66 protein-coding genes and 2 riboswitches are annotated in these 83,395 nt (G+C 75.6%); of the genes, 36 read left to right on the top strand and 30 right to left on the bottom strand.

All coding sequences use genetic code 11. The features are described 5' to 3' along the window. Positions 1 to 246 precede the first annotated feature (246 nt). The 8 genes from EDF32_RS01150 to EDF32_RS01115 form a co-directional block, all read right to left on the bottom strand. Complete coding sequence (locus EDF32_RS01150; RefSeq protein ID WP_123306708.1) at positions 247 to 1,356, bottom strand: sugar-binding protein; 1,110 nt, start codon at positions 1,354 to 1,356, stop codon at positions 247 to 249. A 136-nt stretch (positions 1,357 to 1,492) separates the two neighbouring features. Continuing rightward, on the bottom strand, positions 1,493 to 2,776 hold the full coding sequence (mmsB, locus tag EDF32_RS01145; protein WP_123306707.1) for a multiple monosaccharide ABC transporter permease: 1,284 nt from the start codon (positions 2,774 to 2,776) through the stop codon (positions 1,493 to 1,495). 56 nt (positions 2,777 to 2,832) lie between these two features. Beyond that, positions 2,833 to 4,341 carry a multiple monosaccharide ABC transporter ATP-binding protein gene (mmsA, locus tag EDF32_RS01140; protein WP_123306719.1) on the bottom strand — a complete coding sequence of 503 codons (1,509 nt, stop codon included), beginning with the start codon at positions 4,339 to 4,341 and terminating at the stop codon, positions 2,833 to 2,835. A gap of 188 nt (positions 4,342 to 4,529) precedes the next feature. Then, positions 4,530 to 5,738 carry an ROK family transcriptional regulator gene (locus tag EDF32_RS01135; protein WP_123306706.1) on the bottom strand — a complete coding sequence of 403 codons (1,209 nt, stop codon included), beginning with the start codon at positions 5,736 to 5,738 and terminating at the stop codon, positions 4,530 to 4,532. Positions 5,739 to 5,907: 169 nt separating this feature from the next. Beyond that, the gene (locus tag EDF32_RS01130; protein WP_199734780.1) at positions 5,908 to 6,375 is read right to left on the bottom strand and encodes a GNAT family N-acetyltransferase; all 468 of its coding nucleotides are present in this window, start codon (positions 6,373 to 6,375) and stop codon (positions 5,908 to 5,910) included. Between the two features lie 3 nt (positions 6,376 to 6,378). After that, entirely contained in the window at positions 6,379 to 7,386 is a 1,008-nt protein-coding gene (locus EDF32_RS01125; RefSeq protein ID WP_123306705.1) for a malate dehydrogenase, read from the bottom strand. A gap of 39 nt (positions 7,387 to 7,425) precedes the next feature. After that, on the bottom strand, positions 7,426 to 11,028 hold the full coding sequence (locus EDF32_RS01120; RefSeq protein WP_123306704.1) for an ABC transporter ATP-binding protein: 3,603 nt from the start codon (positions 11,026 to 11,028) through the stop codon (positions 7,426 to 7,428). Between the two features lie 156 nt (positions 11,029 to 11,184). Then, positions 11,185 to 12,405: an NADP-dependent isocitrate dehydrogenase gene (locus EDF32_RS01115; RefSeq protein WP_123306703.1), complete on the bottom strand. Its 1,221-nt coding sequence runs from the start codon at positions 12,403 to 12,405 to the stop codon at positions 11,185 to 11,187. 231 nt (positions 12,406 to 12,636) lie between these two features. Here EDF32_RS01115 and EDF32_RS01110 point away from each other — a divergent pair, with 231 nt between their 5' ends. Further along, positions 12,637 to 13,758 carry an aquaporin gene (locus EDF32_RS01110; protein WP_123306702.1) on the top strand — a complete coding sequence of 374 codons (1,122 nt, stop codon included), beginning with the start codon at positions 12,637 to 12,639 and terminating at the stop codon, positions 13,756 to 13,758. 101 nt (positions 13,759 to 13,859) lie between these two features. Here EDF32_RS01110 and EDF32_RS01105 read toward each other — a convergent pair whose 3' ends face one another. Then, the gene (locus EDF32_RS01105; protein WP_148061544.1) at positions 13,860 to 14,228 is read right to left on the bottom strand and encodes a DUF3017 domain-containing protein; all 369 of its coding nucleotides are present in this window, start codon (positions 14,226 to 14,228) and stop codon (positions 13,860 to 13,862) included. A gap of 32 nt (positions 14,229 to 14,260) precedes the next feature. Between EDF32_RS01105 and EDF32_RS01100 the strand changes: the two genes are divergently transcribed. Continuing rightward, a complete protein-coding gene (locus EDF32_RS01100) occupies positions 14,261 to 15,544 on the top strand; it encodes an NAD(P)/FAD-dependent oxidoreductase (protein WP_123306700.1) in 1,284 nt (427 codons plus the stop codon). A gap of 76 nt (positions 15,545 to 15,620) precedes the next feature. Here the strand turns inward: EDF32_RS01100 and purH are convergent, their stop codons facing one another. Together purH and purN are read right to left on the bottom strand one after the other, a co-directional pair. After that, on the bottom strand, positions 15,621 to 17,261 hold the full coding sequence (purH, locus tag EDF32_RS01095) for a bifunctional phosphoribosylaminoimidazolecarboxamide formyltransferase/IMP cyclohydrolase (protein ID WP_123306699.1): 1,641 nt from the start codon (positions 17,259 to 17,261) through the stop codon (positions 15,621 to 15,623). 59 nt (positions 17,262 to 17,320) lie between these two features. After that, positions 17,321 to 17,410, bottom strand: a riboswitch (ZMP/ZTP riboswitch). A gap of 16 nt (positions 17,411 to 17,426) precedes the next feature. Continuing rightward, positions 17,427 to 18,110 (bottom strand): phosphoribosylglycinamide formyltransferase, encoded by a 684-nt coding sequence (gene purN / locus EDF32_RS01090; RefSeq protein ID WP_123306698.1) that lies wholly within the window; start codon positions 18,108 to 18,110, stop codon positions 17,427 to 17,429. A gap of 84 nt (positions 18,111 to 18,194) precedes the next feature. Here purN and EDF32_RS01085 point away from each other — a divergent pair, with 84 nt between their 5' ends. Continuing rightward, positions 18,195 to 18,635 (top strand): hypothetical protein, encoded by a 441-nt coding sequence (locus EDF32_RS01085; protein WP_123306697.1) that lies wholly within the window; start codon positions 18,195 to 18,197, stop codon positions 18,633 to 18,635. Positions 18,636 to 18,646: 11 nt separating this feature from the next. On the opposite strand, the gene EDF32_RS01080 is transcribed toward EDF32_RS01085, so the two are convergent. The 3 genes from EDF32_RS01080 to sucC form a co-directional block, all read right to left on the bottom strand. Next, positions 18,647 to 19,945 carry a DUF6350 family protein gene (locus EDF32_RS01080; RefSeq protein WP_123306696.1) on the bottom strand — a complete coding sequence of 433 codons (1,299 nt, stop codon included), beginning with the start codon at positions 19,943 to 19,945 and terminating at the stop codon, positions 18,647 to 18,649. Between the two features lie 181 nt (positions 19,946 to 20,126). Then, a complete protein-coding gene (sucD, locus tag EDF32_RS01075; RefSeq protein ID WP_123306695.1) occupies positions 20,127 to 21,014 on the bottom strand; it encodes a succinate--CoA ligase subunit alpha in 888 nt (295 codons plus the stop codon). A 34-nt stretch (positions 21,015 to 21,048) separates the two neighbouring features. Beyond that, the gene (sucC, locus tag EDF32_RS01070; RefSeq protein WP_123306694.1) at positions 21,049 to 22,221 is read right to left on the bottom strand and encodes an ADP-forming succinate--CoA ligase subunit beta; all 1,173 of its coding nucleotides are present in this window, start codon (positions 22,219 to 22,221) and stop codon (positions 21,049 to 21,051) included. A gap of 171 nt (positions 22,222 to 22,392) precedes the next feature. Here sucC and EDF32_RS01065 point away from each other — a divergent pair, with 171 nt between their 5' ends. The 3 genes from EDF32_RS01065 to EDF32_RS01055 all read left to right on the top strand — a co-directional run bounded on the left by EDF32_RS01065 (position 22,393) and on the right by EDF32_RS01055 (position 24,674). Beyond that, the gene (locus EDF32_RS01065; protein WP_148061543.1) at positions 22,393 to 23,778 is read left to right on the top strand and encodes a chloride channel protein; all 1,386 of its coding nucleotides are present in this window, start codon (positions 22,393 to 22,395) and stop codon (positions 23,776 to 23,778) included. A gap of 81 nt (positions 23,779 to 23,859) precedes the next feature. Continuing rightward, complete coding sequence (locus EDF32_RS01060; RefSeq protein WP_123306692.1) at positions 23,860 to 24,093, top strand: RNA polymerase subunit sigma-70; 234 nt, start codon at positions 23,860 to 23,862, stop codon at positions 24,091 to 24,093. Continuing rightward, positions 24,093 to 24,674 (top strand): Clp protease N-terminal domain-containing protein, encoded by a 582-nt coding sequence (locus tag EDF32_RS01055; protein ID WP_123306691.1) that lies wholly within the window; start codon positions 24,093 to 24,095, stop codon positions 24,672 to 24,674. The genes EDF32_RS01060 and EDF32_RS01055 overlap by 1 nt, the downstream gene beginning before the upstream one ends. 33 nt (positions 24,675 to 24,707) lie before the next feature. On the opposite strand, the gene pcrA is transcribed toward EDF32_RS01055, so the two are convergent. Beyond that, positions 24,708 to 27,275, bottom strand: a complete 2,568-nt coding sequence (gene pcrA / locus EDF32_RS01050; protein WP_123306690.1) for a DNA helicase PcrA — start codon at positions 27,273 to 27,275, stop codon at positions 24,708 to 24,710. A gap of 69 nt (positions 27,276 to 27,344) precedes the next feature. Here pcrA and EDF32_RS01045 point away from each other — a divergent pair, with 69 nt between their 5' ends. Then, a complete protein-coding gene (locus EDF32_RS01045; protein ID WP_123306689.1) occupies positions 27,345 to 28,946 on the top strand; it encodes a DUF389 domain-containing protein in 1,602 nt (533 codons plus the stop codon). Between the two features lie 33 nt (positions 28,947 to 28,979). Then, positions 28,980 to 29,609 carry a GNAT family N-acetyltransferase gene (locus EDF32_RS01040; RefSeq protein WP_123306688.1) on the top strand — a complete coding sequence of 210 codons (630 nt, stop codon included), beginning with the start codon at positions 28,980 to 28,982 and terminating at the stop codon, positions 29,607 to 29,609. Between the two features lie 7 nt (positions 29,610 to 29,616). On the opposite strand, the gene EDF32_RS01035 is transcribed toward EDF32_RS01040, so the two are convergent. After that, positions 29,617 to 31,008 (bottom strand): aldehyde dehydrogenase, encoded by a 1,392-nt coding sequence (locus EDF32_RS01035; protein WP_123306687.1) that lies wholly within the window; start codon positions 31,006 to 31,008, stop codon positions 29,617 to 29,619. A gap of 190 nt (positions 31,009 to 31,198) precedes the next feature. On the opposite strand from EDF32_RS01035, the gene EDF32_RS01030 reads away from it, so the two are divergent. The 8 genes from EDF32_RS01030 to EDF32_RS00995 are packed head-to-tail and all read left to right on the top strand — an operon-like array spanning position 31,199 to position 41,577. Further along, a complete protein-coding gene (locus tag EDF32_RS01030) occupies positions 31,199 to 32,857 on the top strand; it encodes a carbamoyltransferase C-terminal domain-containing protein (RefSeq protein WP_123306686.1) in 1,659 nt (552 codons plus the stop codon). After that, positions 32,854 to 34,446 carry an HAD-IIIA family hydrolase gene (locus tag EDF32_RS15040; protein WP_123306685.1) on the top strand — a complete coding sequence of 531 codons (1,593 nt, stop codon included), beginning with the start codon at positions 32,854 to 32,856 and terminating at the stop codon, positions 34,444 to 34,446. The genes EDF32_RS01030 and EDF32_RS15040 overlap by 4 nt, the downstream gene beginning before the upstream one ends. Further along, complete coding sequence (locus EDF32_RS01020; protein ID WP_123306684.1) at positions 34,443 to 35,462, top strand: glycosyltransferase family 9 protein; 1,020 nt, start codon at positions 34,443 to 34,445, stop codon at positions 35,460 to 35,462. The genes EDF32_RS15040 and EDF32_RS01020 overlap by 4 nt, the downstream gene beginning before the upstream one ends. Then, positions 35,459 to 36,454, top strand: a complete 996-nt coding sequence (locus tag EDF32_RS01015) for a glycosyltransferase family 4 protein (protein WP_123306683.1) — start codon at positions 35,459 to 35,461, stop codon at positions 36,452 to 36,454. Before EDF32_RS01020 ends, EDF32_RS01015 begins: the two co-directional genes overlap by 4 nt. Next, the gene (locus tag EDF32_RS01010) at positions 36,451 to 37,803 is read left to right on the top strand and encodes a glycosyltransferase (RefSeq protein WP_123306682.1); all 1,353 of its coding nucleotides are present in this window, start codon (positions 36,451 to 36,453) and stop codon (positions 37,801 to 37,803) included. Before EDF32_RS01015 ends, EDF32_RS01010 begins: the two co-directional genes overlap by 4 nt. After that, the gene (locus tag EDF32_RS01005; protein ID WP_158614037.1) at positions 37,800 to 39,839 is read left to right on the top strand and encodes a PfkB family carbohydrate kinase; all 2,040 of its coding nucleotides are present in this window, start codon (positions 37,800 to 37,802) and stop codon (positions 39,837 to 39,839) included. Before EDF32_RS01010 ends, EDF32_RS01005 begins: the two co-directional genes overlap by 4 nt. After that, positions 39,836 to 40,546 carry an SDR family oxidoreductase gene (locus tag EDF32_RS01000; protein ID WP_123306681.1) on the top strand — a complete coding sequence of 237 codons (711 nt, stop codon included), beginning with the start codon at positions 39,836 to 39,838 and terminating at the stop codon, positions 40,544 to 40,546. The genes EDF32_RS01005 and EDF32_RS01000 overlap by 4 nt, the downstream gene beginning before the upstream one ends. A 41-nt stretch (positions 40,547 to 40,587) precedes the next feature. Next, positions 40,588 to 41,577: a glycosyltransferase family 9 protein gene (locus EDF32_RS00995; protein WP_123306680.1), complete on the top strand. Its 990-nt coding sequence runs from the start codon at positions 40,588 to 40,590 to the stop codon at positions 41,575 to 41,577. On the opposite strand, the gene EDF32_RS15035 is transcribed toward EDF32_RS00995, so the two are convergent. Further along, the gene (locus EDF32_RS15035; protein ID WP_123306679.1) at positions 41,559 to 43,943 is read right to left on the bottom strand and encodes a nucleotide sugar dehydrogenase; all 2,385 of its coding nucleotides are present in this window, start codon (positions 43,941 to 43,943) and stop codon (positions 41,559 to 41,561) included. The genes EDF32_RS00995 and EDF32_RS15035 overlap by 19 nt on opposite strands. A 140-nt stretch (positions 43,944 to 44,083) precedes the next feature. Here EDF32_RS15035 and EDF32_RS00985 point away from each other — a divergent pair, with 140 nt between their 5' ends. After that, complete coding sequence (locus EDF32_RS00985) at positions 44,084 to 45,019, top strand: glycosyltransferase family 2 protein (protein WP_123306716.1); 936 nt, start codon at positions 44,084 to 44,086, stop codon at positions 45,017 to 45,019. Then, positions 45,009 to 45,875: a glycosyltransferase family 2 protein gene (locus tag EDF32_RS15005; RefSeq protein WP_123306678.1), complete on the top strand. Its 867-nt coding sequence runs from the start codon at positions 45,009 to 45,011 to the stop codon at positions 45,873 to 45,875. Before EDF32_RS00985 ends, EDF32_RS15005 begins: the two co-directional genes overlap by 11 nt. A gap of 37 nt (positions 45,876 to 45,912) precedes the next feature. Here the strand turns inward: EDF32_RS15005 and EDF32_RS00975 are convergent, their stop codons facing one another. After that, positions 45,913 to 46,263 carry a hypothetical protein gene (locus tag EDF32_RS00975; protein ID WP_123306677.1) on the bottom strand — a complete coding sequence of 117 codons (351 nt, stop codon included), beginning with the start codon at positions 46,261 to 46,263 and terminating at the stop codon, positions 45,913 to 45,915. A gap of 420 nt (positions 46,264 to 46,683) precedes the next feature. Here EDF32_RS00975 and EDF32_RS00970 point away from each other — a divergent pair, with 420 nt between their 5' ends. The 5 genes from EDF32_RS00970 to cobA are packed head-to-tail and all read left to right on the top strand — an operon-like array spanning position 46,684 to position 52,886. Then, the gene (locus EDF32_RS00970) at positions 46,684 to 48,417 is read left to right on the top strand and encodes a nitrite/sulfite reductase (RefSeq protein WP_123306676.1); all 1,734 of its coding nucleotides are present in this window, start codon (positions 46,684 to 46,686) and stop codon (positions 48,415 to 48,417) included. Beyond that, the gene (locus EDF32_RS00965; RefSeq protein ID WP_233565604.1) at positions 48,414 to 49,256 is read left to right on the top strand and encodes a phosphoadenylyl-sulfate reductase; all 843 of its coding nucleotides are present in this window, start codon (positions 48,414 to 48,416) and stop codon (positions 49,254 to 49,256) included. The genes EDF32_RS00970 and EDF32_RS00965 overlap by 4 nt, the downstream gene beginning before the upstream one ends. Beyond that, the gene (gene cysD / locus EDF32_RS00960; RefSeq protein ID WP_123306675.1) at positions 49,253 to 50,200 is read left to right on the top strand and encodes a sulfate adenylyltransferase subunit CysD; all 948 of its coding nucleotides are present in this window, start codon (positions 49,253 to 49,255) and stop codon (positions 50,198 to 50,200) included. The genes EDF32_RS00965 and cysD overlap by 4 nt, the downstream gene beginning before the upstream one ends. Beyond that, on the top strand, positions 50,201 to 51,571 hold the full coding sequence (locus EDF32_RS00955) for a sulfate adenylyltransferase subunit 1 (RefSeq protein ID WP_123306674.1): 1,371 nt from the start codon (positions 50,201 to 50,203) through the stop codon (positions 51,569 to 51,571). It abuts the gene before it with no gap. Positions 51,572 to 51,587: 16 nt separating this feature from the next. Then, positions 51,588 to 52,886: a uroporphyrinogen-III C-methyltransferase gene (gene cobA / locus EDF32_RS00950; protein ID WP_123306673.1), complete on the top strand. Its 1,299-nt coding sequence runs from the start codon at positions 51,588 to 51,590 to the stop codon at positions 52,884 to 52,886. A 61-nt stretch (positions 52,887 to 52,947) separates the two neighbouring features. Here the strand turns inward: cobA and EDF32_RS00945 are convergent, their stop codons facing one another. From EDF32_RS00945 to EDF32_RS00935, 3 genes are all read right to left on the bottom strand, one after another. Beyond that, entirely contained in the window at positions 52,948 to 53,460 is a 513-nt protein-coding gene (locus tag EDF32_RS00945) for an aromatic ring-opening dioxygenase LigA (RefSeq protein ID WP_199734778.1), read from the bottom strand. Between the two features lie 157 nt (positions 53,461 to 53,617). Then, positions 53,618 to 54,337 carry a response regulator transcription factor gene (locus tag EDF32_RS00940; protein ID WP_123306672.1) on the bottom strand — a complete coding sequence of 240 codons (720 nt, stop codon included), beginning with the start codon at positions 54,335 to 54,337 and terminating at the stop codon, positions 53,618 to 53,620. Beyond that, positions 54,334 to 55,701, bottom strand: coding sequence for an ATP-binding protein (locus EDF32_RS00935; RefSeq protein WP_123306671.1), 1,368 nt, complete (start codon positions 55,699 to 55,701; stop codon positions 54,334 to 54,336). The genes EDF32_RS00940 and EDF32_RS00935 overlap by 4 nt, the downstream gene beginning before the upstream one ends. Before the next feature lie 136 nt (positions 55,702 to 55,837). On the opposite strand from EDF32_RS00935, the gene EDF32_RS00930 reads away from it, so the two are divergent. Then, the gene (locus EDF32_RS00930) at positions 55,838 to 57,469 is read left to right on the top strand and encodes a PspC domain-containing protein (protein WP_123306670.1); all 1,632 of its coding nucleotides are present in this window, start codon (positions 55,838 to 55,840) and stop codon (positions 57,467 to 57,469) included. Continuing rightward, positions 57,466 to 57,882 carry a hypothetical protein gene (locus tag EDF32_RS14510; RefSeq protein ID WP_158614036.1) on the top strand — a complete coding sequence of 139 codons (417 nt, stop codon included), beginning with the start codon at positions 57,466 to 57,468 and terminating at the stop codon, positions 57,880 to 57,882. The genes EDF32_RS00930 and EDF32_RS14510 overlap by 4 nt, the downstream gene beginning before the upstream one ends. A 130-nt stretch (positions 57,883 to 58,012) precedes the next feature. Here EDF32_RS14510 and EDF32_RS15030 read toward each other — a convergent pair whose 3' ends face one another. Further along, positions 58,013 to 58,789 carry a hypothetical protein gene (locus EDF32_RS15030; RefSeq protein WP_370449878.1) on the bottom strand — a complete coding sequence of 259 codons (777 nt, stop codon included), beginning with the start codon at positions 58,787 to 58,789 and terminating at the stop codon, positions 58,013 to 58,015. Positions 58,790 to 58,979: 190 nt separating this feature from the next. Next, positions 58,980 to 60,116 (bottom strand): glycosyltransferase family 4 protein, encoded by a 1,137-nt coding sequence (locus EDF32_RS00920; protein WP_158614035.1) that lies wholly within the window; start codon positions 60,114 to 60,116, stop codon positions 58,980 to 58,982. Between the two features lie 190 nt (positions 60,117 to 60,306). Here EDF32_RS00920 and EDF32_RS00915 point away from each other — a divergent pair, with 190 nt between their 5' ends. Beyond that, complete coding sequence (locus EDF32_RS00915; RefSeq protein ID WP_123306668.1) at positions 60,307 to 61,989, top strand: glycoside hydrolase family 6 protein; 1,683 nt, start codon at positions 60,307 to 60,309, stop codon at positions 61,987 to 61,989. A gap of 7 nt (positions 61,990 to 61,996) precedes the next feature. On the opposite strand, the gene guaA is transcribed toward EDF32_RS00915, so the two are convergent. Beyond that, positions 61,997 to 63,598 (bottom strand): glutamine-hydrolyzing GMP synthase, encoded by a 1,602-nt coding sequence (guaA, locus tag EDF32_RS00910; protein ID WP_305037910.1) that lies wholly within the window; start codon positions 63,596 to 63,598, stop codon positions 61,997 to 61,999. 51 nt (positions 63,599 to 63,649) lie between these two features. Then, positions 63,650 to 64,306 carry a thiamine phosphate synthase gene (gene thiE / locus EDF32_RS00905; RefSeq protein WP_123306667.1) on the bottom strand — a complete coding sequence of 219 codons (657 nt, stop codon included), beginning with the start codon at positions 64,304 to 64,306 and terminating at the stop codon, positions 63,650 to 63,652. Between the two features lie 59 nt (positions 64,307 to 64,365). After that, a riboswitch (TPP riboswitch) is annotated at positions 64,366 to 64,468 on the top strand. Between thiE and thiO the strand changes: the two genes are divergently transcribed. The 3 genes from thiO to EDF32_RS00890 all read left to right on the top strand — a co-directional run bounded on the left by thiO (position 64,458) and on the right by EDF32_RS00890 (position 66,728). Beyond that, positions 64,458 to 65,690 (top strand): glycine oxidase ThiO, encoded by a 1,233-nt coding sequence (gene thiO / locus EDF32_RS00900; RefSeq protein ID WP_123306666.1) that lies wholly within the window; start codon positions 64,458 to 64,460, stop codon positions 65,688 to 65,690. Its footprint overlaps the riboswitch before it by 11 nt. Next, positions 65,687 to 65,926, top strand: coding sequence for a sulfur carrier protein ThiS (thiS, locus tag EDF32_RS00895; RefSeq protein ID WP_123306665.1), 240 nt, complete (start codon positions 65,687 to 65,689; stop codon positions 65,924 to 65,926). Before thiO ends, thiS begins: the two co-directional genes overlap by 4 nt. 52 nt (positions 65,927 to 65,978) lie before the next feature. Continuing rightward, entirely contained in the window at positions 65,979 to 66,728 is a 750-nt protein-coding gene (locus EDF32_RS00890; protein ID WP_123306713.1) for a thiazole synthase, read from the top strand. Between the two features lie 20 nt (positions 66,729 to 66,748). On the opposite strand, the gene EDF32_RS00885 is transcribed toward EDF32_RS00890, so the two are convergent. Next, on the bottom strand, positions 66,749 to 68,047 hold the full coding sequence (locus EDF32_RS00885) for a ThiF family adenylyltransferase (protein WP_123306664.1): 1,299 nt from the start codon (positions 68,045 to 68,047) through the stop codon (positions 66,749 to 66,751). A gap of 4 nt (positions 68,048 to 68,051) precedes the next feature. Then, positions 68,052 to 68,540, bottom strand: a complete 489-nt coding sequence (locus tag EDF32_RS00880) for a DUF3817 domain-containing protein (RefSeq protein WP_123306663.1) — start codon at positions 68,538 to 68,540, stop codon at positions 68,052 to 68,054. Positions 68,541 to 68,611: 71 nt separating this feature from the next. Between EDF32_RS00880 and EDF32_RS00875 the strand changes: the two genes are divergently transcribed. Together EDF32_RS00875 and EDF32_RS00870 are read left to right on the top strand one after the other, a co-directional pair. Continuing rightward, on the top strand, positions 68,612 to 70,396 hold the full coding sequence (locus EDF32_RS00875) for an ABC transporter ATP-binding protein (RefSeq protein ID WP_370449875.1): 1,785 nt from the start codon (positions 68,612 to 68,614) through the stop codon (positions 70,394 to 70,396). Beyond that, on the top strand, positions 70,393 to 72,135 hold the full coding sequence (locus EDF32_RS00870; RefSeq protein WP_123306662.1) for an ABC transporter ATP-binding protein: 1,743 nt from the start codon (positions 70,393 to 70,395) through the stop codon (positions 72,133 to 72,135). The genes EDF32_RS00875 and EDF32_RS00870 overlap by 4 nt, the downstream gene beginning before the upstream one ends. Positions 72,136 to 72,154: 19 nt before the next feature. Here the strand turns inward: EDF32_RS00870 and EDF32_RS00865 are convergent, their stop codons facing one another. After that, positions 72,155 to 73,042 (bottom strand): SURF1 family protein, encoded by an 888-nt coding sequence (locus tag EDF32_RS00865; protein WP_233565603.1) that lies wholly within the window; start codon positions 73,040 to 73,042, stop codon positions 72,155 to 72,157. Positions 73,043 to 73,193: 151 nt separating this feature from the next. Between EDF32_RS00865 and EDF32_RS00860 the strand changes: the two genes are divergently transcribed. The 3 genes from EDF32_RS00860 to EDF32_RS00850 are packed head-to-tail and all read left to right on the top strand — an operon-like array spanning position 73,194 to position 79,127. Continuing rightward, complete coding sequence (locus EDF32_RS00860) at positions 73,194 to 75,671, top strand: phosphoketolase (RefSeq protein ID WP_123306661.1); 2,478 nt, start codon at positions 73,194 to 73,196, stop codon at positions 75,669 to 75,671. Positions 75,672 to 75,699: 28 nt separating this feature from the next. After that, positions 75,700 to 77,835: a phosphate acetyltransferase gene (gene pta, locus EDF32_RS00855; RefSeq protein WP_123306660.1), complete on the top strand. Its 2,136-nt coding sequence runs from the start codon at positions 75,700 to 75,702 to the stop codon at positions 77,833 to 77,835. Then, positions 77,832 to 79,127 (top strand): acetate kinase, encoded by a 1,296-nt coding sequence (locus tag EDF32_RS00850; protein ID WP_123306659.1) that lies wholly within the window; start codon positions 77,832 to 77,834, stop codon positions 79,125 to 79,127. The genes pta and EDF32_RS00850 overlap by 4 nt, the downstream gene beginning before the upstream one ends. Positions 79,128 to 79,169: 42 nt before the next feature. Here the strand turns inward: EDF32_RS00850 and EDF32_RS00845 are convergent, their stop codons facing one another. Then, the gene (locus EDF32_RS00845) at positions 79,170 to 79,619 is read right to left on the bottom strand and encodes a GNAT family acetyltransferase (RefSeq protein WP_123306658.1); all 450 of its coding nucleotides are present in this window, start codon (positions 79,617 to 79,619) and stop codon (positions 79,170 to 79,172) included. Next, a complete protein-coding gene (locus tag EDF32_RS00840; RefSeq protein ID WP_123306710.1) occupies positions 79,616 to 80,740 on the bottom strand; it encodes a GuaB3 family IMP dehydrogenase-related protein in 1,125 nt (374 codons plus the stop codon). The genes EDF32_RS00845 and EDF32_RS00840 overlap by 4 nt, the downstream gene beginning before the upstream one ends. Before the next feature lie 136 nt (positions 80,741 to 80,876). Between EDF32_RS00840 and EDF32_RS00835 the strand changes: the two genes are divergently transcribed. Both EDF32_RS00835 and EDF32_RS00830 read left to right on the top strand, forming a co-directional pair. Beyond that, positions 80,877 to 81,590 (top strand): exonuclease domain-containing protein, encoded by a 714-nt coding sequence (locus EDF32_RS00835; RefSeq protein WP_123306709.1) that lies wholly within the window; start codon positions 80,877 to 80,879, stop codon positions 81,588 to 81,590. 112 nt (positions 81,591 to 81,702) lie between these two features. After that, positions 81,703 to 83,241 carry a UDP-N-acetylglucosamine 1-carboxyvinyltransferase gene (locus EDF32_RS00830; protein ID WP_123306657.1) on the top strand — a complete coding sequence of 513 codons (1,539 nt, stop codon included), beginning with the start codon at positions 81,703 to 81,705 and terminating at the stop codon, positions 83,239 to 83,241. The last annotated feature ends 154 nt before the right edge of the window (positions 83,242 to 83,395 follow it).

Here is an 83,395-nt window from a genome sequence, read left to right as displayed (position 1 = left end):
CGGGCCCCCCCACCTTTTTCTCCCGCGCCCCCCCGGCGCCCGCCCCCGCCCGCTTTTCTCTTTTTCCCCCCCCTTTTTGTGGCGGTGGGGGGGGGTTATCCCCACTTCTCGGCGGGCCGGGCGGGCAGCACCCGGCGGACCGGGCGGGCAGCACGACGGCCCGGCACCGAGGGATCGGTGCCGGGCCGTCGTCCGCCCGTGCGTCCCGCGGCGGCCGGTCAGGACCGCCCGCCGCGGGAGGACGCGCTACTTGGTGAGCGGCGCGAGCGTCTTGTCGTCCTTGTAGACGTCCGCCGCGTTCTCCTTGGTCACGATGACCGGGTCGAGCAGGTTCGCCGGGACGACCTTGACGCCGTTGTCGTACGACTTGGTGTCGTTGACCTCGGGGTCCTCGCCCTTCTGGTAGGCGTTGACCGCGTCGATCGTGCTGTTCACGAGCGCGGTCGTGTCCTTGTAGATGGTCGAGTACTGCTCGCCCGCCATGATCGACTTGACCGACTCGACCTCGGAGTCCTGGCCGGTGATGACCGGGGTGTCCTTGCCCGCCTGCTTGACCGAGGTCAGCGCGGCGCGGGCCAGCGTGTCGTTCGGGGACAGGATCCCGTCGAGGTCCTTGTCCTTGTAGTTGCCCGCGAGGATCGTGTCCATGCGGTTCTGGGCGTTCTCGGCCTCCCAGCCCTGCGTGGAGGTCTCCTGCTGCGACACCTGGCCGGAGACGACCGTGAGCGTCTTGTCGTCGATCTTCGGCTGGAGGACCTCCATCGCGCCATCGAAGAACGGCTTCGAGTTCGCGTCGTCCGGCGAGCCGGAGATGAGCTCGATGTTGTACGGTCCGTCGCCCTTGCGCTCCTTGAGCCCGTCGAGCAGGGCCTGGCCCTGGAGCTGGCCGACCTTGAAGTTGTCGTACGCCTCGTAGATGTCCACGGCGTCCGTGTTCTTCACGAGACGGTCGTACGCGATGACCTTGACGCCCTGGTCCGCGGCCGCCTTGAGCTGCGTGCCGAGCTGCGAACCGTCGATGGCGCCGACGACGATGACCTTGGCACCCTTCTGGACCATGGCCTGGATCTGGTTCTGCTGCTCGGAGACGCCGCCGTTGGCGAACTGGACGATCGGCTTGTAGCCGTCGCTCGTGAGCCCGTCCTCGAACAGGTTCTGGGCGAGGACCCAGTTCTCCGAGGTCTTCTGCGGCAGCGCGACACCGATGGTCGCGCCGGCCTCGAAGCCGGCGGCCGCCGAGGCGCCGCCGCTGGCGTCGTCCGAGCCGCTGCGGTCGGAGGACGAGGAGCAGCCGGAGAGCATCAGTGCGCTCGTGGCGCCCAGCGCGACGAGCGCAGAGGCAAGCTTCTTCTTCATGGGGATCCACTTTCTGTGACAGGCACCCCTCATCGGGTGCGCGGGGTGGAACGGGTGGTGCGGGTGGTGCGGGTGGTTCGTTCTGGGGCCGCGGCGCCGGTGGTCCGACGCCGCGGCGGTGCAGCCGTCCGGGTGCTCAGCCCTGGGGGCTCGCGTTCACGGCGGGCACGGTGGGCTGGGGGTCGTCCGCCCCGGTGACCGCCCCCGTGCCCTTGTCGCGCCGGGACGGGAAGATCAGCCCGATGATCGACGGGCGGCCGCCGACCTTGTTGAACACGTCAAAGGCGACGGCGAGAAGCAGAACGAGGCCCTTGATGACCTGCGTCATGTCGGAGCCGACACCCATGAGCTGCAGGCCGTTGTTGAGCACGGCCATGACCAGTCCACCGATGACGGAGCCGAGGACGGTGCCGACGCCACCGGAGACAGCTGCCCCACCGATGAAGACCGCGGCGATCGCGTCCAGCTCCCACCCCGTCCCGTCGAACGGGCCGGAGGCCGTCGCACGGCCCACGAAGATCATCCCGGCGAGCGCTGCGAGGATCGACATGTTCATCATGACGAAGAAGTTCGTGTGCTTGATGTTCACGCCGGACAGCGCGGCGGCGGCGCGGTTGCCACCGACGGCGTAGACGTGGCGGCCCGTGATGGTCCGCGACGCGACGAAGTGGTAGATGATCACGAGCACCGCGAGGATCACGCCGGGGATGGGGAACGACGTCCCGTACCGGCCGCTGCCGAAGAGATAGGTCAGGTAGCCGATCACCACGCCTGCGATGACCACACGGGCCACGGTGACGCCGACGGGCGGCACGTCCATGCCGAGCCGGGTCGCGCTCGCCCGGCGGCGGTACTCCGACCACACGACCGTGGCGAAGGCGAGGATCCCGAGCAGCAGCGTCCAGTTGTTCAGGCCGGTGTTCGGACCCCACTCGGGCAGGTAGCCGGCACCCATCTCCTGGAACTGCTTCGGCACCGGCACGGTCTCGGACTCACCGATGTACTGGTTGAGCCCGCGGAAGAGCATCATGCCGGCCAGCGTCGTGATGAAGCCCGGGATGCCGACGTAGGCGACCCAGAACCCCTGCCAGGCGCCGATCACCGCACCGACCGCGAGGCCGAGCAGCACGCCGACCCACCACGGGATGCCCCAGTCGCGCATCGCGATGGCGACGATGATGCCGGTCACCGCGGCGACCGACCCGACCGAGAGGTCGATGTGCCCGGCGATGATCACGAGGACCATGCCGATCGCCAGCACCAGGATGTAGGAGTTCCCGATGATGACGTTCTGGGCGTTCGTGGGCGTCAGGACGTTGCCGCCGGTCTGCCACTGGAAGAAGAGGATCAGCACGACGAGCGCGATGACCATGCTGTACTGCCGCATGCCACCGCCCGCGAGCTGCTTGATTGACGACATCGTCCGGGCTTCCTTCTGTGTCTTCGTCGAGCTGGTTGTCGTGGTCGTGGTCGTGGTCACGCGGGCGCTCCCGTCATGAGGCGCATGAGCCCCTCCTGGGTCGCGTCCTTGCCGGGGACGTCACCGGTCACCCGGCCCTCGAACACCGTGTAGATGCGGTCGCACATGCCGAGCAGCTCGGGGAGCTCGGAGGAGATCACCACGACCCCCTTGCCGGCGTCGGCGAGCTGCTGGATCAGGGCATAGATCTCGAACTTCGCGCCCACGTCGATGCCGCGCGTCGGCTCGTCGAGGATGAGGAGCTCCGGCTCGGTGAACATCCACTTCGCGAGGAGCACCTTCTGCTGGTTGCCGCCGGAGAGCTTGGCGACGCCCTCCTTGACGCTGGGGGCCTTGACCCCCAGGGACTTGCGGTAGCCCTCGGCGGCCAGGTACGACTCGTCGGAGCTGATCGAGGCGTGCTTGGTGACGCGCGGCAGGTTGGCGGCGATCACCGTGTCCTGGATGGTGTCCAGGAGGTTCAGGCCCAGGGACTTGCGGTCCTCGGGCACGTACGCGATGCCGTTCTTGACGGCCGACAGGACGGTCGGCATCGACACCGACTTGCCGTCGATCTTCACCTCGCCGGACAGGAACCGTCCGTACGAGTGGCCGAAGATCGAGCGGGCCAGCTCGGTGCGCCCCGCGCCCATGATCCCGGCGAAGCCGACGATCTCGCCGCGGCGGACGTGGAAGCTGGACTGCTTGCAGATGAGCCGCCCGGGGACCTCGGGGTCCTCGACCGTCCAGCCGTCGACCTCGAAGAAGATCTCGCCGATCGTGGGCGTGTGGTCGGGGAACCGGGACTCGAGCGAGCGACCGACCATCCCGCGGATGATCCGGTCCTCGTCCACGCCGCCCGCGGAGACGTCGAGCGTCTCGACCGAGTGGCCGTCGCGGATGATCGTGATGGAGTCGGCGATCGCCTCGATCTCGTTGAGCTTGTGCGAGATCATGATGCTCGTCAGCCCCTTGGCGCGCAGCCCGCGCATCAGGTCGAGCAGGTGCTGCGAGTCGTCCTCGTTCAGGGCGGCGGTGGGCTCGTCGAGGATCAGCAGGCGCACGTCCTTCGCGAGGGCGCGGGCGATCTCGACGAGCTGCTGGCGGCCGACGCCGATGTTCTTCACGAGCGCGTCGGGCGAGGCGCGCAGGCCGACGCGCGCCATGAGCTCCTTGGCGCGGCTGCGGGCCTCGTCCCAGTCGATCCCCAGCTTCCCGCGGACCTCGTTGCCGAGGAAGATGTTCTCGGTGATCGAGAGCTCGGGGATCAGCGCGAGCTCCTGGTGGATGATGACGATCCCGGCGGCCTCGCTCGAGCGGATGTCCTTGAACTGGACCTCCTCGCCCTGGTAGACGATCTCGCCGTCGTACGTCCCGTGCGGGTACACACCGGACAAGACCTTCATGAGGGTCGACTTGCCGGCCCCGTTCTCGCCGCAGATCGCGTGGATCTCGCCGGCGCGCACGCGCAAGGAGACCTCGTCCAGGGCCTTGACCCCAGGGAACTCCTTGGTGATGGACCGCATCTCGAGGATGGCGTGGTGGTCCTGCAACGGACTGCTCCTCTCCTGCTCCGGGCCCGACGGCGGGCCCGAGCGACACTGCACGTCCGTCACTGCGTCGTACGGACGGCCTGACGCTAGACCGCGCCAGGTCTTGTGGTCAACTCCTGAACACACGCCGAGACCAGAGTGTTACGGAAGTGACCGGCTCGTTACCCGCGGACGGCGATCTCGACGTCGCGCAGGTGGCTCAGCGCGAGCAGGCACGCGCCCCGTACCTCGGCGTCCTCACCCAGCTCGGAGAGCTCGAGCGTGGCCCCCTGGAGCGCGGCGGGCATGGTCCTCTGGCGGGCGGACTCGAGGACCGCGTCGAGCAGCGGTCCCGCCACCGAGGTCAGCGGCCCGCCGAGGACGACGACGTCCGGGCCCAGCATGCTCGTCACGACGCCGAGGACCCGGCCGAGGGCGGTGCCGGCGTCCTGCAGGATGCGCACGGTCGGGGGGTCGCCCGCCGCCGCGGCCGCGAGCACGTCCGCGAGGTGCGCACCCGAGACCCCGTGCACGCGCTCGAAGTCCGTGACGAGCCGCCGCGTGGAGGCGACCGTCTCGAGGCACCCGCGGTTGCCGCAGTAGCACAGGTCCCCGTTGTCGACGACGGGGACGTGACCGATCTCACCCGCCATGCCCGTCGAGCTGCGGTACACCCCGCCGTCGACCACGAGCCCGGCGCCGATGCCGCTCGCCACCTTGACGTACACGAGCGTGTGCAGGTCGCGGAACTGGGGCAGGCCCGTGTGCGCCAGAGCCCCCAGGTCCGCGTCGTTCTCGATGATCGTGGGCATCCCGAAGATCTCGCGGGTCATGGCCACGACGTCGACGCCGGCCCAGTTGGGCAGCACGTTGGCCTGCAGCACCTGGCCGCTGTCCGTGGCCAGCGACGCCGGGAGCGCCATGCCGCACACCGGGACCCGCTCCCGCGCGATCCCGTGCTCCTCGAGGAGGTCGTCGACGGCCTCCGCCACCCGGGCGAGCGTGTCCTCGGGAGGGTGCCCGGTCTCGAGCGCCATCCGGCGCAGGCCGAAGGTCCGCCGCGAGACGTCGGAGGCGAGGACGGCGGCGTGCGAGCGGCCGACGTCGACGCCGAGGACGACGCGCTCGTCGGGCGCGAGCGAGACCTCGACGGACCGCCGCCCGCCGCTCACGACCGAGCGCGTGCGCACGAGCCCCTCGTCGACCAGGTCCCTGACCAGGCTCGACACCGAACCGGTGGACAGGCCGGTCGAGCGCGCCAGCCCCGCCTGCGTCGTCGGGCCCCGGGCGGCGAGCGAGCTCAGCAGCAGCCGGAGGTTGCGCTGGCGCAGGGAACGTTGGGAGCCGGCGTCGCGGCGTGCTCCGGCGTCGTCGCCGGGAGGTCGTGGCATGGGGATGGTCTACAGAGCCAGCGGCCCTGTTGTCAATTCTTGAACGCGTGGGAGGTGCATCCCTTGAACCTGTGAACACGCTGCACGCCGTCGACACGTGTCACCCGCCGCCGCGAAACTTTACTCGCCCGCGCCCCCGCGCAACAGGCCCCACGGGGTGAAACCCCACTCAGATCGAGAGCTTGAAGCCCTCGTGCGACTGGGCGTACCCCAGCGAGCGGTAGAACCGGTGCGCGTCGGGCCGGGACTTGTCGGACGTGAGCTGGGCCAGGGCGCAGCCGCGGTCCCGGCCGTACGCGTGGGCGTGCTCCATCATCCGCCGACCGATCCCTCGCCCGCGCAGCCCGGCGTCCACGCGGACGGCCTCGACGAGCAGGCGCGACGCTCCCGCGCGCGAGATCCCCGGGACGACCGTCGGCTGCATGCAGCCGACGACGTCGCCGTGGCGCGGGTGGGCAGGCTCGTCCAGCACGGCCACGACCAGCTCGTCGTTCGGGCTGGCCGCGATCGCCTCGAAGCCGCGCACGTGCGCCGGGCCGAAGGCTCCTGTGCGCGAGGCCGCGACAGCGTCGTCCGCGATCAGCTCCACGACTCGCTCGAGGTCCTCGCGCGCGGCCGCGCGGACGGTGATCGGCACGCCTCAGATCAGGCCGAGGGAGCGCACCGCGTCGCGCTCCTCGGCGAGCTCCGCCACCGAGCCGTCGATCCGCTCCCGCGACAGCTCGTCGATCTCGAGGTCGCGCACGACCTCCCACGACGCGCCCGGGCCACCGGCGGAGGTGACCGGGAACGAGGACATCAGGCCCTCGGGGACCCCGTACGCCCCGTCGGACCACACGCCCGCGCTCGTCCAGTCGCCCTCGGGGGTGCCGAGCACCCAGTCGTGCACGTGGTCGATCGCCGCGTTGGCCGCCGACGCCGCCGACGACGCACCGCGGGCGTCGATGATCGCGGCACCCCGCTTCGCGACGGTCGGCACGAAGTCGTCCAGGAGCCAGCCCCGGTCGGCCGTGAGCCCGCTCGCCGGCCGGCCGCCGATCTCGGCGTGGAAGACGTCGGGGTACTGGCTCGCCGAGTGGTTGCCCCAGATCGTCAACCGCCGCACCTCGGACACCGGGACGCCCGCCTTCGCCGCGAGCTGGGAGAGCGCGCGGTTGTGGTCGAGCCGCGTCATCGCCGTGAAGCGGTCCTTGGGCACGTCGGGAGCGTTCGAGGCGGCGATCAGCGCGTTCGTGTTGGCGGGGTTGCCCACCACGAGGACCCGGACGTCGTCGGCCGCGACGGCGTTGATCGCCTCGCCCTGCGGCTTGAAGATCCCGCCGTTGGCCTCGAGCAGGTCCGAGCGCTCCATGCCCGGCCCGCGCGGGCGCGCGCCCACGAGGAGCGCGACGTTCGTGCCCTCGAACCCGGCGCGCGGGTCGTCGTGCACGTCGATCCCGTCGAGGAGCGGGAAGGCGCAGTCGTCGAGCTCCATCGCGGTGCCCTCGGCCGCCTTGACGCCCTGCGGGATCTCCAGCAGCCGCAGCCGCACGCGCGTGCCGGGGCCGAGCATCTGCCCCGACGCGATGCGGAAGAGCAGCGCGTACCCGATCTGGCCGGCAGCGCCGGTCACCGTCACGTTCATGACCTTCGCAGGCGTCGTCGTCATGGCCCAACTCTGACACAGCGCCGGACGGCCGGCGTGCGCTCAGCCGGCGAGCGCACCCCACCGGGGCGCGAGCTCGCGCCACTCCCCGCTCGCGACGACCGCACCGTCCTCGAGGACGACGACGCGGTCCGCCCGGGCGAGCGCCGCACCCTTGGACGTCGCGCCCACCACCGTGGCGCCCTGCGCGCGCAGCGACTCCCACAGCTCGACCTCGGTCGCCGCGTCGAGGGCGCTCGAGACGTCGTCGGCCACGACCAGCTCGGCGTCCGTCGCGAGCGCCCGCGCGAGCGCGAGCCGCTGGACCTGGCCGCCCGAGAGGCGCACGCCGCGGTGGCCCACCAGCGCGTCGGGTCCCCCGGCGTCCGCGACGTCCTGGCCCATGCGGGCGGCGGCGACCGGGCCCCCGACCTCGCGCGGGTGGTCGAGGCGCACGTTGTCCTCGAACGTCCCGGACAGCACCCGCGGGACCTGCGCCACGTGCGCGACGCGCCCGGGTCGCAGGGTCGCCTGGGTGTCGTGCACGACGGCGCCGTTCCACGCCAGGGTGCCCGTGTGGTCCACCAGCCCCGCGAGCGCCCCGAGCAGGCTGGACTTCCCGGAACCGACGCGGCCGAGCAGCAGCACGAGCTCGCCGCGCCGCACCGTCAGGTCGACGCCGCAGACGCCGACGGTGCCGTCCGTGTGCACGGCCGAGACGCCGCGCAGGTCGAGGCGCTCGAGGCGCTCCTGCGCCTGCGGCCGCGGGGCGGGAGCGGTGCCGCGGACCAGGTCGACGCCCTCCGGCAGGTCCACGAGGTCCGTGCCGCCGGCGAACGCGCTGGTCGCGCGCTGCCAGGCCCGCGTCCCCGGCGCCTCGGTGACGGCCGCGCCCGCCACGACCCCGAACCAGGCGAACCCGCTCACGGCGCCCGTCACGAGCAGCGTCGTGGCGAGGTCCCACACGCCGGCCAGCAGCGCGGCCCACGCCGCGACGACGCCGGCCTGCACCATGATCGTCGGGATCCCGTCGAGCACCGCCTGCACGCGGTGCTCGACGACGGCCGCGCCGACCCGGCCCGCGTCGACCTCGCGCAGGTGGGCGTGCGCGTCGGCCGTGCGGCCCGCGAGCTTGACCGTGCGCGCGCCGTCGAGCACCGAGACGAGGGAGCGGCCGAACCGGGCGCGGGCCGCTGAGGACCGCGCCGCGGACCGCCCGGCGTACGGGCGCCCGACGACCGCGCACGCGGCGGTGACCGCGAGCACGGCCAGCAGCACGCCCCCGGCGAGCCATGACCCGCTGAGCGCCGCCGTGAGGACCACGAGAGCGAGGCCGTTGAGCAGGTCCACCCAGCGGTCGGCGTACTGCACGAACCGGTCGGCGTCGAGCGCGCGGGCGACGACCTCGCCCGGCGGGGTGCGCCGCAGCCGGTGCTGGTCCGTCTGCCCCCGCAGCACGGACAGGCGCACGCGCAGCAGCAGCTCGATCCACCACCGCGGGTAGATGCGGAACGCCCACGCGTGGCACACGGGCACGAGCAGCAGCAGGGCCGCCAGCACCCCGACCAGCACGACCGGTGCCCCGCCGTCCTGCAGCGAGGTGACCGACCGCCCCCACAGGAACCCGGTGACCGCGCCCTGGGCGGCGACCACGCTCGAGGCGAGGAAGAGCACGCCGCCCAGCGCGCCCCACAGCGGGCGCACGGCGAGCGCGTGCGCGACGCCGCGCGCCAGGCTCGGCCCGTGGCCGGGGTCGCGCTGCTCGGGCGCCGGGCCGGTGCGCCGCTGCGCGGCCACCGCGTCCGCCGGGCTCCCCGCGTCGCCGGGCACGTCGCCGGCCGGGCCGCGCGCCGACGCGACCGCCGGCCCGCCGTCCCGGAGGTCCGCGGGGTCGACGTCGACCCGGCTCGCCTCGAGCAGGGCGCGGAACGGGCCGTCCTGGGCGACCAGCGCGCGCGGGCCCTGCTGCACGACCCGACCGTGGTCGAGCACCACCACGAGGTCCGCCCGGGCGACCGTGCCGAGCCGGTGCGCGACGAGGATCCCGGTGCGACCGCCCAGCAGGCGCTCCGACGCGCGCACGACACGGGCCTCCGTGAGCGGGTCCATGCGGGCCGTCGCCTCGTCGAGCACGACGACCTGCACGTCGCGCACGAGCAGCCGCGCGAAGGCGACGAGCTGCTCCTCCCCCGCCGACAGCGTCGTCCCGCCCGGCCCGAGCGGCGTGTCGAGGCCGCCCGGCAGCCCGGCGACCCAGTCCTGCAGGCCGAGGTCGCGCACGGCGCCCTCGATCGCGGCGCGCGGGACGTCCGCGAAGAGCGCGACGTTCTGCGCGAGGGTCCCGGCGACGATCTCGGTGCGCTGCGTGACCACGCCCACGGCGGAACGCAGGGCCTGCAGGTCGAGGTCGAGCACGTCGCGGCCGCCGAGCAGCACCGAGCCGGGCGCCGGCTCCACGGCCCGGGACACGAGCGACGCGAGGGTCGACTTGCCCGAGCCGGTGCGCCCCACGAGCGCCACCGTCTGCCCCGCGGGGACCACGAGGGAGACGTCCTGCAGGGCGAACCCGCCGTCGTCGTACGCGAAGCGCAGGTCGCGGACCTCCAGCTCGAGCGCGCCGGGCGGCAGCGACCGCCCGCCCGCCGGCTCCGGCTCGGCCTCGAGGAGCTGGCGGATGCGGATCATCGCGCCGATGCCCTCCTGCAGGTCCGGCAGGTGGCGGGCGAGGGTGTCGATCTGGCCGACGAACGTGGCGGTGACCAGGAAGAGCGTCACCAGCCTCGCGACGGAGAGCTCGTCCGCGACCGCGAGCGCCGTCCCGGCGACAGCGACGCCCGCCAGCAGCGCGTGCAGGAGCGTCCCCGCGCGCCACGTCATGCGCGTCTCCACCTGCAGCACGCGGGCCAGCGTCCGGTGCACGACGGCGGCGGACTCCGCGAAGCGGCGGACCGCGAACGCCTGCCCGAGGCTCGTGCGCAGGTCGTCGCGCGCGGCGACCGCCTCCTCGAGGGCCGCCGCGTTGTCCGTCCAGGCGCGCTCCTCGACGACCTTGCGGCGCGCCACCTCGCCGAGCAGCGGGCGCACGACGACGTACGTCACCGCCCCGAGAGCGGGGAACAGGAACCAGGCGGGCCACCACGTCAGCCCGGCGACGACCCACAGCGGCACGCTGCCCACGACCGAGCGGCCCGCGCCCCAGGCCTGGCGGCGCACGAGCGACCCCACGGCGTGGGTGTCGTCGTCCACCCGGTCGAGGACCTCGCCGACCGCCTGCTCGCCGAGGGTGGCCAGCGGCTGGTGCAGCGCCGCGCTGAGCAGGTCCTCGCGCAGGCGCCCCTCGGCGCGGTCGACGACGCCGGCCCAGGCGACCTGGCCGACGGAGTCGAGCACCGCGGCCCCCACCACGCACGCGGCGAGCGTCACGACGCCCGCCGCGGTCGCGACGTCGGCCAGGCGTCCCGCGACGACCGTCCCGAGGGCGGACCCGACCGTCCCGACGGCCAGCGCGAGGAGCGCCGCGAGGGCGACCGGGCCGCGCAGCCGACCGGCCCCGAGCCGGCGGGCCGGGTCGCCGGGGCGGGCGGGCGCGTCGGGCCGCGCGGGGTCGCTCTGCCCCGCGGGGGAGCCGCTCGGCCCGTGGTCGTCGGTGGTGGTCGCCTCGGTCATGATGGGCCGATCGTAGGTGCGGGCGGCGCGCGGGCGCGCCGGATTTTCGTCCCCGCGCACGACGACGCCGGCCGCCCCCAGGGGGACGGTCGGCGTCGTCGGGTTTCGCGCGGTCGTGCGCCGGGCGGGCGCGGCGGGTGCCGGTCCCGGCGGGGATCAGGCCCCGAGGCGCGCCGCGAGGTTCTCGTCGAGCGCCGCGAGGAACTCCTCCGTCGTCAGCCAGGCCTGCTCGGGGCCGACGAGGAGCGCGAGGTCCTTGGTCATCTTGCCGGACTCGACCGTCGTGACGACGACGTCCTCGAGCGTCTGCGCGAACTCGACGACCTCGGGGGTGGCGTCGATCTTGCCGCGGTGCATCAGGCCCCGGGTCCAGGCGAAGATCGAGGCGATCGGGTTGGTCGACGTCGGCTTGCCCTGCTGGTGCTGACGGTAGTGGCGCGTCACGGTGCCGTGCGCGGCCTCCGCCTCGACGGTCTGGCCGTCCGGGGTCATGAGGACCGACGTCATGAGGCCGAGCGAGCCGAAGCCCTGCGCGACGGTGTCGGACTGGACGTCGCCGTCGTAGTTCTTGCAGGCCCAGACGTAGCCGCCCTCCCACTTCATGGCCGAGGCGACCATGTCGTCGATGAGGCGGTGCTCGTAGGTGAGCCCGGCCGCGGCGAACTTGTCCGCGAACTCGGCGTCGAACACCTCCTGGAACAGGTCCTTGAACTGGCCGTCGTAGGCCTTGAGGATCGTGTTCTTCGTCGAGAGGTAGACCGGGTAGCTGCGCTGCAGGCCGTAGGCGAACGAGGCGCGCGCGAAGTCCTTGATGGACTCGTTGAAGTTGTACATCCCCATCGCGACGCCGCCCTCCTCGGGCATCGTCACGACCTCGAACCGCTGGGGCTCCGAGCCGTCGGCCGGCTCGAAGGTCATCGTGACCTTGCCGGCGCCGGGGACCTTGAAGTTGGTCGACTTGTACTGGTCGCCGTGGGCGTGGCGCCCGATGATGATCGGCTTGTTCCAGCCCGGGACCAGGCGCGGGATGTTCGAGATGATGATCGGCTCGCGGAAGACGACGCCGCCGAGGATGTTGCGGATCGTCCCGTTGGGCGAGACCCACATCTTCTTCAGGCCGAACTCCTCGACGCGGGCCTCGTCGGGCGTGATCGTGGCGCACTTGACGCCGACGTGGTGCTCCTTGATCGCGTTCGCCGCGTCGACGGTCACCTGGTCGTCCGTCGCGTCGCGGTTCTGGATCGAGAGGTCGTAGTAGCGCAGGTCCACGTCGAGGTACGGGTGGATGAGGCGGTCCTTGATGAACTGCCAGATGATGCGCGTCATCTCGTCGCCGTCGAGCTCGACGACCGGTCCGGCAACCTTGATCTTGGCCATGCGCGTGCTGCTCCCTCGGGGGGTCGGCGGTGGGTTCCCGACCACGATACGCGATTTCTCGACGTCAAGATACTTTCCGCGTACCTGTGAACTCCGTGGGAATTCCCCGGAATGTCCGAGGATCCCGGGTGAAGAGATGGCAGTATGCGCCTGAAGGGAACGCAGCCGCTGCCCGTGCGGCCCCGACGGCGTACGCCGCGGCTGCCCACAGACGACTCAGACAGGAACCTCATGGCTCAGGAATTCGCGGCGCCCTCGTCGCCCGCGACACCCGCACCCGTCACAGCCTCTGCGACCCCCGCCCCGGTCGGGGTCGAGGACGCCGTCGAGGTCAAGGAGCACTCGCTCCTGGCCCGCACCGGCGCCGAGCTCTTCGGCACCTTCTTCCTCGTCCTCGCGATCTGCGGCGTGGCGCTGTACTCCGTCGGCGGCCTCGGCCCCGGCGTGCTCGGCGTCGCGCTCGCCGGCGGCATCGCGGTGCTCGCGAGCATCGCCGCCGTCGGCCACGTCTCGGGCGGCCACTTCAACCCGGCCGTGACCCTCGGTGCCGCCATCGCCGGCCGCACGTCCTGGATCAACGTCCCGCTGTACTGGATCGCGCAGGTGATCGGCGGCGTGCTGGCCACGCTCGTGCTCTACGCGACGATCCCGGCCGCCGCGCTCCCCGTGCTGCAGCAGAGCCAGCTCATCAAGGAGGCGTCGAAGAGCGCCCTCATGGGCGGCGTCGCGAACGGCTACGGCGAGCACTCGCCGCTCGCCGCCTCGACCAACGGGGCCTTCTCCTTCGAGCTGGTCGCCGCGCTGCTCATCGAGGTCGTCGTGACCGCCGTCTTCGTCGGCATCATCCTCGCCGTCACCGACAAGCGCGTGAACTCGCGCCTGGCGCCGGTGGCGATCGGCCTGACCCTGTTCGCCGGGATCCTCATCGCCGCGCCGTTCACGAACGCGTCGCTCAACCCCGCGCGCTCGACGGCGGCCGCGGTCTTCGCCGGCGACTGGGCCGTGTCCCAGCTGTGGCTCTTCTGGGTCGCCCCGCTGCTGGGTGGCGCGATCGCCGCGCTGTTCTACCGCGTCTTCACCTGGAAGTCCCCCGTCCAGGACGACCTGCTCGGTGAGGACGCCTACGTCCTGCCCGGCGGCGAGACCGTCGAGGCCCCGGCCGGCGCTGCCCGGTCCGTCGCCCCGGCCGCCGCTGCCGCGCCCGCCGCTGCCGCACCGGTCGAGCCGACCGCACCGGTCGAGCCGACCCCGGCCGCCGCACCCGTCGAGCCCGCCGTCGGCCAGGAGACGCCGGTGACGGACGTGGCCCCGGAGGGCGACACGCCTGCCGAGGGCGACGCCCCGAAGGCCTGATCCCCGACCGCACGTCCACGGAGCCCGGTGCACCTCGGCGCACCGGGCTCCGTCGTGCCCGCCCCCGGGCGCGAGGCGCCCAGGCGCCGGGCGGGAGCGGCTCAGGCGTCGGGCGCGATGATCGCGAGGAAGACGAGCACGGCGGCGGCGGACAGGTGCAGGACGACGTCGACCGTGCGCGTGCGTACCGTGATCCCCTCCGGCCCGGGCTCCGGCAGGACGGCGCGTGCCAGGCCCGCGGCGACCAGCGTCGCGGCGAGCGTCATGACGCCGACGGTCACGTCCAGGAGCACCGCCAGGAGCGTCGCGAGGGCCACGCCCGCGATCACGGACCACATCGCCGGGGCGCTGGTGCGCACCACGCGGACGGGGGGCGCGGGCTGCGCCGACGGCTCGGGCGTCCCCGCGGCACGAGCCGTCACGGGCCCCTCGGCAGGCCCGTCGTCGGGGGCGCCCGCTGCTGTGCTCACCGGTCGAGGGTACCGCCGGATAGCGTGACGCCATGCGTCCGCCCGAACCCCCCGCACCCCGGTCCGTGGTCGTCGTCGGCGCCGGTCTCGCCGCCGCCCGGACGGCCGCCGCGCTGCGCGCCCACGGCTTCGACGGGCCCCTGACCGTCCTCGGTGACGAGGGCGTCCCCCCGTACGACCGGCCGCCGCTGTCCAAGGAGCTGCTCACCCGCGGCTCGCCCGCCTGGGTGTCGGACGAGATCGGCGTCGACGTCGCGGCGCTCGCCGACGCCCGCCTCGACGACCCGGCGACCGACGTCCGCGTCGGTGACGACGACGTCGCCGTCACCACCCGCTCGGGGGCCCACCTCCGCGCCGACGCCCTCGTGCTGGCCACGGGCGCCCGGCCCGTGCGCCCGGCGGGCTGGGGCTCTGCGCTGACGCTGCACACCGCCGCCGACGCCGACCGCCTGCGGGCCGCGCTGAGGCCCGGCGCGCGCCTCGTCGTCGTCGGAGCCGGCTGGGTCGGGGCGGAGGTGGCCGGTGTCGCGGCGGGCGCCGGGGTCGACGTCACCGTGCTCGAGGCGGGGCCCGCGCCCCTCGCCCGCCAGCTCGGACCGGCCGTCGGCCGCCACCTCGCTCCCTGGTACGCACGGGCGGGCGTCACGCTGCGCACGGACGCGGCCGTCGCCGGCGTCGACGACCGAGGGTGCGTGCTCGCGGGCGGCGAGCGGCTCGACGCCGACGTCGTCCTCGCCGCGGTGGGCGCGCGGCCCGCCACGCACCTGCTCGGCACGGCCGGCGGCAGCACGGCAGGCGTGGCCCTCGATGCCCGGGGCGGTGTCGTCGTCGACGGCACCGGGCGCGCGGGACCGCGCGTGTGGGCGGTCGGCGACTGCGCGACGCGTCGCCACCCGGTGCTCGGCGAGGTCCCGGGCGGGCACTGGTCCGCGGCGCTGCACGACCCGGACGCCACCGCCCGGGCGATGCTCGGGCTCGAGGCGCCGGCGCCGCGCGCGCCGTACGTCTTCTCCCGCCAGCTCGGCCACGACCTCGCGCTCCTCGGCCTGCCCGACGAGCGGTGCGAGGTCCACCTGCGCGGCAGGCCGGAGGACGAGGGCGCCTGGGCGGCGCTCTACGTCGAGCCGCCGACCGCCGGGGCGTCCCCGGCACGGGACGGGGACGGCAGGACGGCGCGGCTGCGCGCCGTCCTGCTGGTGGACGGCCCGCGGGAGGTCGGCGGGGTCCGCCGGCTGATGGACCGCCCGGTCCCGCTCGACGTCGACCTCGCACGGGCGTGCGACCCGGCGTGGCGCTGGCGCGACGTCGTCGCCTGACCCTCCGCCGAGACGTCGAAATTGGCCCCTGGTTCGTCGAGACCAGGGGCCAATTTCGACGTCTCGGCGGGATCCGTCAGTGGGCGAAGTGCCGCGTCCCGGTGAGGTAGAGCGTCACGCCGGCAGCCTTCGCCGCCTCGATCACCTCGGCGTCGCGCACCGAGCCGCCCGGCTGGACGACGGCGCGCACCCCGGCGTCGAGCAGCACCTGCAGCCCGTCCGCGAACGGGAAGAAGGCGTCCGACGCCGCCACGGCGCCCCGGGCGCGCTCCGCGTCGCCCGCGAGGGTGTTGGCGCGCTCCACGGCCAGCCGGCACGAGTCGACCCGGTTGACCTGCCCCATGCCGACGCCGACCGCGGCGCCGCCCGAGGCGAGCAGGATCGCGTTGGACTTCGCCGCGCGCACCGCGCGCCAGGCGAACACGAGGTCGGCGAGGGTCCCGGCGTCCGCGGCGTCGCCGGTGGCGAGCGTCCACGCGCCCGGGTCGTCGCCGTCCGCGTCGATCCGGTCGGCCTCCTGGACGAGCAGGCCGCCGCTGACCGGGCGCGTCTCCACGGCCGCCGTCGGCCCGCCCTCGACGACGAGCAGGCGGATGTTCTTCTTCTGCGTCAGCACCTCGAGCGCCTCGGGCTCGAACTCCGGCGCCACGACCACCTCGGTGAAGACGTCCGCGATCTGGCGGGCCGCGGCGGCCGTCACCGGCGCGTTCGTCGCGATGACCCCGCCGTAGGCGGAGACGGGGTCGCACGCGTGGGCCTTGGCGTGCGCGTCGGCCACGTCGTCCCCGACCGCGATGCCGCACGGGTTCGCGTGCTTGATGATCGCGACCGCGGTGCCGGCGTGGTCGTAGGCCGCGCGCCACGCGGCGTCCGCGTCGACGTAGTTGTTGTAGCTCATCGCCTTGCCGTGCAGCTGGGTCGCCTGGGCGAGGCCCGTCGCACCGTCGGTGCGCCGGTAGAGCGCCGCCCGCTGGTGCGGGTTCTCGCCGTAGCGCAGCACGTCGGCCCGCTCGTAGGCCGCGCCCGTGACGTCGGGCATCCCGGAGACGACGGCGTCCTCGTCCGGCGCGTACGCGCTCGCGAACCACGCGGACACCGCGACGTCGTACTGCGCGGTGTGCGCGAACGCCGCGGCGGCCAGGCGCTTGCGGCGGGCGAGGGTGAAGCCGCCCTCGCGGACCGCGGCGGCGACGTCGTCGTACCGGGCGGGGTCGACGACGACCGCGACGCTCGGGTGGTTCTTCGCGGCGGCCCGCACCATCGAGGGGCCGCCGATGTCGATCTGCTCGACGACCTCGTCCGGCCCCGCGCCCGAGGCCACCGTGGCGGCGAACGGGTAGAGGTTGACCACGACGAGCTCGAAGGCCTCGATGCCGAGGTCGGCGAGCTGGGCGAGGTGGTCGGGCTTGCGGGTGTCGGCGAGGATCCCGGCGTGCACGCGCGGGTGCAGCGTCTTGACGCGGCCCTCGAGGCACTCGGGGAAGCCGGTGAGCTCCTCGACGCGCGTGACGGGGACGCCGGCCTCGGCGACCCGGGCCGCGGTCGAGCCGGTGGAGACGAGCTCGACGCCGGCCGCGTGCAGCGCCGTGGCGAGCTCGACCAGGCCCGTCTTGTCGTAGACGGACAGCAGGGCGCGGCGGACGGGACGCCGGGCGCCGCCGGCAGGGTCGGCGGCTTCCGGGACGGCGGACGGACCGGCGGTGGGGGCGGCGGACATGAGGCTCCTGTCGGACGGCGGGGGTCGGCTCCCGGGTCGGGGCACCGACTCGTTGCTTGCCCAGGCGCCCAGGCGGGCGGCGCGCATCACAGGGACTACCGGCCGCTCCCCGGTGGTCGATCCCACCTTCGCCAGTCACGGCCGCCGCCAGTCTAGCGGTAGGCCTCAGGGCCGCCCGATCCTCGCGCGTGCGCCGTCGACCGTCAGGCCCTCCCGGGCGACGCGGCCCACCGTCTCGACGAGCAGCGAGCGCTCGGCGACCTTGATCCGCTCGTGCAGCGCGGTCTCGTCGTCGCCGTCCTCCACGGCGACCGCCGCCTGCGCGAGGATCGGGCCGGTGTCGACGCCGGTGTCCACGACGTGCACGGTGCAGCCCGTGACCCGCACCCCGTGCGCGAGCGCGTCGCGGACGCCGTGCGCCCCCGGGAACGAGGGCAGGAGCGCCGGGTGGGTGTTGACGATGCGCCCGGCCCACCGGTCCACCACCGTCGGCGAGAGGATCCGCATGAAGCCGGCGAGGACGACCAGGTCGGGCCGGAAGACCGCGATCGCCTCCGCCACGCCGGCGTTCCAGGCGTCCCGGTCCGCGAAGTCCCGCGGGGCGACGATGACGCTCGCGACGCCGGCGCCCCGGGCGAGGTCGAGCGCGCCCGCGTCCGCACGGTCCGTCACGACGCCGACGACGCGGGCGCCGTAGCCGGGGGCGTCGTGCGCGGCGAGCAGCGCCGCGAGGTTGCTCCCTGCGCCGGAGACGAGGACGACGACGCGGGCCGCGCCGCCTGCGGGACCGGTCGGGCCGCCCGTCGGGCAGCCGACGACGTCGACGGGGTGGCCGGTGGGCGTCTGCACGCGCGCGCTCCAGGTTCGTGGACAATGAGGCGGCACCAGAGTCCCACACCCCTGGCCGGACGACCGAGAGGATCCCGAGCCCCGATGAGCACCCCCTCCGGCGACGGCGCCGCGGCACGCGCCGCGTCCCGGTCGGTGATCAGGTTCGGGCTGGCGATGCTGGTCGCGGTGGTCACCACCGCGCTGCCGCTGCCGTGGGCGGTGCTGGGGCTCGCGGCGCTCGCGTGGGCGTTCGTCGCCGGGTTCCGGGCGCTCGGCCGGGCACGCCGGGCGCGTGGGGCGGGGACGCGCGCGGGGACGCGGGCGCTGGTGCCCGCCGTCGTCGTCGGCCTCGTGCTGACCGCGCTCGTCACGCTCCAGACGCTGACGACGTTCGCGGTGTGGGACGTCCAGGTCGCCTACCAGGACTGCACCGCCGCGGCGGTCACCGTCCAGGCGCACGACGCGTGCGCCTCGGGCCGCGAGTCCGGGATCGAGGAGCAGGTCACGCGCCTCCTGCCCCGCCCGGTCCCCGCGGACGGCTGAGCCGCCGCCCTTCAGCGCTCGTCGAGAGGAAGCCCTGGGTCGCGCCGCTGCGCCACGAGCGCCCGCAGCCACCCTGCCCCGAGGACCACCAGCACGCCTGCCCCGATCTCCGCGGCGACCACGGGCGCGGCGACCGGCGCACGCGCCCCCGTCACCTGCATCGCGCCCGGACCGACGGCCCCGCTCGCGAGGGTCAGCAGGACCCACGCCACGGCGAGGACGACGACGACGGTGGTCGCCAGGAGCACGAGCGCGTCCCGCCACGAGCCCTCGCGGTACGCGTCGCGCCGCACCCCGCGCCACGCGTACCAGCCCGCGACGATGCCGCACAGCACGACGAGGGCCGGGGCCCAGAGGTCCGCGTGGGTCCCGCTCGGCGCACCGGGCAGGCCGCCGAGCAGCGGCACGGACGGCAGCGGCCCGAGCTCGCGCGCCCCGGGGGCGAACGTCGACCCTGCCCCGACGCTGAACCCCGGGCCCGCGAGCCAGGCGAGGCCCCACAGCACGAGGTCCGGCACGACGAGCAGCTGGCCCACGCCCAGCACGAGGCCGCCCAGCGTCCCGGGCGAGAGCGCCTCGACCACGTCCGCGGACGTCGAGCGTCCGACCACCGCCCAGAAGGCGACCGTCACCGCTGCGAGCGCGAGCGCCAGGGCGAGCCCGACGACGGCGGTGCGCGCCCCGAGCCGTACGGCCGGCGGGACGAGCCGCCGGGCGCGCGGGAGGTCGTCGAGCGTCGGCGCCCCGGGGCGTGCGAGCAGGCCGCCCCCCACCGCGACCGCGCCGAGCAGGCCGCCCCCGACGGCGGCGAGGAGCACCCCGGTGCCGGACACCGCGCCCGCGGCGGCCCCCACCCCGGCGACCGCCCCCGCGTAGGTGGCCGCACCGGCGCCCCACGCCGCGAGCGACGCGTGCGCCGCGCGGCGGGCCGACGCGTACCCGGCGACGAGGAAGAGCGCGGTCAGGCCGAGCGGGACGAGCGTGATCGTGGCGCCGGAGACCTGCCACGGGGCGCCGTGCCCGAGGACCCACAGGCCGCCGGCGACGGAGACGGCGCTCCCCCACCCGTCGTCGGTCGCGTCGGCGGAGCCGAGCACGGCGACGACGGCGGGCAGGACGACGAGCGCGTACGTCAGGACGAGCGCCTGGAGCGCGGCGAGCACGCCGGAGAGCGCCTGCCGCAGCCGCAGCCCGCCGCGCGGTACCGGTGCCGGGCGGTCGTCGAGGGTGCGCCGCGGTGCTCTCGTGGACGGCGTGCGCGTGGACGGCGTGCGCGTGGACGGCGTGCGCGTGGACGGCGGGGTGGTCACCCGATCATGCTGCCCCACGGCGGCCGGGCGCCGGACCAGGCGGTCCGGCGCGCCCCGGACCCGGCGCACCGGGGAGCCGCCCGAGGAGCCGCCCTGCGGACGACGACGGCGCCCGTCCCCAGGTCGGGGACGGGCGCCGTCGTGCGGGAGACCGGGCGGGCGAGCCGTCCGGCCTCCGGGGTCAGGAGAGGATCTCGCGCATGAGCGCGGCGGTCTCGGACGGCGTCTTGCCGACCTTGACCCCGGCGGCCTCGAGCGCCTCCTTCTTCGCCTGGGCGGTGCCCGAGGAACCGGAGACGATGGCGCCGGCGTGGCCCATCGTCTTGCCCTCGGGCGCCGTGAAGCCGGCGACGTAGCCGACGACCGGCTTGGTCACGTGCTCCTTGATGTAGGCCGCCGCACGCTCCTCGGCGTCGCCGCCGATCTCGCCGATCATGACGATCGCCTCGGTGTCGGGGTCCGCCTCGAACGCCGCGAGGGCGTCGATGTGCGTCGTGCCGATGACCGGGTCGCCGCCGATGCCCACGGCCGTGGAGAAGCCGAAGTCCTTGAGCTCGTACATCATCTGGTAGGTCAGCGTGCCCGACTTCGACACGAGACCGACCTTGCCCGGGCCGGTGATGTCGGCCGGGATGATGCCGACGTTCGACTTCCCGGGGCTGATGATGCCCGGGCAGTTCGGGCCGACCAGCCGCACGCCCTTGCGCTCGGCGAGCGTGTAGAACTCGGCCGAGTCCTTGACCGGGACGCCCTCGGTGATGATGACGACCAGCGGCATGCCGGCCTCGATCGCCTCGACCACGGCGGCGCGGGTGAAGGCCGGCGGGACGAAGATCACGGAGACGTTCGCACCCGTGGTGGCCATCGCGTCGGCGACGGAGCCGAAGACCGGGACGTCCACGGTGCCCTCGCCCTGCGGGAAGGTCACCGAGGTGCCGGCCTTGCGCGGGTTGACGCCGCCGACGACGGCGGTGCCCGACGCGAGCATGCGCGTCGTGTGCTTCTGGCCCTCGGATCCGGTCATGCCCTGGACGATGACCTTGGAGTCCTCGTTGATGAAGATTGCCATGTCTGTGTCAGTTCTCTCTCGGTGTCGGCGGGGCTCAGGCGGCTGCGGCGGCAGCCTGCGCTGCGGCGTCCGCGCCACCGTCCATGGTCACGGCGAGCGTGACCAGCGGGTGGTCCGCCTCGGTCAGGATGCGGCGTCCCTCGACGACGTTGTTGCCGTCCAGGCGCACGACGAGCGGCTTGTTCGCCTCCGCGCCGAGGATCTCGAGGGCCTGCACGATGCCGTTCGCGACGGCGTCGCACGCGGTGATCCCGCCGAACACGTTGACGAAGACGGACTTGACCTGCGGGTCGTTGAGGATGACGTCGAGCCCCGCCGCCATGACGGAGGCGGACGCGCCGCCGCCGATGTCCAGGAAGTTCGCGGGCTTGACCCCGCCGTGCTGCTCGCCCGCGTAGGCGACGACGTCGAGGGTGCTCATGACGAGCCCGGCCCCGTTGCCGATGATCCCGACCTCGCCGTCGAGCTTGACGTAGTTGAGGTCGTTCTCCTTGGCCTTCGCCTCCAGCGGGTCGGCCGCGGCCTTGTCCTCGAGCGCGTCGTGCTCCGCGTGGCGGAACCCGGCGTTCTCGTCGAGGGTCACCTTGCCGTCGAGGGCGACGATCGCACCGTCCTCGGTGCGCACGAGGGGGTTGACCTCGACCAGCGTCGCGTCCTCCTCGAGGTAGACGGTCCACAGCTTCTGGATCGCGGCGGCGACGTCGCCCCGGACGTCGTCGGCGAACCCGGCGGCCGTGACGATCTCGTCGGCCTTGGCGGCGTCGATGCCCACCAGGGGGTCGACCTCGACCTTGGCGAGCGCCTCGGGGCGCTCGACGGCGAGCTGCTCGATCTCCATGCCGCCCTCGACGGAGCACATCGCGAGGTAGGACCGGTTGGCCCGGTCGAGGAGCACCGAGAAGTAGTACTCCTCGGCGATCCGGGCACCGGCCGCGATCATCACGCGGTGCACCGTGTGCCCCTTGATGTCCATGCCGAGGATCTCCTCCGCCTTCGCGGCGGCCTCCTCCGGCGAACGGGCGAGCTTGACGCCGCCCGCCTTGCCGCGCCCGCCGGTCTTCACCTGGGCCTTGACGACGACGGTGCCGCCGCCGAGCTCCTCTGCGCCTGCGCGGGCCTCCTCCGGCGTGGTCGCGACCACGCCTCCCAGCACGGGCACGCCGTGCTTCTCGAAGATGTCGCGCGCCTGGTATTCGAACAGGTCCACCCCGCTGCGTCCTTCCGGTTGACTGGCATACGCCGTCTTCTCACGGCAGCCCGACATATCTCGATGTCGAGACAAGTTGGTACCAGGGTAGACCTCCGCGCGACCGACCCTCTCCTCGGGGCGCCTGCCGCCCGCCGGGCGTCCGGCGGGCGCTGTGGTTCACTCGTGCGCGTGAGCGCCGAACCGACCAAGCCCGCCGGACCGACCAAGCCCGCCGGACCGAGCAGGCCCGCCGGACCGACCGGGACCGTGCGCGCCCCGCTGAGCCGGGAGGACACCGTCCTGCTGCTGTACGCGCTGCTCGTCGGCGTCCTGGCCGCGCTGGGCGCGACGGTCTACTCCTCGCTCCTGCACGGCGCCGAGCACCTCGTCTGGGACGCCGCCCCGGAGGCGTTCGGCGCCGACGACGCGCCGTGGTGGTGGGTGCTCGCGGTCCTGGCGGTCGGCGCCGTCGCCGTCTGGGGCGCGAAGACGCTGCCCGGGCACGGCGGTCACCACCCGCTGGACGGCCTGGCGTTCGACATCACCCCGCGCATGCTGGCGTCCACGCTGCTCGCCGCGTTCGCGACCCTCGTCTGCGGCGCCGTCGTCGGCCCCGAAGCACCCCTGCTCGCGATCGGGACGAGCGTCGGCTTCTGGTTGCTGCGCCCGGCGGGCGGCGAGCGCGCCCGGATCCTCGTGATCTCCGGCGCCGCCGCAGCCCTCGGCGTGGTCATGGGCAACCCACTGGTCACGGGACTCCTGGTGCTCGAGGCCTCGATCCTCCGGCCCGGGCCCGGGGCCAGACCCCGGCGCCCCCTGGTCCAGCTGGTGCCCGTCCTGTCCGCGCTCGGCGCGGGCTACCTCGTGCACGTCGGCGTGGCGGACTGGCCCGGGGTCAGCGTGCCGAACCTCACGGCGGGCGACCTCGGGCCCTACCCGAGCGTCAGCGTCGCGGACCTCCTCACGGGCGTCGTCGTCGCGGTCGCGGCGGCGGGGCTCGTGGTCCTCGGGACGCGGACCGGCGAGCGCCTGCGCCGGGTGGCGGACCGCTCCCCGCTGCCGACCATCGTGCTGGCGGGCGTCGGGGTCGGCGTGCTCGCGCTCGTCTCCCGCGCGATCACCGGCGCCGACGTGGACATGGTCCTGTTCTCCGGCCAGACCACCCTCGCGGGGCTCACGGGCGTGGGTGCCGGCTCGATCGTCGTGATCGCCGTGGCGAAGGCCCTCGCGTACGCCCTGAGCATGGGCGGCGGGTTCCGCGGCGGGGCGATCTTCCCCGCCGTGTTCCTCGGCATGGCGGCGGGCGTGGCCGGTGCTGCGCTCGTCCCCGGCGCGACCGTCCCGGGGCTCGCGGCCTGCGGGATCGCCGCGGGCGCCGCGGCGACCCTCGGCATGCCGCTGACCTCGGTGCTGCTCGCGGTGCTCCTGACGATCGGGTCGGGGCCCGCGGTGACGGTCACGGCGATCCTCGGCGCGGTCCTCGGCCTCCTGGTCAAGCTGTGGCTGGACGCCCGCCGCGACGGGGTCCTGCCCGACCTGCCGGGCGTCGACGAGGCCCCGGCGACGCGGGAGTAGGCGGGACGGGAGCAGGCGGGGCGGACGACAGGATGTCAATCGGAGTTGACACTGAGCGGATGTCAACGTAGTTTGACACCCATGACCGCACCGCACGACGACACCCCGCCCCCGGTCCACGACGCCACGAGCGCCGACCCCGCGGTCGGCCTGCGCGCCGTGCGCTCCCTGCACGAGCTCGCCGACCGCCTGGAGCTGCTCCAGGTCCGCCGCGCCCGGGCGCTCGGCTGGTCGTGGCAGGACCTCGCCACGGTCCTCGGCGTCAGCCGCCAGGCGGTCCACAAGAAGTACGCCCGGACCACCGAGGAGCCCTGATGTTCGAACGATTCAGCCGCGAGGCCCGCACCGCCGTCGTCGCCGCCCAGACCGATGCCCGCGCAGCCGGCCGGCCCCGGATCGACGCCGCGGGGCTGCTCGCCGCGGCGCTGCGCACCGACCCTGCCACCGCGGCCGCCCTGCGCGCCGCCGGGGTCGACACCGACCGCCTCGCCACGGCGCCCGGCGACCCGTCGCCCGGCCCGGACGCCGGGCCGGCCTCGTCCGGCGCGCTCGACGCGCAGGCCCTCGCGTCCGTGGGGATCGACCTGGACGCCGTGCGCCGCGAGGCGGACGCGCTGTTCGGGCCCGGGGCGCTCGACCGCCCGGCGGGGACCTCGCGCGGCGCGCGCGGCGGGCACGTCCCGTTCGAGAAGGACGCCAAGAAGATGCTCGAGCTCGCGCTGCGCGAGGCCGTGCGGCGCCACGAGCGGACGATCGAGACCCGCCACCTCGTGCTCGCCGCGCTGCGGGACACGCAGGGCTCGGCGCACGCCGCCCTGACCGGTGCCATGGCCCCGGGGGCCGACGTCGAGACCGTGCGCGCCGCGCTCGACCGGACGGGCGGCCTCGCCGCATAGCGGGTCGCCCGGTCGGTCGAGGTGCCGGGCCCGTCAGAGCTTGGTGACCGGCGAGAAGCGCAGCAGGAGACGCTTGGTGCCGTCGACCCCGAAGTCGATCTTCGCCACGGCGTTCTGCCCGGCGCCCTCGACGCCGACGACCGTCCCGAGCCCGTAGGCGTCGTGCGTGACTCGGTCACCGACCGCCAGCGACGGGATGGCGCCGTCCGCCCGCGGTGCCGCCGAGCCGAACGAGGGCGATCCCCCGCGACCCGCAGCAGCGGCCCGCTGGCGCGCCACCTGGTCGATCTCGCGCCGGGAGTACCCGCCCGACGACGATCCCCCGCCGCCCGCGGCCCGGGCGCCGGACCCGGTGCCCGAGCGCCAGCCGCCGGACCCGGCGAACCCGCCGGGCCCGCGCAGCGCCGACATGCTCGACTCGCGGCGGCGCCAGTCCCACAGCTCCTCGGGGATCTCGTCGAGGAACCGGCTCGGCGGGAACTCGTTCGGCGTCCCCCACGCGGAGCGCACCGCCGAGCGCGAGATGTACAGGCGCTCGCGCGCCCGGGTGATCCCGACGTAGGCGAGCCGCCGCTCCTCGGACAGCTCGGCGTCGTCGTGCAGGGAGCGCATGTGCGGGAACGTGCCGTCCTCCATGCCGGTGAGGAAGACGACCGGGAACTCCAGGCCCTTGGCGGTGTGCAGGGTCATCAGGGTGACCACGCCGGGCTCGACGCGCGGCGGGCCGTCCTGCCCGTCGTCGCCCGCGTCGTCGGACGACGGGATCTGGTCGGCGTCCGCGACGAGGGAGACCCGCTCCAGGAAGTCCGCCAGGTCCGCCTCGGGCTCCAGCTCGGTGAACTCCGCGGCGACGGCGTGCAGCTCGGCGAGGTTCTCCACGCGCGACGCGTCCTGCGGGTCGTCGCTCGCGCGGAGCTCGGCCAGGTATCCCGTCCGGTCCAGGACCTCGCCGAGGATCTCCGCCGGTGCGGCGCCCGACGCCGCGAGCTCCCCGAGCCCCCGCACCAGGTCCCGGAACGCGCGCAGCGGGTTGAGCGTGCGCGCGGTGATCCCGCCGATCTCGTCGCACCGCTCGACGGCCGCGCCGAAGGAGATGCGCTCGCGGTCGGCGAACGCGGCCACGACGGCCTCCGCCCGGTCCCCGAGGCCGCGCTTGGGGACGTTGAGCACCCGACGCACGTTGACGTCGTCGTCCGGGTTCGCGATCGCGCGCAGGTAGGCGACCGCGTCCTTGACCTCGCGACGCTCGTAGAAGCGCGTGCCGCCGACCACCTTGTACGGCAGTCCGACGCGGATCAGCACCTCCTCCAGCGCCCGCGACTGGGCGTTCGTGCGGTAGAACACCGCGACGTCGCCCGGGCGGACGCCCTCGGCGTCGCCGAGGCGGTCGATCTCCTGGGCGACGAACCGCGCCTCCTCGTGCTCGTTGTCGGCGACGTAGCCGACGATCTGCGTCCCGGCCCCCGAGTCCGTCCACAGGCGCTTGGGCTTGCGGTCGGCGTTGCGGGAGATGACGGCGTTCGCGGCCGTGAGGATCGTCTGCGTCGAGCGGTAGTTCTGCTCGAGGAGGATCGTGCGGGCGTCGGGGTAGTCCTGCTCGAACTCCAGGATGTTGCGGATCGTGGCGCCGCGGAACGCGTAGATCGACTGGTCCGCGTCGCCGACGACGGTCAGCTCCGCCGGCGGCACCGGCTCGTCCGCCGTGCCCGTGAGCTCGCGGACCAGGACGTACTGCGCGTGGTTGGTGTCCTGGTACTCGTCGACCAGGATGTGGCGGAACCTGCGGCGATAGTGCTCCGCGACCGCGGGGAACTCCTGCAGCAGGCGCACCGTCGTCATGATGATGTCGTCGAAGTCGAGCGCGTGCGCCTGGCCGAGCCGCTGCTGGTAGCGCGTGTAGACGTCCGAGAGCACCTGGTCGTAGGCGTTCGGCGCCGCGTCCGAGGACGCCCCGGACTCGCGCGCGTACGCCTGGGGCCCGACCAGCTCGTTCTTCAGGTCGGAGATCTTGTTCGACAGCGAGCGAGCGGGGTACTTCTTCACGTCGAGGTCGAGCTCGCGGCAGACCATCGTGATCAGCCGCTGAGAGTCCGCCGCGTCGTAGATCGAGAAGCTCGAGCGCAGGCCCAGGGTCTTGGCCTCGCGGCGCAGGATCCGCACGCACGCGGAGTGGAAGGTCGAGACCCACATGTTCCGGGCGGCCGGCCCCACGAGCGCCTGGACGCGCTCGCGCATCTCCGCCGCCGCCTTGTTCGTGAACGTGATCGCCAGGATCTCCCCGACCCGGGACCGGCGGGTCGCGAGCAGGTACCCGATGCGGTGCGTCAGCACCCGGGTCTTGCCCGAGCCCGCGCCCGCCACGATGAGCAGCGGGCCGCCGCCGTGCTCGACGGCCTCGCGCTGCTGCGGGTTGAGCCCCTCCACGAGCGCCGCGGGATCGAGATGGTCGAACGGCCCGCGGCGCGGTGCGTCGTCGTCCTGCGCCCAGCCGGGCACCTCGGCGTCCGGGACGCCCTCGGTCGACCTGCCGGACTGGATCGCGGGCAGCCGGGCGAGGTCGTCCAGGCCGGGCAGCGGGAGGTTCTCGAAGAGCGATGTCATAGCCCTCCCAGGGTAGGCGTCGCCGCCCACACCGCGGCACCCGCCGACGTCCCGCGATAGGTTCGCGACGTGCAGCAGCCGGCAGCGCTCGAGGGTCGCCTCACCGCGACCACGGTCAAGGGCGCGGCGCTGGTCGCCGTCGGCTCCTGCGTCGTGCTGATGCCCCGGATCAGCCTGCCCGTCGTCGCCGTGCTGGTCGGGACGGTGGTGGCGGCCTCCGGGGCCGTGGACCTGTGGTCGGCCCTGCGTCGCCGCGTCGGGCACCGCCTCGCGCACCGCGCGCTGCGCCGGGTGCTCCTCGCCGCGCGCGGCGTGGCCTCGCTCGCCGCGGCCGCCTACCTCGTCGTCAGCGCCCGCGAGGCCGTCACCTTCCTCGTGCTCGGGCTCGGCGTCTACCTCGCCGCCCACGGTCTCGTGGGCGTCGTCGCCGCCCTCGCCGACCGGGACGGGCGCGCCCCGCGGCTCCTGAGCGGCACCGTCTCGCTCGCGCTCGGCGCCGCGGCGACGATCGACCCGGGCCTCGTCTCCGAGGGTCTCGTGCTCGCCGCGGCGACGGCGACCGTCCTCGTCGGCGTCCTCGTCCTCGCCTACGGGCTGCGCCATCCCGCGGTCGCGGGTGCGCCCGGGGACCCCGGCGGGAGCGCCGCGTCCCCCACCCTCGGCGAGCTGCTGTGGGCCTGGGTGCGGGACGTCGAGCTGGGTCCCGCGCGTCGCGTCGAGCTCGTCGACGCCCTGTACACCGAGCCGCCGGACCGGACCGCGAAGATCGTCGGCTGGTGGGTCATGCTCGTCCTGAGCGTGTGCATCGCGACCTTCGCCGTGCTGCAGGACTCGACCGCGGTCGTCATCGGCGCGATGCTCGTCGCGCCGCTCATGGTGCCGATCCTCGGCCTCGCGGCGGCGCTCGTGAACGGGTGGGTGCGCCGGGCCGTGGCCTCGACGGCGATGATCGTCGCCGGCGTGGCCGCCGCCGTGGCGCTGGCCGCGGCGATCGCCGCCTGGGCCCCTGCCGTCGTGGCGTTCGACACGAACGACCAGATCACCAGCCGCACCGACCCGACCCTCCTGGACCTGCTCATCGCGCTCGCGGCGGGCGCGGCCGGCGCCTACGCGACCCTGGACCGCCGCGTCGCCTCCGGGCTCGGCGGCGTCGCGATCGCCGTCGCCCTGGTGCCGCCGCTCGCGGTCGTCGGGATCGCCGTGCAGGGCGGCCGCACCGACGACGCCTGGGGCGCGTTCCTGCTGTTCCTCACCAACTTCGTGGCGATCGTGCTCGCTGCGTCGCTCGTCTTCGTGCTCGGCGGCTTCACGCGCCCGGACCCCTCCCCCGCGCAGCTGCGCCGGGTCGCGACGACGCTGGCACCCTTCGTCGCGCTGGCCCTCGTCGTCTTCCTGCCCCTGCTCCTGACGACGCAGGGCCAGCTCGCGCTCTCCGGCGAGCAGCGCGCCGCCGAGCAGGCCGTCGAGGACTGGCTCGGGCCCGACGCCGCGCTGCAGGTGGTGGACGTGGCCGTCGACGCGGGCACGGTCGAGGTCGACCTCGTCGGGCCGGGGACGCCGCCCCCGGCAGACGCGCTGGGCCGGGCGCTGTCCGACGCCGTCGGGCGCCCGGTCGGCGTCACGCTCGCGGTGACACCGGTCGAGGTGACGCACGTCGCGCCGCCCGGCTGACCTGCGGCGACGCGCCTGGGTATCGTGACCGCCATGACCCCCGCGGCCGCCTTCCCGGCAGACCCGACGCCCCCGAGGTTCGCGACCCCCGTGACCCTGACCGGCCGGCTCGTCGAGCTCGTCCCCCTGCACCGTGACCACCACGACGGGCTGGTCGCCGCCACCCGCGACGGCGACGTGTCGCGCCTGTGGTTCACCAGCGCACCCTCCCCCGAGGGCATGGCCGCGGAGATCGACCGGCGCACGGAGGAGCGGGACGCGGGACGGATGAACCCCTTCACCGTCGTCTCGCGCGCCACGGGCGAGATCGCCGGGATGACCACCTTCTGCCACCTCGACGACCCGAACCGCCGGGCCGAGGTCGGCTACACGTGGCTGCGGGCGGGCGTGCGCCGCACCGGCGTGAACACCGAGGCCAAGCGGCTCCTCCTCGGGCACGCCTTCGACACCCTCGACGCGATCGCCGTCGAGCTGCGCACCCACTGGCACAACCGCGCCTCGCGGGCCGCGATCGAACGGCTCGGCGCGCGCCAGGACGGCGTGCTGCGCAGCCACCAGATCATGCCCGACGGCTCGCTGCGCGACACGGTCGTCTACTCGATCGTGGCGGCCGAGTGGCCGGCGGTCCGCAACGGGCTCGAGGCGGCGCTCGCCCGCGGCTGATCCGCCGTCAGCCCGCGAGGCCCGGCAGGCCCTCGAGGTGCACGGCCTTGCGGACCGTGAGCTCGTCGAGCAGCTCCGGGCCGAACCCGGCGCCGCGGCCCGAGCCGCGCCGCGGGTCCGCGGAGCCGCCGGGCGCGCCCCCGAACACCGCGTTGACCTTGACCGTGCCGACGTCCAGGACGTCCGCGGCCCGCAGCGCGTGGTCGAGCCGCGGGGTGAGGACGGTCGCCGAGAGGCCGTAGGCCGACTCGGACGCGCGGCGCAGCGCGTCGTCGAAGTCGGCCACCCGTACCACCGGCGCGACCGGGCCGAAGGTCTCCTCGGTGAGGAGCTCGGCGTCGTCCGGGCAGCCGTCGAGGACCGTCGGGGCGAACCAGGTGCCCGGGCGGTCCGGGCGGGAGCCGCCGGCGACCACGCGCGCGCCCGCCGCCACGGCCGCGTCCACGTGCCGGACGACGACCGCGAGCTGCGCCTCGTCGACCAGCGGCCCGACCTCCGTGGCGGGGTCGGCCGGGTCGCCGACGACGAGCCGCCGGGCGATCCGTGCCAGCTCCTCGACGAGGGCGTCGGCGACCTCCGGGACGGCGTAGACCCGCTCGACGGCCGTGCACAGCTGCCCGGCGTTGGTGAACGCCCCCGTCGCGATCTGCTGCGCCGCCCACGCCGGGTCGACGCCCGCGTCCACGACGACCGGGTCCTTGCCCCCGTTCTCCAGCAGAAGGTGCGCGCCGCGCGCGCCGGCGACCGCGGCGATGCGCCGGCCCGCGGCCGTCGAGCCCACGTGCGCGACCGCGGCCACGCGCGGGTCACCGACCAGCGCCTCGCCGACGGCGCCGTCCCCGCTGAGCACCTCCAGGACGCCGTCGGGCAAGGCGCCCGCGACCAGCCGCGCCATCCGCACCCCCGGGGCGTCGCTGCGCTCGGAGGGCTTGTGCACCACGACGTTGCCCGTGACGAGGGCGGCGGCGAGCAGGCCCGCCGCCGCGGGGTAAGGGTCGTTCCACGGGGTGATCACGGCGACGACGCCCCGGGGCTCGCGGCGCACCACGTCCAGCGCGGCGCCGTCCCCGGCGAGCACCCGGCCGGCGCGTCCCAGCCCGGTGACGGCGGCCTCCTCGAGCAGGTCGGCGGCGACCTCCGCGGACGCCACCGCCTCCCCCCGCAGCCGGCCCGTGGTCGCGCAGAGCAGCTCGCCGAGCTCCTCGGCCGCGTCGCGCACGCCGCGCGCGGCGGCGCGCAGGAGCGCGGCCCGCTCCGCCGGCGCGGTGGCGCGCCACGCCGGTGCGGCCGCGGCGGCGCGCCCCACGGCGGCGGCGACCTCCGCCGGGGTGGCGGCGCGAGCGCCGTCGGCGTCGAGGGCGCTGCGGGCGTCGAGGGCACGGGGTGCGGTGGTGGTCATGCGAAAACCTCCAGGGCGTGACGGAGAAGTGAATTCTCTTCGGAAGATCTGAAGCGATTGCGAGTCGCGGAGAAGCGGTTCACGGTGCTCGCCTGACGGGTTGCAGCAGCGACGACCCGCCGGTCGGCCGGGTTCGCCCGGTCTGCTCCAGGCGTCCCCCGAGCCTGGACCACGTCAGGAGGGCACGCCAGTGCGAGTACTCGGCATCAACGCGCTGTTCCACGATCCGTCCGCCGCGCTCCTCGTCGACGGCCGCCTGGTCGCCGCCGCGGAGGAGGAGCGGTTCTCGCGGCGCAAGCACGGCAAGCGGCCGGTGCCGTTCGCCGCGTGGGAGCTTCCGGAGCAGGCGGCACGCTGGTGCCTCGAGCACGCGGGCCTGCGGCCGCAGGACCTGGACGCGGTCGCCTACTCGTTCGACCCCGCCCTGGCGAAGCCGGCCGAGGAGATGGGCCTGCCGGACCCCTGGGACTGGCTGCGGGTGCGCTACGCCGAACGCGCGCCGGAGTTCCTCGCCACGGCGCTGCCCGGGCTCTCCGCGTCCGCCGTCCGCTTCGTCCCGCACGAGATCGCCCACGCCGCGTCGGCCGCGCTCGCGTCCCCGTTCCCCGTGGCCAGCGTGCTCTCGCTCGACGGCCGCGGCGAGCGGTCCTCGCACCTCGCGGGCCGCTACGACCACGGACGCCTCGAGGTGCTGGCGAGCCAGGAGCTGCCCCACTCGCTCGGACTGGTGTACGAGTCCCTGACCGAGCACCTCGGGTTCCTCCGCTCGAGCGACGAGTACAAGGTCATGGCGCTCGCCTCCTACGGCGAGCCCCGCTTCCTCGGCGAGCTGCGCGAGCTCTGGTACGCGACGGACGACGGCGGCTTCGTCGCCGAGGTCCCCGACTGGACCCGCTGGGCGCCCCGGCGCACGGACGACGGCACGTGGGGCGAGCAGCACGGCGGCACCGCCGCGCACGCGGACCTCGCGGCGTCCGTCCAGGCCCGGCTCGAGGAGGTCCTCGTGGACCTGGCGACGTGGCTGCACGGGCGCACCGGCGACCGCGTGCTGGCCCTCGCCGGGGGCACCGCGCTCAACTGCGTCGCCAACTCCCGCATCTGGCGCGAGTCCCCGTTCGAGGAGGTCTGGGTGCAGCCGGCGGCCGGCGACTCGGGCACCGCCATCGGCGCGGCCATGCAGCTCGCCGCCGAGGCGGGCGAGACGGTCGAGCCGATGGGCTCCGCGGCGCTGGGCCGCTCCTGGTCCGACGACGAGCTCGCCGCGACGCTGCGCACGGCGCGGGTGCCGTTCACCACCCCGGCGGACCTGCCCGGCGAGGTGGCGCAGATCCTGGCCGACGACGGCGTCGTCGCCTGGTTCGACGGGCGCTCGGAGATGGGGCCGCGCGCCCTCGGGCACCGGTCCCTCCTGGCGCACCCCGGGCCCGTCGAGAACCTCGAGCGGCTCAACGACGTCAAGGGCCGCGAGCAGTTCCGCCCGGTCGCCCCGATGGTGCTCCTCGAGCACGCGGCGGAGATCTTCTCCGGCGGGCCGGTCCCGAGCCCGCACATGCTGTTCGTGCACGATGTCGCGCCGGCGTGGCGCGAGCGCATCCCGACGGTCGTGCACGTCGACGGCACCGCGCGGATCCAGACGGTCGACGGCTCCACGCCGCGGCTGCAGGCGATGCTGCGCGCGTTCGAGGGCCGCACCGGCCTGCCCGTCGTGGTGAACACCAGCCTGAACACCGCCGGGCGGCCGATGGTGGACGACCCGCGCGAGGCGCTCGAGCTGTTCGGCTCCGCCCCGGTCGACGCGCTCGTGCTCGGCCCCCACCTGGTCCGCCGCGCGGAGGTGTTCGCCCGATGAGCGAGGTAGACGCAGCCCCCGCCGCGTACGCCGTCGTCGTGCCGTCGGTGGGGCGGCCGTCGCTCCTGCGGCTGCTGGAGACGCTCGCCGCGCAGACGACGCCGCCCGCCGAGGTCGTGGTCGCCGACGACCGCCGCGCGACGGGCACAGCGACCGGCGCGACGGGGGCGGCGGAGCTGGACCTCGGCGACCCCGGGCGGCGCCTGGCGGCCCGCACGGTCCGCACCGGCGGGCGCGGCCCGGCCGCCGCGCGCAACGCGGGCTGGCGGACCGTCGACGCGCCGTGGGTCGTCCTGCTGGACGACGACGTCGAGCTCCCCCCGGACTGGTCCGAGCACCTCGTGCGCGACCTCGCGCGGGCGGGGGACGACGTCGGCGGCGTCCAGGGCGCCCTGCACGTCCCGCTGCCGGCGCACCGCCGGCCCACGGACTGGGAGCGCGGCACCGCCGGCCTCCAGGACGCGGCCTGGGCGACGGCGGACATGGCCTACCGGCGCGCGGCGCTCGCCGCGGTGCACGGCCTGGACGAGCGGTTCCCGCGGGCCTACCGCGAGGACGCCGACCTGGCGCTGCGGGTGCGCCTGGCGGGCTGGCGGCTCGTGCGCGGCACCCGCACCACGACGCACCCGGTGCGACCGACGGACGACGGGGTGAGCCTGCGCGTGCAGGCCGGCGCGCGCGACGACGCCACGATGCGCGCGCTGCACGGGCGGCGCTGGCGGGAGCGGGCCGAGACCGGCCGCGGCCGCCTGCGCCTGCACGCCGCGACCGTGGCGGCGGCCGGCGTGACCCTCGCCGCGGTCCTCGCCCGCCGGCGCGGCCCGGCGCTCCTCGGCGCGGTGGCGTGGGCGGCGCTGACCGCCGACTTCCTCGCGGTCCGCCTGCGCCCGGGCCCCCGGCCGGGCGACGACGTCTTCGCGGCCGAGCTCCGCCGGATGGCCTGGACGAGCCTCGCGATCCCGTTCGCGGCGGTGCGCCACCGTGCCGCTGGCACGCTCGCCGTCCGGTCCGGGCTGGACCCGTGGCCGGGCGAGGTCCGTGCCGTGCTGCTCGACCGGGACGGCACCCTCGTGCACGACGTGCCGTACAACCCCGACCCCGACGCCGTGCGCCCGGTGGACGGCGCCCGCGACGTGCTCGACGCGCTGCGCGCCCGCGGCGTGCGGGTCGGCGTCGTCTCGAACCAGTCCGGCATCGGCCGCGGGATCCTGAGCACCGCCCAGGTCGACGCCGTGGACGCGCGCGTCGCCGAGCTGCTCGGACCGTTCGACACCTGGCAGCGCTGCCCGCACGCGCCGCAGGACGGGTGCGCCTGCCGCAAGCCCGGCCCGGGCCTGGTCCTCGCGGCCGCGCGCGAGCTCGGCCTGCGCCCGGCGCAGTGCGCCGTGGTCGGCGACATCGGCGCGGACGTCGGGGCGGCCGTCGCCGCGGGCGCCGCGGCGGTCCTCGTGCCCACGCCGCAGACTCGCCCCGAGGAGGTGGCCGCGGCCCGGCGCACGGCGGGCGTCACGGTCGCCGAAGATCTCGCGGGGGCGCTCGCCGCGCTCGCGCCGCGCCTGCCCGCGCCGGCCCGGGAGCGTGCCGCATGAGCGGGATCCTCGCGGTGCGGCTGGACGCCGACGGCGACGTGCTGCTCACGGGACCGGCGGTGCGCGCCCTCGCGGCCTCCGGGCCGGTCGACGTGCTCGCCGCGCCCGCCGGCGCGGCCGCGGCCCGCCTGCTGCCCGGCGTCCGCGAGGTGCTCACCTTCGACGCGCCGTGGTCGGGCTACGCCCCGCCGCCCGTGGACGCGCCGGCGGTCCGGGACCTGGTCGCGCGCCTCGCCGGCCGCCGCTACGCCGAGGCCGTCGTCTTCACGTCGTTCCACCAGAGCCCCCTGCCGATGGCGCTGCTCGCCCGGCTCGCGGGGATCGGACGCGTCGCGGCGACGAGCGTCGACTACCCGGGCTCCCTGCTGGACGTGCGCCACCACCGGCCCGACGGCCTGCACGAGGTCGAGGCGGCGCTCGACCTCGCGCGGGCGGCCGGTCACCGGCTCCCGCCCGGCGACGACGGCCGCCTGGCCGTCGAGGCGTCCGCGGCGGACGTCCGCACGCCCGACGGGCCGTACGTCGTCGTGCACCCGGGGGCGTCCGTTCCCGCCCGGGCGCCGCGCCGCGAGGTGGCCCGGGAGATCGTCGCCGAGCTGGCCCGCCGCGGACGGCGCGTCGTGGTCACCGGCGGCCCCGCGGAGACGGCGCTGGCGCGCGAGGTCGCGCACGGCGACCCGCGCGCGAGCGACCTGTCGGGGCGCACCGACCTCGCCGGGCTGGCCGGCGTCCTCGCGCGGGCGAGCTGCGTCGTCGTCGGCAACACGGGCCCCGCGCACCTCGCCGCCGCCGTCGGCACGCCCGTCGTGTCCCTCTTCTCCCCCGTCGTCCCGGCCGCGCGCTGGGCGCCGTGGGGCGTGCCCACGGTGCTGCTCGGCGACCAGGGCGCCCCGTGCGCGGGCACCCGCGCCCGCGCCTGCCCCGTGCCCGGGCACCCGTGCCTGGACATCGACCCGGAGGCCGTCGCCGACGCGGTCGACCTCCTCGCCCCCGTCTCGGGAGAGGTGCTCGCATGAAGGTCCTGATCTGGCACGTGCACGGCTCGTGGACGACGACGTTCGTCGGCGGGCCGCACGAGTACCTCGTCCCCGTGGTCCCCGACCGGGGCCCCGACGGGCGCGGCCGCGCCCGCACCTGGCAGTGGCCCGCGAGCGTCGTCGAGGCGAGCCCCGCCGAGCTGGCGGACCGCGCGCGGGAGGTCGACGCCGTCGTCCTCCAGCGCCCCCACGAGGTGGAGCTGCTGCACCGGTGGACCGGCCTGCGCGCCGGCGTCGACGTGCCCGCGGTGTACGTCGAGCACAACGCCCCCACGGAGCACGCCGCGCGCTCGCGGCACCCGCTCGCGGGGCTCGACGCCGTCGAGGACGGCCGGCTCCCGATCGTGCACGTCACCGCGTTCAACGCCCTGATGTGGGACACGGGCGAGGCGCGGACCCGCGTGATCGACCACGCCGTCATCGACCCCGGGCACCTGTACACCGGGGCCGCAGAACGCCTCGGCGCGGTGGTCAACGAGCCCGTGCGCCGGTGGCGCGTGGCCGGCACCGACGTGCTGCTGCGGGTCGCCCGCGACGTGCCGCTCGACGTCTACGGCATGGCCGTCGAGAAGCTCGGCGAGCACCTCGGGGCGACAGGCGGGCGCGCCGGCGAGGCCCGCCTGCACGACGACGTCCCGCAGGCGCAGATGCACGCGCGGCTCGCGCAGGCGCGCGCCTACCTCCACCCCTACCGCTGGACGAGCCTCGGCCTCGCGCTGCTCGAGGCGATGGCCCTCGGCATGCCGGTGCTCGCCCTGCCCACCACCGAGGCGCCCGCCGCCGTGCCTCGCTCGGCCGGCGTGCTCAGCGCCCGGCCCGAGGAGCTGGTCGCCGTCGCGCGGCGCTGGCTCGCCGACCCCGACGAGGCCCGCGCCCACGGCGACGCCGCGCGGTCCCACGTCCTCGACCACTACGCCCCGGCGGCCTTCCACCGCCGGTGGGACGCCCTGCTGCAGGAGGTGACCGCATGAAGATCGCCATGATCTCGGAGCACGCCAGCCCGCTCGCCGTGCTGGGAGGTGTCGACGCCGGGGGCCAGAACGTGCACGTCGCGTCGCTGGCCACCCGGCTGGGCGCGCTGGGCCACGACGTCGAGGTGTTCACGCGCCGCGACTCGCGTGCGCTCGACGAACGCGTCCCGCTCGCCCCCCGCGTCGACGTCGTGCACGTCGACGCGGGGCCGCCCGTCGCGGTGCCCAAGGACGAGCTGTTCGAGCACATGGGGGCGTTCGGCGACGACCTCCTGCGCCGCTGGTCGGCGCCCGGCGGCGCCCCCGACGTCGTGCACGCGCACTTCTGGATGTCCGGCCTCGCCGGCCTGCGCGCGACCGCCCCCCTGGACGTCCCGCTCGTCCAGACGTTCCACGCCCTCGGCTCGGTCAAGCGCCGCCACCAGGGCGCGAAGGACACGAGCCCCGTCGGGCGCGTGGCGCACGAGCGCCGCCTGTGCCGCGAGGCCGACCGGATCGTCGCGACGTGCAGCGACGAGGTCGCCGAGCTCGTGGCGCTGGGCGCGGACCCCGCCCGCATCGACGTCGTGCCCTGCGGGGTCGACCTCGGCCGCTTCACGCCCGGTACCGGTGGTGCCGCCCGGCGCGGTGCCGCAGGAGCCGCCGGTGCCGCACGGCTGCGGCTGGTCACCGTCGGGCGGCTCGTCGAGCGCAAGGGGATCGAGACCATCGTCGAGGCGCTCGCGTCGGTCGACGGGGCGGAGCTCGTCGTCGTCGGCGGTCCGCCCGCCGACCGGCTCGAGGGGGACGAGGAGGCGGGGCGGCTGCGCGCCGCCGCGGCGGCGGCCGGCGTGGCGGACCGCGTCCGGCTCGTGGGCAGCCGGACCCAGGAGGAGGTCCGGGACCTGGTCCGGGACTCCGACGCCGTCGTCTGCACGCCCTGGTACGAGCCGTTCGGCATCGTCCCGCTCGAGGCCGCCGCCTGCGGGCGGCCGGTCGTCGGCAGCGCGGTCGGCGGCCTGCTCGACTCCGTCCTGGACGGCCGCACCGGCCTGCTCGTCCCGCCCCGGGACCCGCGGGCGCTCGCCGCGGCGCTCCGGCGGCTGCGGGACGACCCGCGGCTCACCGAGCGCCTCGGAGCGGCCGCCCGGGTGCGCGCCGAGCACCTGTACGGATGGTCCACCGTCGCGCACAGCACCCTCGAGGCGTACGAGCGCCTGTGCGGCTCGCGCACCGCCGACGGGCCCCGCGCCACGGCCGTGGTGGTCCCGACGCCGCTGCGACGCGCCGCTCCGGCGGGCAGCGGCCGCACGGAGCGCACGGAGCGTGCGGACGAGGTCTCGCGCTCGTGGGCGGGGACGGGCCGATGAGCGCCCGCGACCTCGGAGCCCACGCCGCCGCGCACGCGCAGGACCTGTCCCGGGGCCTGGCCCTGCTGACGGCGCAGTCCGCCCGGCTGGACGCCTGGGCGCGGCACCTGGCCGCCGCGACGCTCGCGGGCCACCGGCTGCTCGTCGCCGGCAACGGGGGCAGCGCCGCCGAGGCGCAGCACCTGACCGCCGAGCTGGTCGGCCGGTTCGAGGGCGAGCGCGTGCCCCTGTCCGCGATCTCCCTGCATGCCGAGACCTCCAGCCTCACGGCGATCGTCAACGACTACGGCGCCGAGGAGATGTTCGCGCGGCAGGTGGCCGCCCACGGCCGCGCCGGCGACGTGCTGCTCCTGCTCTCGACGTCGGGCAGCAGCCCGAACGTGGTCGCCGCCGCCCGGCGCGCCCGCGGGCTCGGCATCACGACCTGGGCGATGACCGGGCCGGGCCCGAGCGCCCTCTCCGCGGCCTGCGACGAGGTGCTCCAGGTCCACGGCGGCTCGACCTCCGCGGTCCAGGAGCTGCACCTGGTCGCCGTGCACACGCTGTGCACGGCGCTCGACGCGCACGTCCGCGACGCGCAGGGCGGCGCCGCCGAGGGCGCCGCGGACCGCCGCGGCGACGTCCGGCGCGTGACCGTCGTGGGCGACGTCCTGCTCGACCGGGACGTCGACGGACAGGTCACCCGGCTGTGCCCGGACGCCCCCGTCCCCGTGGTCGACACCCTCGAGGTGCGCTCGAGCCCGGGCGGGGCGGGACTGACCGCGCTCCTGTGCGCGCGGGACGCCGCCACCCGGCTCGTCGCCCCGCTCGGCACCGACGCGGCCGCCGCCGAGCTCGGCGCCGCCCTGGCCGCGCGCCTCGAGCTCGTCCCCGTGCCCCAGGAGGGCGGCACGCGGCGCAAGACGCGCGTCCGCTCCGCCGGCCAGAGCGTCGTCCGGGTGGACGACGGCGGTCCCGCCCGCCCGGTCGACGTTCCCGCCGCCGCGGTCGCCGCGGCGGTGGCGGACGCCGACGTCGTCCTCGTCTCCGACTACGGCGCGGGCACGACCCACGACGGCGCGCTGCGGGACGCCCTGGCCACCGCCGCCCGCGAGCGTCCCGTCGTGTGGGACCCGCACCCGCGGGGCGGCGCGCCGGTGCCGGGCTCGGCCCTCGTGACGCCGAACCTCGCCGAGGCGCGCGACGCCGCCGAGCAGCTCGGGATCGCGCCGGCGTCCGACGACGACCCCGGCGCGCTGGCCGAGGCGCTCCGCGAGGCCTGGCAGGTGGCGGCGGTGTGCGTGACCGCGGGCGCGCGCGGGGCGTTCCTCGCCGGTCCGGAGGGCGGAGCGGTGCACGTCTCCGCGCGCGCCGTGCCCGGCGACCCCTGCGGCGCCGGCGACCGGTTCGCCTCCGCCGCCGCCGTCGCCCTGGCGGGCGGGGCGAGCACGCGCGAGGCCGTCGAGCGCGCCGTGCTCGCCGCGTCCGCCTGGGTCGCGGACGGGGGCGCCGACGGGTTCCGCCGGCGCGGCGGCGCGGTGGCGCGCGAGACCGCCCCGCCCCCGCGGCCCGGCACCGAGCCGCCGGCCGAGGTCGCACGGCGGCTGCGCGCGGCGGGCGGCACGCTCGTGGCGACCGGCGGCTGCTTCGACCTCCTGCACGCCGGCCACGTGGCGACCCTCGAGGCCGCCGCGGCGCTGGGCGACCACCTCGTCGTCCTGCTCAACGGCGACGCGTCGGTGCGCCGGCTCAAGGGCGCGCAGCGTCCCGTCGTCGGCCAGGAGGACCGCGCGCGCGTCCTGGCCGCCCTGGACTGCGTGAGCGCCGTCGTCGTCTTCGACGAGGACGACCCGCGCGCCGCGCTCGACGCCCTGCGCCCCGACGTCTGGGCCAAGGGCGGCGACTACGTCGCCGACGAGCTGCCCGAGGCCGACGTCGTGCGCCGCCACGGCGGGCGCGTCACCGTCCTGCCCTACGTCGACGGCCGCTCGACGACGTCGATCCTCGACCGCACGGGGCGTTTCGCGCCCATCCGAACCGAAGGAGCTCCCGCATGACCGAGCAGACCCTGCCCACCCCCCGCGAGCTGGGGACCGTCTACGTCACCGGCGGCGCGAGCGGCCTCGGCGCCGCGCTCGTCGAGGCCGTGACCGCGGCGGGCGGCAAGCCCGTCGTCCTCGACCGTGTCCCGCCGCCGGCCGGCGGGCTGCACGCCGTGGTGGACCTCGCCGACTCGGCCGCCGCGGCCGCGGCCGTCGAGCGCCTCGCCGTCGAGGTCGGACCGCCGGACGCCGTGGTCACCGCCGCGGGCACCGACGCGTGCGGGCCGCTCGGCGAGATCGACACCGAGACGTGGGAGCGCGTGGTGCGCGTCAACCTGTTCGGCACCGTGGCGGTGGTGCGCGCCGCGCTGCCATACCTCGCCGAGCGCCGCGGCACGGTCGTCACCGTCGCCTCCACGCTCGCGCTGCGCGGCGTCGGCGACGCGACCGCGTACTGCGCCTCGAAGTTCGGCGTCCGGGGCTTCACCCACGCGCTGGCCGCCGAGACGGCCGGGCGCGTCGGCGTCACGTGCCTGATCCCCGGCGGCATGCGCACCGCCTTCTTCGACGGCCGGACCGAGCAGTACCGGCCCGGGCCCGACGCCGACCTGAACGACCCGCGCAGCACCGCGGCCGCCGCGATCACGGCGCTGCGCCAGCCCGTCGGCTGCGAGATCCGCGAGATGCTCGTCACCGCCTCCGGCGAGACGTCGTGGCCGTGATCGATGGCTGACCCGCGGACGAGCCCGCGGACGAGCCCCGCATGAGCGGCGGCACCGTCCTGGTCCTGCGCGCGCTGGGCCTCGGCGACGCGCTCGCCGGCGTCGCGGCGCTGCGCGGGGTCCGTCGCGCCTGGCCCGGGCACCGGGTGCTGCTCGCGGCGAGCCCCGGCGTCGGCGCGTGGTTCACCGAGCTCGGGATCGTCGACGGCACGGTCCGGGCGCGCGGCCTCGAGCCGCTCGCCGCGCCGGCGGGCGCGGCGGCCCCCGCCCGCCCCGAGGTCGCGGTGAACCTGCACGGGTCCGGCCCGCAGAGCCACCGGGTGCTGCTCGCGACGGCGCCCGGGCGGCTCGTGGCCTTCGCGAGCCCGGACGCCGGCGTCCCCGGCCCCGCCTGGGAGCAGGACGAGCACGAGGTGGACCGCTGGTGCCGGCTGGTCCGCTCGGCGGGCGGCGCGTGCTCGCGCGAGGACCTGCGGCTCACGGCGCCCGGCCCGCGCCGCGGCCACGTCGTCGTGCATCCCGGTGCCGCCTCGGCCTCGCGCCGGTGGCCGGAGGAGCGGTTCGCCGAGGTCGCGCGCGCGCTCGCCGCGGCGGGCCACGACGTCGTCGTCACCGGGAGCGAGGGCGAGGCGGCGACCGCCGCGCGGGTCGCCGCGGCGGCGGGCCGCTCGCGCGGGACGGTCACGGACACGGCGGGCACGCTCGACCTGCCCGCGCTGGCCGACGTCGTCGCGACCGCCGGCGCCGTGGTCTGCGGCGACACCGGCGTCGCGCACCTCGCCACGGCCTTCGGGACGCCCTCGGTGGTGCTCTTCGGCCCCACGCCGCCACGCCTGTGGGGGCCGGCGCTCGACCCGCGGCTGCACGCCGTCCTCTGGCACGGCGGCGCGCCCGGGGCCGGCGACGAAGACCGGGCCCGGGAGCACCGCGGCGACCCGCACGGCGCGGCGGTGGACCCGGCGCTCGCGCGCGTCACCGTGCCCGAGGTGCTCGAGGCGCTCGCGGGCCTGCCTCAGCCCGCCGCGGGCTGAGGCAGGGCGGCCTCGGCCCGCCCGAGCGCCCGCGCCGACCAGCCCGCCGCGCGCCACGCGGCGAGGTCGAGCGCGTTGCGCGTGTCGACCAGCTCGGCCCGCCGGACGAGGGGGCGCAGGACGGCCGGGTCGAGCGCGCGGTACTCGTCCCACTCCGTCGCGAGCACGACGACGTCCGCGCCCCGCACCGCGTCCTGCACGCCGACGGCGTACCCGAGCTCCGGGCGGCTCGCCTGGGCGAGGGCGAGGGCCTGCGGGTCGGTGACGACGACCCGGGCGCCGCCCTCGGCGAGCCGCGACGCGAGCCCGAGCGCCGGGGAGGAGCGGACGTCGTCGCTGTCGGGCTTGAAGGCCGCCCCGAGGACCGCGACGCGCGCGCCGACCAGGGTCCCGCCGCACGCGGTGGTCACGAGCGCGGCGGCGCGGTCGCGGCACCGGTCGTTGATCCGGTCGACCTCCCGCAGGAACCCGACCGCCTCGCCCGCACCGAGCTCCTCGGCCCGCGCCGCGAACGCCCGGATGTCCTTGGGCAGGCACCCGCCGCCGAAGCCGAGGCCGACGCCCAGGTAGGCGCCGCCGATGCGCCGGTCCAGGGCGAGTATCCCCGCGAGCGCCACGGCGTCGCCGCCCGCGGCCGCGCACACCTCCGCCATGCCGTTCGCGAAGGAGACCTTCGTCGCGAGGAACGCGTTCGCGGCGACCTTGGCGAGCTCCGCCGTGGCGTGGTCGGTGACCTCGCGGGGCACGCCCGCCTCGAGCAGCGGCCGGTAGACGTCGTCGAGCCGCTCCGCGAGCTCCTCGTCGCCGGGCCCCGTCCCGTACACGAGGCGGTCCGGGCGCAGCGTGTCGGAGACCGCGTGGCCCTCGCGGAGGAACTCCGGGTTCCAGACGACGCCGACGCCCGCGGGCCGCAGCCGCTCCGCGACGCGCGCGGCCGTCCCGACGGGGACGGTGGACTTGCCGACGACGACGTCGCCCCGGCGCAGGTGCGGCGTCAGCGCGTCGAGGGCGGCGTCCAGGTGGTGCAGGTCCGCGACGTCGCTGCCGGGCCGCTGCGGGGTGCCGACGCACAGGAAGTGCATGCCCGCGCCCGCCACCTGCGCGGGGTCGGTCGTGAAGCGCAGCCGCCCCGCGTCGACGCCCTCGGTGAGCAGCGCCGCGAGCTCCGGCTCGTAGAACGGCGCGCGGCCCGCCGCGAGCGCCTCGACCCGTCGCGCGTCGACGTCCAGGCCGACGACGTCGTGCCCGAGGCGGGCGAGCGACGCCGCGTGCACCGCGCCGAGGTACCCGCACCCGACGACGGAGACCCGCAGCGGGGGCGACGGCGGGCCGTCCGCGCTGCCGGGCGCGCCGGGCGCCGCGTCGTCCTGCGCACGGAACCACTCCACGGTGCGGGCCAGGCCGTCGGCCCACGACGTCCGCGCCGCCCAGCCGAGCGCCTCGCGGGCCAGGGTGGCGTCGGGCCTGCGGCGGCGGGGGTCGTCCTGCGGCAGGTCCACCAACCGCACGCCGGCGTCGGAGCCCACCGCGGCCGCCACGTCCTCGGCGATGCGCAGCACGGTCAGCTCCTGCGTGCTGCCGAGGTTCATCGGGCCCGGGTGGCCGCTCGCGGCGAAGGCCAGCAGCCCCTCGACCAGGTCGTCGACATAGCAGACCGACCGGGTCTGCGTCCCGTCGCCGAAGACCGTGAGCGGCTCGCCGGCCAGCGCCTGGCGGACGAACGTCGGGATCACCCGACCGTCGCCGCCACGCATCCGGGGCCCGTACGTGTTGAAGATGCGCACGATGCCCGCGTCGACGCCGCGCGCGCCGCGGAACGCGGTCGTCAGGGCCTCGCCGAACCGCTTGGCCTCGTCGTACACGCTGCGCGGGCCGACCGGGTTCACGTGGCCCCAGTAGTCCTCGCGCTGGGGGTGCACCTCGGGGTCGCCGTACACCTCCGAGGTGGAGGCGAGGACGAACCGCGCCCCCCGCGAGCGGGCCAGCTCCAGGGCGTTGCGCGTCCCGGCGGAGCCGACGTCCAGCGTCTCGACGGGGCGCCGCAGGTAGTCGACGGGCGAGGCGGGCGAGGCGAGGTGCAGCACGAGCTCGACGTCGGCGAGGGCGGCGTCGTCGTCGAACGGGCGGACGACGTCGCGCTCCAGCAGCGTGAAGCGCCGGTCGCCGCGCAGGTGGGCGACGTTGTCCGTGGACCCGGTGGACAGGTCGTCGACACAGACGACCTCCGTGCCCCGGGCGAGCAGCTCCTCGCAGACGTGGCTCCCGACGAAGCCCGCCCCGCCGGTCACGACGGCGCGGCGGTAGCCCCACCGCGCGCGGACCTCGTCGTGATCCGTGGTCGTCCTGCTCTCCGAAGCGTCTGCCATGGCCCTCTCCTGGGGTGCGGGTGCCGCCGTCGGCCGCCTGCCGACCCCACGACGCTGGCACCGCCGCCCGCGACTCGCACGCAGTGGCCGGCCCGGCGCCCGGACGTGCGAGCCGCGCGCCCGGCGCGTACAACGACCGCATGCCCCCGCTGCCCGCGCCGCCCTCGGGCCCCGATCCCCGGACCGAGGTCGTCGTCATCACGCACGACCGCCGGGCGGAGGTGCTCGCCACGCTCGAGCGGCTCGCCGCGCTCCCGGAGCGTCCCCACGTCGTGGTCGTGGACAACGGGTCCGCCGACGGGACAGCCGCCGCGGTCCGTGCGAGCCACCCGGAGGTCGAGCTCGTCGCGGAGCGGGAGAACCTCGGCGCGGTCGGCCGCAACGTCGGCGTCGCACGGGTCGCCGCCCGCGGGCGGGCACCGTACGTCGCGTTCTGCGACGACGACACGTGGTGGGAGCCCGGGTCCCTGCGCCGCGCCGCGGACGCGCTGGACGCCGTGCCGGAGCTCGCGGTCGTCACGGCCCGGATCGTGGTCGAGCCGGCGGGCACCGAGGACCCCGTGGTCGCCGAGCTGCGGGACTCCCCCGTGCGGGCCGCCGTGCCGCTCCCGGGGCCGGCGCTGGGAAGCTTCCTCGCCGGGGCGTCCGTGGTGCGGGTGGCACCGTTCCTGGCCGTCGGCGGCTTCTCGCCGCGGCTGTGGCTGGGCGGCGAGGAGGAGCTGCTCGCGGCGGACCTCGCCGCGGCGGGGCACGAGCTGTGCTACCTGGCGGACCTGACCGTGCACCACCGCGCCTCGACCGCCCGCGACACCGCCCGCCGCGCCCGGGACGGGATCCGCAACACGCTGTGGTTCACGTGGTTGCGCCGGCCCGCCGTGGCGGCGCTGCGGCGCACCGCGGTCGTCCTCGCGAGCCTCGCCCCCACGCGCGCCTCCGTCCTCGGCGTGCTCGACGCCGTGCGCGGCCTGCCCTGGGTGCTGCGCGAGCGGCGGGCGCTGCCCCCACGGGCCGAGGCCCGGTTCCGGGCGCTCGAGGACGCCCAGCGCCGGTCGACGGCGCGCCGCTATGGGCGCTGAGCCGGTGCGCGCCGCCGTGCCGCCCGCGACGGAGGACGACCGGGTGAGCGTCGTGGTGATGAGCCGCGACCGGCGCGACGACCTGGCGGGCACCCTCCCCCGGCACCGCGCGCCGCTCGTCTACGTGGACAACGGCTCGGGCGACGGCAGCGTGGAGCTCGCCCGCGAGCTGCGCCCGGACGCCGACGTCGTCGCGCTGGGTCGGAACGTGGGCGCGCTCGCCCGTACCGCCGGGGTCCGCCGCGCCCGCACGCCGTACGTGGCCTTCGCCGACGACGACTCGTGGTGGGAGCCCGGGTCGCTGGCACGGGCCGCCGACCTGCTCGAGGCGCACCCCGACGTCGCCGTGGTCCACGCACGGGTGCTCGTGGGCCCCGACGAGACGGAGGACCCGCTGATGCCGGTGCTGCGCGGCTCGCCGCTGTCCCGCCGGGGGCTGCCCGGCCCGCGCCTGCTCGGATTCATGGCCTGCGGCGTCGTCGTGCGCCGTGCGGACCTGCTCGCGTGCGGGGGGTTCGACCCGCTGGTGCGCTTCCCCGGGGAGGAGGAGCCGGTGGCCCTGCGGCTCGCGGCCGGGGGCCGCGCGATCGTCCATGCGGACGACCTCGTGGTGCACCACCACCCGTCCCCGCGCCGGCACCCGGACGGCGTCCGGGCGCGAGCGGTCGCGCGCTCGGCGCTCGTGACGGCGGTGCTCCTGCTCCCGTGGCGCACGGTGCTGGCCCGCGCCCGCGCGCTGCTCGCGGCGGGCGGCCCGCGGGCCCTCCCGCCCGCCGGCGTCCTGCTCAGCGCCGTCGCCCGCCGGCGGCGCTGCCCGCGGTGGGTCGAGCGCGACCTGGCGCGACTCGCGGGCTGAGCGTCGCCGGCGTCGGCGCGGGGTCAGCGCCCGAGCATCAGTGCCAGAAGCAGGCGATGACGATGTTCACGACCGTCAGCGCGCCGATGGTGTGCTTGAGCGCGGGCGAGAGCGCCTCGCCCTTGCGCTGGGCGACGAAGGCCAGCACCGTGATCACCAGCGCGACGACGATCTTGGTCCCGAACTTCGCCGGGTCGAGGTCGTAGCCGAGGAAGTCGGACGCCTCGCTGAGCCCGTAGGCGAGCGTGCCGGCCACGAGGGCGGTCGCCGCGCCGTGGAAGACGCCGACCGGCAGGCCGGGCCCGCGCAGGCTCGTGAGGTACGCGCCGAGCACGATGGCCCAGCCGACGAAGTGCAGGACGAGCAGGGCGTCGAAGAGGATCTCCATGCGTCGCACCCTAGTTTGCTGACACCGGCGTCAGCACCTCCGGCCGCCCCGGGCGGGCACCGCGTGGCGTGAGATCGCGCACGTCCCGGCGCCGGGCACCCCCGGGTGCCCACGCACCGGACGGCTGTCCCAGGATCCGGACGGGGTCTTCCGGCCCGCGAGACGTGCCTGTACCGTTCTGGCATGCCCACGGCTCGGACGACCGGAACCGCGCTGCGTACCGTGCCCCGCACGGCGCCGCGCGAGATGCCGACGTGTCCGGACAACAGCTGTCGCTGTTGTTGACTCGCGCCTGACCTCTCCGCGGCCCCCCGGGGCCGCACCGACGAGCGGGCGCGCGACGCCGGCCGCCCGTCCCCCGTGGACCGCGAGAACGCTGCCCGCCGACGCGCGCCCTTGAGACCCACCTCGAGGAGCCCGATGACGCCGCCACCCGACGCCACGCCCGGCACGACCACCACCGCACCCGCACGCCCCGCCCGGCCCCCGCGCGCCGCGCGGCCGAACGGCCAGTGGAAGGTCGACGGCACCGCGCCGCTCAACCACAACGAGGAGTTCAAGCAGGAGGCCGCGCCGCTGGGCGTGCGCGAACGCATCGAGTCGGTCTACGCCCGCGAGGGCTTCGACTCCATCGCCGACGACGACCTGCACGGCCGGTTCCGCTGGTGGGGCCTGTACACCCAGCGCAAGCCCGGGATCGACGGCGGCCGCACCGCCACCCTCGAGCCGCACGAGCTCGAGGACCGCTACTTCATGCTGCGGGTGCGCACCGACGGCCAGGCGCTCGACCCGGCGGCGCTGCGGGTGCTCGGTGGCATCTCCGAGGACTTCGGGCGCGGCTCGGCCGACATCACCGACCGCCAGAACATCCAGTACCACTGGATCGAGATCGAGGACGTGCCGGAGATCTGGCGCCGGCTCGAGACCGTCGGCCTCGAGACCACGACCGCGTGCGGCGACTCCCCCCGCGGGTTCCTCGGCAGCCCGGTCGCGGGAGTCGCCGCCGACGAGATCATCGACCCCACCCCGGTGATCGCCGAGATCAAGCGCCGCTACATCGGCGACCCCGACCTGGCGAACCTGCCGCGCAAGTTCAAGACGGCCATCACGGGCCACCCCAGCCTGGACGTGGTCCACGAGATCAACGACATCTCGCTGGTCGGCGTCGTGCACCCCGAGCTCGGCCCGGGCTACGACCTGTGGGTCGGCGGGGCGCTGTCCACGACGCCGCGGCTCGGGGAGCGCCTCGGCGCGTTCGTCTCCGAGGAGCGCGCGGCCGACGTCTGGCACGGCGTGATCCGGATCTTCCGCGACTACGGGTACCGGCGCCTGCGCAACAAGGCGCGCCTGAAGTTCCTCCTCGCCGACTGGGGCACCGAGAGGTTCCGCGAGGTGCTCGAGCAGGAGTACCTCGGGTACGCCCTGCCCGACGGCCCACCGCCGGCGCCCGCGACCCGCCCCGGGGACCACGTGGGCGTCCACGAGCAGAAGGACGGCCGCTGCTACGTCGGCGCGGCGCCCGTCGTCGGGCGCGTGGGCGGCGGCACGCTCACCGGGCTGGCGGAGCTGGTCGAGCGGGTCGGCGCGGAGTCCGCACGGCTGACCGCGCACCAGAAGGTCGTGATCCTCGGCGTCCCGGCCGACCGGGTCGAGGAGCTGGTCGCGGGCCTCGAGCCCCTCGGCCTGACCGCGCGGCCGAGCCTCTTCCGCCGCTCGACGATCGCGTGCACGGGCATCGAGTTCTGCAAGCTGGCGATCGTCGACACGAAGGACACCGCGGCGCGCGTCATCACCGAGCTCGAGGAGCGCGTCGGGGACGTCACGCAGCGCATCGACCGCCCGATCGCGCTCAACGTCAACGGCTGCCCCAACTCCTGCGCCCGCATCCAGACCGCGGACATCGGGCTCAAGGGCCAGATCATCACGGTCGACGGCGAGCAGGTCCCGGGCTTCCAGGTCCACCTCGGCGGCGGTCTCGTCGGCGAGGGGCGCGAGGAGGGCGGCCTGGGCCGCACCGTGCGCGGGCTCAAGGTCCCGGCCAGCGAGGTCACCGACTACGTGGAGCGCCTCGTGCGCGCCTACGACGCACAGCACGAGCCGGACGAGACCTTCGCCCGCTGGGCGCACCGGGCCGACGAGGAGGCGCTGCAGTGAGCGCGGACCTGAGCCCCGGCACCGGCCCGCTGGCGGCGCTGCGGGCTGCGGCCCAGGCCAGGGCGGCCGAGCGCGAGGAGTCGCGCGCCGCCGACCAGCGGCGGCGCGCGGCGGCCCCGCCGCGGCGCGACGCGGCACAGCTGCGCGAGATCGTCGAGCGCGGCAGGGCCGAGCTGCACGGCTCGGGCCCGGGCGCGGACGACGAGGCGAGCGCCGAGCAGGTCGTGGCGTGGGCCGAGCGCGAGTTCGGCACCCGGGTCGCCGTCGCCTGCTCCATGGCCGACGCCGTGCTCCCCCACCTCGTGGCCCGGGCCGCACCCTGGGTGGACGTGCTGTTCCTGGACACCGGCTACCACTTCGCCGAGACCTACGGGACCCGCGACGCCGTCGCGCAGTCGCTCGACGTGACCGTCGTCGACGTGCTGCCCTCGGCGACCGTCGCGGAGCAGGACGCCGCGCACGGCAAGGACCTCTTCGCCCGCGACCCGGGGCTGTGCTGCCGGCTGCGCAAGGTCGAGCCGCTGCAGCGCACGCTCGCCGGCTACGAGGTGTGGGTCACCGGCGTGCGCCGGGACGAGGCGCCGACCCGCGCCCGCACGCCCCTGGTCACCTGGGACGAGAAGAACGGCCTGGTCAAGATCAACCCCCTCGCCGCGTGGTCCTTCGACGACGTCCTCGCGTACGCCACCACGCACCAGGTGACGCTCAACCCGCTCCTGAACGACGGCTACCCGTCGATCGGCTGCGCCCCCTGCACCAAGCGCGTCGCCCCCGGCGACGACCCCCGGTCCGGCCGCTGGGCCGGCCTCGACAAGACGGAATGCGGGCTCCACGTATGACGACCGACCTGAGCACAGCCCCGGCGACCGCGCCGGCCGACCAGACCCGGCACCGCCTCTCGCAGCTCGACGCGCTCGAGAGCGAGGCGATCCACATCTTCCGCGAGGTCGCGAGCGAGTTCGAGCGACCCGTGCTGCTGTTCAGCGGCGGCAAGGACTCCGTCGTGATGCTGCACCTCGCGACGAAGGCGTTCTGGCCGTCGCCGGTGCCCTTCCCGGTGCTGCACGTGGACACGGGGCACAACTTCCCCGAGGTCCTCGCCTTCCGCGACGCCACGGCGGACCGGCTGCGCCTGCGCCTGGAGGTCGCGAGCGTGCAGGACTACATCGACGACGGCCGGCTGCGCGAGCGCCCGGACGGCACCCGCAACCCGCTGCAGACGCAGCCGCTGCTCGACGCGATCAACGACCACCGGTTCGACGCCGTCTTCGGCGGGGGCCGGCGCGACGAGGAGAAGGCGCGCGCCAAGGAGCGCGTCTTCTCGCTGCGCGACGAGTTCGGCCAGTGGGACCCGCGCAACCAGCGGCCCGAGCTGTGGAACCTGTACAACGGTCGCCACCGCCCGGGCGAGCACGTGCGCGTCTTCCCGATCAGCAACTGGACCGAGCTCGACGTCTGGCAGTACATCGCCCGCGAGCGCATCGCGCTCCCGTCCCTGTACTACGCGAGCGAGCGCGAGGTCTTCGAGCGCGACGGGATGCTCCTCGCCGTCGGGCCGCACTCGCGCCCGCGCGACGGCGAGCGCCCGCACACGCGCCTCGTGCGCTACCGCACGGTCGGGGACATGTCCTGCACGGGGGCCGTCGAGTCCGCCGCGACGGACGTCCAGGCCGTGATCGCCGAGGTCGCCGCCACCCGCATCACCGAGCGGGGCGCGACCCGCGCCGACGACCGCATCTCCGAGGCCGCCATGGAAGACCGCAAGAAGGAGGGGTACTTCTAGATGAGCGCCCAGACCACGAGCCCCGCCGCGAGCACCACCGACGACGCCGTGCTCCCGAGCTCGGCGTCCACCCTGCTGCGCCTGGCGACCGCGGGCTCGGTCGACGACGGCAAGTCGACCCTCGTCGGCCGCCTGCTGTTCGACTCCAAGTCCGTCCTCGCCGACCAGATCGAGGCCGTCGAGCGGGTCTCGCGCGACCGCGGCCTGCAGACCGCGGACCTCGCGCTGCTCACGGACGGGCTGCGCTCGGAGCGCGAGCAGGGCATCACGATCGACGTCGCCTACCGGTACTTCGCCACGGCCCGCCGCTCGTTCATCCTCGCGGACTGCCCCGGCCACGTGCAGTACACCCGCAACACGGTCACCGGCGCGTCCACGGCCGACGCCCTGGTCCTGCTCATCGACGCCCGCAAGGGGCTGCTCGAGCAGACGCGCCGCCACCTGGCCGTCGCGAGCCTCCTGCGCGTGCCGCACATCGTCGTGGCCGTCAACAAGATCGACCTCGTCGACTACTCGCGCGAGCGCTACGAGGAGCTCGCGGCCGAGATCCGGGCGACCGCGGCGTCGCTCGGCGTCGCGGACGTGCACCCGCTGCCCGTCTCCGCGCTGGTGGGCGACAACGTCGTGGACCGCAGCACCCGCACGCCCTGGTACGACGGGCCGACGCTCCTCGAGCTCCTCGAGGGCCTGCCGACCGCCGACGACCCGGACGTCGAGTCCTTCCGGTTCCCGGTCCAGCTCGCCATCCGCCCGCAGGGCGCGGCGGTCTCGGACGAGTACCGCGACTACCGCGGCTACGCCGGGCAGGTCGCCTCCGGGGTCGTGCGGGTCGGCGACCGCGTCGTCGTGCTCCCGTCCGGGACCCGGACCACCGTGGCCGGCATCGACACGGCCGACGGGCCGCTGGACGAGGCCTTCGCCCCGCAGTCCGTGACCCTCCGGCTGGCCGACGACGTCGACGTCTCCCGCGGGGACCTGCTCGCCGCGGCCGACGACGCCCCCGAGGTCACGCAGGACGTCGAGGGCATGGTCGCGTGGCTCGGGGACGCGCCGCTGCGCCCGGGCGCGCGGTTGCTGCTCAAGCACACGACCCGCACGGTCAAGGCCGTGGTGCGCGACGTCGTCGGGCGCCTGGACCTCGACGCGGCCGAGCTGGTCCCGGCCGAGGCGCTGGCGCTCAACGACATCGGCCGTGTCCGCCTGCGGCTCGCGTCCCCCGTCGCGGCCGAGGAGTACGTGGTGGCGCGCCGCACCGGCGCGTTCCTGCTGATCGACGCCCACGACGGCGGCACGCTCGCGGCGGGGATGGTCGGCGACGCGCTCGCCGCCGTCCGGCGCCCGGCGTCCCGGCCCGCGCAGTACTCGATCTGACCGCGGCCGCCGACGGATGAGCACGACGGACCCGGGCGCGGGCGCCCTGTACCCGCTGGGGCTGCGCGTGCGGGGCCGGGCGGTGGTGGTCGTCGGGGGCGGACCGGTCGCCGCGCGCAGGGCCCGCGGGCTCCTCGAGGCCGGGGCCCTCGTCACGGTCGTCGCCCCGCAGGTCTGCCCGCAGATGGCGGACCTGCTCGCCGGGGTCGCGGACGCCGACCACCTGCCCCGCGCGTACGCCGGCGGCGACCTCGCGGACGCCTGGCTCGTGCACACCGCGACGGGGGACCCGGCCGTCGACGCGCGCGTGGCCGCCGACGCCGAGGCCGGGCGGACCTTCTGCGTCACGGCGGGCGACGCGGGCGCGGACGGCGGCGGGACGGCGTGGGTCCCGGCGGTGGCCCGGGTCGCGCTCGACGAGCCCTCCGGGCCGGCCGAGGTCGTGGTCGCGGTCAACGGCGGGCGCGACCCCGGCCGGGCGCGCCGCGTCCGCGACGCGGTCGCCGCGCAGCTCGCCTCGGGGGAGCTGCCCCTGCGCGCGGTGCGCCCCGTCGCACGGACCGGGCCCGGTCGCGTCGCGCTCGTCGGCGGCGGTCCCGGGGCGGACGGGCTCGTCACGGCCCGCGGCCGGGCGCTGATCGCCCGGGCCGACGTCGTCGTCGTCGACCGCCTCGCGCCCCGCGGACTGCTCGCCGACCTCGCCGACGACGTCCTCGTGGTGGACGTCGGCAAGCGGCCCGGGCACCACCCCGTCCCGCAGGAGGAGATCGACGCGACGCTCGTGCGGCACGCGCTGGCGGGCCGCGACGTCGTGCGGCTCAAGGGCGGCGACCCGTACGTGTTCGGCCGCGGCGGCGAGGAGCTCGCCGCCTGCCGGGCCCACGGGATCGAGGTCGAGGTCGTGCCCGGCGTGACCAGCGCGGTGTCCGTGCCCGCCGCGGCCGGCATCCCCGTCACCCACCGCGGGCTCTCCCGCGGGTTCACCGTCCTGACGGGGCACGAGGACGTCGGCCGCGTGCCGCCCGCGAGCGACCACACCGTCGTCCTGCTCATGGGCGTCTCGCGTCTGGCCGAGAGCGCGGACGCGCTCGTCGCGGCGGGACGGGCCCCCGAGACGCCGGTCGCGGTGGTCGAGGACGGCTACGGCCCGCGCCAGCGCACCACCGTCGGCACGCTCGCGACGATCGCCGCGGTGGCGTCCGGCGCCGGGGTGCGCGCGCCCGCGGTCGTGGTGGTGGGCGACGTCGTCCGCCTCTCCCCCGCCTGGCCCGGCACCCGCACCGGCACCCGCCGAGACGTCGAATTCCGCCCCTGATCCGGCGGGATCAGGGGCGGAGTTCGACGTCTCGGCGGGCGGGCCGCCGGCGGACGGGACGTCAGGCCGCGAGGAGCGGCTCCTGCGGGTGGCTGTCCCGCCCGGCCTGCGCGCCGGCCGCCGATCCGGTGCCGCGGCGGCCCGTGACGACCGTCGTCACGCTGCCGAAGAAGACGGCCAGGGCACCGAGCCCGACGACGAGGGCCGCGACACCGTAGGCCACGACCGAGGTGAACAGCGAGGCCCGCAGGAACGAGGCGTTCATCGCGGTGACCCGCAGCGGGTCGTCCTGCTCGAGCTGCGCGTAGGTCTTGCCACCGGTCGCCTCGAGCGCGTGGTGGTCGATGATCTGGGCCTGCGCGTACGCGGAGAACGGGCCGTCGACGTCGTCGCCCGGCAGCATCGTCGAGTCCTCCGAGACGGTGATCTCCTGCGCCGAGAGCTGGCTGGAGACGGTGGCCCAGGTGACGGCCCCGGCGACGATCATGACGACGCCCGCCACGATCGCGACGATGCCCGACCAGCGGACCAGCGTCCGGTGGCTGGTGTTCGTGGTGCTGCCGGTGGTGCTCATGTCGATCCCCTTGTGGTCGAGAGCCCCACGCCATTCGTGAAACTCTTCACAAGTAATGTAGGACTCCGCCCACGCCTACGCCAGGACGGCGCTCGTGAAATGTGTCACAAGTGTGACGACGGTGCGGAGGCGGCGCGCGCGAGCCCGGACCCGGCCGTCAGAGCAGGCGGCGCTGCGCCGCCCAGCGCGTGAGCTCGTGCCGCGAGGAGAGCTGCAGCTTGCGCAGGACCGAGGACACGTGCGTCTCCACCGTCTTGACCGAGATGAAGAGCTCGCTGCCCACCTCCTTGTATGCATAGCCCCGCGCGATCAGGCGCATGACCTCCTGCTCGCGGGCCGTCAGCCGGTCGAGCTCGTCGTCCGCGACGGCCACGTCCCCCGCCGCGGTGCCGAAAGCGTCCAGGACGAAGCCCGCCAGGCGCGGCGAGAACACCGCGTCCCCGGCCGCGACCTGCCCGACGGCGGCGGACAGTTCCGTCCCCGAGATCGCCTTGGTCACGTACCCCCGGGCGCCCGCCCGGATCACCGCGACGACGTCGTCCGACGCGTCCGAGACCGAGAGCGCGAGGAAGCGGGTGACCGGCGCGAGGTCCGCGCACCGGCGCAGCACCTCCGCGCCGCCCCCGCCGCCGCCGCCCGGCAGATGGACGTCCAGGAGCACGACCTGCGGTGCCAGCCGGCGGACCGCCTCCACCGCGCCGTCCACGTCGTCCGCCTCGCCCACCACCCGGACGCGGTCGTCGAGGCTCGCCCGCACGCCCGCCCGGAACAGGTGGTGGTCGTCGACGAGCACCACCGTCACCGCCGCGCCGGAGACGGTGTCGCCGCCGGTAGCCTCGGTGCCGCCCCTGCCATCGGTGCCGCCCGGTGCCGTCATCGCTCCTCCGTCCCGGCGCCGCGCGCGCCGTCCGCCGTCGTGGCGCCCTCCGGCGCCGCGCCACCCTGGCGCGGCACGCCGAGGCGCACCTCCGTGCCCCAGCCGGGCCGGCTGACCAGCTCCGCGCTGCCGCCCCGGCGGCGCACGCGCCCCACGACCGACTCGCGCACGCCGAACCGGTCCGCGGGGACCGTGTCCATGTCGAAGCCGTCGCCGCGGTCCCGCACGAACGCCTCCACCCTCTCGTCGCGCACCTCCAGGTACACCGAGACCGGCGGCGCCCCGTGCGAGACCGCGTTGACGAGCGACTCGCGCACCGCCTGCAGCAGCGCCGTCGTCTGCACCGTCGGGACGCAGTCGCCCACGACGACGACGTCGACGGCCACCGGCTCGAGACCGCCGCCGGGCCGCGGGATGCGGGCGTCCTCGATCTCGCCGACGAGCTCGCGCAGCTCGGCCGCCAGCGACGTACCAGCCACGGGCCGGTCGCTGTACAACCACTCCCGCAGCTCGCGCTCCTGGGCGCGCGCCAGCCGGGAGACCGCCTCCGCGTCGTCGGCCCGCGTCCGGATCAGCGCGAGGGTCTGCAGCACCGAGTCGTGCAGGTGCGCCGCGATGTCGGCACGCTCCGACTCGCGCGCCCGCGCGGCGCGCTCGTCGCCGAGCTCGCGCACGAGGCGCAGCCACCAGGGCGCGAGGACGACGGCGGCGCCGGCGAGCATGGCGAGGGCGGCCACGGCCGCGCGCAGCATCGTGCCGAACGAACCCGCCTGCGTCGCGAGCAGGAGGACGCCGACGACGACGAGCACGAGCCCGCCGACGATCCGCAGCAGCGCCGTCGAGGTCCGACCGCCCGCCCGGGAGAGCCAGCGCCCGCGCTGCGCTGCATCGAGCTGGCTCCACGCGAGCGCCGTGCCCGCCAGCACGATCAGCGCCGGCGCCACCCATCCCACCCGGAGCTCGAGCCCGGCGCGCACCGCGAGCAGGAGCGCCGCGACGCCGAGCAGCAGCGTGCCCAGCACCAGGTCGCGCACGGGCACGGGCGACTCGCCGGAGCGCAGCCGGGGCGCGACGCGCCCGAGCGCCGCCGGCCGCGCCGCGGCGGCCGCCGCGCGCGGGTCGCCCGTCGGCACCGTCACCCACCAGAACACGTAGACCAGCGCGCCCGCCCCGCCGGCCAGCACCGTCAGCGCGGCGACGACGCGCACCCACCGCACGGGCAGGTCGAGGTGCAGCGCGAGGCCCGCGCAGACGCCGCCGGCCCAGCGGTGCTGCTCCGGGCGGCGCAGCGGGAGCCGCCCCGGGTCCGCGGACGGCGCGCCGGACGGCGCGCCGGGAGCCGCGTCGGGCAAGGGGTCGTCCATGCCCTGATCGTCACACGAAACCCGCGCCCCGGGCTGCTCCCGGGGAGGAGACCAGGGTCCGGCGGCTCAGGATCCAGGGTCGGGTCAGGGGGAACCCCGATGGTCGCGGGCCCGCCCCGGCGACCACGATGGAACCATGGAGAACGAACGAGACACCGACGCACCACCTCCGCCCTCCGACGCACCGGGCGGCACACCCCCCACCGGGCCCGCCGGCTCCCCGCCGGCCCGACCGCTGGACGGCTTCTTCGCCTCCGTGCGGCGCCTCGGCATCGCGCGCTCGGACGACCGCTGGATGGGCGGCGTCGCCGCCGGGGTCGCCCACCGGTTCGGGATCGACCCGCTCGTCGTGCGCGGCATCCTCGTCCTGACGCTCTTCTTCTCCGGCGCCGGGCTCGTGCTCTACGGCATCGCCTGGGCCCTGCTGCCCGAGGAGGACGACGGCCGCATCCACCTCGAGCAGACGATCCGCGGGGACGTCGACATCGCGGTCGTCGGTGCGGTGGCCGCGCTCGTCGCGGGGTTCAGCTGGGGTGGGACGTGGTGGTCGCTCGCCGACCACGTCGGCCTCGGCTGGCTGAACGGCATCTTCTGGGTCGCCGCGGTCGCGGGCATCGTCTGGCTCGTCGTGATGGCCTCGCGCTCCTCCTCGCAGCACCGCCGATCGGCCCCGCCGGTCCCGCCGGTCCCGCCGTACGGGACCACGGACGCCGCCGGGCAGCGCCCCGACGACGAGCACGTCTCGTGGGCGTGGGCCACGCCGAGCCCCGCCGCGACGTCGGCCGGCCCGGACGCGGCCACGCCCCCCGCGACCACACCCCCCGGGTCCACGCCGACCGCGACCGCGCAGGCGCAGGCCGAGCGCGACGCCGAGCGGGCACGGGCCGCGGAGGCCAGGGCCGCCGAGCGCGCCCGCACCGCACGGCTGCGCGACGAGCGCCGGGCGGCTGCACGACGAGCGGCGCAGGAGCGGGCCGAGGCAGCACGCGCCCGGGCGGCCGGCAGCGTCACCGTCACCGCGGTGCTCGGTCTGATCCTCCTGACCGGCGCAGCGCTCACCTGGTGGTCGTGGCGCGACGGCGGGGAGCACGACGTCGCCCTCGCGTGGGTCGGGGCCGGGCTCCTGATCGTGGGCGCCGCGACCGTCGTGACGGGGCTGCGCGGGCGGCGCGCAGGGGGCCTGCACGGGATCGCATGGATCCTCGTCGGCGTCGGGATCGTCGCGGGCATCTGGAGCGCCGACGACCTCTACGACCCCACCGACGGCGTGCAGCGCGTCATCTCCTCCGACACCTACGTCCCGCACGACGTCGCCTCGGCCGAGCAGGGGTACGCGTTCGGCGTCGGCGACGCACGGGTCGACCTCACCCGGCTCGACCTGCCGCCGGCCACGGGCAGCACCGCCGACACCGGCGGCACAGCGGACGGCACAGCGGACCGCACCGCGGACGGCACCGCGGACGGCACCGCGGACGGCGCGGCGGACGGCGGCGCCTCGGCCGCGGCGGACCCCGTCCGGGTCCCGGTCCGCTTCACGGCCGGCGACGTGACCGTCGTCGTCCCGCAGGACGCCGCCGTGACGGCGGACGTCACGCTCTGGGCGGGCGACGTGCGCTGGACCGGCGACGGGACGAGCGTCGACCGCTCGCTCGTGGGCGGCGCAGCCACCGAGCTCAGCAGCGCCGAGGTCGACGCAGGCGCGACACCGCAGATCATCCTGGACGTCGCCGGCCGGGCCGGGACCGTACGCATCGTGGAGGCATCATGAGCACCGACAGGCCGCAGCCCTCCGGGCAGGACGACGACGCGACCCTCCCCCTGGCCGGGTCGGTCCCCGAGACCGAGCCGCTCGCCGGGGCGACGCCCGACGGTGCCGCCGGCGCGCCCGCCTCCGGCCCCTGGACCGAGCCTGCTCCCGCACCGGCCGCGGACGCCACCCGGGCGGACGGGCCCGCTCCCCGGGAGCACACCGAGCGCCGGGCGATCTCGGTCGCGACCGTCGTCTGGGGCCTGGTGCTCGCGCTGGTCGGCGCCATGGTCCTCGCGCTCGCGGGCGGCGCGGACGTCGACCTGGACCTCGCGGTCATCGTGGTGCTGGCCGCCGGCGGGCTCGCCCTCCTGGTCGGCTCCGTCGTCGCCGGGGTGCGCCGCTCGGGGCGGCAGGGCCGCGCCGGCCGCTGACCGCCACCTGACCGCCGCACCCTCGGGCGGACGGCACCGGGACGCACCGAGGGCGGTGGGGCACCTGCCCCACCGCCCTCGGTGCGTCGTCGCTGCGGTCCGACCGGTCCCTTCCGGTCGGCGATCGCCCTCAGGGGCGGGGACGGTCCTCGTCGGTCGGCTCCGGCCCGGGAGAGGCCGGGGCCTGGTCGGCCGCCGCCGGCGGGACGACAGGCTCCTCCCCGGGAGCCGCACCGGGCGCCGCGTGCGCAGGACGGCGGACGGGTGCCTCGGGAGCCGCGTCCGCGGGCTCGTTCGAGGTCTGACCCTCGGCCGGCGCGGCCGAGGCGGCCGGAGCGGGGGCGGCCGGAGCTGGGGCCGCGGCGGCAGGAGCGGGCGCGACGGGTGCCGCGGCCGGCGCTGCCGCGGCGGGGGCGGCCGCCGCGGCAGCCCCGCGGGCGGACGAGTCGTCGCCGGCGCTCTCGATCGAGACGGACGGCCCGCCCGCCAGCCGCCGCAGCGCGACGCCCAGCAGGATGAACATGATGCCGAGGCCGAACACGAGGGCGCACACGCCGTACGCGACGACCGACGTGAAGAGCGACGCGCGCAGGAACGAGGCGGTCATCGCGGTCTCGCGCGTCGGGTCGTCCTGGTCGAGCTCGGCGTACGTCTTCCCGCCGGTGGCCTCGAGCGCGTGCTTGTCGATCACCTCGGCCTGGGCGTAGGCCGAGAACGGCCCGTTGACCTGGTCGCCCGCGAGGAAGTCCGCGTCGTCGGAGACGGTGATCTTCTGCTCGTCGAGCTGGGAGCTGACCGTGATCCAGGTGACCGCACCGGCGACGATGAGGATGATCCCGGCGATGATCGACAGGAGGCCGATGCCTCTGACGCCGCGGGTCGGTGAGACGGTGACGGTGTTCGACATGCTGGGCTCCTTCGTCGGCCAACTGCAACGGGTGATCGAGTCGTCGTACGCAGTCCCCCGCTCGGGGCGCTCGGCCTCTTCGAAGCAGCTCCGCGTCCCACCGGGCTGACGCTCGTCACGCTAGTCCACCGCACCTCGGGCGTCGCGCAGAAGCGGCTGAACGGACATCTAGGGCGTGTCCAGACAACGCTCAGCCTCGGGCCGATGCCTCCGCGTACGCCTCGGCGGCGCGCTGCGTCACCACGTCCCAGGTGAAGCGTGGCGCGTGGTCGCGGTTGTGCTCGAGCAGCCGCCCGAGCAGCGCGCGGTCCCGGACCAGGCGCACCATCGCGCCCGCCAGCTCGTCGTCGCTGGAGACCAGGAGCCCCTCGACCTCGTGGTCGACGAACTCCTCGACCCCCGTCCCGCGGCGGGCGACGACGGCGAGGCCCGCCGAGCGCGCCTCGAGCGCCGCGATGCCGAACGCCTCGAGGATCGCGGGCGAGCAGAAGACGTCCGCCGTGGCGTACGCCGCGGTGACCTCCTCGCGCGTGAGCCGCCCCGCCATCGTGACGCGGTCCCCGAGCCCGAGGCGCGCCACGCGCGAGCGCAGCAGCGCGTCCTCCGATCCCGCACCGATGATCGTCAGCCGCGCCGCGCCGTCGGGCAGCGCGCGCAGCGCCTGGGCGAACGCCTCCACCAGGTGCCGCCCGCGCTTGCGCGGCTCGAGGCGCATCGTCGTCACGAACCGCACCGGCGCGGCCGGGTCCGTCTCCCGGCGGGCCGCGACGGCGTGCCAGGCGGCGACGTCGATCGCGTCCGGCACGACGGGGACCTCGCCGGGGGCGAGGCCGAGCACCTTCTCCACGCGCCGCGCGGCGGCGTGGCTGACGGCCGTGGGCACCATCCGGGACGAGCGCCAGCCGAGCACCTTGCTGCCCGCGCGCAGGACGGGGATGCCGCCGTCGAGCATCGAGTGCCACGTGACCACGGTGGGGATCCCCGCCGCCCTGGCGGTCCTGGCGCCGTCGTAGGCGAAGGGCGCGACCAGACCGGCGTGCACGTGCACGACGTCGGGCCGCACGTCCCGCAGGACCGCGCGCATGAGCCGCGGTCCCGACCACGGGTTCACGGGGAGCCCGCCGGTGAAGCGGGAGCCGAGCCGGTGCACCCGCACGCCGCGCGTCTCCTCCACGGCTCCGCCGTGCTGGCCCTGCGCGCCGAAGGTCGCGGTCGTCACGTGCACCTCGTCGCCCGCGCGGGCCTGCGCGGCGGCGAGGTCGCCGACCTGCGACTCGATCCCGCCCGTCCGCGGCGCGAAGCAGTCGGTGACGTGGACGATGCGCATGGGTCGAGGGTATCCGCGCGGCCGGGCGCCCGACGCCGCCCCGGGGGCGGGACCGAGCGCACGGTGCCGACGTTGACCCGGGCGGGCCCGCCACCTACGGTGGGTACCGCTGTGACGTGCGTCTCTCGGGACTGTCGCAGCCGTCCGGGGCAACGGCGCCACGGACGACCACGAGCTTGGGAGCGCTTCCATGGCACGTACCCGCCGGTCCCGCCAGCACACTTCCCACCAGCCCACTTCCCACCAGCCCGGTGCCGCGGCGCGGCGCGCCCGCCCGCTGCTCGCCCTGGCGACGGCCGTCGCGCTCGCGCTCGGCGCCGGCCTCGCCGCGCTCCCCGCGCAGGCCGTCGACCCCTCCGGCCAGCGCCTCTGGGTCGACCCGCACAGCTCCACGTTCGAGGCCGCCGCGGCGCTCGAGGGCCGGGCGAAGCAGGAGGCGGTCCTGCTCGGCGGGCACGCCACCGCGACGTGGCTGACCGGGGACAAGGGCAAGGACACGCGCGCCGAGGCCGAGCGCGTCACGCGCGCCGCACAGGCCGACGGCTCGGTGCCCACGCTCGTCGTGTACGACCTGCCGTTCCGGGACTGCGCGCAGTACTCGGCGGGCGGCGCGAAGGACACGGCGGAGTACGAGTCGTTCGTCGACGAGGTCGCCGCCGGCATCGGGGACCGCGACGCGATCGTGATCCTCGAGCCGGACGGCCTCGGCATCATCCCCTGGTGGACGCCATATGACGGGACCGTCGCCTGGGAGCAGACTCCCGGATGGTGCCAGCCTGCCGAGCTCGACAGCGCCACCGCGGCCGACGACCGGTTCACCCAGCTCAGCTACGCCGTGGACCGGCTGACCGGCCTCGACGGGACCTCGGTCTACCTCGACGGCACCCACAGCAGCTGGCTCGGCGCCGGCGACGCCGCCGACCGCCTGGTGCGCGCCGGCGTGGAGAAGGCCGACGGGTTCTTCCTCAACGCCTCCAACTACGAGGCGACCGAGAACCTCACGGCCTACGCGGGGTGGGTCTCCGACTGCATCGCGCTCTCGACGCAGGGCCCGGACTGGTTCGTCCCCGCCTACTGCGCGAGCCAGTACAGCGGTCTCGACGGCTTCGATGCGGCCGACGTCTCGACCTGGGGCGCCGTCGACGACAAGTACACCGCCGACTTCGCCTCCCTGGGCCTGACGCGCGACCGGGAGCACCAGGCGCACGCCGTGCTCGACACCTCCCGCAACGGGCAGGGGCCCTGGACGGGCGCCCCGGCCGGCGGCTACACGCCGGGCGACGGGGACGCGAGCAACGACGACCCGGAGGTGTGGTGCAACCCGCCGGGGCGCGGGGTGGGCGAGACGCCCAGCACCACGACGCCCGACGCCGTGGTCGACGCCTACCTGTGGATCAAGGTGCCCGGCGAGTCCGACGGGCAGTGCTATCGCGGCACCGACGGCCCGCAGGACCCCGAGCGCGGCACGGTGGACCCGCCGGCCGGCGGATGGTTCCCGGAGATGGCGCACGAGCTCGTCACCGGCGCCCAGCCTGCCCTCGCCCGGCCGACCTGCGCGGTCGGCTACACCGTGCACGGAGCGTGGCCGCAGGGATTCACCACCCAGCTCTGGGTGCAGAACACCGGCACCTCCACCCTGCGCGGCTGGGACCTGCAGTGGTGGTTCGAGGGCGGGCAGAGGATCCAGAACTACTGGAGCAGCGACGTCGTCCAGGTCGGCAACCACATCACCGCGTCGAACCTGTCGTGGAACGCCACGCTCCGCCCCGGCGAGCGCACGACCTTCGGCTTCGTCGGCGCGTCGACCTCCGGCCCGGGCGCGGACGCCCTCTACACCCTGCTGGGCGGGAAGCCCTGCTCGGTGCTGGGCTGACGGCGGCTCACTCCCACTCGATGGTGCCCGGCGGCTTGCTCGTGACGTCGAGCACCACCCGGTTGACCTCGCTCACCTCGTTGGTGATGCGGGTCGAGATCACCGACAGGACGTCGTACGGCAGGCGCGTCCAGTCGGCGGTCATCGCGTCCTCGGACGAGACCGGCCGCAGCACGATCGGGTGCCCGTAGGTGCGGCCGTCGCCCTGCACGCCGACGGAGCGCACGTCGGCGAGCAGCACGACCGGGCACTGCCAGATCTCGCGGTCCAGCCCGGCCCGGGAGAGCTCCTCGCGCGCGATCGCGTCGGCGGCGCGCAGGATCTCGAGGCGCTCGCCGGTGACCTCGCCGACGATCCGGATGCCGAGCCCCGGCCCGGGGAACGGCTGGCGCCAGACGATCTCCTCGGGCACGCCCAGCTCGAGGCCGACGGCGCGGACCTCGTCCTTGAAGAGGGTGCGCAGCGGCTCGACGAGCGAGAACTGCAGGTCGTCGGGCAGCCCGCCCACGTTGTGGTGCGACTTGATGTTCGCGGCGCCCTCGCCCCCGCCGGACTCGACGACGTCGGGGTAGAGCGTGCCCTGGACCAGGAAGCGCACCTCGTCGCCGTGCTGCCCGGCGTCGGCCACGACGTCGCGGGCGGCGTCCTCGAACACGCGGATGAACTCGCGCCCGATGATCTTGCGCTTGGTCTCGGGGTCGCTCTGCCCCGCGAGGGCGGCCAGGAACCGCTCGCGCGCGTCGACGACCATGAGGCGCACGCCGGTCGCGGCCACGAAGTCGCGCTCGACCTGCTCCGCCTCCCCCGCGCGCAGCAGCCCGTGGTCGACGAACACGCAGGTCAGCTGGTCCCCGACGGCCTTCTGCACGAGGGCGGCGGCGACCGAGGAGTCCACGCCGCCGGACAGTCCGCAGATGACGCGCGCGTCGCCGACCTGCGCGCGGATCGCGGCGACCTGGTCGGCGACGACGTTGCTCGCCGTCCAGTCGGGCGCGAGGCCCGCGCCCTCGTAGAGGAAGTGCTCGAGCACCGCCTGGCCGTGCGCCGAGTGCTTGACCTCGGGGTGCCACTGCACCCCGTAGAGCCGCCGCGAGCCGTCCTCGAACGCCGCGACCGGGGAGCCCGACGACGTGGCGAGCACCTCGAAGCCCTCCGGCGCCTCGTGCACGGAGTCGCCGTGGCTCATCCACGTGGTCTGGTGCTCCGGGGTGCCGGCCAGCAGCACGCCCGCGGAGCAGACCTCGACCTCCGTGCCGCCGTACTCCCGCTGCCCGGTCTGGGCGACGGTCCCGCCGAGCGCCTTCGCCATCGCCTGGAACCCGTAGCAGATGCCCAGGACGGGGACGCCGGCGTCGAACAGGGCGGGGTCCACGAACGGCGCGCCCTGGGCGTAGACCGACGACGGGCCGCCCGACAGGATGATGGCGACCGGGTCCTTGGCGAGCATCTGCTCGACGGTCGCGGAGTGCGGCACGATCTCGGAGTACACGTTCGCCTCGCGCACGCGCCGGGCGATGAGCTGGGCGTACTGCGCACCGAAGTCGACGACGAGGACGGGCCTCGGGGTGGGCACGGGCAGGACGTCGTCGGTCGCGGGATCTGCGGGGATGGCGGTCACCGGGCCAGGATACCGGCGGCGCGCCGGGCGACAGTCACCGTCTCAGTCGCCCGGCAGCCGTTCTCGCAGCGCGCGCGCGGCCGCCTCCGGGTCCGTCGCCCGCGTGATCGCGCGGACGACGACGACCCGCGTCGCCCCGGCGTCGAGCACCTCCTCGAGGCGGTCGCCGTCGACGCCGCCGATGGCGAACCACGGGGTCCGCGGACGGGTCGCCGCGACCTCGCGCACCAGGTCGAGGCCGACGGCGGCACGGCCCGGCTTGGTGGGCGTCGCCCACAGCGGGCCCACGCAGAAGTAGTCGACGTCGGCGTCCGCCTCGGCCGCCGCGGCCTGCGCGGCGCAGTGCGTCGAGCGGCCGAGCAGCGCCCCCGGCCCGAGCAGCCGCCGCGACGCCACGACCGGGAGGTCGTCCTGGCCGGTGTGCAGGGCCGGGGCACCGACCAGCCGCGCGACGTCGGCGCGGTCGTTGACCGCCCACAGCGCCCCGTGCTCGCCGGCCACCGATGCCACGAGCTCCTGGAGCGCCAGCTCGCGCCGCACGTCGAGGGTCTTGTCCCGCAGCTGGACGACGTCGACCCCGCCGCGCAGCGCGGCGTGCAGGAACTCCTCGAGGTCGCCGCGCTCCTCGCGGGCGTCCGTGCACAGGTACAGCCGCGCGGCGGCCAGTCGGTCGGCGGTCCGGGCGGCGTCGTCGGTCATCGCGGCGAGTGTACCGACGCGCGGGCGCCCGGGCGCCGCGCGCGGCCCGGCGCGCTAGCCTGGCCGTGCACGGGAGCCCCGCCGGGGCTGAGAGGGCGAGATCCGCCGACCGTCGAACCTGATCCGGGTCATGCCGGCGAAGGGAGCACCCATGAACAGTGCCGCACCCGGCCCACCCACGGGCCCGCCCGACGTCCTCGTCGTCGGCGCCGGGATCATCGGCCTCGCCGTGGCGTGGCGCGCCACCCGCGCCGGCCTGACCGTCTCGGTCCTCGACGCGTCCCCCGGCGACGGCGCGACCTGGGCCGCCGCCGGAATGCTCGCCGCCGTCACCGAGGCCGAGTACGGCGAGGACCGCCTCGCCCGCATGAACGTCGACTCCGCGCGGCGGTGGCCGCGCTTCGCCCAGGAGCTCGAGGACGCCTCCGGGACCGACGTCGGGCTGCGCGCCACGGGCACGATGACGCTCGCCTACGACGCCGACGACCTCGCCGAGTCGCGCCGCCTCGCCCGGACGCAGCAGCGGTGGGGCATGGCGATCACCGAGCTCACCGCGGCGCAGGCGCGCCGCCGCTCGCCCCTCGTCGGCTCCGTCGCCGGGGCGTCCTGGGCCGCGGACGACCACCAGGTCGACCCCCGCGCCGCCCACCGCGCCCTGCGCCGGGCGGTGGTCGGCACGCCCGGGTGCGGCATCCTCCCCCGCCGGGTCGCGCGGCTGCTCGTCGGGACCGGCACGACCGACGACGGCGTCCGGGTCACCGGCGTCGTCGACGACCGGGGCGAGGAGCACCAGGCCGGGACCGTGGTGCTCGCGGCGGGCGAGCGGTCGTCGTCGCTGCTCGCGGGGCTGCCGGTCGACGCGCCGACCCGCCCGGTCAAGGGGCTCACGCTGCGCCTGGACGCGCCCGCGTGGTTCGACCTCGACCACGTGGTGCGCGGCCGCGTCCAGAGCAGGGCCGTGTACGTCGTGCCGCGCGCGCCCGGGACCGACCCGGGCACCGGGGCTCCGCGCCGCGAGGTGGTGATCGGCGCGTCGAGCGAGGAGAAGCCGGACGACCGCCGCGCCGAGGCCGGTGCCGTCTTCGCCCTGCTGCGCGACGCGCGGGCGCTGCTGCCCGCCGTCGACGAGCTCGCGCTCGTCGAGATCACCCCGCGGGCGAGGCCCGCGACACCGGACAACCTGCCGTTCGTCGGCGCGTCCGGCGTCCCGGGACTCGTGCTCGCGACCGGCCACCACCGCAACGGCGTGCTGCTCGCGCCGATCACGGGCGACGCCGTCGTGGCGACGCTCACGGGTGGCGCGCTCCCGGGCTCCGTCGCCGCCGTCGACCCCCGCCGCCTCACCGACCGCACACCGCGACCCACCCCTCGGAGGACCCGATGAGCACCCGCACCACCCGACCCGCGGCGACCGTCAACGGCGCCCCTTTCCCGCTCGACGGCGCGACGGACGTCGCGTCCGTCGTCGCCTCCCTCGTCCCCCCGGCCGCGCCCGACGACCGCCCGCGCGGCGTCGCGGTCGCGGTCAACGACGCCGTCGTCCCGCACGGCGAGTGGCGCACGACGCTGCTCGTCGACGGCGACCGGCTCGAGATCGTCACGGCGGTGCAGGGTGGCTGAGAGCACCGACCCCCTCGTCGTCGCCGGCACCGCGCTGGGGTCGCGCCTCGTCATGGGCACCGGCGGCGCGGCGAGCCTGCTGACCCTCGAGGAGGCCCTCGTCGCCTCGGGCACCGAGCTGACGACGGTCGCGCTGCGGCGGGTGGCCGCGCCCGGCGCGGGCGAGGACGCCGGCATGTGGGGCCTGCTGGAGCGGCTCGGCATCCGCGCGCTGCCCAACACCGCCGGCTGCTTCTCCGTGCGCGAGGCCGTGCTCACCGCACGGCTCGGCCGCGAGGCGTGCGGCACGGACTGGGTCAAGCTCGAGGTGATCGCCGACGACGTCTCGCTGCTGCCGGACGTCGCCGGGCTCGTCGAGGCGGCCGAGGTCCTGGTGCGCGACGGGTTCGTCGTCCTGCCGTACACGAACGACGACCCGGTCGTCGCGCGCCGGCTCGAGGACGTCGGGTGCGCCGCGGTGATGCCGCTCGGCGCGCCGATCGGCTCCGGCCTCGGGATCTGCAACCCCCGCAACATCGCGGCGATCACGACGGCCGCCGGCGTCCCCGTCATCCTCGACGCGGGGATCGGCACGGCGTCCGAGGCGGCGCAGGCCATGGAGCTCGGCTGCGACGGGGTCCTGCTCGCCACCGCCGTCACCCGCGCGGAGGACCCGGTGCGCATGGCCCGGGCGATGCGGCGCGCGGTCCAGGCGGGCCGTGACGCAGCCCTGGCGGGGCGGATCCCGCGGCGCGAGCGGGCGCTGGCGTCCTCGCCGGTCGGCGGGATGATCCGCGCGGGCAACCTCGACCTCGCACTCTGAGGGAACCGGTCGGCGGCCGGTCAGTAGGTGCGCTCGTGCGGGGCGACCTCGTCCACCCAGGCGAGGATGCCGCCGTCGACCGTGCGGGCGTCGACCCCTGCCTCGCGCGCGGCGTCGGCCACCCGCGCCGAGCGCGCGCCCGCCTTGCACAGCACGAGCACCGGTCGGTCGGTCGGCAGGTCCGCGAGCGCCGCGTGCGCGCCGGCGGACGTGCCGAGGAACGTGCCGCTGGGCACGAGCCGTGCGCCCGGGACCGCGACGATCTGCGCCTCCCACTCCTCGCGCACGTCGAGCAGCACCGGCCGCGCGTCGCCCGGGACCTCCCAGTCGCCGAGGCCTCCCTCGACGGCAGCGGCGAGCTCGCGCACCGACGCGGTCGAGGGGCTCGCTGCTGCGGCGGCACGGTCGGTGCCGCCGTCCCCCGCGCCGGGCAGCCCGCAGAACGCCGCGTAGGCGCCGGGGCCCTCGAGCAGCGCGGCGACCGGTGCGCGCGTGGGGTCGGGGCGGACGGCAAGCTCACGCCACGTGCCCTCGAGCGCGTCGTGCACCGCGAGGCGCCCGTGCAGCGAGCGGCCGACGCCGGTCACGAGCTTGACCGTCTCCGTCGCCATGGCGGCGCCGATGCTCGCGCACATCGTGCCGAACACCCCACCGGTCGCGCAGTCGGGCACCGTGCCCGGCGGCGGGGGCTGGGGGAAGACGTCGCGGTACGTCGGCCCCCGCCCCGTACGCGCAGCGGCGTCCGGGCCGACGTCGTCGGGCGCGAACCGCGGCGCGCCCCAGAACACGGAGACCTGGCCGCCGAACCGGTAGATCGAGCCCCACACGACCGGCAGGCCGAGCACCTCGGCGGCGTCCGAGACGAGATAGCGGGTCGCGAAGTTGTCGGCGCCGTCGAGCACCACGTCGTACCCGCGCAGGATCTCCAGGACGTTGCCGGCGTCGAGGCGGACGCGGTGCGCGACCACCCGCGTCGCGGGATCGAGCGCGGCGACCGCGTCGCGCGCGCTGTCGACCTTGGTGCGCCCGACGTCGGCGACCCCGTGCAGGACCTGGCGCTGGAGGTTCGAGACGTCGACGACGTCGTCGTCCACGACCCCGAGGGTCCCCACGCCCGCGGCGGCCAGGTAGAGCAGGGCGGGACTGCCGAGGCCGCCCGCGCCGACGACGAGCACGCGCGCCGCCGCGAGGCGGCGCTGACCCTCGGTGCCGATCCCGGGCAGCACGACGTGGCGCGCGTACCGCGCGAGCCGGTCGCCCGTGAGCTCCGGGCCCGGCTCGACGAGCGGGGCCAACCGCCGGACCCGCTGGTCGGCCACCGGGTCAGCCCTCGGTCCCGGGACCGCCCGCCGGGGCGGGACGCTGCGCGCGCGAGGCCTCCAGCGCGTCCAGCCGAGCGCCGACGTCGCGCACGACCCGCTTCTCGAGGACGAACGACATCACCGGCACGACGCCGGCGAGCACGAGCGTGACCAGGCGGCCGAAGCCCCAGCGCATCTTCGCCCAGAGATCGAGCACCGTGACGAGGTAGACGACGTAGATCCAGCCGTGCGCGAAGGGGACCCACTCGATGTACGGCAGGAGGGCGTCGGAGACGCCGGCGAGGTCCACGAGGAGGTACTTGTAGATCATCTCGACGCACAGCACCAGCAGCATCGTCCCGGTCAGGAGCGCCATGAACCGGTAGCGCGCGAGCGCCCCGCGGGCCTTGCGCACCGCGGCGAGGACCTGCTGCGCGTCCGGGACCGGAGCCCCGCCGCCGGGCCCTGCGCCCGTGGCGGTCCGGCCGGTGCTGCTGTCCGCTGTGCTCATCGAGACGGTTCCTCACGACGGGTGACAAAAGGTGTGGATCCGTGTCGGACCCGTCCACCATGCTAGATCCCGTGCGCCCCCTCCCCCTCACCGATCCCGGCGAGCTCCCGCTGACCACCCCGGGCCGCGCCCTGTGGTGGGTCGCCTCCCGCCAGCGCGGCCTGCTGGCGCTGTCGCTGACCGCCGGGACCGTGGCGATGGTCTCGCAGGCGGCCACGCCCCTGCTCATCGGCCGGGCGATCGACGACGGCGTCGCGCACGGGTTCGGCCCGCAGCTGTTCACCTGGTGCGCCCTCATGCTCGCCAACGCGGCCGTCCTCGTCGCCGCCGGCGCCTTCAGCCACCGGTTCGACGTGGAGAGCTGGCTGCGCAGCACCTACCGGCTCGCCCAGCAGATCGGGCGCAGCGCCTCGCGGACCGGCCACCGCATCACCCGCACGCTGCCCACCGGCGAGGTCGTCGCGGCGGTGGCGAACGACACCATGCGCGTCGGCGAGGTCTTCGCGATGGCCGGGCGGTTCGTCGGCGGCGTCGTCGCGTACGGGGTGGTCGCCGCGATCATGCTGTCCCGGTCGCTGACGCTCGGGCTCGTCGTGACCCTCGGGATCCCGGTGGTCGCCGGCGTGCTGGGCCTCCTGGTGCGCCCGCTGCACGCGCGCCAGGCGGCGCAGCGCGAGGAGACCGGCCACCTCACGTCGCTCGGCTCCGACACCGTCTCCGGGCTGCGGATCCTGCGCGGCATCGGCGGCGAGGGCGTGTTCGCGGGGCGGTACGCCGCCCAGTCCCAGCGCGTGCGCGCCGAGGGCGTCCGGGTGGCGACGGTCCAGTCGTGGCTGGACGGGCTGCAGGTGCTGCTCCCCGGCCTGCTCGTGGCGCTCGTCCTGTGGATCGGCGCGCGGGGCGCGATCGCCGGGGACGTCACCCCGGGCCAGCTCGTCACCTTCTACGTGTACGCGGCCTTCCTCTCCTGGCCGCTGCAGCTCGCGACGCAGATGCTGCAGATCGCCACCCGCGCGCTCGTCTCGCTGCGCAAGGTCCAGGCGGTGCTGCGCGTGGAGGGCGCCACCCCGCAGGCAGCCGACCCGGCCGACGCGCCGGACCCCGGCGCCGAGCTCGTCGACGAGTCGAGCGGCCTCGTCCTGCGGCCCGGGGAGGTCGTCGGGCTCGTGTGCGCGCGGCCGGACGAGTCGGCCCGGGTGGCGACCCGGCTCGGCCGGTTCGACGACGCGGCGGAGGCGGCGTACCCCGTGCGCCTCGGCGGCGTACGCCTCGGTGACCTCGACCGCACCCACCTGCGCCACCGCGTCGTCGTCTCGGAGGCCACGCCGCACCTGTTCTCCGGTCCCCTCGCCGAAGAGCTCGACGCTCGGGGCCGCGCCGTCGAGGCCGAGCTGCTGCACGCCCTCTTCGTCGCCGACGCCCAGGACGTGCTCGACTCCGTCCCGGACGGGATCGACGGGGTCCTGCCCGAGAAGGGCAGCTCCCTCTCCGGCGGCCAGCGCCAGCGCGTCGCGCTCGCCCGCGCCCTGCTCACGGACCCCGAGATCCTCGTGCTGGTCGAGCCGACCAGCGCCGTCGACGCGCACACCGAGGCGCGCATCGCCGAGCGCGTCGCCGAGGTCCGCCGCGGTCGCACGACGCTCGTCGTCACCGCCAGCCCGCTCGTGCTCGAGCACATGGACGACGTCGCGCTGCTCGACGGCGGCCGGGTCGTCGCGCGCGGCACCCACCACGAGCTGCTCGGCGCCGCGCACGACGCGTCCGCGCGCTACCGCGCCGTCGTCGGCCGGGGCGCGGAGGAGGGCACGCCCGAGGGCGCGCCCGGGCGGGCCGACGAGAAGGAGGAGGCCCGATGAGCGAGACCCTGCTTCCGATCGCCGACCGCGCCCAGGTCCGGGCGGCGACGGCCGACCTGTTCCGCGCGCACCGCCGTGCCCTGGCCGGCATGGCCGCGCTGCACACCGTGGGCGCCGTCGTCGGCCTCGCCGGGCCGTTCCTGCTCGGGCGCCTCGTCGACGAGGTCGCGCGCGGCACCACCGCCGCGCACGTCGACCGGCTCGTCCTCTTGCTCGTCGCGGCGGTCGTGGTGCAGGCCGTCGTGGTGCGCTTCGCGCAGCAGGCGTCCATGGTCTTCGGCGAGGAGGTCTTCGCCGAGCTCCGCGAGGACTTCATGCGCCGGCTCACGGGGCTGCCCCTGTCCGTCGTCGAGCGCGCGGGCACGGGCGACCTCGTCGCGCGCACCACCAACGACGTCAACAAGCTGCAGCACGCCATCCGGTTCGGCGTGCCGCGCGTCCTCGTGTGCGTCATCACGATCGTGCTGACGCTCGTCGCGTCGTTCCTCGCGGCGCCGCTCGTCTCCCTCGGCCTCGTCGTCGGCGTCCCGCTCGTGGTCGTCGCGACGCGCAGGTACCTGGCCCGGGCCACCCCGGCCTACCTGCGCGAGTCCGCCGCATACGCGACCCTCAACGGGACCATCACCGAGGCCGTCGAGGGCGCCCGCACGACCGACGCCCTGCACCTGGGCGCCCGCGTGCGCCGCCGCGTGGACCGCGACCTCGCCGAGGGTTTCGCCGCCGAGCGCCGGACGCTGGGGCTGCGCCTGCGCCTGATCCCGTCGCTCGACGCCGCCATGGCGGTCGCGCCGGTCGCCGTGCTGCTCTGGGGCGGCTGGCTGGTCTCCCAGGGGCACGCGACGATCGGCACCGTCACCACGGTGACGGCGTTCGGCTCCCAGCTCGGCGGGCCGGTGTTCGACCTGGTCTTCTGGCTCGACGAGATCCAGGTCGCCGCCGTCTCGCTCGCGCGGATCGTCGGCGTGGGCCTCGTGCCGCCGGACCGCGCGGCGGGCGCCGCCCGTCCGGCCGACGAGTCCGTCCGGGTGCGCGAGGTGCGCTACGCCTACCGCGAGGGGCACGACGTCCTGCACGGGATCGACCTCGACCTGCGCGTCGGCGAGCGGCTGGCCGTCGTGGGCCCCTCCGGCGCGGGCAAGTCGACGCTCGGCCGCATGCTCGCCGGGATCCACCCGCCCACGGCCGGGAGCGTCACGGTCGGCGGGGTGCCGCTGGTGGAGCTGCCGCTCGACGAGCTGCGCGGCCACGTGGCCCTGGTCACCCAGGAGCACCACGTGTTCGTGGGCACGCTCGCCGACAACCTGCGCCTCGCGGACACAGGCGCCGACGACGCCCGGCTCGCCGAGGCGCTCGAGGCCGTGGACGCGGCCGGCTGGGCGCAGGCGCTGCCCCAGGGGCTGGCCACGGTCGTCGGCTCGGGCGGGCACGTGCTCACGCCCGCCCAGGCGCAGCAGGTCGCGCTCGCGCGGCTGGTGCTGCTCGACCCGCACACCCTGGTCCTGGACGAGGCGACGTCGCTGCTCGACCCCCGCGCGGCGCGGCACCTCGAGCGCTCGCTCGACGCCGTGCTCGCCGGGCGCACCGTCGTGGCCATCGCCCACCGCCTGCACACCGCGCACGACGCGGACCGGGTGGCGGTCGTCGACGCCGGGCGGGTCGTGGAGATCGGCACGCACGACGAGCTGGTGGCGGCCGGTGGCGGCTACGCGCGGCTGTGGGAGTCCTGGCAGCACGAGTAGCGCGGGCGGGGGCGCGCGCTCACTCGCGGGCGACCTCCTCGTCGGGCAGGGCGATCTGGGCGATCCCGCGCCGCCCGGACGCCTCGTCGCGCACGAGGCGCACCCACAGCGCCACCGCGAACCCGCCGAACACGAACCACTGCAGCGCGTAGAACGCGTTCTGCAGGTTCAGCCCCTCGCCGCCGGAGAGGGTGGGGCGCCCGAGCAGGGCCGGCCCGCCGTCCTCGGCCGCGACCTGGCCCGGGTCCGACGACGAGAGCACGACGTAGCCCGACCAGATCGGCGGGCCCCACGAGTTCGCGAGCGCCGCCGTGGAGATCGCGTCGGTCTGCCCCGCCGGGAGGCCCCCGTCACCCGTCGCCTCCCCCGCCTGGAGGTACCCCGTCACGCGGACGGGCCCGGCGGGCGGCGCGAGCTCGGCCGCCGCCGACGGGAGGACGGCGCCGTCGTCGCCGACGACGTCCTGCGGGACCCAGCCCCGCACGACCGGCACGACCGGCGGCCCCGAGAGGTCCGCCCAGGAGGCCCCGCCGGTCCCGTCGTCGCTGACGCGCAGCGGCGACAGCACCAGGAAGCCGTTCTCGCCGTGCAGCACCCGGTCCGCGACGAGCAGCTGGCCGTCCGGCTCGTAGGAGCCCTCGACCCAGGCCGAGCGGCCGACGAGGTCGCCCGGCATGCCCTGCTGCGGCGGCAGGAGGGTGCCGAGGCCCTCGGGGCCGTCCGACGTACGCTCCGCGGCGGCCTGCTTCTCGGCGAGCTCGCCCCGCTCCTGGGCGCGGTCGATCTGCCACACGCCGAGCCGGGCGCAGACCGCCGCGGCGAGCAGCAGGAGCAGCAGGACACCGACCATGCGGGGCCGCCGGGCCACGGCCCAGAACGACGGGCGGGGCGCGGCGGGATCGGTCACGGCACCACGGTAGTCGGCCCCGCGGGGCCTCCGGTCCGGGGCCGGCGCCCCGTCTCGCACGTCACACCGGGCGGCGCTCCCGAGCGCGGGCAGGCCGGTGCCCGATGCGGTTGTATGGAGACACCATCCCCAGCCCTGCGAGGAGTGCGCGATGAGCATCACGACCGCCCGTACCGTCGAGACCGAGTGGCGCCGGGGCGCCGGCGAGATGTCCGACGAGACGCTCGAGACGATCGACCGGTGGTGGCGGGCCGCGAACTATCTGTCCGTCGGGCAGATCTACCTCCTCGACAACCCGCTGCTGCGCACGCCGCTGAGCCGCGACGACGTCAAGCCGCGCCTGCTCGGCCACTGGGGCACCACGCCCGGGCTGAACTTCCTCTACGCGCACCTCAACCGCGCGATCGCCGAGCGCGAGCAGTCGACCATCTTCGTCACCGGCCCGGGCCACGGCGGCCCGGGGCTCGTCGCCTCGACCTACCTCGACGGGACCTACAGCGAGGTCTACCCCGACATCACGCAGGACGCGGAGGGCGTGCGCCGGCTGTTCCGCCAGTTCTCCTTCCCCGGCGGCATCCCGTCGCACGTCGCGCCCGAGACGCCGGGCTCGATCCACGAGGGCGGCGAGCTCGGCTACGCCCTCTCGCACGCCTACGGCGCGGCCTTCGACAACCCCGACCTCCTGGTCGCGACCGTCGTCGGGGACGGTGAGGCCGAGACCGGCCCGCTGGCGACCAGCTGGCACTCGAACAAGTTCGTCAACCCGCGCCAGGACGGCGTCGTCCTGCCGATCCTGCACCTGAACGGGTACAAGATCGCGAACCCCACGGTCCTCGCGCGGATCAGCGACGAGGAGCTCGTCGACCTCATGCGCGGGTACGGCCACACCCCGCACGTGTTCGTCGCCGGGTTCGACGACGAGCCGCACGTGGAGATCCACCGGCGGTTCGCCGCGATGCTGGACGAGGTCCTCGACGACATCGCGGACATCAAGGCGCGCGCCGCCGGCGGCGACGAGTCCCGCCCGCTGTGGCCGATGATCGTCTTCCGCACCCCGAAGGGCTGGACGGGACCCGACACGATCGACGGCAAGAAGACCGTCGGCTCGTGGCGCGCCCACCAGGTGCCCCTCGCCAGCGCGCGCGACACCCCGGAGCACCTCGGCGTGCTCGGCTCGTGGCTCCAGTCGTACAAGGCGGAGGAGCTGTTCGACGACGAGGGCCGCGTGGCGCAGGACATCAGCGCGCTGGCGCCGAGCGGGCAGCTGCGGATGAGCGACAACCCGAACGGCAACGGCGGCCTGCTGCTGCGCGACCTGCGGCTGCCGGACTTCCGCGACTACGCCGTGGACGTGCCGGTCCCCGGCGGTTCCATCAGCGAGGCGCCGAAGATCCTGGGGAACTGGCTGACCGACGTCATCCGGCGCAACCCGGACAACTTCCGGATCTTCGGGCCGGACGAGACGGCGTCGAACCGGCTCCAGGCCGTCTTCGAGACGACCGACAAGCAGTGGAACGCCGACTTCGTCGGCCCCGACGTGGACGAGCACCTCGCCCGCGCCGGGCGCGTGATGGAGATGCTCTCCGAGCACCAGTGCCAGGGCTGGCTGGAGGGCTACCTCCTCACCGGCCGCCACGGCCTGTTCAACTGCTACGAGGCGTTCATCCACATCATCGACTCGATGTTCAACCAGCACGCCAAGTGGCTCAAGGTGACCGACGACATCCCGTGGCGCCGCCCGATCGCGAGCCTGAACTACCTGCTGTCCTCGCACGTGTGGCGCCAGGACCACAACGGGTTCAGCCACCAGGACCCCGGGTTCATCGACCACGTGATGAACAAGAAGGCCGAGATCGTCCGCGTCTACCTCCCGCCGGACGCCAACACCCTCCTGTCGACGTACGACCACTGCCTGCGCAGCCGGCAGTACGTCAACGTCGTCGTCAGCGGCAAGCAGCCGGCCCCGAACTTCCTCACCATGGAGCAGGCCGTCGCCCACTGCACCCGCGGCGTCGGCATCTGGGACTGGGCGGGCACCGAGGTCGAGGGCGAGGAGCCGGACGTCGTGCTCGGCTGCGCGGGCGACGTGCCCACGCTCGAGGCGCTCGCGGCGGCCGACATCCTGCGCCGGGAGATCCCCGACCTCAAGGTCCGCGTGGTCAACGTCGTGGACCTCATGCGCATGCAGGACGAGAAGGAGCACCCGCACGGGCTCTCCGACAAGGACTTCGACACGATCTTCACGGCGACCAAGCCGGTGATCTTCGCCTACCACGGGTACCCGTGGCTCATCCACCGCCTCACGTACCGCCGCCGCGGGCACGCGAACATCCACGTGCGCGGCTACAAGGAGGAGGGCACCACGACGACGCCGTTCGACATGGTCATGCTCAACGACCTCGACCGGTTCCACCTGGTCATCGACGTGATCGACCGGGTGCCGTCGCTCGGTGCGAGCCGTGCAGGCCTGCGCCAGCGCATGGTCGACGCGCGCCTGGAGGCCCGCGAGTACACCCGCACCCACGGGGAGGACCTGCCGTCCGTGCGCGACTGGGTCTGGCCCGACGCCGGGGACTCCGGCCTCTCCCAGGACGCCGTCGCGTCGGACACCGGCGGGGACAACGAGTGAGAGCAGGATCTGACGCGGGGGCGCACGGATGAGCGAGCTCGCCCGCAGCGTGTACGTCACCAGCCCCGAGGGCGAGACGGGCAAGTCGACCGTCGCCCTCGGGGTGCTGGACCTCCTCGTCGCCCGGGCACGGAAGGTCGGCGTCTTCCGTCCGGTGTCCCGCACCACGGGGCGCGCCGGGGACACGGCGCGCGACCACGTGCTCGAGCTCCTGCTCGCGCACGACGCGGTGGACCTCGCCTACGAGGACGCCGTCGGCGTCACGTACGACGACGTCCACCGCGACCCCGAGGCGGCCCTCTCCCTGATCGTCGCCCGGTACCACGCGGTGGCGGCGCGGTGCGACGCCGTCGTCGTCCTCGGGACGGACTACACCGACGTCGCCGGGCCCACCGAGCTCGCGTTCAACGCGCGGGTCGCGGCGAACCTCGGCGCGCCCGTCCTCCTGGTGGTCTCCGGCAAGGACCGCGTGCCCGACGACGTCCGCCAGCTCGCGGAGGTCTCCGCCGCCGAGATCCGGGCGAACCACGGGCAGATGGTCGGGATCGTGGCGAACCGCTGCGTCCCCGGCACCCTGGACGAGGTGCGCGATGCGCTGCGCGGCGTCGACCCGGGATCGCCGGCACTGCCCGCGTGGGCGATCCCGGACGACCCGTTCCTGGTCGCGCCGACCGTCCAGGCGCTCATGGAGGCCGTCCAGGGCCGGCTGTCCTTCGGCGACCGGGAGCTGCTCGCCCGCGAGGTGCTCGACGTCCAGGTCGGCGCGATGACCCTGGACAACCTGCTGGAGCGCATCACCGACGGTGCCGTCGTCATCACGCCGGGCGACCGCGCCGAGCTGCTCATCGGGCTCATCGCGGCGCACTCCGCCCCGGGCTTCCCGTCGCTGGCCGGGATCGTGCTCAACGGCGGGTTCTACCCGCCGCCGACGAGCGCGGACCTCGTCGCCGACCTCGACCCGCGGCTGCCCGTCATCCGGACCGACCTGGACACCTTCCAGGCCGCGAGCGCCGCCGCCGGCGTGCGGGGCCGGGTCACCAAGGACGCACAGCGCAAGATCGACACGGCACGGGCGCTCTTCGAGCAGAACGTCGACGGCACGGCGCTCCTGGGGACCCTCGACCTGCCCCGGGTCGGCGCCGTGACGCCGCTGATGTTCGAGTACGACCTGCTCTCGCGCGCCCAGGCCGACCGCCGGCGCATCGTGCTGCCCGAGGGTGGCGACGACCGGATCCTGCGGGCGGCGTCCACCCTGCTCGGCCGGCAGGCCGCCGACCTGACGATCCTCGGTGACGAGAAGGAGGTCCGGGCGCGCGGCATCGAGCTCGGCCTCGACCTCGAGGCGGCCCAGGTGCTCTCGCCCCACGACCCGGCCCACGTCGAGCGGTTCGCCCACGAGTACGCGCGCCTGCGCGCGCACAAGGGCATGACCGCGGAGCGCGCGAGCGAGATCGTCACGGACGTCTCGTACTTCGGCACGATGATGGTGCACCTCGGCCTCGCGGACGGGATGGTCTCCGGCGCCGCGCACACGACCGCCCACACGATCCGCCCGTCCTTCGAGATCATCAAGACCGTCCCGGGCGTCTCGGTGGTCTCGTCGGTGTTCCTCATGTGCCTCGAGGACCGCGTGCTCGTCTACGGCGACTGCGCGGTCAACCCGGACCCGAGCGCCACCCAGCTGGCAGACATCGCGATCTCGTCCGCGGCGACGGCCCAGCAGTTCGGGGTCGACCCGCGCATCGCGATGCTCTCCTACTCCACGGGCACCTCCGGCTCGGGCGCCGACGTCGACAAGGTCCGCGAGGCGACCGCGCTCGCCCGCGAGCGCCGGCCCGACCTGTTCGTCGAGGGACCGATCCAGTACGACGCCGCGGTCGACGCGAGCGTCGCGGCGTCCAAGCTCCCGGGCTCGGACGTCGCCGGGCGCGCGACGGTCTTCGTCTTCCCCGACCTCAACACCGGGAACAACACCTACAAGGCGGTGCAGCGCTCCGCGGGCGCTGTCGCCGTGGGCCCTGTGCTGCAGGGCCTGAACAAGCCGGTGAACGACCTCTCGCGCGGCGCGCTCGTGCAGGACATCGTCAACACGGTCGCGATCACCGCCATCCAGGCGCAGGGACCCACCCCCGGCGCCGAGACCACGGACGGAGCACCCGCATGACGCCCCCCACCCGAGACGACACGAGCGGCGCCGGCACGAGCAGCACCGGCACGAGCAGCACCGGGCGGACGGCCGGCAGCAGCGTGCGCGGCGCGCACGGCTCCGTCCTCGTCCTGAACTCGGGCTCGTCGTCGCTGAAGTACCAGCTCGTGCACCCCGTGGGCGGGGAGGCGATCGCCTCGGGGATCGTCGAGCGGATCGGCGAGAGCGGCCCGGGGCACGTCAAGCACACGTTCGCCGGCAACAGCACGACGCGCGAGTCCCCGGTGGCCGACCACGACGCGGCCCTGCGCCTCGCGATCGGCCTGTTCGACGAGGTCGGCCCGAGCCTCGCGGAGGCGGACGTGCGCGCCGTCGGGCACCGCGTGGTGCACGGCGGGGCGCGCTTCGGCGAGCCCGTGCTGGTCACGGACGAGGTGCTGCGCCAGATCCGCGACCTGACCCCGCTCGCGCCGCTGCACAACCCGGCCAACGCGACGGGCATCGAGGTCGCCCGCGAGCTCATGCCCGACGTGCCGCACGTCGCCGTGTTCGACACGGCGTTCTTCCGCACGCTGCCCGAGGCCGCGTCGACCTACGCGATCGACCGCGCTGTGGCCCAGCAGCACGGGGTGCGCCGCTACGGGTTCCACGGGACGTCCCACCAGTACGTCTCGGGCAAGGTCGCACGCGTGCTCGGCCGCCCGCTGGAGGACCTCAACCAGATCGTTCTGCACCTCGGCAACGGCGCCTCGGCGTCCGCGGTGCGCGGCGGCGAGGCCGTGGAGACGTCCATGGGCCTGACGCCGCTGGAGGGCCTCGTCATGGGCACGCGCAGCGGCGACATCGACCCGGCGGTGGTCTTCCACCTCGTGCGCAACGCCGGGATGAGCATCGACGAGGTCGACGAGCTGCTCAACAAGCGTTCCGGCATCAAGGGGATCTCCGGCGAGAACGACTTCCGCGAGCTGCACGAGAAGATCGCCGACGGCGACCGCCCGGCCAAGCTCGCGCTCGACGTGTACGTGCACCGCCTGCGCAAGTACGTGGGCGCCTACGCGGCCGTGCTGGGCCGGGTCGACGTCATCTCGTTCACGGCCGGCGTCGGCGAGAACGACGACGAGGTCCGTGCGGCGGTCATGGCGGGGCTCGAGGGCTTCGGGTTCGCGATCGACCCGGAGCGCAACGCCGGGCGGGTCAAGGAGCCGCGCGTGATCTCCCCCGACTGGGCGCGCACCACGGTCATGGTGGTCCCGACGGACGAGGAGCTCGCCATCGCGCGCCAGGCCCTCACCGTCGCCCAGGGCCGCTGACCGCGACCGACGGCGGCCGACGGCGGCCGAGGACGCCCCGGCTCAGCGGCGGCCGTCGAGCCAGCGGCCCAGGACGACCGTCTCCTGGTCGGTGTACCCGAGGCGCGCGTAGAACCCCTGGACGGCCCCGTTGGTGCTCCGGACCATGAGCTGGACCTTCGTCGCGCCGACGCCGGCGAGCCACTGCTCGGCGGCGCGCACGAGCGCCCGACCGATACCTGTGGTGCGCGTCGCGGGCGCCACGGCGACGTACGACACCCACCCGCGGTGCCCGTCGTAGCCGGCCATCGCCGTCCCCACGACCGCGCCGTCGCGGCGCGCGACCAGCACCGTGGAGGTGGGGTTGCGCCGGGCGTCCGCGACATCCACGTCCGGGTCGTTCCACGGCCGGGTGAGCCCGCACTCCTGCCACAGCGCCACGACCGCCGCCACGTCGTCGTCCGCGATCTCGCCCAGGACCACCTGGTCCTGCGCGCCCCGCACGGAGGTCACCGCGGCTGGTAGGGCGAGACCACGACCTCGACGCGCTGGAACTCCTTGAGGTCGGAGTATCCGGTCGTGGCCATGGCGCGGCGCAGCGCGCCGACGATGTTCAGGGTGCCGTCTGCCTGGCGGCCGGGCCCGAAGAGGACCTCCTCGAGCGAGCCGGCGGTGCCCACGCGCACGCGCTCGCCGCGCGGCAGCTGCGGGTGGTGCGCCTCGGGGCCCCAGTGCCAGCCCTGACCGGGGGCCTCGTCGGCGCGGGCGAGGGTCGCGCCGAGCATCACGGCGTCCGCGCCGCACGCGACCGCCTTGACGAGGTCGCCGGAGTGGCCGACGCCGCCGTCGGCGATGACGTGCACGTAACGGCCGCCCGACTCGTCGAGGTAGTCCCGGCGCGCTGCCGCGACGTCGGCCACCGCGGACGCCATCGGGGCGTGGATCCCCAGCGAGACCCGGGTGGTGTGCGCCGCTCCCCCGCCGAACCCGACGAGCACACCAGCGGCGCCGGTGCGCATCAGGTGCAGCGCCGCGGTGTACGTCGCGGCGCCGCCGACGATGACGGGCACGTCGAGCTCGTAGATGAAGCGCTTGAGGTTCAGCGGCTCGGCGTTGCCCGAGACGTGCTCGGCGGAGACCGTGGTGCCGCGGATGACGAAGAGGTCCACGCCGGCGTCGACCACGCTCTGGTAGTGCTCCTGGGTGCGCTGCGGCGACAGCGCGCCGGCGACCGTGACGCCGGCGGCGCGGATCTCCTTCAGGCGCTGGGTGATGAGCTCCGGCTTGATCGGCTCGGCGTACACCTGCTGCAGGCGGCGGATCGCGTCCTCCGGCTCGAGGCCGGCGATCTCGGCGAGGATCGGCTCGGGCGACTCGTACCGCGTCCAGAGCCCCTCGAGGTCGAGGACCCCGAGGCCGCCGAGCTCCCCGAGCCGGACGGCGGTCGCGGGGCTCATCACCGAGTCCATCGGCGCCGCGATGACCGGGAGGTCGAAGTGGTAGGCGTCGATCTGCCACCCGGTCGAGACGTCGCGCGGGTCGCGCGTGCGGCGGGAGGGGACCACCGCGATGTCGTCGAAGGAGTACGCGCGGCGCCCGCGCTTGCCACGGCCGATCTCGATCTCGTTGCTCACGCCCACAGACTACGGGAACCCGGGCGTCCGGAGCCGGGCGTCCAGAGCCGGCCGGGCGGTGTCGGAGGCTCCTGGGAGAGTCGTGCTCGACGCCGGGGCACCGGGCGCGCAGGACGACCTGAGAGGCGAGGACACCATGAGCTGGACCGCAGGGCCGCTGATCGGCTTCGACACCGAGACGACGGGCGTGGACGTGCACGGCGACCGCATCGTCACCGCCGCTCTCGTGCGTCGCGACCCGGGCGGGCGCACGACGGCGCGGAGCTGGCTCCTGGACCCGGGAGTCGCGATCCCGGCCGAGGCGTCCGCGATCCACGGCATCACCACGGAGCACGCCCGGGCGCACGGCCGCGCCCCGGCGCAGGCGCTGGAGGAGATCGCCGGCGAGATCGCCCGGGCGCTCGCGCTCGGCACCCCGGTCGTCGCGTTCAACGCCTCGTTCGACCTGTCGATCCTCGACGCCGAGCTCTCGCGGCACGGCCTGCCACGGCTCGCCGAGCGCCTGGGCCGGGACGTCGGGCCGGTCGTCGACCCGCTGGTGCTGGACCGGGCCGTCGCCCGGTTCCGTCGCGGGAAGCGTCGTCTCGGGGACCTGTGCACGGTGTACGGGGTCGTCGCCGGCTCCGCCGGCCTGCACACGGCCGACGTCGACGTGGTCGCGACGCTCGGCGTGCTGGACGCGATCGTGGACCAGCACCCGCACCTGGCACGGTTCGAGCTCGCCGAGCTGCACCACTACCAGGCGGCGGCGCACGAGGAGTGGGCCGTGGGCTTCAACGCCTGGCGCGCGGAGCAGGGGTACGAGGGCGCCGGCGCCTCGATCGCCTGGCCCTACTACGCCGTGGCCTGACCCGCACCCCGACACCACCGGGCGCATGCGCGCTTGTGCAGGTCCCGTGGACGTCCCGCGCCACACGCTGTCCCGTGGCCGCGATATCTCATCCATGAGATACGGTCGCCGCATGACGACTCTCGAGCAGACCCCGCAGCACCTCGCCCAGGTCGGCGCCCTCATCCGCGGCGCCCGCCAGCACCGCGGGCTGACCCAGGCCCAGCTCGCCGAGCGCCTCTCGACGAGCCAGAGCGCCATCCACCGCATCGAGCAGGGCTCGCAGAACATCAGCCTCGACATGCTCACCCGCGTCTCGGACGCGCTCTCCGCGGACATCATCACCCTCGGCAGCCCGCGCCACGCGCACCTGCGCGTCACGGGGGGCCAGACCCTCAGCGGCTCGATCCGCGTGAACTCCTCGAAGAACGCCGCGGTGGCCCTGCTGTGCGCCTCGCTGCTCAACCGGGGCCGCACCACGCTGCGCGACGTGGCGCGCATCGTCGAGGTCGAGCGCATCCTCACCGTCCTGCGCAGCATCGGCGTGCGCGCGACGTGGTCGCCGAACGGCCACGACCTCGAGATCGTCGTCCCCGACCGGCTCGACCTCACCTCGATCGACGCCGAGGCGGCGCGGCGCACGCGCTCGATCATCATGTTCCTCGGCCCGCTGCTCGGGCTGCAGAGCACCTTCGACCTGCCCTACGCCGGCGGCTGCGACCTCGGCACCCGGACGGTCGAGCCGCACATGGTCGCGCTGCGCCCCTTCGGCCTCGAGGTCACGGCCGCGTCCGGCTTCTACGCGGCCTCCGTCGCGCGCACCAGCGGAGACGTCTCCGTCGTGCTCACCGAGCGGGGCGACACCGTCACCGAGAACGCGATCATGGCCGCCGCCCGGCACGACGGCGTGACGACCATCCGCAACGCCAGCCCGAACTACATGGTCCAGGACCTCTGCTTCTACCTCGAGCTGCTGGGCGTGCGCATCGACGGGATCGGCACGACGACCCTGCACGTGCACGGCGTCGCGGAGATCGACGCGGACGTCGAGTACGCGGTCTCGGAGGACCCGGTGGAGGCGATGAGCCTGCTCACGGCCGGCATCGTCACCGGCTCCGAGATCACCGTCGAGCGCACCCCGATCGAGTTCATGGAGATCGAGCTGACGACCCTCGCGGAGATGGGGCTGCGGTACACGCGCTCCGCGGAGTACGTCGCCCGCAACGGGCGCACGCGCCTCGTCGACGTCACGGTCCACCCGAGCGAGCTCGTCGCGGCCCGGGGCACCATCCACCCGATGCCGTTCCCGGGGCTGAACATCGACAACCTGCCGTTCTTCGCCGTGATCGCGGCCTGCGCGACGGGCAGCACCCTGATCCACGACTGGGTCTACGACGGGCGCGCCATCCACCTGACGGACCTCACGCGCCTCGGTGCCAACGTCCGGCTGCTCGACGCCCATCGCCTCGACGTCACCGGGCCCACGCACTGGTCCGGCGCCGAGGTGAGCTGCCCGCCGGCGCTGCGCCCCGCCGTCGTCATCCTGCTCGCGATGCTGGCCGCGAAGGGCACGTCCGTGCTGCGCAACGTCGACATCATCGCGCGCGGCTACGAGCAGCTCGCCGACCGGCTGCGCGAGCTCGGCGCCCAGATCGAGACGTTCCGCGACTGACGGTGACGATGTCGGCGGCCCGGCGCCGCCGAGACGTCGAATTCTGCCCCTGATCCGAAGGCGGTCTCAGGCGGTGAGTGCAACACCTCGTAGTAGTTCGTCGAGTTTCTCTGCCGGGGTGTAGAAGTTCAAGGTCTTGCGGGCCCGCTGGTTC

The sequence above is a fragment of the Cellulomonas sp. PhB143 genome (assembly GCF_003752595.1).
Classification (GTDB): Bacteria; Actinomycetota; Actinomycetes; order Actinomycetales; family Cellulomonadaceae; genus Paraoerskovia.
This window is presented reverse-complemented; position numbering and strand designations above follow the sequence as displayed.

Bases quoted from the DNA above. Each gene is read 5' to 3' on its own strand.
- sucD (WP_123306695.1), bottom strand. From the start codon at position 21,014: ATGGCAATCTTCATCAACGAGGACTCCAAGGTCATCGTCCAGGGCATG.
- thiS (WP_123306665.1), top strand. From the start codon at position 65,687: ATGAGCACCCGCACCACCCGACCCGCGGCGACCGTCAACGGCGCCCCT.
- EDF32_RS15005 (WP_123306678.1), top strand. From the start codon at position 45,009: ATGGGCGCTGAGCCGGTGCGCGCCGCCGTGCCGCCCGCGACGGAGGAC.
- EDF32_RS00970 (WP_123306676.1), top strand. From the start codon at position 46,684: ATGACGCCGCCACCCGACGCCACGCCCGGCACGACCACCACCGCACCC.
- mmsA (WP_123306719.1), bottom strand. From the start codon at position 4,341: ATGCGGTCCATCACCAAGGAGTTCCCTGGGGTCAAGGCCCTGGACGAG.
- EDF32_RS00940 (WP_123306672.1), bottom strand. From the start codon at position 54,337: ATGACGGCACCGGGCGGCACCGATGGCAGGGGCGGCACCGAGGCTACC.
- EDF32_RS15035 (WP_123306679.1), bottom strand. From the start codon at position 43,943: ATGGCAGACGCTTCGGAGAGCAGGACGACCACGGATCACGACGAGGTC.
- EDF32_RS01040 (WP_123306688.1), top strand. From the start codon at position 28,980: ATGACCCCCGCGGCCGCCTTCCCGGCAGACCCGACGCCCCCGAGGTTC.
- EDF32_RS00920 (WP_158614035.1), bottom strand. From the start codon at position 60,116: ATGCGCATCGTCCACGTCACCGACTGCTTCGCGCCGCGGACGGGCGGG.
- mmsB (WP_123306707.1), bottom strand. From the start codon at position 2,776: ATGTCGTCAATCAAGCAGCTCGCGGGCGGTGGCATGCGGCAGTACAGC.
- EDF32_RS00860 (WP_123306661.1), top strand. From the start codon at position 73,194: ATGAGCATCACGACCGCCCGTACCGTCGAGACCGAGTGGCGCCGGGGC.
- EDF32_RS00945 (WP_199734778.1), bottom strand. From the start codon at position 53,460: ATGAGCACCACCGGCAGCACCACGAACACCAGCCACCGGACGCTGGTC.
- thiO (WP_123306666.1), top strand. From the start codon at position 64,458: ATGAACAGTGCCGCACCCGGCCCACCCACGGGCCCGCCCGACGTCCTC.
- purH (WP_123306699.1), bottom strand. From the start codon at position 17,261: ATGTCCGCCGCCCCCACCGCCGGTCCGTCCGCCGTCCCGGAAGCCGCC.
- EDF32_RS00870 (WP_123306662.1), top strand. From the start codon at position 70,393: ATGAGCGAGACCCTGCTTCCGATCGCCGACCGCGCCCAGGTCCGGGCG.
- EDF32_RS00835 (WP_123306709.1), top strand. From the start codon at position 80,877: ATGAGCTGGACCGCAGGGCCGCTGATCGGCTTCGACACCGAGACGACG.
- EDF32_RS01000 (WP_123306681.1), top strand. From the start codon at position 39,836: ATGACCGAGCAGACCCTGCCCACCCCCCGCGAGCTGGGGACCGTCTAC.
- EDF32_RS00930 (WP_123306670.1), top strand. From the start codon at position 55,838: ATGGAGAACGAACGAGACACCGACGCACCACCTCCGCCCTCCGACGCA.
- EDF32_RS01125 (WP_123306705.1), bottom strand. From the start codon at position 7,386: ATGACGACGACGCCTGCGAAGGTCATGAACGTGACGGTGACCGGCGCT.
- EDF32_RS01100 (WP_123306700.1), top strand. From the start codon at position 14,261: ATGCGTCCGCCCGAACCCCCCGCACCCCGGTCCGTGGTCGTCGTCGGC.
- EDF32_RS01035 (WP_123306687.1), bottom strand. From the start codon at position 31,008: ATGACCACCACCGCACCCCGTGCCCTCGACGCCCGCAGCGCCCTCGAC.
- EDF32_RS01015 (WP_123306683.1), top strand. From the start codon at position 35,459: ATGAAGGTCCTGATCTGGCACGTGCACGGCTCGTGGACGACGACGTTC.
- EDF32_RS15040 (WP_123306685.1), top strand. From the start codon at position 32,854: ATGAGCGAGGTAGACGCAGCCCCCGCCGCGTACGCCGTCGTCGTGCCG.
- EDF32_RS00915 (WP_123306668.1), top strand. From the start codon at position 60,307: ATGGCACGTACCCGCCGGTCCCGCCAGCACACTTCCCACCAGCCCACT.
- thiE (WP_123306667.1), bottom strand. From the start codon at position 64,306: ATGACCGACGACGCCGCCCGGACCGCCGACCGACTGGCCGCCGCGCGG.
- EDF32_RS00880 (WP_123306663.1), bottom strand. From the start codon at position 68,540: ATGAGCACAGCGGACAGCAGCACCGGCCGGACCGCCACGGGCGCAGGG.
- EDF32_RS01005 (WP_158614037.1), top strand. From the start codon at position 37,800: ATGAGCGCCCGCGACCTCGGAGCCCACGCCGCCGCGCACGCGCAGGAC.
- cobA (WP_123306673.1), top strand. From the start codon at position 51,588: ATGAGCACGACGGACCCGGGCGCGGGCGCCCTGTACCCGCTGGGGCTG.
- EDF32_RS00975 (WP_123306677.1), bottom strand. From the start codon at position 46,263: ATGGAGATCCTCTTCGACGCCCTGCTCGTCCTGCACTTCGTCGGCTGG.
- EDF32_RS01150 (WP_123306708.1), bottom strand. From the start codon at position 1,356: ATGAAGAAGAAGCTTGCCTCTGCGCTCGTCGCGCTGGGCGCCACGAGC.
- EDF32_RS01120 (WP_123306704.1), bottom strand. From the start codon at position 11,028: ATGACCGAGGCGACCACCACCGACGACCACGGGCCGAGCGGCTCCCCC.
- EDF32_RS01020 (WP_123306684.1), top strand. From the start codon at position 34,443: ATGAGCGGGATCCTCGCGGTGCGGCTGGACGCCGACGGCGACGTGCTG.
- EDF32_RS01110 (WP_123306702.1), top strand. From the start codon at position 12,637: ATGGCTCAGGAATTCGCGGCGCCCTCGTCGCCCGCGACACCCGCACCC.
- cysD (WP_123306675.1), top strand. From the start codon at position 49,253: ATGACGACCGACCTGAGCACAGCCCCGGCGACCGCGCCGGCCGACCAG.
- EDF32_RS01135 (WP_123306706.1), bottom strand. From the start codon at position 5,738: ATGCCACGACCTCCCGGCGACGACGCCGGAGCACGCCGCGACGCCGGC.
- EDF32_RS15030 (WP_370449878.1), bottom strand. From the start codon at position 58,789: ATGTCGAACACCGTCACCGTCTCACCGACCCGCGGCGTCAGAGGCATC.
- EDF32_RS00955 (WP_123306674.1), top strand. From the start codon at position 50,201: ATGAGCGCCCAGACCACGAGCCCCGCCGCGAGCACCACCGACGACGCC.
- EDF32_RS01115 (WP_123306703.1), bottom strand. From the start codon at position 12,405: ATGGCCAAGATCAAGGTTGCCGGACCGGTCGTCGAGCTCGACGGCGAC.
- EDF32_RS14510 (WP_158614036.1), top strand. From the start codon at position 57,466: ATGAGCACCGACAGGCCGCAGCCCTCCGGGCAGGACGACGACGCGACC.
- EDF32_RS00850 (WP_123306659.1), top strand. From the start codon at position 77,832: ATGACGCCCCCCACCCGAGACGACACGAGCGGCGCCGGCACGAGCAGC.
- EDF32_RS01085 (WP_123306697.1), top strand. From the start codon at position 18,195: ATGAGCACCCCCTCCGGCGACGGCGCCGCGGCACGCGCCGCGTCCCGG.
- EDF32_RS00935 (WP_123306671.1), bottom strand. From the start codon at position 55,701: ATGGACGACCCCTTGCCCGACGCGGCTCCCGGCGCGCCGTCCGGCGCG.
- EDF32_RS00830 (WP_123306657.1), top strand. From the start codon at position 81,703: ATGACGACTCTCGAGCAGACCCCGCAGCACCTCGCCCAGGTCGGCGCC.
- EDF32_RS01010 (WP_123306682.1), top strand. From the start codon at position 36,451: ATGAAGATCGCCATGATCTCGGAGCACGCCAGCCCGCTCGCCGTGCTG.
- EDF32_RS00890 (WP_123306713.1), top strand. From the start codon at position 65,979: ATGGGCACCGGCGGCGCGGCGAGCCTGCTGACCCTCGAGGAGGCCCTC.
- EDF32_RS00995 (WP_123306680.1), top strand. From the start codon at position 40,588: ATGAGCGGCGGCACCGTCCTGGTCCTGCGCGCGCTGGGCCTCGGCGAC.
- pta (WP_123306660.1), top strand. From the start codon at position 75,700: ATGAGCGAGCTCGCCCGCAGCGTGTACGTCACCAGCCCCGAGGGCGAG.
- EDF32_RS00985 (WP_123306716.1), top strand. From the start codon at position 44,084: ATGCCCCCGCTGCCCGCGCCGCCCTCGGGCCCCGATCCCCGGACCGAG.
- pcrA (WP_123306690.1), bottom strand. From the start codon at position 27,275: ATGACATCGCTCTTCGAGAACCTCCCGCTGCCCGGCCTGGACGACCTC.
- EDF32_RS01055 (WP_123306691.1), top strand. From the start codon at position 24,093: ATGTTCGAACGATTCAGCCGCGAGGCCCGCACCGCCGTCGTCGCCGCC.
- EDF32_RS01060 (WP_123306692.1), top strand. From the start codon at position 23,860: ATGACCGCACCGCACGACGACACCCCGCCCCCGGTCCACGACGCCACG.